Genomic DNA, 115,343 nt, shown 5'->3' with positions numbered 1-115,343 from the left:
TGACTGATGCGGTCGATACCCTCGCCGCTTTCCAGTTCCTCCGCCTTGCCCAACAGCCCGCGCGTCGGCTCGACGAATGTGCACTGGTCATTGATCGAGGCCAGATAGGGCACCGGGCGATAGGCCATGTGAGGCGCCGCCTCGCCCTGAAGCACGCCGATCAACCGGCGCATGGCGCGCGCGCCCGTCTCGCGCAGATCGACATGCGGATAGGTGCGGTAGCACTCCAGAACGGTGCAATCGCGCACCATGGATTGCGAAATATTGCCATGCAGGTCGAACGATACCGAGATCGGAAACGGTGCGGGCGCGATGCGCCGCAACCGCGCCAGAAGCTCGCCTTCCGCATCGGGGAAGGATGGCGTCACCATGGCCCCGTGCAGATCGAGGTAGAGCCCGTCGAGCCCGTCGGAGAGTGCTGCCCGAAAGCGGCTGCAGATATCGCCGGCGATGTCCTCGAAGGCGTCGTCTTCCACCGGGCCGGAGGGCAGGCCGATGCACCAGAGAAGCGGCACGATATCGACGCCGGCCTGTTCGGCTTCTCCCATGGCTCCCGCCGCCGGGGTGCCGGAAGGCGCGATAATGCGGGCCATATCCCCCGCTGCGCAGAACGGCGGCCAGCCGCCCGGCCGGTCAAAATCGGATCGTGTCGCAACCGTACCGGCAAAACTGTTGGTTTCGTGCTGAAAGCCCGCGACCGCCAGTCTCATGTTCCCCTCCCGCCTCTCCATGGTCAGAAGGCTCCGCCGCCAGGCGACAGGGTGGGCCGATCGAAAGAACCTTCAGGTTTTTTATGAGCCATCCGCCGCCTCCCGACCAAGTGACATGCCGCAGTCCGGCCGCGCCGTCGGACTTTGGCGACGCTTCCCCGGCAGAGCAAATAGAATAAGTGCAGGAGACCATTACGAAATGTTATGACACGATCTCCCCATCCGAGACACCACGATCCGCAGGTGCATCGGCGACCTCGATTGTGGAAACATTCTGCCCGGCCAATAGGATAATCGGTTCGCACAGCCGATCCACCTGTGTCGGCTCACCCGCGCTGTCACGCGTGACAGCACCCGGAAAGACGGCTGCGGCACGTTGAAGTGTCGCGCAGCCGTCGTGGCATAGCTGGACGTCATGGCACCGGGAGCGCTATGCGCCGGTGCCGGTTCACTCGCCCAGTTCTTCCAGCGCGATCGTCATCCAGTAGCGCACGCCATCGCCGATCAGCTTGTCGTTGAAATCGTAGCGATCCGAATGCAGCGCGGGACCGTCGCCGGAACCGAGGAAGAAGAAGCACCCGGTCGACTGTTCCAGCATATAGGCGAAATCCTCCGCCCCCATGCCGGGTGTCACTCGGTCATTGACGCGCTCGCCGCCGAAACGGCTGCGCAGCGCCTGCGAAATCCGCGCCGTCGTATCGGCCGGGTTGTGCAACGACGGGAACATCCTGTCATAGACGACCTCCAGCGTGGTGCCGAAAGCATCGGCTGCCGCGCGCGCCACTTCGTTGAGGCGGCGCTCGATCAGGTCGCGGGTCTGCGGCTGGAAGCTGCGCGTCGTCCCGCGCACCACGACGCGCGAGGGAATGACGTTGGGCGCATTGTAGTTGCCGCCGCCGATATGGCCGACGCTGATCACGCCCTGATCGAACGGCGAGATATTGCGTCCGACGATCGCCTGCAGGTTCATCACGAACTGCGAGGCCGCCAGCGTCGGGTCGATCGACAGGTGAGGACCGGAGCCACCATGGCCACCCTGCCCGCCGAACGCCACCGTGTAGATGTCCGCTGCGGCCAGCATCGCGCCGGGCGTAACGTTGAAGGAGCCTTCGGGAAGGTTCGGCTTGTTGTGAAGGCCATAGACGGCATCGACCGGGAAGCGCTCGAACAGCCCGTCGCGCATCATCGCCGGCGCGCCGCCCAGCCCTTCCTCGGCAGGCTGGAAAATGAAGTGGATCGTGCCGGAAAATTCAGGGCTCCGGGCCAGCACCTCGGCCGCGCCGAGCAGCATCGTGGTGTGCCCGTCATGACCGCAGCCATGCATCATGTCCGGCACCGTGGAAGCGTGCGGCAGGCCGGTCGCCTCCGTCATCGCCAGCGCATCCATGTCGGCGCGAAATCCGATGGCGCGGTTGCCGTTGCCCGCACGCAGCGTCCCCACCACCCCTGTTCCGCCGATCCCTTCCGCAACCTCCAGCCCCAGTTCGCGCAGCCTGCCGGCAACGATGGCGGCAGTGCGCACTTCCTTGAAGCCGATTTCCGGATGGCGGTGGAGATCCTGCCGCGTCTCACGCAGCGCTGGCAATATTTCGGAGAGCGTCGCCTCCATGGCGGCGGGGAACGGGCGTGATGTCATGGATAGGTCCTTTTATGCTGCCGCGATGGCGCGGCGCGCGCACTCTCGGAAGAATCGCCCGGCAATTCAAGTGGCTATATCAAGCAGTTGCGCATCCCGGCAGGATCGAAGACCGGGCCTGCCAGCCCCTCCTCGCGCTTCGGGACGTCATGGGAAGAGGTGACCGGGATCGCGTGGCGGCACAGCGTCTTGCGAAAGTAAAACCCGAAATACCGGCCCCGTCACTCGCTCCCTGCCCGCACGATCAGAAGCCAATCCGTGTCCCCCGACGCATTGGACGAGGCGGGAACCGCCAGTCGCGGCACGTTACCCCCTTGTGCCGACCCGACCAGCGCACCCGTCGAGGGATCGTACCACTCCATCGTCAAGGCGGGGGCAGCCATTGCGGCAGGATCCAGATCGATCGTGGCGGCATCGTAGATGTAGATGACGGCGAAGGTCCCGTCGCCGGCGACAGAGGAGACGGCGGCGGCGGATGGTGCGCCTTCCACATTGCGCAGGAATCGCCCTTCATCCGGTTTCAGTTTCCACCAGGCTAAGCGCGCGAACAGTTCTGCCAGATGCCCGATGCTTTCGGCCCCCTTGCTGCCAAGCGCATCCCGCCAGCCCATCGGCGTGTCGTAAAGCGCCGGGCCGCCGAAATGCCATACCGGATTGTTGCCGAAGACCTGCCCGCTGGCGCCCGATAGAAGAGCGCCATAGGCGATCTTGCGGACCTCGGCCGCCACCACCCCATGTTCCTGCTCATAGCGCGATTCGATCAGGAAGAAAGGGCGCTGGTGCGGGCCTGTACGATAGCGCGCCAGCGCCGCGGCAGCGGTATCCTCGTAGGTATAGACCGTATCAAGCACCAGCCACTTTGCATCGGGCCAATAGGCGGCGGACGCCGTTTCGCGGCTGCCGTGAACCGTCTGCATTGCGCCGGGCGCACCCTCCTCGATGCCTTCCGCCAGCGCCTCGATCAGCCCGCGATCCGGCGGATCGTAGTCGCCGCCCTGAACCCAGACGATGTTGGGATAGCGGGCATACCGTTTCCCGACATAGCGGCCGTAGGTGCGAAGCGCCTCGGGGCCGGCAGCCGCCATCTTGCCATACCAGCCCTGCGGCCCGCCATTCGCGCCGGCATAGGCGGGCGCAAGCAGGACCAGCATGCCGGCCTCGAGCGCAGCGTCCAGAACATGCTCGGCAGCGGCAAAGTAGGGATCGTTCGGCCGCGCGAAATCGCCAGGCGTCAGGAATGGCGCAATGCCTGCGGCATTGTTGGGCGCGTTGCGGGCAAACTGATGCTCGATCAGCGAGACCAGTATCGTGTTGAAGCCCCGCTCCTTGCGATCGGCGATATAGCGATCGGCATCCTCGGGTGGAAGATCGGCGATCAGCGACCAGGCTGAATCGCCGGTGATGAGGAACGGCTTACCGGTCGCGTCCTCCAGATAGGTGCCTTCGGCGGCGATGCGCAGGGGGAAGCGCTCCTTTCCCCCGGCAAGCGCCACATGGCCGGGCAGAAGGACAACGGCCAGGAGAAAGAGCCATATGGCAAGAATGATGGTTCGCATCGTATTCGCTCCCTCGGTCGGCATCGCGGTTCAGAGCCGCTCCCGCACGACCCGCAACCAGTTTTTCAACGGCCGCGGCAGGAAAGTGCGCAGCCCGGCGCGCAGACCTGACGGCAGCGACCAGCGGTCCATCGAAAGGGGCGCTGCGATCGGTGGCGGGGCCGCTTCGATATCGTAAAGCAACGCCGCATATCGCTCCGCCATGCGCTCTACCGTGAAGGCTCCCGCAACCTTCCGCCGCGCGCCGATGGAGAGACGGTGAAGCCGTGCCCGGTCCTTGTCCAACACGCGAAGGAGGCTTGCGGCCTTTGCCGGATCGCCAACCGGAAAGAGCATGCCGTCCCGCCCGTCATCCACGATCATGTCGGTGACTCCGCGAAGCGCCGAGGCGACGGGCACGCAGCCGGCCGCCATCGCCTCCACCAGTGCGAGCGGAAGGCCCTCGTAGCGGGACGGCATGAGGAAGATGTCATGGGCTGCCATAACCCCCGCCACCGCATCTGCCGCAACGGCTCCGGCATAGACGACACGCGGTGTCCCTCCGGGCATGGCGGCCTTGAGGCGCCGCAGATCCGGGCCGTCCCCGGCGACCGTCAAGGTCGCGGACGCCGGCAATCGCTCCAGAATATCGGGCAGCCACATCACGCCCTTGGAGGCATCCTCAATCCGCCCTAGGAACAGGATGCGCAGCCCCTCCCCGATCGGTCGTGGCAACCGGTCGACCTCGGGGAAGGCGGCCGTCGAGACGGCGTTGGCAACGACAAAGGTCCGATCGGCCGAAAAATGATGCCGCTTGACGAGATCGTCGCGGCAGCGTTGCGAGACGCAAACGGTCGCGTGCACATAGGGCCGGATAGCCTGCGCCGCGGCATAGGTGCCCGGCGTGATGTTGTGCACGACCATGAGGCGCAAGAGTTCGGGCGGAAGATAACGCACGATATTGGTCTGCACCCTGTCGCTGAGCACGTTGACGACGACACCGTCGAAGCCCCCCGCCAGAATTGCCCGTTCCATCCGGCGCGCGATGCTCTTTCCGTCCTCCGCGCCCGACGTTTCGACGAACGAGCCGAACGCGGCCTCGCGCTCCAGACCGGCAGGAAGGCCCTGCCCGCCCGAGGACAGACCGAGCCAGCAAAGCTCGATCCCGTGCGGCGCCAGGCCGCCGCGCAGATGCCGAAACACGGTATAGGTGCCGCCAAGATGCGGCTGGACGAAATAGGCAATCTTCATGGGCGATCCTCAGCCGCCTTTTGTCGCGGCGAATGGGCAATCGCGGAAGCTAGGCCTTGGAAAGCGGCCGCCGCCCTTTGCGGGAGAGGGTCGAACACCTACCCCTTTCGCCTGAGGCCGGAAGCAGAATGTCCGCGTTTTCCACGCTGTGCCGCGGCGCGATAGTTCGACGGCTTCGGCAGCCTCGCCAGCCCCATACGATAGCGGTGGACATCCATGAAAATCGGCCTGCTCGGGCAGTTCGGGTCCGGAAACTCGGGCAATGACGGCTCGCTGGAGGCGATGCTCGTCTTTCTACGTCGCGCCTGCCCCGACGCGGCCCTGCTATGTATCTGCTCCAATCCGGCAGCGATCCGCGACCGCTTCTCGCTGGAGGTGTCAGGCCTTCGCGGCGGCGGCGCCTTCACCCGTCCGTTCCTGCGGTGGCTCGACGCCGTCCTCCTGCATTTTCCCGGCCGGCTTGCCGCCCTCGTCGCGATCCTTCGGGCGGCCAGCGGCATCAATGTGATGGTGATTCCCGGAACCGGCATTCTCGACGATTTCCAGGAAACGCCATTCGGATGGCCTTTCATCGTCTTCTGGTGGTGCCTTGCCGCCCGACTGCATGGCGCCCGCATTGCCTTTGTCAGCATCGGCGCCGGTCCGATCCGTGGCACACTCAGCCGCTGGTTCCTTAAATCGGCGGTGCGGATGGCCGCCTATCGCTCCTACCGCGACGACTTTTCGCTCCACTATGTCCAGGGTCTCGGGATCGACACGTCCTCCGATCACCGGTTTCCCGATCTTGCCTTCGGATTGCGCGAGCCCACCCGCCCCGAGAACGACAACGGACCAAAGCGAGTGACGATCGGCATCGGCGGCATGCGATACCGGGGATGGGAGAGAAATCATGCAAACGCGGAGACCATCTATCGAACCTATGTGAACAAGATCGCGGTCCTGGCGAACCGGCTGCTCGACACAGGACACGATGTGCGCCTCTTCATGGGCGACACGTCCGATACAAAGGCACTCAACGACATCCGCGAGATTCTTGCCGTCGCCACTGGCGACCGGAAAGGCCGCCTTTCGGGCACCTATACCGTCACACTGCAAGAGGTCATGGAGGAAGTCCTGAAGGTCGATATCGCCATCGTCTCCCGTTATCACAACCTGCTCTGCACCCTCAAAATCGGCCGGCCGGCCGTATCGCTCGGCTACGCGGAGAAAAATGACGAACTGATGGCCGAATTCGGCCGGGCCATGTTCTGCCAGCATATCGAGACCTTCGACGTGGAGCAGGTGCTGCGACAGGTGCATATGACGCTGGGGGACCTCGCCGCCGCGCGGAACACGATCGCCCAGCGCAATGCGACGATCCGCGCGGAGCTTGTCCGTCAACAGGACCTGCTGCTCTCCGGGATATTGCTTGATCGTAGCGGTAAGACCCTACCACTTGCACAGGATACCCTACGCTAAATGGACAAGTGGCCATTGTTTCACGCGCGCCTATCCTCGTTACAACCGGCGGAGTGAAGCACATGAACTTGAGGCCAGAAGCGCGCGGCAGGCCTGTGGCACTGTCATTGTCCCCCAGCGACACTCGGAAAGCGTGAGCCACATGGTCCGACGCGCTTACGTGATGGCATCGCTGGAACAATATCTCGCTCTTGTCATCAATTTGGCGGTGCTGATGACGATGGCCCGCGTTCTGACGCCCGGCGAAATCGGCGAAGCGGTAACGGGTCTGGCAATCGCCGTCGTCGCCTTCTCCACCCGTGAATTCGTCACCTCGGAATTCCTTATCCAGCGCCAGAGCGTCGATGCAGCGGCGATGCGCACGGCTTTGACGCTTCAGGTCGTGGTCAGCGCTGTGATCGCCGCGGCGCTTGTTGCCCTGTCCGGCCTGATTGCCCACTTCTATGCGACGCCGGCCCTGTCCTTCTTCCTTTTTCTGGCTGCGATTGCAGGGTTCATCGAAGCGCTCGCCCAGCCGGTTGTCGCGCTTCTGCGCCGCGAGATGAGTTTCGGTGCGCTGGCCATCATCCGCACGGTGGTTTCCCTTGTAACCGCGCTCGTCACGATCGTGCTCGCCGCTTTGAATTTCGGCCCCGTAAGCTTCGCGTGGGGCATGCTGGCGGGGGCGTTCACACTCGCTGCCCTGGCCCTGTACTGCTCACCGCTGCCGGTTGTGACGATTTTCCGCCCGGATCTTAGATATTGGCGCGAGGCGCTGGCATTCGGCCTTTTCAAGGGAGCCGCGCTCGTGGTGGAGCGTCTCCACGAGACCGTGCCTCAGTTGATCCTCGGCAAGATCGCATCCATGACGTCGGTCGCGCTCTACAACCGTTCGAACGCCCTGTGCGGCATCCCCGACCGCATCGTCATGTCGGCCTTCTACAGCATGGCCTTTCCGGCATTGGCAAACCGTGTTCGCGAGGGGCATGACATCGAGAAGACTTATTTCGGCGTACTCGCCTACCTGTCTGTACTCTACTGGCCGGGCGTGGTGCTGGTGTCCCTGCTCGCGCCGTCAATCGTTGCGATCGTGCTTGGCCCGCAGTGGGAGGAAGCCGTACCGATCGTGCGCATTCTGGGCCTTTCCGCCGTCTTCTGGCTGCCCGTCATCGTGACCGGGCCGCTTCTCCTCGCGCTTGGCCGGAACCGGGATGCCTTTCTGGCCAGTCTGATCTCGCGCTGCCTTGCATCCGCCATTCTTTGCGCCGCCAGCCTCTACGGCGTCACCGCCATGGCCCTCAGCCAGTTCGTCTCGCTTCCCCTCCAGATGCTGGTCGCGCTCGTCTTCGTACACCGCCACCTTCCCTACTCCCCCCGCGCCCTCATCGCTGCGCTTGTGCCGAGCGCCATCGTCACCGGATTCTCGCTGGCGGGTCCGCTGGCGCTTCTGGCGCTGCATGGGCAGGAGACGGGGTTGCCCGGATTTACCGTCGCGATCCTTCTTGCCGGCGGCGGATGGCTGATAGGGCTGCATGTCACGCGCCACCTGTTCCTGGCCGAACTCCACATCCTGCTTAGCGCTGGCCGCGCCCGTGCCCGTCGCCTCAGGCGGTTTCTGGCCACATCGGGAGCCTGAACCATGACGAGCATCGACGTCGTTATCCCGAACTACAATTACGCCCGCTATCTCGAAGCCTGCGTGAAAAGCGTGCTTTCCCAGGATATGGGCCAGATGCGCGTCCTGATCGTTGACAATGCCTCCACGGATGACAGCGTGGCGATCGCCACCCGCCTGGCGAAAGAGGACCCGCGAGTGGAGTTGCTGCTCCGGCCGGAAAACCTGGGGCCGCATGCTTCCTTCAATGCCGGGATCGACTGGGCGCGCGCCGATTATTTCCTTCTGCTCTTCGCGGACGATTTTTCCGTACCGGGCGCGCTGCGCCGGGCAACCGCCATCATGGAGCAGGATCGCGGTATCGCGTTCTGCTACGGCCGCGACGTGGCGATCCGCGGCGACGCGCTTATCCCCGAAATCGAGGCGCAGCCTGCCACGCCGCCGATCAGGCTGATGACGGGACGGGCCTTCATCGAACGGTTCTGCCGCCTCGGCGTCTTCCAGATTCCAGGCCCCTCCATTGTCGTGCGCACGAGCGTGCAGAAGCGTGCCGGGCACTATCGGCCCGCCCTTCCGCACAGCGACGACTACGAGCTCTGGCTGCGGCTCGCCATGCACGGAAGCGTCGCCGAAATGGATTGTATCCAGGCAGGCATCCGGACGCACGACGCAAACAGATCGACAGATCTTTGGGCCCGGCAGATTCTGCACATCCTCCATACGGCAGATGCGGCCGAAAGCTTCTTTCATCATGAAGGCCGGTGGCTCGAAGGAGCGGAGGCGCTACGCCGACGTGCGCGGCGCGGTATTGCCGAGCGCGCCTACTGGTCGGCGGTCTCGCATGCCCTGCGCGGAAACAGGCAGGCCTGGAAGCTGCTGATGCTCGCCTTCCGCCTGGCGCCGGCGACGGCCGTGCTGCCGCCGCTCGGCTACCTCTTGCAGCGCCCCGACACGATGCCGCGCATGCGATCCCTCATAGCCAGGGCTTTTCAATAGGATCTCAGCGCTCTGCCACGTCGCCTTCATCCAGGATGAGGCTCACGCGCAGGATGTCGCCCGCCCGCACCGGATCTGTCTGGCCGACGTCAACTTCCCGATATTTGCCATCGATCAGCCGGACTGCAGAGAAACGGAAGGCTGCCTGCCGGCTGCCATCCTTCTTTTCAAGCGCGATGCCCGCCTCGGCCATCGCCTGCAGGCTGTAGCTCATCTTGCGGCGAAGACGCAGGATATCGAGGTTCACCTCGCGCAGGTCTGCCGCAGCCTCTCCGCGCCGCTGATCACGGAGCGAGGCGAGCCGCCCTTCGATCACCGTAAGGTTTTGACGCGCGCGCGCCAGGAAGGAGCCAAACTCCAGCACGTCGCGGTTGGTCGCGGATATTTCGCGCTGCTTGTCACGAAGCTGGGTCTTCGGCGTCAGGCCGCGCTCCACCATGGTTCTGGCGACCTTGACGTCCTCGTCGAGCAAAGCGAGTTCGCCATCGCGCAGCTTGCCGCTCTTTTCCAGCGTGTCGATCTCCTCCAGATAGCTGATCTTTTGCTGTTGCAGGCTCTTCAGCTCGCCGGCAAGGCTCGTGCGACGAAGCTCGAACAGCGTACGCTCGGCCTCCACGACCTGGCGGACGATCCGCGGATCCGGCGTGCCGATCTCTTCGCCCGGCAAATAATTGAAGGGCTGCCCGTTCAGCTCCGCCTCCAGGCGCACCCGCTTCACATCCTGCCCGAGAAGCTGCACGACGAGATCGGCATAGTCCTGGCGCAGGCCGGAAAGCCGCATGCCGGCATTTTCGCCCTGCGACAGCACCTCCTTCTGCCCGCCCCCGAGCGCGAACAGTTCGAGCGCGATCATGCCGGGGCGGAAAGCGTACCCGCCAGGCCTCTGCACCTCGCCCACAATGAAGACCGGCGCATAGGTTTCAACGACGACCGCCACCGAAAGGTTGGCGATGTGCACCTTCAGCCCGTTATCGATGGCCTGCCGGACTTCATCGATTTTCTTTCCGCTTACGGGGACGTTGCCGAGCAGCGGATAGCCGATCGTGCCATCCGTACCGATGGGAAAGGATCCGCTCAGTCCGGCATCGCCATAGACGGTGACGCGAAGGATGTCGCCGCTCGACACCACATACCCTGGTTCCTGGGCGCTGGCCGGCGTGGTCGCCCCCCCTGCCAGCAGAAGGCAGGCGAACACAGCCAGCCATGCGGCGCGGCGCACGGACCGATGGCATGCCCGCAAGACGGCTTGTACCTGTGCCATGGCGCTTCAGACCTCACATCCCGACGGCGGACGGCGTGTCGATGGACATATCCACGCGTTTTCTTCCCTCTGTCGCTGGGCCGGAATGATCCGCGACGAAGGGAACGACGTTCCGGCGCTCCAGCGTGGTGCGAGACGCACAGTTGACGACAAGACCGTCGACCGCGATGCCGGCTGTCTCGAACTTGCGGATGGCCCGCGAGGTGCTGGCGGGGTCCGCGCCCTCGGGAACGACCAGAATCGTTCTGTCGGAAAGGGCGGAAACCAGCAAGGCGCTCGACCCGTTCGATACGGCCGTCGAGTCGATGATGATGAGATCATAGGTCTGCCGGAGCGTGGACAGGAGCCGCGCGAAGCCGTCACGACCGAGAATATGCTCGGACGGCACATTCGCCGCAGCGGTGCAGATCAGGTCGACACCCGACGGACCATCATGGCGGACGAGGTCGTCCAGCCGGACATTCTCGTAAGAGCCGAATGTTTCCGCGGCATCCAGCGGCTCGACACCAAATTCCTCTGCAACCGCCGGATTGGTCAGATTTGCGTCCACCAGCACGGTCCGCAGCCCCGTCGCCGCAAGCGAACGGGCAAGACAGGACGAAACAAGCGTCTTGCCCTCACCGGCGCCGGCGGACGTGACGGAGATAACCTGCACGTTTCTGTTCCGCGCCGAGAGCCGCAAACGGCCCTGCACGTCGGCCACCGCATGGGCGAACGGCGAAAGAGAGTGTCGCATCAGGTCCGCAACACCCGAACGCTGCTGCACCGCAAGTTCAGGGATGCGCCCGATGATCGGAATGCCGACGCTGCTTTCATGCGGATCGGGACGACGCAGGAAGCTGGCGCGCAATTCGAGAAGGAAAGTCGCAAGCAACCCGCCAGCAAGGCCGAACATGAGCCCGCCGAGTAGCCAGGCAGAGGCGCTCGGACTTGACCGCGACCAGGACGGCACGGCGCGCGAAATGATGCGTGCCTCCGCCATCGCGATACCATCCTGCTCGATCGTCTGCTTGTAACGCGTCAGGTAGCTCTCGTAGATCGCTCGGTTCGCGCTCGCTTCACGGTCGAGCTGGTCGGCCTGCACGATCGCTTCATTCGCGTTCGACATCTCCGCCTGCAACTGTTTCAGGTTGGCTTCAAGTCCCGTCTGCTGGCGGCGGGAAACCTCGATCTCGGTGCGCAGACTGTCGACAATCTGCGCCACCTCGGAACCAATCTGCGCCTGGATCGTCTCGAGCTGCGAGGTCAGATCGGGAATCTGCGGGTTCTTGACCGCGCCGCTTTCGCTGATCGATGCAAGCTGGCGTTTGAGCCGGGCTTCCTCGCTTCGCAATTGCTGAATTGCCGGCGAGTTCAGGACCTCGACAAGGGCCAGACCGCTTTGTCCGTCGGGCACGTCGAGCGCCGTCGCCAGACGGGCAACCGACCCCGCGAGTTGTGCTCGCAGCCTCGCCAGTTCCGCGTTCAGCCCGGCGATCTGCTGGGACAGCAAGGTCGTGCCGTTCGATTTGGCGATGCCCGATTTCTCGCGGAACGAGGTTGCCGCATGCTCGGAGCGTTCCAGCTCGCTTCGCAAAGTGACCAGCCGGGTCCCCAGCCAGTCGCTGACCCGCCGGGTCGCCGTCGTCTGGAGATCGACCTGATAGTTGATATAGGCCTCGGCATAGGCATTGGCGACTGCCGCCGTGAATTCGGGTTCCATGCCGGTGAAGGCGACATAGATGGTGTAGGAACGGCCGTCATTCGTGACACGGACGCCGGAGGTCAGGTTGTCGAGAAGAGTGCGCCGATCGACGTGCAGGTTGTTCGATGCGGCTTGCCCGGTCGCCTTTTCCGGCGCCAGGCCGAAGCCCTTGGCAACATCGACACCCGTGCTCTTCAGATAGGCCAGCACCCGCTCGGCCATCGATCGAGAGCTGATGATATCGACCTCGGTGCGCAGCACCGGGCTTTCCTGCGGCAGCGGCGAAACGACGGATTCCGTCGGCAGCACCTGGAATTTGCGCACGTCCAGCGCCAGCACCGCCTCGGCGCGGTAGCGCGCCGGCTGATCGAGATAGCCGACGGTCGCGACCGCCACACCAGCTGCCACGCAGCCGAGGATCAGCCATCGGCGTTCCACAATGCCCGTAAGGACCCGAGGAATGGCGAATTCCTCGGGGTTGGCCGGTTTCTCAGACCAAATCATGACTGGATTCCCGTTGCGAAAAGGGCCTACGCCCGGCTGTTTTGATAGGTCTCGTCCGACATGATCTCACCCACCTTGCAGGCGACCTCGGTCCGATTGGTCGCACCGAGTTTCTTCATGATGTTACGAATATGCACCTTCACCGTGCTCTCGCAGAGATTGAGTTCACGGGCGATCAACTTGTTCGCCTTGCCGCGGCGCAACGCCTCGGCGACGGCGGCCTGGCGCTCGGTGAAGGCTGAATGGCCGCAGACCTTGTGCGAATAGATGCCGAGAAGGTTGCGGGTCGCAAGCACGCAGGCCGCCGGAACGAACTGCCCACCGGCGATCGCCAATCCGATCGCCTCTATACAGACATCGATATCGACAGAGCTTGGAATGAACCCCTGCACGCCGAGATCGATGACCTGCAGCACATGTTCGAGCGTCTGGTTGTCCGACAGCACGACCACCGGCACGGGTTCCAGCGATGTCACGAGCTGGGTGATTTCGTCCCTGAGTTCCGGGTCCGCTATGTCCCTGCTGCCCATGTTGACAAGGCCTGCGCGAAGGGTGCCAAGGCTCGCCCTGTTCTGCTGCCAGTTTGCCACACCTGAAAAGGTATGGACGCTGATGCCGATCCGATGCGAAACAAGACTGTTCGCGAGGCATTCCCGATCGAGATTGCGCTTGTCGAAGATCGCGACATAGTCGCTCTGGGCGTATCCCTGCGGTTGCCTGTCCACATATCCCCTGGATTCTGCGCGCATATCGATGCCGGCAGAATTCCGGTTCCGGAAAATATTGATCGACTCCTTCTCGAAGTCTACATCGTCATCTCTCGCCATAGTCCCTCACCAATTTCCTGGTCAGAATTACGAGTCTCGAGCTGCGTTCGCTCCATGGCCACCCGCCGCTAGGCCAGGGCCATCTTGCGCACCGTGAAGGCCTCCGCAAACAGCGAAGGCGAACGGCATTCCATTCCGCGCATGCGGGCTATTCCCCGAAAAACATCCGCGTGGAACCAGTCCTTTGACCTCTGTGTCGCGAAGTGCTCCATGAGCAGATCGATCTTGCGATCGATGACACCGGAAGGCAGCGGCACATAGGCATTGCGTTGCGTGATGTCCCCGTCCCATTTAGGGATTTCGTACTCTAGCACAAAATGATCGCGGAATACGTTAGTGGTTAGCTTATTTAGTTCTCGATGATCTTGGTGCGCATCAAGACGGCTATGGGTGAAGATGACATCCGGTTCCACCCGGTCGCGCAGCGTCAGCATGAAAGCCTTGATCTCGCGACTCTGGCTCGGAAAATAGCTGTCCTCGAACGCACAGACCTCGACCGTGGAAGCGACCGCACCCTCGAGAAAAGCCGCCGCCGACCGGCGCGTTTCGGCCGCCCGCTCAGCGGTGGCACTCATGACACACCAGTGAACCTCCAGCTTAACCCCGCCAGCAATCAGGCTGAGGATCGTGCCGCCGGCGCCGATCTCGATGTCGTCGGCATGCGCGCCAAGACAGAGAATCCGCAACCGGTGTCCAGCAAGGGCCATGGGCAGCGTTTTCATGGGCGACCTACCCTGCGAAGGCTGGATATGCGCTCGCCCTCCGTCTGCCGGACCCACGGCATTTCTCCGCGCTCGACCATCTCCTCCAGCACCTGCCAGTCGCGCAGAGTATCCATCGACCGCCAGAACCCGTCATGCTTGTAGGCCATCAGCATGTCGTCCTTGATCAGCCGCTCGAAGGGTTCGAGCACAAGCTCCTCGCCCTCCCGCATGTAGTCGAATATCTCGCCGCGCATCAGGAAATAGCCGCCGTTGATCCAGATCTCCGACGTGTCGGACGAGCGGAATTCGCGGACCCGTCCCGTCTCGTCGATATCGGCGAGGTGGTAGGTGAGCGGCGGCCGGACCGCGAGGAAGCAGGCCATCTTTCCGCTTGCCTCGAAACGCGCAACCATGTCGTCGAGGTCGACGTCAGTCAGGCCGTCGCTGTAATTGGCCAGGAAGATGCGCTCGCCCCTGACCTGCTCGCGCACCGCCCAGAGACGCTCGCCGATATTGCGCCAGATGCCTGTGTCGATCAGGGCGATGCGCCAATGCTCCTGCGCGTCGCCGAGAAGCTCGACCCTGCCCTCGCCGGACACGATACAATCCGAAAACGTCTGCGGCCGGCAGTTCAGGAAGAAGTCCTTGATGACGTTCGCCTTGTAGCCAAGGCAGAGAATGAAATCGTCGTGACCGTAGGAGGCGTAGTACTGCATGACGTGACGCAGGATCGGCTGCGCGCCGAGAGGGATCATGGGCTTGGGAATGGCCTCCGAATATTCGCGGATGCGCGTTCCTCGCCCGCCGCAGAAGAGCACCACCTTCATGACATATCCTCCTGCGGATCGACGACGCTGACTTCAGGGATAGGAATGATGAACTTTGCCCCCCATTCGCCGACATGGCGCATCTGGGCGATGATCTCGGCCTTCAGGTTCCAGGGCAGGATCAGGATATAGTCCGGCCGGTGGCGATCGATCTCCTCGACGGGCAGGATGGGAATATGCATGCCCGGCGTGAACCGGCCGTGCTTGTAGGGGTTTCGGTCCACGGTGAAATCAAGGAAATCCGTGCCGATCCCGCAATAGTTCAAAAGCGTATTGCCCTTGCCGGGTGCGCCGTAGCCGCAAATGCTGCCGCCGCGCTCCTTCACGCCGATAAGGAAGTAGAGAAGGTTGCGCTTGGCCTGCCGGGCCCGGGCGGCGAAAGACGTATAGGCCTCCACGCCATGCAGACCGGACCGGCGCTCCTGTTCCAGAAGCCTTGCGACATTCGGACCGATGACACCCGACCTGCCGGCATGGCCGAGAAAGACGCGAAGCGAACCGCCATGGGTCGGCAGCTCCTCGACATCGAATATCTCCAACCCGTGCCGCCGGGCGGCGATCTGCACCGTGAACAGGGAGAAATACGAGAAATGCTCGTGGTAGATCGTGTCGAACTGGTTCTGTGCGATCAGCGTAGCGACGTGGGGAAACTCAAGCGTCACGACACCCTGCGGCTTGAGAATGCGCGTCATGCCCTCAAGGAAGTCGTTGATATCAGGCACCTGCGCAAGCACGTTGTTGGCGACGATCAGGTCGGCCTTCTGGCCGGCCGCCGCCATGTCCCCTGCCAGCCGCTTGCCGAAAAATGCGGTCTTCGTCGGAATGTTCCTGGCAATCGCCACCTGCGCGACATTGACCGCCGGCTCGATGCCAAGGACTGGAATGCCGCGTGCCACGAAATGCTGGAGCAGGTAACCGTCATTGCTTGCGACCTCGACAACGAAACTGCGCGCATCAAGCGCGAAGCGATCGATCATCCGCTCGCAGTACAATTCCGCATGCGCCACCCAGCTGGTGGAGTAGGATGAGAAATAGGCGTATTCTTCGAAGATGCTTTCGCGGCTGACATATTCCTCCAGCTGCACGAGCATGCATTCCTCGCACACACGCACATGCAATGGATAATACGCTTCCATAAGGCCGAGCTCGCTTTCCTGGCGGAAGCTTTCGCACGGCGGCGACATACCGAGATCGACAACGGTGTGCTGCAAGGGTCTGCTGCACAGCCGGCAGGCTGGTCGTAGCGACAGGCTTGGGGAATCCGAGAGCGAATGGCCGGCCCGAAAATTCATGGCAATGCCTCCAAGGATTATCGGTCCACACCGAAGGAGGAGGCGATTGAAGATAGCCTTTCCGTAACAGGACCGTTTCTCGACTTGGTTCCAGATTAAGCGTGCAATACGAAACCCGCGATACAACCATGCGAACATAACACCCTATCCGAAAGGCGTAGCGTTCTGACACGCGCGTAAACATTTCCTAACCACATCATATCGTTGCCCTTCACGGTACGCCGGAAACAGCACTTGGCAGACAGGCCAGGTCAGGCAGGATCGAGACAAGACAAGAAAGGCGGGAGCCGATGCTGTTCACCAAGACCGATCTCGACGGCGTATGGCTGATCGAAGCCCGCCCCGCCGCCGACGAGCGGGGCTCCTTTGCCCGAACCTTCTGCACCGACGAGATGGAGCGCCACGCGCTCCAAACCCGCTTCGTCCAGCACAGCCTTTCCCGCTCCACCCGCAAGCACACGCTTCGCGGCCTGCATTTCCAGCACGCGCCGCACCGGGAGGTGAAACTGGTCTCCTGCCTGAAGGGAGCGATCTGGGATGTTGCCGTCGACATCAGGCCGCAATCGCCAGCTTTTGGTCGCTGGACGGCGGCGGAACTCACCGCCGAGAATATGCGCCAGCTCTATATTCCCGAAGGTTTCGCGCACGGTTTCCTGTCACTGACAGACGATGTCGCGGTAGGCTATCTCATATCGGCGCGCTATGATCCGGCAACGGCTGCCGGCATACGCTATGACGATCCCGCGATCGCGATCGAATGGCCGGCAACACCGGCCGTGATGTCGGAAAAGGACAGGAACTGGCCGTTGCTTTCGCAAGCACAACATCAAATCTGAGCTTCGCCGAGCAACCCGCATTCCCTGAGCCGCATGGCGGCATGCGCGATATCCGAGAATGGCAATCCGGAACGGCGCGCCATATCGAGCAGGCTATTGCCGCCGTCGGCAAGGTTCAGCACCCAGAGATAGGCCATCGTGATGTCGGAGGTCGTCTTGTGGCCGCCTGTCGCGGAATAGAGCCCGCGCCGACCAAGCTGCGGCTCGCCTTTCGGTGAAAGGTTGAGGGGCCGCCAGTCAGTCTCTAGGACATCGACGACATCCATGATCATGCGAAAGGATGAGGCAAGATGTTCCGGCCGGACGAAAGCGAGATCGTCCGCGGAGGTGTGGTATTCCGGAAAGGTCCCGAAGGCGCTACGCTGGAGAAGGCCGACAGGAAGATCGAAGCCCGGCGAACAGAACTGCCGCTCGTCATATCCGTAAGGACTGAAATCGAGCATCGTCGCCTTTCGCCCGGCACATCGCACGGCTTCCATCACCCGGTCGATCGTCGCATCGCCCCGACGGCTGCGCTTGTAGACAGGCCCACCGCCGTCGCCGACACAGGAAACGACAAGACCGTGGTCGATACGGTCAAGCCTGCCCTCGTTTCCAGAAAGCCAGCAAAGCGCCCCGATCGTGCCGGGAGCGAAGAGGAACCGATATCCGAACCGGTTGCGCCGCCCCGCAAGCACCCTGGCAAGGAGTGTGAGAACGGCAAGGCCCGAGCAATTGTCGTTGGCAAGCGACGGGTGGCAGATATGGGCGGTGAGCAGCACCTCGCGCTCCGTCGCGCCGGGCAGGAAGACCTCGCCATAGGTGAGCGTCCCGTCGGCAAGGGTGGAATCGATGAGAACGTCGTATTCCCCCTCCTCCAACGCGAGATAATCGCGATGCGCCATGCAGAACCCCCAGTCCCGGCTGTAATAGCTCGTCCGGTAAGGGATCAGGTCGGGCTGGTCCGGCAGCGTATGGATATGGGGTCTCAGCTCGGAAAGCGGCATGCGGCGCGCGACCGGCGCGCTGTAGCTTACGAGATGCAGGTTGGACCTGGCGAAATCGACCACTCGCTTGCCGCTTGCCGAGCAGATGTATGCGTCGCGGACGGTCCACTCCTGCGGCACCGTCCAGTCGAAGACCTGAGTCCCCGACGGCACCTCCCTCACCGCGATGTCGACATGCTCCGACAGGATGGCGAGCGTATCACGCACGCCCGCGCCGGTGATGCTGCGGCAGATCGGATAGAGCCGGGAGACCAGCGCATGAAGTTCACCGCCGATATCGGCCGCCGCTTCCGTCAACCGCGCCTCATCGAACCAGGCAGCCTCGTTCATCGCAGCCCCTCAGGCGTGTGCCGCCAGCATGTCCGCGGGAACCTCCGCCGGCAGGGACCATCGGAGGTCCCGATCGATCGTGTTGCTGGCGAGAAGCTCCCGGATATGGCTGATGCGCTGGTAGCGCGGTCCCTCGAACTCCTGAAGCGTCAGGCCCGCGCCGCGATAGGCGTCATAGAGCTGCTGCGCACCGGCGACGACGTCCCATTTCGGCCGGAAGGCCGGAAGGACGCGCGCGATCTTGCCGAAATCGACGCGGTACGACCGTGCGTCCGGCCCGGCTTCGCTGGCATACTCGAGCCGGCAACCCGGCACGGTCCGCGCCACCACATCGGCAATGTCGCGAACCTGGTAATTGTGCTCGGTCCGGCCGACATTGAACGCTTCGTTGAAGACCGCTTTCCTCGGCGCTTCGAGCGCCGCAAGGAAAGCGCCGGATATGTCCTCCACATGCACGATCGGCCGCCATGGCGTCCCATCCGACTTCAGCAGGATGAGCTGCTGGGTGACGGCCCAGGCGACGAGGTTGTTCAGAACGATATCGAAGCGCAGCATGGGCGACAGACCGTAGGCCGTCGCCGGCCGAAGGAAGACCGGGCAAAAGGTGGCATCCGCAAGTCCGGCGATGTCCGCCTCAGCCATCACCTTGGACCGGCCATAGGCCGAAACCGGATTGAGCGGTGCGTTCTCGTCAACGAGATCCTCACCGGCAAGACCGTAATTGCTGCAGGAGGACGCAAGCAGAAAACGGCCAACGCCTGCCTCCCTGGCCGCACGCGCCATGCGAACGCTGCCCTTGTGGTTGATATCGTAGGTCACATCCGGATCGAGATTGCTCAGCGGATCGTTCGACAGCGCTGCCAGATGGATGACGGCGTCGAAGCCTTCGAGGTCCCGGGGCGTCACGTCCCGGACATCCTTCAGCGTGGAGGCAACCTCGGCCATAGCACCGCCGGGCGCATAGGTGCAGCGCCGGTAGAGCCGGCTGTCATAACCGTGCACGTCGTGCCCGGCGCGCTGGAGAATGGGCACCATCACCGCGCCGATATAGCCCCGGTGTCCGGTTACAAGCACCTTCATGTCGGTATCTCCCCGTTTCTTGGTAGAGGGATGCTATGATGGCGAAGGGCGGATCACGATTGACAACAAAGACCGTGACGCACACCCGAACGACTTAGCGGACGGAAGATCCTACCGCTTCCGGGCACGTTCAGGCGATCTGCGTCTTCGCCTCCCAGGCGTCCGGCGCGGTGTTGTAGCGCCGGAAGACGACGTTGGACGGGCGTCCGACCAGATAGTTTTCGACGCCGTGCTCGAGGGCGAGACGATAGACGGCAAGCGCACCGTCGAAGGCCTCGATCGTCTGGTCGATCTCGTCATTGCCGTGCGTGTAGCTCACCACCAGGGACGGCGCGAGCACGCCGCGGCGAATGGTTTCCTGCAATAGGAGCGTGCGGAAGGCCTGTGAAGGTGCGCCCGCCCTGTCTTTCGTGAAGTAGGAGAGGCAGGCGAGATGGCCGGTTATCCCGACGAAGCGCTGGAGGCCGTGATGGGCAATCACCTCCTCGATACCGGCTTTGAGCCGCAATCCCTGGGCGCACAGGTGCTGGATGACCGGCTCCTGCGCATAGACGTGCATCGTCGCAATCGCCGCCGCCATGGCGTGGGTTTCGGCGCCGTGGGTCGTGGAAAGCAGAAAGACGCGGGGGCTGTCCACCTGCTCGATGCCGCCGAGCGCCATGAATTCGCGTTTGCCGGCGAGCGCCGAAATGGCGAAGCCGTTGCCCAGCGCCTTGCCGAAACAGGAAAGGTCCGGACGCAATCCGTAATAATCCTGCGCACCGCCGCGCGCCCAGCGGAACCCGGTGATCATCTCGTCGAGAATGAACAGGGCGCCGTTCTGATGGCACAGCGCCTGAAGCTCGCCAAGATAGCCCTCCGCCGGCTCGTCGCCGCGCGAGGCCTCGAGAATGAGGGCGGCAATCTTTCCGGGATGACGGGCGAACAGATCACGCGCGTCGTTGAGGTCGTTGTAACGGAAACCTAGCGTCAGATCGCGAACGGCCTGCGGAATGCCTGCATTCATCTCGGTCGTGCCGATGAACCAGTCATCGGTCGAGAAGAACGGATGGTCACGGCAACGCGCGATAAGATCCCGGCCCGTCGCCGCCCGCGCCAGGCGGACCGCCGCCGAAGTTGCATCCGACCCGTCCTTGCAGAACTTGACCATGTCCGCGCCGGGAACCATCTCGAGAAAAGTCGAGGCGCATTCGACCTCGATGCGCGCGGGCCGCGTGAAATTGCAGCCGAATTCCAGCTGGCGCGCGACGGCTTCCACCACATGGCGATAGGCGTGCCCGAGACCGACAGCCCGGTTGCCCATGCCGTATTCGATATAGGCATTTCCGTCGACGTCCCAGACATGGCAGCCGTAGCCGTTCACGATGAAGCCGGGAGAAAGGAGCGGATACTGGTCGTCGCCCTTGGCGTAAGTGTGCGCCCCGCCGGGGATGATCCAGTGCGCGCGCTGGCGAAGCTTGTCCGAGTTTTCGAAGTTCTGAATGAGGCCGTCCATCGCCGTCTCCTCTCCCATCCCGCCTGTCCGGCCACTATCACCGCATCCGCGACAGGCGCATCCGCACTATTGGTGGATGGAGAGATGACCGATAGGCGTAGGGTTCAGTCGAACAACTCGTTGAGCTTGAAGATCACTTCCGTGCGGTTGCGGACCTTGAGCTTCTTCATGATGTTGCGGATGTGAACCTTGACGGTGCTTTCGCGCAGATCGAGTTCGTATGCGATGATCTTGTTGGCCTTGCCCAGCTTGAGCATCGCGATGACGTCCTCTTCCCGGCAGGTGAATATTTCCGCGCGCTTGCGCTCCTGCTGATCGGCGACAGACATCAACTGGCGCAGTTCGGGCAGGCTCTCCGTCGAGATGAAGATACCACCGGATAGCGCCAGCGAGATCGCCTTCACGCAGACGGAAATGCCAACCGCCGAGGGTATGAACCCCCTCACGCCGAATTCCAGCGCCGTCAGGACCTGCCGCAGGTCATGGTTGTCGGAAAGAATGATCACCGGAAGGTTGGGAAACCGCGTGACGAGCGCGCGAATGTCCTTTTCGATGCGGGGTTCGGTACAATCTCGGCTACCTACATTGATCAGAACGCCGCTTGATGCTTCGGCATATTTCGCAAGCCAGGTCTCGATGGAATTGAAAAGCACGATCGTCATGTCGAGACCGTGCGACACCAGGCTTTGGGAAAGGCACTCGCGATCAAGTGCGCGTTCATCGATGATATCGAGAACCCGTATACTACCGAGTCCATTCCTCATCGGATTGATCGATCTGAAAGCCGCCGGTCGCGAAGCGACGTTGGGCGCCCTCCGGTAGTTCAAGCCGTTTATTCCTCCAACCTCTACCATAGCAGCCCCCTCGGAATTGACTATTCATCTCCAGTTCAATTGCGACGACCCAGATAGACCTCAACCAGCGGGAAATATTCCATAAAAAATTGCAACCACCAGACACAATTCTAAACAATAATACTCTGGATTACCGCCAATTTTTGCAATCTTAAATCTATAACAAAAAAAACACCTGAGAACAGATTCGGAAAATACGTACAGCCGAGGGTATGAAATCAGGGTGATGCGATCTATATTGCACCATAACTCCATATTCGCGGGTTGATCGCTCAAAATGTGTGCAGAATCCTTGAGATTGCATCCATGAGTTCAGGCCACCCTTCCTCAAGCCCTCCAGCCGGGCTCGACGGGATTTCTGGCGGCCCTGTCACGGGCACTATCGCAATAGGAGCATCGGCCGGCGGGCTCGATGCTTGTCGCGCCCTTCTCGACGCCATGCCATCGGGCAGGGGCAAAGCCTTCATCCTCGTCCAGGATTTCGATACCGCTCACGGAAGGATGCTGGCCGAGCTTCTATCCAGCCACACCGGAATGACGGTAATCTGGGCCGAGGACGGCCACAGGCTGAAGCCAGACCACTTCTACATCATTCCGTCCGGCCGCTCCGTCTCGGTGTATGCCGATACGATACGGCTCACCACGCCGCCCATGCTCCACGGCGCGCACATGCCATTCGACGTCCTGCTGCATTCGCTGGCCACCGAATACGGCGCGCGCGCGACGGCGGTGGTCCTGTCCGGCACCGGCACGGATGGCAGCATCGGCATCCGGTTCATTCGCGAAGTGGGTGGCAGGGTCTATGTCCAGGATCCGGACGAAGCGGACTTCAACGGCATGCCGAACAGCGCGATCGACTCGGGAATGGCCGAGCACGTCATGTCCCTGGCAGCCATTGCGCAGGCGCTGTACGGACCACGCTCACCGCCGGGCCGAAACAACGACGCCACATCCTCGAAACAGGCGATCCTTGACCGGATCCTTGCCATGCTGCGCACGTCGACAGGCAAGGATTTCACCCTCTACAAGCAGGGAACGCTGCACCGGCGGCTGGAACGGCGCATGACCATGGCAGGGCTCCCCTCCTCGGATACGGCGCGCTATCTCAGTGTTCTCGAGGAAAACGAGCTGGAGCTTTCCCAACTCGCAACCGACATATTGATCAACGTTACGAGCTTTTTCCGCGACCCCGAGATTTTCGAGCGGCTGCGCTCGAGCATCGTGCCGGAACTCGTCAAGTCCCATCCGTCCGGACGAACCCTGCGCCTGTGGGTGGTGGGATGCAGCACCGGCGAGGAAGCCTATTCGCTGGCCATGATCGTGCAGGAATGCATCTCGGAGGCCAAGCGCGGCATCCGTATGCAGATCTTCGCCTCCGATGCAGACGAAGAGGCGATCGCCTTTGCGCGCACCGGCCTCTATCCGAAGACGATCGAGTCAGAGATATGCTCGGGGCGGCTGCAGCGTTTCTTCACGCTGGAGGAACATGGCTACCGGGTCGCGCCGGAGCTGCGGTCGACCATCATCTTCACGGTCCAGAACGTCCTCAGCGATCCGCCATTTTCCAACATCGACTTCATCTCCTGTCGCAATCTGCTGATCTACTTCGAGCAGGAAGCACAGGCGAAGGTCATAGGTCTTTGCCATTTTGCCTTGAATGAAGCCGGCATCCTCCTGCTTGGCAATACGGAAACGGTTGGAACGGGCAACGACCGTTTCGAGGTACTCGATAAGTCCGCAAGGATCTTCCGCCGCAGGGGCCGCCGCGGCGGCTATGGCTTCGCCGCCGATGCGCCCGATAAGGGCGCAGTGCAGCCCCGGGCATCCGGCGGACAGGCTGGGCTGGCCAATCTCTGCCGCCGCATCATCCTCGACCACTATGCCCCGGCCACAGTGCTGATCAACCGGAAGTTCGAATGCCTCTATTCGCTCGGTCCCGTGCAGCGCTACTTGCGCATCGCACCCGGCTATCCGACCCATGATCTTTTCACGGTCACTCCGCGTAGCGTTCACACGAAGCTCCGCGCCGCTCTCAATCACGCGCTGCAGGAGAAAGTACGCACGGTCGCGACCGGTCTGTACCACAACACGGACGACGCCCTGTCACCCTACGAAATCGTAGTCCAGCCGATCACCAGCGATGGCGAGGACTTGCTCCTCGTCAGCTTCCTCGACATTGCCAAGCCATCCGGTGCCGATGACGGCCCGGCGCTTGCCCAAGACGGCCGATCCGGCATCCTGGAGCGGGAGCTTGCCGCCACGCGAACCGAACTTCACGCTGCAATCCGCGACCTGGAAATTGCCGCAGAAGAGCAGAGGGCGATCAATGCGGAAGCCCTCTCGCTCAATGAGGAATATCAATCGGCCAATGAGGAACTCCTCACTTCGAAGGAGGAACTCCAGTCTCTGAACGAGGAACTCACAACCCTCAATGTCCAGCTCCAGGAGGCGCTGGAGCGCCAGCGCGCAACGGCAAACGACCTCGAAAATGTGCTCTACAGCACGGATGTCGCCACAATCTTCCTCGACCCCGGGTTGAACATCCGCTACTTCACGCCGGCAACGCGCTCGGTCTTCAACATCATCATGAGTGATATCGGCCGGCCGCTGGCGGATCTCAACTCGCGTGTTCCCGATCCCACCCTGCTCGGCGATGCCGCTGCCATATTGAAGGGCAGCGCCACCAAGGAACGCGAGGTCAGAACCGCAGGCGGCCTCTGGTACCTGCGCCGCGTCATGCCCTACAGCAACCAGGACGGGGGTACGGAAGGCGTGGTCATCACCTTCGCGGATGTAACCACACAGCACCGCGCTCACGACGCACTGGACCGGGCAAAACGAGCGGCCGAGCGCGCCAATGCCGCAAAGTCCCGCTTCCTTGCCACAGCAAGCCACGACCTTCGCCAGCCCCTGCAATCGCTGGTTCTGCTCCAGGGACTGCTGGAGAAATCGATGCTGGACGAGCAGCAGCGGAAGCTGATCAAGAGCCTTCGTGACACGCTGGATTCGATGGCGGGCATGCTCAACGCCCTTCTCGACATCAATCAGATAGAGGCAGGGACCGTCTATCCGCACATCGTGACGTGCAAGGTCAATGACGTCCTGCTCCGGCTGAGCGACGAGTTCAGCTACAGCGCAATGGAGAAAGGGCTTTCCCTTCGTTTCGTGCCGTCAAGCCTGCTCGTGCGCACCGACCCGCGCCTTCTGGAGCAGATGATCCGCAACCTGCTGGCGAATGCACTCAAATACACCAAACAGGGAAAGATCCTGCTTGGGTGTCGGCGGCACGGAAACGCGCTCACCATCGAGGTCTGGGATAGTGGTGTGGGCATCGCGTCCCACGAGCTCAACGTCATATTCGACGAATACCATCAGGTCGCCACCGAAGAAGCAGAGACAGAACTTGGCCTGGGCCTGGGCCTGTCCATCGTCAAGCGCCTCAGCCTGCTGCTCGGCCACAGGATTCAGGTGCGCTCGATTCCCGGCAAGGGCTCGACCTTCTCGATCCATGTAGCGCTCGGGCTGGAAGACCCGCACCAGAACCAGCCGGCAATCGACAAGAATACGGACGCAGAACGGGAATCGCCAGTGCATGGCACCGTGCTCATCGTGGAAGACGACCAGAAGATTCGCGACCTGATCAAGATCGCGCTGCGTGACGAACGCCATATGGTCTATTCCGCAGACGACGGTGCGGCCGCAATCGAACTCGTCACCAGCGGCACGGTCGTTCCCTCGCTTATCCTCGCCGACTACAACCTCCCGCACGAGGTGAACGGCATCGATGTCACCAGGCAGCTTCGCTCGGTCCTCGGCCGCAGCATTCCTGCGATCATCCTGACAGGAGACATCACCGCAGAGACATTGCGCAACCTCTCGGCGGAGGATTGTCTGCATATACCGAAGCCGGTCAGCCTGAGCGATCTCCTGAAGTCGATCCGGCTCCTGCTGCGCCCAGGCACGGTCGAACCAGAAGACAAGCAACGGGACGAGGCGCAACCACCCTCGCCCGACACGCCGGCGATCTTCGTCATTGACGACGACCGCACGACGCGCGAGGCGCTGCGGGCGACCTTCGAAGCCGACGGGCGCTGGGTGCAGGCATTTTCCGATGGTGAGGCCTTTCTCGCCGCTTTCCGCGAGGTATCGGCCGGATGTCTCGTCATGGATGTCAAACTACCCGGCTTGAGCGGCCTTGAGGTGCTGCGAACGTTGCGCGGCCGCGGGGTCAGGCTGCCCATCATCATGATCACAGGCGCCGGCGATGTCGGAACCGCCGTACTGGCGATGAAAGCAGGCGCCTCCGATTTCATCGAGAAGCCGATCGGGCCGTCCGAATTGCTGGCCAGCGTTTCCCGGGCGATCGAAAACAGCCGCGACGCGGGCAAACAGGACAGTCGGCAGCAGGAGGCAAAAGTCCGGCTGACGCGCTTGACGGAACGCCAGCGGGAAATTCTAGACCGGGTGCTTGCCGGTCAGCCCAACAAGGTGATCGCGCTGGATCTTGACCTCAGCCAACGCACCGTCGAAGCGCATAGGGCAGCGATCATGAGGCGGATGCAGGTTGGATCCCTTCCCGCACTGGCGCGCCTGGTGATGCTTGCGCAAAGCGGGGCAACCGAAGATCAGGAATAGCCCTGCTGCATCTGGGCCTTGCGGTCGCCGCTTTTCCAGCGATCGTACAATTCCTGGATACCCGCATGCAACGCGATCTTGTTCGACCATCCGAGAGCGCGGAGACGGGAACTGTCGAGAAATTTTCGCGGCGCGCCATCCGGCTTGAAGGCGTCGAAAACGATATGGCCGCGAAAATCGACGATGTCGGCGATCAGGAACGCAAGTTCACCTATCGAAATCTCCTCTCCCGATCCGACATTGATCGGTTTCGGGCTCTCATAGTCCTTCATCAGAAAAACGCACGCATCGGCCAGGTCATCGACATGCAGGAATTCCCGTTTGGGCGTGCCCGTTCCCCAGACGACGACACTGTCACGGTGGCTGACCTTGGCATCATGCATCTTGCGGATCAGCGCCGGAATGACATGCGAATGGTCGAGGTCGAAATTGTCGTTCTGCCCGTAGAGGTTCGTCGGCATCACGGAAATGAAGCGGCGCCCATATTGCTCCGCATAGGCGGCGGCAAGCTTTATCCCGGCGATCTTGGCAAGCGCATAGGCTTCATTGGTCGGCTCCAGACTACCCGTCAGCAACGCCTCTTCGACGATGGGCTGATCGGCGTATTTGGGGTAGATGCAGCTGGACCCCATGCAAAGCAGCTTCTCGACGCCCAGTTCCGAAGCGGTCCTGATGACATTGACCATTATCAGCGCGTTTTCGGCAAGAAATTCCGCCGGATAGCGGGCATTCGCCCCGATGCCGCCGACGCGCGCGGCGGCCAGAAAGATCGCCTCCGGCCGCGCCTTCTTCATCCAGTTTTCGGTATCCGCCTGCCGCGTCAGGTCGACATCCGCGTGCGAGACCGTCTGTATGTCGCAACGCTCGCGTTTCAGCCGGCGTAGCAGGGCCGAGCCCACCATGCCGGAATGTCCGGCAATCCAGACACGCTTCCCGCGCAGGTCATACGGCACCGTGGCCTTGTCACCCGTGGAGATCATTGCGGCCTTCCTCCTTGGTGACAACGCGCAGGTCCGATTCCACCATTTCCGAGACCAGATCCTCGAAGGAGGTGGTGTGGCGCCAACCGAGCCGGTCCCGCGCCTTGCTCGCGTCACCGAGCAGAATGTCCACCTCCGCCGGGCGGAAGTAGCGCGGATCGATCGCGATGAGCGGCTTGCCGCTCTTGCGTTCGTAGCCGACCTCATCGACGCCGCTTCCGTCCCAATCGATGCCCTTGCCGACAACCGCAAAAGCACGCTCGACGAATTCCCGCACGGTATGGGTTTCGCCCGTGGCCAGCACATAGTCGTCCGACACGTCCTGCTGGACGATCCGCCACATGCCCTCGACATAGTCGCGCGCATGTCCCCAGTCACGCTTCGCATCGAGGTTGCCGAGGTAGAGCTTGTCCTGCAGTCCCCACTCGATCGCCGCGACCGCGCGCGTGATCTTCCGCGTGACGAAGGTTTCCCCCCGCCGCGGGCTTTCGTGGTTGAAGAGGATGCCGTTCGAGGCGTGGAAACCGTAGGCTTCGCGATAGTTGACCGTCATCCAGTAGGCATAGAGCTTGGCGGCGGCGTAGGGGCTGCGCGGATGGAACGGCGTTCCTTCCCACTGCGGCTTGTCGCCGATGCCGCCGAACAGTTCCGAGGTCGATGCCTGGTAGAAGCGGCAATGCTCGCCGAGCTTGAGCAGACGCATGGCCTCCAGCAGCCGCAGCGTCCCCAGCGCGTCGGTATTGGCGGTGTATTCCGGCGCCTCGAAACTCACCTGCACATGGCTCTGGGCACCGAGATTGTAGATCTCGTCCGGACGCACCTCCTGGATCACCCGGACGAGGTTCGTCGCATCCGTCAAATCGCCGAAATGCATCTGGAACCGCACGCCTGGCGTTCGCGGATCGACATAGAGGTGATCGACGCGGGCGGTGTTGAAGGACGACGAGCGTCGCTTGAGACCGTGCACCCGGTATCCCTTGGAGAGCAGCAGCTCCGTCAGATAGGAGCCGTCCTGGCCGGTGACACCGATGATCAGGGCTGTTTTTTCAGACATGGGCGCGCCTTCGTACCTGGAATATCGGGCACGACCGATCGTGGCCCCGTGATATCGAGAGGTAGCGGCGGGACGGGGTAGTCCACAAGGTAACCGTTCGGTGAACGAGAACGCCCGGCTTCCTCCCGCGTCAGGCAAGGCCATGCACACCCGCAACGAATGTCTATGTCCTTCGTGCGGAAGGCGTAGGCCGGGTGGGGGTTGCGGGATGCCCCCTAGCGCCTTTGGAGAGCTTGTCGCCCGCCCGCGTACTGGCAGGATCGCCCCACAGGATTTGCGATGCGGGGCCGCTCATGAGGACGATCTTCATCAACCGGTATTTCCATCCCGACCAGTCGGCAACGAGCCGCATGGTGTCCGCGCTGGCCTTCGGACTAGCCCGACAGGGCGGCGCGGTCACGGTCGTCGCCAGCCGCACTCGCCATGACCGCGCCGACACCACGCTTTCCGGTCGGCAAACCTGTTCCGGTGTGGATGTCGTCCGCCTTTCCACTTCGCGTTTCGGACGCCGCACCCTGCCCGGGCGAACGGCCGACTACCTGTCCTTCCATCTTGCAGCCTTTGCCTGGCTCGCTCGCAATGTCCGGCGTGACGACGTGGTCGTCGTATGCACCGATCCGCCGCTGATCTCGCTCGCCTGCGCGCTGCCGATCCGGCTGCGCGGTGCGCAGATGGTCAACTGGGTCATGGACCTCTTTCCCGAGACCGCAGTCGAGCTTGGCCTCTTCTCTTCCGCACCGTACCTCGGGCGGCTTGCCGCCGCATTGCGTGACCGGTCCATCGCACGTTCACGGCTCACCATCTGTCCGACCGAGCGGATGGCGGACTACCTGCTGGCGCGCGGCTTGCCGGCCGATCGTATCCGCGTGCTGCATCACTGGTCCGACGCCAGCGAGATCACGCCCGTGCCCAGGGACCGGAACGATCTGCGGGCTGCATGGGGCTACCAGGGCAAATTCGTTGTCGGCTATTCTGGCAATTTCGGCCGCGCCCATGAATTCTCGACCCTCATCGAGGCGGCAACCCTTCTGAAGAATCACCCGCATATCCGCTTCCTCATGGTCGGGGGCGGGCACAAGCTGGACGCTGTCAAGGACGCCGTGCGGGAACGGGGCCTTGCCAATGTCGCCTTCAAGCCCTTGCAGCCGGCAGAGCAGCTTGCCGAAAGCCTCGGCGTACCGGACCTGCACGTCGTCTCGCTGCTGCCCCGTCTTGAACATTGCATCATCCCCAGCAAGTTCTACGGCATCCTTGCGGCCGGCAGGCCGACGCTCTTCATCGGCGACCCCAAGGGCAGCGTCGCGGCGGTCATCGCCGTCGAGCGTTGCGGCGTGAGCATCGGGATCGGCGAGGTCGAGAAACTCACCCGGACGATCGCCCATCTCGCCGCCTCTCCTGATGAGGTCGCCGCGATGGGGGCGACGGCGCGGGCCGTACTCGAAGCCGACTATGCGTATGACCGTGCCCTTGTCACCTGGAACGCCCTTTTGCGCGACCTTGCCGAAGTGGAGCGCGTTCCCGCCGGCGCCGTCGTGCTGGAGCAGGAACCGTCATGAACGAGACCGTCGTCGTCAGCCAGCTCGGCGCCCGCATGCACTACGCCGTCGCCCGCATCCTGGCGCAGGAAGGCCGGCTCGGACATTTCTTTACCGACATCTGCGGCACGAAGAGCTGGCCAGCTCTTCTCCGTACGCTGCCACCGGCCCTTCTGCCCCCGCCGGTGCAGCGGCTGGTCGGGCGGGTTCCCAACGGGATCCCGCCCGACCTGATCACCGACTTTCCGCTTTTCGGCGTTCGCTCCGCCATCAGGCGCCTGCGCATCGCGGACGCTACGGAAGAGACCTCGCATGCCGTCTGGGCCGGCAGCCGCTTCTCGACGCTTGTCGCAGCCAACGGCTTTCACAATGCCGCCGGCCTCTACGCCTATAGCGGCGACGCATTGGAACAGATGCGCGCGGCCAGGCAGCAGGGCATGTGGATTGCCGTCGAGCAGATGATCGCCCCGCGCACCGTGGTGGAGGCCGTCCTGGCCGAGGAGATGCGGCGCTTTCCCGAATGGACGGGCCCGCCGCAGCCAAATCCCTACGCCGAGACATTCGCGGCCCGCGAGCGTGCCGAATGGGCGCTCGCGGACTGTATCATCTGCCCGTCCGATTTCGTTCGCGACCATGTGGTTGCGGAAGGCGGGCCGGCGGAGCGATGTGTCGTCGTCCCCTACGGTGTCGATGCCAAGGACCGCTCGGACGCCGCTTTCCGCGCACCGGGCCCGCTGCACGTATTGACGATCGGCGAAGTGGGCCTTCGGAAGGGATCGCCCTATGTGCTTCAGGCCGCCGAGCGCCTCGGCACCGCCGTCAGGATGCGAATGGCCGGGCCCGACCGTCTTCCCCCGCAGGTCCGCCGACGGATGGAGCGCTCGATAGAACTGAGGGGCATCGTGCCCCGCGCCGACATTGCGGAGGAGTACCGCTGGGCGGACGTCTTCCTGCTACCCTCGCTCTGCGAGGGATCGGCAACCGTCGTCTATGAGGCGCTGGCATCGGGCCTTCCGGTCATCACCACCTACAGCACGGGAAGTGTCGTGCGGGACGGCATCGAAGGCCTGATCGTGCCGGAACGCGACCCGCAGGCCATCGTCGATGCGGTGCGCTACCTTGCGGACAACCCGCAGGTGCGTGCGAGCATGGCGGCAAACGCCCGGCTCCGGGCCAGCGAATACACGGTGGACAGATACGGCGCCCGCCTTCTCGACGTTCTCTCGCAGCTACACGCACGGCATGGGGGTACCCAATGAAGATTGTCCATGTCATCACCTCGATCGATCCGGACAAGGGCGGGCCGCAGGCGGTCGTGATGCGGCTCGCCGCGGCACAGGCCAATCTCGGTCATTCGGTGCATGTGGTAAGCCAGGCGGATGACCAGACGCTCGCCCATGTCGCAAGGCTCGGCGCGGCGATCCCCGGCTTCGCGCAGGTCGTCTGGCACATCCTGCCACCTCCCGGCTTGATGGAGGCCATGCTGTGCATCCGGGCCCGCCCCTTTCTGGCGCGGGTCCTCGCAGACGCCCGGCATGTGCACCTGCATGGGGTCTGGGAGCCGATCCTTGCCTGTGCCGCAGCCATCGCGGCGAGCAACGGTGTGCCCTACTGCATTTGCCCGGCCGGCATGCTCGACACCTGGAGCCTCGCGCAGAAACCATGGAAAAAGCGCCTGGCGCTGGCGCTCGGCTGCCGCCGGATGCTTGAAGGCGCGGCCTTCATACACGCGCTCAACCGCGACGAGGTGAAGCTGATGCGGCCGCTCCACCTGAAGACGCCGGCCGAAATCATTCCCAACGGTGTCTTCGTCGAAGAGTTTGAAAGTCTTCCCTCGCCGGAGGACTTTTCCGAACTGATCGGCCTGCCGGCCGAACGGCGCTTCGTCCTTTTCCTTTCGCGGCTGCACTACAAGAAGGGCCTGGACCTGCTGGCGAACGCCTTCCAGCTGGTGGCGCGGCAATGCCCGGACGTCGATCTCGTCGTCGCGGGGCCGGATGGGGGAGCGGAAGACGATTTCCGCGATCTCGTGCGCCGTTTCGGGCTTGAAAGGCGGGTCTTCATGGTCGGTCCGCTCTATGGCGAAACCAAGCTGCAGGCCTTCGTGGCGGCTGCCTGTTTCTGCCTGCCCAGCCGGCAGGAAGGTTTCAGCATCGCGATCACCGAAGCGCTCGCCTGCGGCACGCCGGTCGTCATCACCGACGGCTGCCATTTTCCCGAAGTCGCCGATGCCGGCGCGGGCGCGGTCGTCAGCCTCGACCCGATGGACATAGCGACGGCGATGACCGGCATCCTGTCTCATCCACTCGCGGCCACGGCCATGGGACGGAACGGCCGGCGGCTGGTGTTCGATAACTACACCTGGCCGCGCATCGCCCAGCTGACGATCGGCCTCTACGAGGCCTACACGCCGGCAAGAGCGCCCGTCAGCCTCTCCGCCGCCGCCGTCAACGGATATTCCTGACCGGCTCAGGCGTTGCCGGCACCGTGCCGGCGGCTGGCGACGGCGCGCGCCGGATTGCCAACATAGACCATCCAGGGATCCAGCGCCTTTACCGCGACGCCGCGCGCACCAAGCACCGCACCCTCCCCCACTTCGGTTCCGGGGCCGACAAAGGCTTCCGCGGCGACCCACGAATTGCGGCGCAACACGATGGGCCGCGCCACGAGCGGGAAGGACGGCTGCTGGATATCGTGCGTGCCGGTGCAAAGATGGGCACGCTGCGACACGATGGCCATCGCCTCGAGTGTCACCGGCGCGACATTGTAGCAGATCACGCCCGGCCCCATCGAGGCGTTCGCCCCCATGACGAGATTGCCCGGCCACCAGATGACCGTGCTGCCATGCACGATCGCGGTCGGATCGAGCCGTGCACCGAACAGGCGCAGCAACCGGTTGCGCCAGGGATGGAAGGGCGACGGCGTCCAGGCGGCAAGACACCGCCAGGCGACAAGCCAAGCAAGGCGCATAAGACGAAACCGCAGGGCGAATGTCGGCCCGCCCAGCAGCGGCGACGCGAGGCTCAGATCGTCGAAACGCGGATCGTCATAACGGGATTTCATGTATGGACAGGCCTTCCTTGCATGGAGGGGACGGCTGGATGCGGTCGGCCTGTCTGCGGGAAGACCACCGCAAGGCGATGATCGGTCAAACCGGCAAGCCTTCCTCCCGCCGCCGCAGCTCCTCCGTCTTGATGACGATCATGTATTCGTAGGCGGCAAGCAGCTGGCAGTAGTGGTAGCCCTCACGTCCGTCGAGGAAGCCGCCGCGCAGGACATACATGTAGAGGAAGCGCGCGGCCGGCCGGAACGGCAGGCGCATGGAAAGCTCCTTCAAGGCACGCCGGCGCACCTCCGGCACGCGGCTCAGGATATCGCGCCAAGGCACGTGTTTCTCGCGCAGGCTGATCATCGTCTCGCGCGCCTCGGACGAGGAATAGCGGTTGTGCTTGTCGTACCAGGCGTTCAGCCCCTTGTTGAAGCTGTAGTGGATGAAATGGGCGTTGAGCCGGCCTTCCGGTCCTTCGGGCAGGCAGCGCGAATGCGCTTCGCGCTCGTAGCGCACGCGATCGGGCCTCACGAGCCGCGTGATCCACGTCGGATAGAGGCTGCTGTGCTTGATCCAGCGTCCCATGAACATGTTCTTGTAGCGGATGCGGAAGGAGCTTTCGGGCCGCTCCGGATCGCGGGCGACCGCCAGCATCTCGTCACGCAGGTCAGGAGGCGTCACCTCGTCGGCGTCGGGCGTATAGACCCAGGGATACTTGTACTTGATCTCCTTCAGCCCGTAGGTGCGCTGGCCGGACTCCGTGTCGTGCACCCGCTGGTAGATCCGGGCGCCAGCGGCCTGCGCGATCTCCACCGTCCTGTCGGTGCTGTAGGAATCGAGCACCACGATGTCGTCACACCAGTCCAGCGAGGCAAGGCAGGCGGGAAGGTTCTTCTCCTCGTTGAGGGTCATGATCAATACGGAAATGGACATGGCGATCTTCCTTCCGCTTCACATCTGCAACTTGACGGAGGAATGGGAAGCCCGGAGGCCCCTCCGTTGCGTTGCAGCCTCGATGGAAAGCACGAAGGCTGTATGAGCGATTGCGGCGAGCAGCAGGCCGGCCGCCACCACCGGGGCCGGCACCTCGAGCAGCACGCCGAGGCAGCCGATGCCGCCGCACAGGAAAGACACCAGGACAATGATATAGCTTGTTGCCGCGGGCGAAAAACCGGAATCGATCAACAGGTGATGCAGGTGCCGCCGGTCCGCCGACATGGGGCTGCGGTGGTCGAGCAGGCGGCGCACCATGAGGCTCAGGGTGTCGATCACCGGAACGATCACCAGCCACAACAGGCAGAGGAACGGCAGTCCGTCCGCCCCGTTCGACAGGCGCAGGATCAGATAGGCGATGATCGCGCCCAGCGCCGTGCTGCCGGCATCGCCGAGATAGACCGACGCGCGAGCGCGCCATGGACCGCGCATGTTGAAGAGAAGGAACCCGCCGACCGCCGCAAGCAGGGTCGCCACCGGAAAGACGAGCCCGTCCGCACCGGCATGGAACGAAAGAACCAGTATCCAGACGAGCGCGGCGGCCGCGCTGCCGCCGGCAAGGCCATCGACACCGTCCACCATGTTCCAGGCATTGACCAGCCCGACGACGAAAGCAACGGAAATGATCAGGAGAACGGCGGCGCTACCGAAAGCATCCGCAGGAAGAAAATTGCCAAGCGAAATCTGCCCAAGCCCTTCCGCGGCGATCAACCCCGTCACGATCACGACCTGGGCCAGGAAGCGGAAACGCGCCGTCAACGCGAAGCGGTCATCGGCCACCCCGAGCGCGACGACAAGCAGCAGCGCCACCCAGAAACCGGGTCCGAGATCCATCGGCCTGACAATGAACAGACTGGTGACGGAGAACGCCAGGAAGATGGCAATGCCGCCGCACAGCGGAACCGCGCCCTCATGGATCTTCCGATGATCGGGCAGGTCGAGCAGATGGAGCGGCGCCGACAGCCAGCGCAACAACACCACCAAAAACGCGCTCAGCATGAGAGACGCCGAGCTTTCGAGCAGCAAGAAAATCATCTGACGCCCCAGCAGTCGCGCCGATGCCCTCACCTGGAGTGGTCAGGTTGCATGGACGACGATGCAAGCATAGCGTTTGACGCCGCCGCCCAACATTTGAGCAAAAGGTCGAGGCGTGTGACGTGAAGGTGAAATTTGCCTGAAACACCTACTCCGTCTACTCCCTTTCCATCCCCGCCCCCTCCCTTTGGTTGAGGGTTGCGGGCCCGCGCGGCAGGGCGCGCGGGCTCGGGAAACACTGTACGCCCCCTGCCTCAAGCATTGATTCGTCAGGACGCCAGATGCTCGAAGAGGCGGGCGACTGCTTCCGCACCGGGATCGACGTGACCCTCGAGCTGCTTCGCATTGATATAGGCCGCGCGACCGGCTTTCGCGCGGGTGAGGGTCGCGGTGAAGTTCGCCCCCTCCCGCGCCGCGCCCGCGGCGGCCGACAGGCTTTCACCGAGCGCATCGAGCGCCGGAGAAAGGGCGTCGACCATCGTCCGGTCGCCGATCTCAGCGCCGCCGATTTCCTGCATGCGGGCAAGGCCGGCGCGCAGGGCTTCGCGCATAGGCAGGCCGCTGGACGCCCCATCGCCGGCGGCGGCGAAGAAGATGGCAAGCAGCACGCCGGAGGAGCCACCCATCGTCTGGCTCAGCTCCTGCCCGATGGCGCGCAGCAGCTGGGTATGATCCGACAGCGGCAGGCGATCGATCGCATTGATCAGCGCACGGGCGGCCCCCGCCAGTGTCGATCCCGTGTCCCCGTCGCCGGATTTCGCATCAAGGGTGTTGAGATCGCGCTCGGCGGCGACGAGCACGTTGCAGCAATCGATCAGGAACTGGCGTGTCGCCGCGTGGTCCGACGGCATCGGCGCAATCGGCGTTAGGCCATCCGGCAGGGAGGCGATCGCGATCGGACGAACCTCGCAAATCCCCGGCCAGGCCGCGATCGGCACGGGAGCCTTCAGCAATTCCAGCTCGGCCGCATCGGCAGCAAAGACGGAGATCGAAAATCCCTGCATGTCGAGCGAGGTCATCAGCGGCGCCGGGCCGATTGCATGCGTGATCCTTGCGCCCACGGACGAGCCGAGGAGATCGTGGGCGAGCACCGACATTTCCAGGACGGAAGTGCCGCCGAGATTGTTGATCAGCGCGACGTGCGGGCCCTCGCCCATCACGGCGGCAAGCCGCTCCACCATGGTTGCGACGGAGGAACGGGCGCCGGCGAAATCGATCTGCTCCACGCCGGCTTCACCGTGAATGCCGAGACCGAGTTCGGCCTTGCCCTCCGGTATGCGATCCTCCTTCGGCGAGCCGGGAACGCGGCAGGTATCGAGCGACATGCCGATAGAGCGCGTGCCGGCGATGACGCGCCTTGCCGCCGCCGTCACCGTTTCGAGGTCGGCACCCTGTTCGGCGAGCGCACCGGCGATCTTGTGCACGAGGAGCGTGCCCGCAACACCACGGGCCTGCGGCAGGTCGGGAAGCGCGATGTCGTCGCCGACGATCACCATCGAGACATTGAGCCCGAAGGCACGGGCCCGCTCCGCGGCAAGGCCGAAATTCAGCCGGTCGCCCGTATAGTTCTTGACGACGAGGAGACACCCGGCCGGCCCGGTCACCGCCAGGATTCCGGCCAGCACGGCATCGACGCTCGGCGAGGCGAAGACATCACCGCAGACGGCCGCCGTCAGCATGCCCTTGCCGACGAAACCGACATGGGCGGGCTCGTGCCCGGAGCCACCACCGGAAACGATCGCCACCTTCGACTTGTCCCAGTCGCTGCGCAGTACGACGCGGATATGCGGATAGCCGTCGAGGCGGGTAAGCGCGCCGCCCGAAAGAGCCAGCACGCCGTCGATCGCCTCGGTGACGACGTCTTCGCGCTTGTTGATGAATTGCGCCATGGAAATCTCCTTAAGCTAGAAGCATGCCCGCCGCATCGAAGTAGAGCGGCCGAGAGGGTTGGATGCGGATGGTCTCGCCGCCCTTGAGCGGCGTGTGGGCGTCGGTGACGGTGATGAGGTCGTGCCTCTTGAAGGAAAGGTGCAGGCGCGTCTGGTCGCCGAGATGCTCGACGCGCTTGACCAGCGCCTCCTCCCCCTCGCCTTGAGTAATATGCTCCGGGCGAAGGCCGATACTTTTTGCCTGCGCCGGAGCGCCGGCGAAAAGCTCGGCCGGCAGCATGTTGATCCGCGGCTGGCCGAGGCGGGTCGCGGCATAGACGCTGACGGGCTGCTCATAGACCTCGCGTGGCGAGCCGAACTGCACCAGCCGCCCCTCGTTCAGCACGCCGACATGGGTGGCCATGGTCATCGCCTCGATCTGGTCGTGGGTGACATAGATGAGGGTCGCGCCCAATTTCGCCTGGATGCGTTTCAATTCGATGCGCAGGTCCGCGCGCAGCTTCGCATCGAGCGAACTCAACGGCTCGTCCATAAGAAATATCTGCGGGTTTCGCACCAGGGCGCGGCCGATGGAGACACGCTGCATCTCCCCGCCCGAAAGCGCCGTCGCCTTGTTGTCCAGCTTGTGGGTAATCTGCAGGACTTCTGCGACTTCCTTCACCTTCCGGTCGATCTCCGCCCTCGGCGTTTTCAGAAGCGGGGATTTCAGCGGAAACTCCAGATTCTGGCGAACGGTGAGGTGCGGATAAAGCGAGTATTGCTGGAACACCATGGCGACATTGCGCTCGGCCGGCGACAGCCCCTTCATCGATCTCCCGGCGATATAGACTTCGCCGCTGTCGGGCGCATCGAGACCCGAGACCATGCGCAACGTCGTCGTCTTGCCCGCCCCCGTCGGACCGAGCAGCACGACGAAGGAGCCGTCCGGGACCGTCAGCGATACATTGTCGAGGGCGACGGTTCCATTGAAAGTCTTCGTCACATTTTCAAGGACGACTTCAGCCATGTCGCAGCACTCCTTCATTGGCCTCGGAGACGAGCGCCTTGCCGCTTTCGGCATCGAAGAGCGAAAGGGTTCGCGCATCGAAATCGAGACCGACCAGTTCATCCTCACGCACGACATGACTGGATGGAATGCGCGCCTTCACCTCGCCGTGTTCGGTTACAAGCGTCACGATCTGCGTCGTGCCGAGATATTCGACGGCGATGACGCGGCCGCGATAGGAAGCATCGTCCCGGAACTTCACATGCTCCGGCCGAACGCCGAGCGTCAGCTGGCCGGCACGGCCTTCGCGCGCGGCTGGAACCTTCACCTTGACCGCACCGAGATCGACGCTGTCGCCGTTGATGCCGATCATGCCCTCGAAATTCAGAAAGTTCATGGACGGGGAGCCGATGAACTGGGCGACGAATTTCGTGGCCGGCCAATCATAGATCTGCTGCGGCCGGCCGAACTGCTCCACCACGCCATGGTTCATGACCACGATCTTGTCGCCCATCTGCATCGCTTCAAGCTGGTCATGCGTCACATAGACCGTGGTGGCGCCCATGCGATCGTGCAGCGCACGCAGTTCTTCGGCCATGTGCTCGCGAAATTCGGCGTCGAGCGCGCCGAGCGGTTCGTCCATGAAGAAGGCCTTCGGACGGCGCACGATGGCGCGGCCGAGCGCCACGCGCTGCCGGTCGCCGCCGGAAAGCCCGCCGACCGGCCTGTCGAGGATATGCTCGATCTTGAGGATGCGGGCGACCTCGGCGACGCGGGTCTTCACGTCCTCGCGCTTCATGCCCTGGCTCACCAGCGGATAGGAGATGTTCTTGCGCACATTCATATGCGGGTAGAGCGCGAACATCTGGAAGACGAAGGCGATGTCACGCTGGCTTGCCGGCTTCATGCCGACCTCTTCGCCGTCGATGAAAATCTCCCCAGACGTCGGCAGTTCGAGGCCGGCCATCATGCGCAGTGTCGTCGTCTTTCCGCAGCCGGAGGGGCCGAGCAGCATGAAGAACTCGCCGTCCTCGATGGTGAAGGTGGAGGATCGGACAGCGGTGAAGGCGCCGAATTCCTTGCGCACGTTCTGGATTCTGATCTGAGCCATCGGCCTACTCCGGGAAATGGCTGACGACGATGAACATCACCGTGCCCAGCAAGGTTACGAGGAAGGACCAGGAATAGAGCACGAGAGCGAAAGGCTGCATGAGCATGACGACGCCGGCTGCGATGAGCACGGAGGCCAGCATTTCCCAGGCACTCCGCCTGAAATGCAGCAAGCCTGTGAGAAATCTTGTCATTTGCGGACTGCTCCGAAGGTGATGCCGCGCAGGAGATGCTTGCGCAGAAGAATGGTGAACACCATGACCGGCACGAGGAAGAGGGTCGCCCCGGCTGCAACGGCCGGCCAGTCCTGACCGCTGACACCGATGATGGTGGGAATGAAGGGCGGCGCCGTCTGGGCATTGCCGGACGTGAGCAGCACGGCGAAGGCATATTCGTTCCAGGCAAAGATCAGGCAGAAGATCGCGGTGGAGGCGATGCCCGTCGCCGCCTGCGGCAGCACGACCTTGTAGAAGGCCTGGAAGCGGGTATAGCCGTCGATCAGCGCCGCCTCCTCGTATTCGATCGGAATCTCGTCGATGAACCCCTTGAGCAACCAGACCGAGAGCGAGAGGTTCACGGCGGTATAGAGCAGGATCATGCCGGCATGGGTATCGCTGAGGCCGAGCGAACGAAACATCAGGAAGATCGGGATGGCAACGGCGATCGGCGGCATCATGCGCGTCGAGAGGATGAAGAACAGAAGATCATCCTTCAGCGGCACTTTGAAACGGGAGAAGGCGTAGGCCGCCGCCGTGCCGAGCACGATGCACAGCACCGTCGAGCCGAAGCCGATGATCACCGAATTGGTAAAACGCTCGGCGAAACGCGAGGGGCCGGAAATGACGAGCCCATCCTTGCGCACCAGCTTGTCGTACCAGGTCTGCGGCTCGCCCAGCGCCTGCAACTGCTCTTCCGAAAGGCGGGTGCGCGTGGTGAAGACGTTGACATAGCCTTCCACCGTGGGCGTGAAGAAGGTTTTCGGGGGATAGGCGATGGCGTCGGACGGGCTCTTGAAGCTCGTCGCAATGATCCAGGCGAGCGGCAGAATGGTGATCAGCGCGTAGAGGACGACCAGGCTCCCGGCAAACCACTTCTGCCGGAGCGACGGCTCGGTGATGGAATAGGTGCTCATCGTTGCTTCACCTTGTTCAGGGCTTTGACATAGATCGAGGCGAGGCCGAAGACCGTGACGAAGAGGATGACGGCATAGGCGGAGGCGTAGCCCGTGCGCCACTTCTCGAAGGCCTCACGCTTCAGGTTGATCGAGGTAAGCTCGGTGATCGAGCCCGGCCCGCCGCCGGTCAGTTGCACGACGAGATCGAACATCTTGAAGTTCTCGATGCCGCGGAAGAGCACGGCGAGCATCAGGAAGGGCAGGACAAGCGGAATGGTGATCGTCCAGAATTGCCGCCACTTACTGGCCCGGTCGCATTCGGCCGCCTCGTAGATGCTGCCCGGAATGGAGCGAAGGCCGGCAAGGCAGATCAGCATCACGAAGGGCGTCCACATCCAGGTATCGACGATGACAATCGCCCAGGGGGCCAGCGACACGTCGCCGATCATCGAAAAGCTGGATGGATCCGCGCCGGTGAGAAAGCCGACCGCATAGTTGAAGAGGCCGATCTGCGGCTGGTAGAGAAACGTCCAGAAATTGCCGACCACCGCGGGGCTCAGCATCATCGGCAGCACGATAATCGTCGTCCACAGGTCGTTGCCGCGGAATTTCTTGTTGATCAGATAGGCAAGCGTGAAGCCGATCAGGACCTGCAGGACGATCGTCCAGATCAGGAAATGGGCCGTCGCCTGCATCGTCAACCAGATATCCTTGTCGGACAGGATATTCAGGTAGTTCTTGAGCCCGACGAATTCGACCTCGGCATTGGGCCGATTGACCCGAAAATTGGTGAAACTCAGTCGGATCGTCCAGATAAGCGGGAAGATGTTGATTGCAAGAAGCAGCACGATCGACGGAGCAACGAAAAGCCAGGCGAGCGCGCGGTCGGACAGGCCGTGCATGCGTTTGGCGATGGCATGCGGCGTCGCTTCGGCGACCCGGTCCACGGATGATTTCAGCATGGTATTCCCCTGATTTCAGCTTGGGCGGCGACAGAGCCGGGGCAGAACCCCGGCTCCAGCCGCGCCGGTCCCGCTGGGAGGCGCGGGCACACGGCTGATGGCGTCAGTACTTGCCTTCGTCGTCGAAGACCTGCGTCCAGTCCTTGACCAGGCCGTCGAGCGCATCCTGAGCGGAGCCCTGGCCGGCGATCACATAGTCATGGAAGCGCTTCTGCGCCGCCTGCAGCAGCGAGGCGTAGCTAGGCTCCGCCCAGAAATCCTGCACGATGGCCATGGAATCCAGGAAGGTCTGCGCATAGGGCTGGCTGGTGGCGAAACCGGGGTCCTCGACCACCTTGAGCAGCGCCGAATAGCCGCCCATCTGCCACCACTTCTGCTGGACCTCCGGCTGCGCGAACCATTTGATGTAGGCCAGCGCATCCTCCTGCTTCTCCGACGTGGAGACGACTGAAATGCCCTGGCCGCCGAGCTGGGCATAGGCCGCGCCATCGGGTCCCGCCGGATTGGGGAAGTAGCCCGATTTATCGCCGCCGACATTGGCATCGGCATGGATGCCCGGCCAGGTGAAGGCGAAGTTCATGTGCAGGGCGACCTGACCCGACTTGTAGGCGTCGATATCCTCCGACATGTAGGCGTCGGAATGGCCGGGCGGCGTGCAGCAGTCGTAGAGTTCCTTATAGTACTCCAGGCCCTTCACCGCCTCGGCGGAGTTCACATAGCCCTGCAGATCATAGGGCTTGTCCGGATTTTCGTATTTGAAACCAAAGCTGTAGAGCACATCCATGACGCCCATGGTGATGCCCTCGGAGCCGCGCTCGGTATAGATCGCAGCGCCATAGACCGTCTTGCCGTCGATCTCGCGCTTCTGGAAGAACTGGGCGATGTCCTTCAGCTCGCCAAAGGTCTTCGGCACGGCCAGTTCGCGGCCGTATTTTTCCTTGAACTCCGCCTGAAGTTCGGGCCGGGCGAACCAGTCCTTGCGGTAGCTCCAGCCGACGACATCGCCAAAGGCCGGCATCGCCCAGTAGTTCGGTGAATTCTTCGGCCATTCGGCATAGCCGACGACGGTCGCCGGAATGAAATCGCTCATCTTGATCCCTTCCTTGTCGAAGAAATCGTTGAGCTTGACGTACTGACCGTTCTCCGCCGCGCCGCCGATCCACTGGCTGTCGCCGATCATCAGATCGCAGAGCTTGCCGCCGGAATTCAGCTCGTTGAGCATGCGGTCGGCGAAGTTCGGCCAGGGCACGAACTCGAATTTCATCTTGACGCCGCTCTTGGCCTCGAAATCCTTGCTGAGTTCGACGAGCGCATTTGCCGGATCCCAGGCGGCCCAGCAAAGAGTCAAATCCTTTGCACTGGCCTGGCTTGTACCGGCGGCCAGAAGCGCAGCGAAAGCGGCCATTGACGTGGCATGGCGAAATTTCATGGCGGGGACCTCCTCCCTCGCCTTCCGACCCCATCGGAAGGCTGACAACGCCCTTTGCGGGCAACAGACGCGAAATGACCTCCGATGGCCCTGATGCGAGCCAGCCTCCTCCGCGCCGCCTGTGTGGCTTGCCGTTCCTCCCGGTGGCCACGACAGGAGTCATATTGAGGTGCGCACCTCAATGCAAGTGATTTTTGAGGTGCGCACATCAATCGTTGCTTTTCGCCTGCTTTTGCTAGAGAAATCGCGAAAGGATCACGTCGTCGTGAAAGAGAGCGGAGAATGCGGCCAACCGCAAAAGATCTGGCAGAAGCCGCGGGCGTCAGCCTTGCGACCGTGGACCGCGTCCTCAACGAGCGGCCGAATGTCAGCCCGAAGGCTGCAAGGAAGGTGTCCGAGGCCATCGAGCGAATCGGATTCATACGCAACCCCGCCGCGGTCGCGCTCGCGCGCAACAAGACCTATCGCTTCCGTTTCGTCCTGCCGACCTCGGGCGATCAGTACCTGATGGAACTGCTTGCGCGGGTGAACGAGGCGAAGGAGGCACTGCGCGCCGATTCGACCGAGGTCGAGGCCGTGCGGATCCCGATGAACGACCCGCACCGCATCGCCAAATATCTCACCACCATCGACCACGACGCCGTCGACGGCGTTGCCGTGATGGCGCCGGAATCGCCGCAGGTACGCGACGCGCTGGTTCGCCTTGTCGAGCGGGACGTAAAGGTCGTGCAGTTCCTCTCGGGCCAGGAACGGCTGGAGAGTGCGGATTATGTGGGGATCGACAACTTTGCCGCCGGGGCGACCGCCGGCAAGATCGCCGGCCGCTTCGTCGGCGAGCGCCCCGGCAAGATCATGGTCGTGGCGGAAACCATGATGGCCCTCGACAGCATCCAGCGCCGCCGCGGCTTCGACAGCATCGTCAACACCCGGTTTCCCCATCTCCAGAGCCTGCCGTCGCTGGAGACCTATGCCGACGAAGCGCGCGCCGACCTCATCATCCGGCGCACCCTTCAGCACAACCCGGATACCGTTGCCGTCTATGTCCTGAGTTCGGAGCCGAGGGCGCCGCTGGCCGCCGTCTGGAATGCGCAGGGCTCCCGCCCGCTGACCGTCATCGCGCATGAGCGCACGCCCTTCAGCGAACAGGCGCTGATGGACGAGCGCATCGACGCCGTCATCGCCCAGGATCCCGGCCACGCCGTCAGAAGCGCGCTACGCATCATGCGCGCGCGCTCCGATCACCGGGAGCTTGTCGCCTCGCAGGAACGCATCCGCATAGAAGTCCTGCTCAAGGAGAACCTCCAGTTCGAATGACCGGGGCCGGCACTGCTGCCTCAACGGCCGCCCTCGGAAAGGCTGATGACGCTATTCCAATTCAAGCGGCGTTGTTCAGTTGCCTCTGCCTCAGCCCGGTTTCCCGAACGATATCGGCAATGCGGGCGAACTGCGCCAACAAGGGATTGGTCTTGCGCCACACCATCCCGATCTTGCGCGTCGGCCTGGATCCGGCAAGCCGGGACACGCATACCGAGGAGGACCGTGTTTCGGTATCGACCGCCATCTCCGGAATGAGCGTTATGCCGATACCGGCACCGACCATCTGAACGAGCGTCGAAAGCGAGCTCCCTTCCATCAGGTCACGCGTCGAAGAGGCGGCAATGTTGCAGACCGAAAGCGCCTGGTCACGGAAGCAATGCCCCTCCTCCAGAAGAAGCAGACGCATCTCGTGAAGCCTGTCGGAAGCCGGAACGGGCTTGCCCGCATCCTCCAGGGGGCGCACCAGCACGAATTCTTCGTCGAAGAGCGGCACCTCCTCCAGAGCCGGCTCCGAAATCGGCAGGGCCACGATTGCCGCATCGAGCCGCGCTTCGGTCAGGTCTTCGATCAGCCTTTGCGTCACCGCTTCTCTCGGCCGCAGATCGAGGCCGGGATAAAGCTGCGTGAGCGCCTTTATGACGCCCGGAAGCAGATAGGGCGCGATCGTCGGGATGATGCCGAGACGAAGGCGGCCCACGAGCGGCCCGTGCGCGGCCCGCCCGAGGTCTTCCAGTTCATCGACAGCGCGCAGGATCGCACGGGTGCGCCCGGCAAACTCCTCGCCAAGACCAGTCAGCCGGATGCGCCGCCCCCCTCTTTCCACAAGCGGTGCGCCGAGGAGACCCTCCAGTTCCCGTATCTGCACGGACAGCGCGGGCTGCGAAATGGCACAGCTTTCCGCCGCACGGCCGAAATGCCCGATCCGGGCAAGCGCTTCGAAATAGCGGAGATGCTTCATGGTCAATCCAATCATAATCTTAGCCTATCACTGCCTTTAGTTTTTACAATTGGAATTTATGGATTGGCTCTGCTACACCGTCTTCACCCGGACGGCTCGGGGCGAGGCCGATCGAAAAGACTCGCCCTTGAAAGCCTCCCCGCTGTCTCCTGTAGAACCAAGAAAATCCGTTGGAGGATCAAATGGATACGAAGATGAACACCGCCGGCAAGTGTCCGGTCATGCATGGCGGCGCGACCGCCCAAGGCAAATCCGTCATGGAATGGTGGCCGAATGCCCTGAACCTCGACATCCTGCACCAGCACGACGTCAAGACCAATCCGCTCGGCAAGGGCTTCAACTATCGCGACGAACTCAAGAAGCTTGACGTCGAAGCGCTGAAGGCAGACCTGCGCGCGCTGATGACGGACAGCCAGGAATGGTGGCCGGCCGACTGGGGCAGCTATGTCGGCATGATGGCGCGCGTCTCCTGGCATGCTGCGGGCTCCTACCGCACCTCCGACGGCCGTGGTGGCGCCGGCGCCGGCAACCAGCGCTTCGCCCCGCTCAACTCGTGGCCGGACAACGTCAACACCGACAAGGGCCGCCGCATTCTCTGGCCGATCAAGAAGAAGTACGGCAACAAGCTCTCCTGGGCCGACCTTATCGCGCTTGCCGGCACCATTGCCTACGACGTCGCAGGCCTGAAAACCTTCGGCTTCGCCTTCGGCCGCGAGGACATCTGGCACCCGGAAAAGGACGTCTATTGGGGTGATGAGAAGCAGTGGCTGGCGCCGAGCGACGGCCGCTACGGCGACGTCACCAAGCCCGAAACGCTGGAAAACCCGCTTGCCGCCGTGCAGATGGGCCTCATCTACGTCAACCCGGAAGGCGTGAACGGCAAGTCCGATCCGCTGGCGACGGCAGCGCAGATGCGCGAGACCTTCGCCCGCATGGGCATGGACGATGAGGAAACCGTCGCCCTCACCGCCGGCGGCCACACCATCGGCAAGTCCCATGGCAACGGCAATGCAGGCGATCTCAGCCCCGTTCCGGAAGCCGCAGGCCCGGAATTCCAGGGCCTCGGCTGGATGAACACCAAGGGCCGCGGTATCGGCCGCGACACGGTCGCTTCCGGCATCGAGGGCGCCTGGACGGCCGAGCCCACCAAGTGGGACAACGGCTTCTTCGAAATGTTGTTCAAGCATGAGTGGACCCTGACGCACAGCCCGGCAGGCGCAGCCCAGTGGGCGCCGATCATCATCGCCGAGCAGGACAAGCCGGTCGACGTCGAGGATGCCTCCATCCGCGTCATGCCGATGATGACCGATGCGGACATGGCGCTGAAGGTAGACCCGATCTACCGCGATATTTCGCTGCGTTTCATGAACGACTTCGCCGCGTTCTCGGACGCCTTCGCGCGTGCCTGGTTCAAGCTGACGCATCGCGACGTCGGCCCGAAGTCCCGCTATTTCGGCCCGGATGTTCCCGCTGAAGATCTTATCTGGCAGGATCCGATTCCGGCTGGCCGCACGGACTACGACGTTCAGGCCGTCAAGGCGAAGATCGCAGCGTCCGGCCTTGCCGCCGCTGACCTCGTCGCCACGGCATGGGACAGCGCCCGCACCTTCCGCGGTTCGGACTTCCGCGGCGGCGCGAACGGCGCCCGGATCCGCCTTGCCCCGCAGAAGGACTGGGAGGGCAACGAGCCGGCACGTCTGGCCCGCATCCTCGCAGTGCTGGAGCCGATTGCCGCTGCATCGGGCGCAAGCCTTGCCGACGTCATCGTGCTCGCCGGCAATTACGGCGTCGAGCAGGCAGCTAAGGCCGCAGGCTTCGACATCCAGGTGCCCTTCGCCCCGGGCCGTGGCGATGCCACCGCCGAGCAGACCGACGCGGACAGCTTCGCTCCGCTCGAGCCGCTGGCCGACGGTTTCCGCAACTGGCAGAAGGCGGACTATGTGGTGAGCCCGGAAGAGCTGCTGCTCGACCGCGCCCAGCTCATGGGCCTGACGGCGCCCGAAATGACGGCCCTCGTCGGCGGTCTGCGTGTCATCGGCACGAACCATGCCGGCACCGCGCACGGCGTCTTCACGCAGCAGGCCGGGGCGCTGACGACGGACTTCTTCGTCACGCTGACGGACATGGCCTATTCCTGGGTTCCGACCGGCAACAACCGGTATGAAATCCGCGACCGCAAGACCGGCGCGGCCAAGTACACGGCGACCCGCGTCGACCTGGTCTTCGGCTCCAACTCGGTCCTTCGCGCCTATGCGGAAGTCTACGCCCAGGACGACAACAAGGAGAAGTTCGTGATGGACTTCGTTGCCGCCTGGACGAAGGTCATGAACGCCGATCGTTTCGATCTGGCTGCCTGATCCTTCAATCGACCAAACAACGCCTTCCCCTCATTCAAGCGGGGAAGGCGTCATGCACGGGATGCCGGACGTCCCGATGCCGGCCAAAGGCCGCCAGTTCGGTTTCATTCGCCTCGTTTCAGCGCTTCGTCGCCCACGGTGAAACCTAGAAAAAGGCCATCAGCGCCAAATAGCCGACCGATACGAGGATAAGCCCTACGATGAGCATCGGCATCAGGCTGCTGCCATCGAGGTCCCTTCCGCTCACCTGCTCGCTTGAGAAAACACCTGGCTTGCGCGTCTCATCATCCGTCATGAACACCCTCCCTGTTAATGTGGTAAATCATATACCACATTAACTTGCGTTGCGACGCGACAAAAATGCCGCGTGCGGAAGGCTCATCCAAGCTGTTGAAAAATTGTCGAATTATTTGCGCGCTCCCGGCCCGTTTTCAGGCCAGCCGCGCCGCGCCTGACTGATGCGCGCGTCCTTCGGGACATTGCCTGAGTCCGGCCGGATCGCCCCAGCCTGCTCCCCGCACAACCGCCCCGGTCAGAGCGCTCCCCTTGAAAGCAGAAAACAAACAGAATTAACTGCTGCATCCATGCAATAAATTTGCAGCAAGGGGGAAGCGGATGGATATCGATCGGGCGCGGACGTTTCTTGAGATTGTACATGTCGGCAGCTTCCTTCGGGCTGCGGAACGACTGCACGTTACCCAGACCACGGTGAGCGCACGAATTCGCACGCTTGAGGAGGAACTCGGCCGCCAATTGTTCGTGCGCAATCGCAATGGCGCGCATCTGACGGCCGCAGGAAAGGAATTCGAGCGGTTTGCCGTGTCTTTCGTGCAGGTGTGGGAACGGGCCCGCCACCAACTGGCAATACCTGCGGGCCAGACAAGCATGATTGCCCTCGGCGGTGAGCTCAGCCTGTGGAATCCGCTTTTGCTCGACTGGCTGATCTGGATGAAGCGGAGCAAGCCTGAAATCGCGCTGCGGGCGCAGGTCGGCGTGCCGGATCAGCTTTTCGAGCAGCTTCGCACCGGCGTTCTCGACCTCGCGGTGGTCTACGCGCCGAAACTGCTTTCCGGCTTTCGCGTGGAACTCATCGAGGAGGAGCAGTTGATGCTCGTGCGCAGCACCAGCGACAAGGGCGGACCGGACGCGGCAAGGCAGTACGTTCACGTCGATTGGGGACCGTTGTTCGCGACGCAGCTCGATGCCGGATCGACATCCACCGACGAGCCAGGATTGATGGTCGGCCTTGGGCCGCTCGGCTTGAGCTACATTCTGCGAGCCGGCGGCATGGGCTATTTCCGCAAGGGCGCCGTACAGCCGTTCATCGAATCGGGTGAACTGGAGGCGGTCAAGGGCTCGCCTGAATTCACCTACCCGGCCTATGCCGTCTATCCGGAAGCGAGCGAGGGCCGCGCCGACCTGAAGGAAGCCCTGCACGGACTGAAGGCGGTGGTAGATGCATCGCGAGCCGCAAATGCGAAACGGCAGTTCCTCTGACTGGCAAGCCGTTTCATAATTCGGGAGCGGCCGGCCTCGTCAGTCCTTGCCCGCGCCGATCAGGTGGTTGATGACCAGCTCGCGCCCCGCCCGGTTGATGCCGATTCCGGCCGGCCTTTCCTCCGCCAATCCGAGAACGATCAAGCGCGCCGCAAGGTCCTTCGAGAGCGCAGGATAGGGGCCGCGGTTCATGCGCTTGAGAGCCGTCTGCTCATCGGCGCTCAGGTCTTCCCATGTGGTCATGGCACTCCTCCGGATCAGGCAGGCAATCCCCGCTGGCTGCCGGTTCGCCCAATTGGCGCCAGTCGATTGTAGCGGGCGAAAATCCCCTCGGACGCACGGATATCGACATTTGCAGTTCGTATTTCAGTGCAAGAATACTGCCCTCAACCGGAAATAAAATTCATTTGCCTTGCCCTCAAAGAGGGTGGACTATGTTTTCAGGCTGCATTGAAAAACTCCCTCGGCAGCCTCGAATTCCGGGCTGATCGCCCGAGGTTGCCGAACAACGGGCATCTGCGGAGTAACGATGATGATTGCCTCCCTTGCAGACAAGGCCGCAAAAGCGCCCGGCACCGCCGCCGCGATCTGGTGGCCTGTTCCTTCCATGCGAGGGAAATTCACCACGCAATCTGTATTCACGCCCACTCGCCTGCCAGACAGAACGACAGGCAACACACTGTCTTGGAGAAAGGGAACAAGATGTTGATCGCGAAAGATATCATGACATCGTCGGCCGTTTCGGTGGGGCTGGAAAGCACTGTGGCGGAGGTCGCCGACATCCTCATATCGCACGGGATAAGCGGTGTACCGGTGATCGACAACGGCGTGCTGCGCGGGATCGTCAGCGAAGGCGACTTGCTCCATCGAATGGAAATCGGCACGGACCTCCAGTCTCGCCCCTGGTGGCTCCGGTTTTTCAAGGGCAATGCCGTCCTGGCGGCGGACTATATCAAGTCTCACTCCGTGCATGTCGCCGATGTGATGACGGCGGACGTCGTGACGGTTACCGAAACGACGCCGGTCGCCGACATTATCGCCCTGCTGGAGCGCAACCGGATCAGACGCGTTCCGGTCATGCGCGACGAGCAGGTTGTCGGCATGGTCAGCAAGACGGACCTCGTGAAGGCGATCCTCGCCGCGGGGCGTTCTTCATGCCCCGTGGACAAGACCGACGACAGCCGCATCCACACGGACATCATGGATGCCCTGCGTTCGGAAGCCTGGCTCTCCGAAGCGGATGCGAACGTAACCGTCAGCGACGGGATCGTCGCATTCTGGGGCGTATGCATCTCGGAAGAAGAGCGGAAAGCCACACATATTCTGGCTGAAAACATCCCCGGCGTTCGCGCCGTCAGCGATCACCGCACGACCGTTCCGATCACGTACGGCATGATGTAGATCACAGTGGACGATCGGACCCCGGCGAGGCGAAACAGCCCCGCCGGATGATGGCCTGCCGCCCGGCCGCCAACGTCCTGCCCTTTGGCTCTCCTCCGGCGTCAAACAGCAACTGCTTTCATTCAAATCGCGTGCTAAGTGGTGCTTGCACTGAACTCCCCTTCTGACGCAAACAGGCGTGCTGCAGGCGGGAGAGCCGGATTTGAAGGGCAAGACAGATGGAACTGCGGCAACTCTCCTATTTCATCCTGGCCTGCCAGCACAAGAACCACGCCGAAGCAGCCGCTCAGGCCGGCATATCGGCCTCCGCTCTCAGCGAAAACCTCAACCTGCTGGAGCAGGAACTGGGGATCAAACTGTTTCAGCGCGGACCGATCGGACACTTTCCCAGCGAAGCCGCGCGCTGGCTTTACCAGAATGTCGAGCCAGTGCTGCAGCTTGTCGAGACCGCAGAATCGGCATTGCCCTTCGACGACCCCGCCCAGTTCAGCCGTCTGGAGATAACGACGCCGCTACAGTTCATGCTGGGGCGGCTGTCGCGCGCCGCCAGCCTTGCGGTGCGGGCCTTGCGCGAGGAGCATCCGCAGGTCGTGGCGCGCGTACGCTTTCGCGCCGACGCAATCGTTGGCGAAAAGGCACGCGCCGTGCCGGGGCAAGCCGAAGGGCAACCGGTCGAAAACATCACCATCGATTATGCGGGAGAGCACGATCTCGGACAGGACACTTTGCTGTTTGAGGATGACTGGATCGCGATCACGAATTTCAACCGCAGCGCTGAACAGGGCCGTGTCATCGGCTTTGCAGACCTGCGCGGCCTGCCATTGCTGCTTCCCCCGCTGCTTCCGGCGCAGATACAGCACGCCCGCAACTACTGCCTGCGCCACGGCCTGCCGGCGCCTGTCGTCATCGAGGAGGATGTCGGGACGTTTCCGAGGCTCTCACGCGATGCACGCCCCTTCGCCCTGCTGGCCCCGCGCAGCCTTGTCGCCGGTGGGCTTTCGCGGCTTCAGCTCGATCACGTCAGCCTGCCCGCCGAACTCACCAGCCCGGTTGTCGCCCGCGCCTGCGCAGGCAGTTCCTCCGCCAAGGCCTATCTCCAGCTGCTCCAGAAAATCCTCAAGGAGCCCGACAGATCGGTTCTCTACAATCCGAGTATAACGCTGCGGCAGATGCGCTATTTTCTGACACTGCTCGACCAGTTGAACATGACTGCGGCCGCGCGCAAGCTGCATGTCGTCCAGCCGGCTCTGTCCAATCAGTTGCGCAAACTCGAATCCGTCGTCGGCAAGCCGCTGTTCGAACGGCATCGCACCGGCCTGAAGCCGACATCGGGCACGCATGCACTCGCCTATCTCTTCAATACGGCGGTGGAGAAGTGCGAGCACGTGGCGTCGCGGGCAAGCCGCTTCGCCTCGGCCCAGGGCGAACGGTTGTCGATCGGCGTCATTCCGCTCGTCAATCACAACGGCGCGCTCGTCGAGGCGCTTGCTGGTGCACTGGACGAATGGACAAACGCATTCCCGAGCGTGAAGCTGCAAGTCGTCGAAGCACCGGCGAACGCCCTGCGGCGCTGGGTGGAAGCGGGCCAGATCAGCTTCGGGATAGTCGAGGCGCATGTGTCGCGCTCATTGCAGCTCGATCTGCACAGCCAGGACAAGCTGGTGGTCGTCGCCGGGGCCGGCAGCAAGCTGCTGCCGCCGGGCGATGTTACCTTCGCGCAGGTCACGACCATGCCGCTGGTGCTGCCCAGCGAGATCTTCGGCCTCAGGCAATTGCTCGACCGTGCCGCCGAAAGCACCGGGCTTGCAATCACGCCTCAGATGGAAGTGAACTCCCTTCCCATGGTCCTGGCGCTCGTGCGGCGAATGCAGCTCGTCACCGTCATGCCCGAAGCATCCGTCCGCCCCTTCGTTTCAGAAGGCATCTTCCAGTTCAACCCCATCGTCGATCCGGTCATCTACCGCCGGCTGTCGATCCTTTTCTCGACCGACCGCAGCCTGACCGAGATCGAACGCGCGCTCGTTGGAACGCTCCGGCGCCACCTGGTTTCCGTGGACTTCAATTCACTCGAAGCGAGCGATAACGGGCAAGATGACGTTCCGGCGCGCCGAACAGAAGTTCATTGACCAGCACGCGCTTGAAATATTGACCGACGGCGGCTTCCTCCGTCATGCCGATCGCACCGTGGATCTGGATCGCCTCCTCGCCGATGAGCCGTCCCGACCACACCGTCTGGATCCAGGCGGCGGCAGCAAGCGATGCGATCTCCTTGTCGTCCCGCGTTGCCGCAGCGGCCGCGACCAGGCATCGCGCCTCGTCCAGCTTGATCCACATGTCCACCAGCCGGAATTGCAAGGACTGGAAAGACCCGATCGGACGTCCGAACTGCTGGCGCAACTTGGCGTAGTCCAGCGTCTGCTCGTAGAGTTGCTCCATCGCCCCGAGGTTTTCCGAAGCGGCGGCAATCAGCGCCTCCGCCCAAACCGCATCGAGAACGGCAGGGACGTCGATGCCCCCATCGACACGCGCCGTCGAAGGCACATGAACGTCGGCGAAGGAGACATAGCCGGCGCTCCGCCCGTCGACCAGCGTATGGATACTCTTCGTCAGGCAGGATGTGTCCAACGACACGAGGAACAGGCCGATCTTGCCGCTTGCCTCGATCAGGGCCGGCACGAGCACGGCATCGGTCTCTTCGAGCGAGAGAACGTGTACCTCCTCGCCGTTGATGCGAAAACCGTCCGCATCCGGGGTCGCGATCAGCTTCGGCGCACCGCCTTCGCGCTCCGTTCCGGCTATCCGGAAGGCAGGCGCCACCCTCAATTCGCCGGCCATCACCTCCGCAAGGCGCTCGGCGCCATTCGGGCAGCGCGCCAGAACGCCGCCGGAAAGAACCACGAACGGCAAATAAGGCGTTTTCAGCAGCCCGCTGCCATGCCCCTTCATGACCTCCGCAACGCCCGGCATACCGAAGCCAAGGCCGCCTACCTCCTCGGCATAGGGAAGGGAGAGCCAGCCGAGGTCGGCAAGCTCCTGCCAATCACCATCGGAGGCCGCCGGCGTTGTGCCCTTGCGGTCGGAGACATAGCGCGCGACCGTCTCACCGAGCATCCGCATTTCGTCGTCAAGAATGTTGCTCATCGGAGATTATCCTAGTTCCAGAACCTGCTTGGCGAGGATCATGCGTTGAATCTCGTTCGAGCCTCCCCAGATCGTGAGTTTGCGCTGATTGAGATATGTCGCGATCGCACCGGATGCTTCGGGCCGCGATGAGGTTTCCTGCGCGTCGAGAAAGGCCTCGGAATAGGCAAGGCACGCATCCGCATGAAGATCGACGCGAAGGCGGGACAATGCCTGCGCGATTTCCGTGCCGCGGATCTTCAGCTTGGACGCCTCGGGGCCGGGATTTTCACCGCCGACACTTCGCGCCAGAAGCTGCAGTTCCATGTGCTCCAGCGCCAGGAGCTCGATTTCGAGCCGGGTCAGGCGATCTGCCAGAACGGCATCGTTGATCTTGCCGAGGGCCTTTGCCTCATCGTGCAATTCGGCAAGAACCCGTTTCGAGCGCCCCGAGCCGGACATCGAGAACCGTTCGAATTCGAGCAGGAATTTCGCATAGGTCCAGCCTTGGCCTTCCTCTCCGATGCGGTTTTCGACGGGCACGCGCACGTCGTTGAAAAACACCTCGTTAAACTCCGCCTCGCCGTCGAGGGTCTTGATCGGCCGCACCGTTATGCCCGGCGAGCGCATGTCGATCAGAAGGAAGGAAATACCGCGCTGCGGCTTGACCGAAAGATCGGTCTTCACCAGACAGAACATCCAGTCTGCCCAGTTGGCCCACGTCGTCCAGATCTTCTGTCCATTGACGATGTAGTCGTCGCCATCGCGGACTGCCGTGGTTTTCAGTGCCGCCAGATCGGAGCCGGCGCCCGGCTCCGAATATCCCTGACACCAGAAGTCCCTGTTCTCGCGTATCCCCGGAAGGAAGCGGGCTTTCTGCTCTTCGTTGCCGAAGGTGAAGATAACCGGACCGGCCATCGCGATGCCGAACTGGCAGGGATGCGGACAGGACAAAGCGCCATATTCACGCTCGAAAAGGTAGCGCTGCGTCTGGGTAAGACCGGGGCCGCCAGCTTCCTTCGGCCAGCCGATGGCATACCAGTTGCGCGCGGCCAGAACATCCTGCCAGGCAACGTAGTCCTCGCGCGTCAAGCGCTGATTGAGGCGCACCTTGTCTGCCAGCGCAGTGGGAAGATTATCGCGCAGATAGTCGCCGACCTCCCTGCTGAAGGCCTTGTCTTCTTCGGAAAACGTCAGAGTCATTTCTTTCTCGCTCCTTGGCGTCAGATCACGCCGGCGTCTTGCAAGCGGGCAATTTCGCCCTCGTCCTTGCCCAGCAGGTCACGCAAAATCTCGGCACCGTGCTCACCCAGTTTGGGGGCCGGGCATACCTCGCCACGGGCAAGCCCCGTTATATGGACCGGTTGCTCCGGCAGTCGCAGGGATCCGACCACATCATGCTCGACAGTGGTCAAAAGCGCGCGGTGCTGCGCCTGCGGACTGTTCGCCGCCTCGGCGACATCCCAGATCACGGATGCGGGAATGCCGGCATCGCCGAGGATTCTGGCGGCATCGGCGGCGGCCAGCGAACCGGTCCACGCCTCGATTTCGGCCCGCAGCTCGTCCCGGTTGCTCCGCCGCAGCCTGTCTGTCGCAAAACGCTCGTCGCTGGAAAGACCAGGCTTTCCGATCGTGGCAGCAAAGCGCGCGAACAGGGCATTGTTCGCAATGGCGATGATCAGGCTTCCATCCGCGGCGGTGTAAGCGCCGAACGGGGCCGACAGCGGATGCTGATTGCCATGCCGGACGGGCGCTTCGTTGGACACCTGCAATTGGGCGAGCGCCGTCGGCAGCAAGGCAAACAGTGAATCGAACATCGCCACATCGAGATTGGCGCCTTCGCCGGTGGTCGCCCGGCGATAAAGGGCCGAGGCGATCGCCCACGCAGCAAAGATGCCGGAAACCGTATCGCCGACCGAATCGCCGACAATCATCGGCTCCCCCGCAGGCGTCCCGGTAATGCTCATCAGGCCAGACAGCGCCTGAGCGATGACATCATAGCTCGGGAAGCTGGCAAGCGGCCCTGACTGCCCGAACCCAGAGATCGAGCAATAGATCAGGTCTTCGCGCCGGCGCTTGAGATCGGCGTAACCGATGCCAAGCTTGTCTGCCACGCCCGGACGGAAGTTCTCGACGACCACATCGCAACGGGCAGCGAGCTGCCGGGCGATCTCCAGCCCTTCCTCGCTCTTCAGGTCGAGCCTGATGCTTCGCTTGTTGCGATTGGTCAGCTCAAAGCTGACGCTGATGCCATTCTTGAAGGCACCCATCGCGCGCTGGTCATCGCCTGACGGCGGTTCCACCTTGATGATGCTGGCCCCCATATCGGCCAGCATGGCCGTGCAGAAGGGGCCGGCGAGAACACGGCTGAAGTCAAGCACGGTCACGCCCGCAAAAGGCTTTGTAGAGGACATTTATATCTCCAGTAAGCGGTCTGAGCTGCCTTAGCGCATCAGGTCGGGAAGCCAGGTCGCCAGCTGCGGGAACAGAACCACGAGGAGCAGGGCAACGACATTGGCGACAAGGAAGGGCGTGATGCCCCGGAAGATCGTGCCCAGCGGAATATCCGGACGCAGCCCCTTGATGACGAAGACGTTGATGCCGACCGGCGGCGTGATCATGCCGATCTCGATGACCATGACATTGACGATGCCCCACCAGACAAGGTCATAGCCGAGGCCGCTGACGATCGGCACGACGAAGGGAAGCGTCAACACCATACCGGCCAGCGCGTCGAACACGCAGCCAAGCAGGACATACATGCCGATGATGATGAAGATGACCGCCAGCGGCGGGATATCGAGCCCCTGAACCCAGGTGGCCACTTCGCTCGGCATATGCGACAGCGTCAGGAAGTAGCCGAATATGTTTGCGCCGATCACGATCATGTAGAGCATCGCAATCGAACCGGCGGATTCGAACAACGTGTCGAAGAAGGACTTGCGCGTCATCGTCCGCCGGGCAAGCGCGAAGATGAGCGTCATGACCAGGCCGACCGAAGCGCCTTCGTTGACCGTGAAGAGCCCCGTATAGATGCCGCCCATCACGACACCGATAATGCTGATCGCACCCCATGCACGACCGGTCTCCCGCACCCGCGCCGGCCATGCGACACGCTCGCCCCTGCCGGCCATCCACGGCGTCAGGACCAGCTGAACCCGGATGGCGATGATGAACAGGATAACCGACAGGATGCCGGGAATGATCGCGGCCAGGAACAGATCGACCACGAACTGCTCGACCTGAACCGCGTAGATCACCATGATGATCGATGGCGGGATCAGGGAGCCCAGCGTGCCCCCTGCCGCAAGCGTACCCGTGCATAGCGCAAGATTGTAGTTGCGCTTTTCCATTTCGGGCAGCGCGATCTTGGACATGGTCGCGGCGGTGGCGATCGACGACCCGGCAATCGCGCCAAAGCCTGCGCATCCCAGAATGGTGGCCATGGACAGGCCGCCCTTGAAATGTCCGATCCACACATTGGCGACACGGTAGATATCTGCCGAGATTCCCGCAGTACCGGCAAAACCTCCCATGAGAAGAAACGCCATGACGACGGAAAAATCCTTGTTCGTCAGCATGTTCACCGTTTCTGTGCCGAACAGCGAGAGCATGCCGGCCAGGTTGCCGGTCAGAAAGAGATAGCAGGCGCCGCCAACCGCAGCCATTGCGATTCCCACCGGCACATGGAGCAGGATCGCAGCGATAAGGCAGAAGAGGCCGAGAATGCCAGTTTCAATCGGTCCCATGGACATCATTCTCCCTCGGAGGCACGGACCGGCGCCGGCTCAGTGATTTCAGACTCGTCCGCCAGCGCCGTGGTCGAGATGAACCGCCCGAACGCACTGATGACGAGAGACAATTGGACGGGGACGCACAGCACGAATATCGCGGTCGTCAGCACCCAGACCGGCCAGACCGGGATGTAAAGCAGCCAGGTCGTCTGACCCGTCGCATGAATATCGATGGTGTAGATCCACAACTGCTGCGCGATGATCACGAACACGACCAGCATGGTCACGTGGCCGAGAAGATCGAGGCCCTCCCGCAACCGCCAGTGCGCCATTCCGGCGAAGCGGACCGCGACATGCTGCTTGTTGGCGAGCGAGGCCGGGAAGCAGGCTGCCGCCGCGATCACGATGATCAGATCTGAGACATCACTGAAACCGGTCAGCGGCGTATGGAACAATTCACGGCCGACAATATCGACCATCATGATGATCGACAGCAGCACAAGGGCTGCAAGGCCGAGCGTAGCGACGAATTTCGCGAATCTGCGGATACCTGCCAGCAGGGTCATTCGACAATCTTCCGGATTGAGGCCTCGTCAGCGAGGCAAGGAAGGCGGTCGCGGCTTGCCACGACCGCCAGCTGGTTACTCGCCAGCGCGCACGGCGTCGCGGGCAGTCAGCATTTCCTGGTAGAGATTGACGCCGCCCTTGTCGGCATCCCAGTTGTCCTTCAGCGAACCGAACTTCTCCTTGAGGCCAGCAACGTCCGCCTCGGAGAACTCGACCAGCTTGTGCTTGGGCTCGGCCTTAAGGCGCTCCAACGTTTCGTCGTTCTGCTTGTCGAGATTTTCCGCCAGGAGCGTCGAGAACCAGGCACCGCGGTATTTGTCGAACGCCGCCTTGGCCTTCTCCGGCAGGCTTTCATATTTCTTCTTGCTGATCGGGAACATCACCGTGACGTTGCCAAGCGGAACGTTGATGACGTGATGGGTCGCCGCGTCCGCGATGCGGAAATTGTAGAGGTTGCCGAGATCCATCAAGGTGCCGCTGACCACGCTGCGCGAGATGTTTTCCGCAATCTGGGTCGCCGGCATGCCACCGACGGCAACGCCGCCCATGGCCTGGATAACCGCACCTTGCAGGGGACCGCCGGCACGCAGTTTCTGCCCGCCAATATCGGAAGCCTGCTCCACCGTCTCCTTGCTGTGCAGGTAGTACGGTCCAACTTCCGCGATGCCGACGAGTTCAAGATTGTCGAAGCCGGTGAGCAGCCCCTTCTCATAGAGCTTCCAGGCCGTCAGGCTGGCTTCGCGGGTCGTCTCGAACACGAAGGGCAGCTCGAACATTTCAAGTTCGGCGAAACGGCCGGGCGTATAGGATGCAACGACCTCGGCAATATCGACGACGCCGTCCTCGACCAGCTTGAGCTGGGTCGCGGGACTCGCTCCAAGCGTGCCGCCCGGATAGTGCTCGATCTTCAGCGTTCCCTCGGAGGCCTCTTCGACCGCCTTGATAAAGGCCGGCACCGATACCGAGTTGGTCTTGCTACCAGGCGGGAAGGCGCTGGCAAACTTCAGCACGACAGGCTCCTGCGCCAGCGCCGGCGACATGAATACCGCGCCGAACAGGATTGCGGTTGCCGTTAGAAACTTCATGGTCTTCATTTTGGTTCACCCTCTTTGGCTTTGGTCCTGATTAGAAATTCAGGTTCTGTTGCAGATTGAAACTATCGAGGCAGGAGGCACTTTCACTGAAATAAGTTTTGAGGAACTGACCGATCACAAAAGACGAAGAGGCTTTGCGCGCAAAACTATTCCTTCCAGCGCTTGACCAGTCCGGCATCGAAATCGAACAGGTCGAGCGCCCTGCCAACCGTATGATCGACGATTTCCTCCACGGTTTCCGGCCTCGGATAGAAGGCCGGCACCGGCGGCATGACGATTGCTCCCATCTCGGTAACGGAGACCATGTTGCGGCAATGCCCCAGATGCAAAGGCGTTTCGCGGAACAGGAGCACAAGCCGTCTGCGCTCCTTGAGCGTGACGTCGGCCGCACGCGAAACAAGCGTTCCGCAAGCTCCCGACGCAATCTCGCCGAGCGTCTTTGCAGAGCAGGGAGCGATAAACATCCCGTGCGCGCGGAAGGAGCCGCTCGATATCGCGGCAGCGACGTCGTCGTTCGAATAGACGTGATCGGCGCGCGAATGTATCTGCGCGAGCTTCATGTCCGTTTCATAGGCGAGCGCGACGACCGCCGAGCGTGACATCACCAGATGCGTCTCGCATTCCAGGGCCCGCAACGCTTCCAGCAGACGAATGCCATAGACGTGGCCCGATGCTCCGGTGATCGCGACGACAAAACGCTTTTTCATGCCTTGATGAACTCCTCTTGGGCCACAGCCAGGGTTTGCAAAGATTCGACAGTGGGCATTAATAGAGGTCCAGCTCGCTTCTGACACGCTCATAGATATCGATCGGCGGGCGCACGAACTCGGAACGCCCTCCGGCCTCGCCGTCACCCGGCCGCGTGGTGGCCACCATGCCGACTTTCGTTACGACCAGATCCTCATGAACCGGGTCGCAGCGATCGGCCTTCACGCCCGGCAGGACAATCAGGTCCTCGTGCGCCCTGAAGCGCGCGGCGAGCGACCATTCCACCTGACGCCAGTCCTCCGGATCCACATCATCCTCGACCACGACGACAAGCTTGAGCAGGTTCACGCACCCCATCGCCATGAGAACGGCACGCTTGCCCTCGCCGAGCCGTGGACGATGCATGGTCACGACCGCGTGCAGCCGGCCCATTCCGCCATCGGTGATGAACACCCGCCGAACTGCCGGAATGGCGCGCTGCAAATCCCGTGTCAGCGTGGTGCCGATGGCCACCGCGCCGAGCAGGCAGTGCTCGGCGGCGTATCCGGGCAGGATAGCCTGGTAGATTGCGTCGGCCCGGTGGGTGACGCAGGTCACCTCCACACCGATTCCCGGCCCGTAGTTGACGTAGAAACCGGGAAACTCCGATACAGGACCTTCCTCGATCAAGTCGTCGGGACGAAGCACGCCCTCGATCACGATCTCGGCATGGGCCGGCACTTCGACATCGACCGTCCGGCATTTCACCAGTTCGACCGGCGCGCCAAGCAGCGCGCCCGCATTGTCGAACTCGTCGTCGCCGAGGTCTAGGTAAAGCTGGGAGCCCAGCAGTACGGCCGCATTGTTGCCGACGGCAATCGCAATCTCCAGATCGCGCCCGAGCCTGCGCGCCTTCTCGGCCATGATGGCGAGATGGTGGTTCTTGGCGATGCCCGCCATCAGACGCGTGCCACCCTCAAGCCGCAGCCGCGCGATGGAAACATTGCGCCGCCCCGTTTCCGGGTCCTTGGCAACGATGACACCCGCCGTGATGTAGGGGCTGGCTTCCTTCTCGAACCAGTGCGGCACCGGCATCAGCGCGCCGACATCGAGCGGCGCCATGTGAACCATCTCTTGCACAGGGGCTGCATCGACGATCACCGGCTTGATCGGCCGGCGCAGCGCCGCAAGGCAATGGGCATCCAGTTCGCATACCGGGATACCGAGCGCGCGGGCGAAGCGCTCGCGGCTGTTATAGAGATTGCCGACGACCGGCATCGCATGGCCGACGACATTTGCGAAAAGCTGGGCCGGGCCGCGCTCGCGCAGCGCCATCACCGAGGCGATTTCGAAACGCGGATCGACCTGCCGGTCGACACGGTGCAGATCACCGGCCGCCTCGAGCGCGGCCAGGAAACCGCGCATGCTCTGATCGGGTGCCATGCTCATGACCGGGCGCTCCGCGGATTGGTGGGGAGGCGGAAATGATCGATGTTCTTCTTTGCCACCTCGTCATACGATTCCTCGTAGCCCGCGTCGGCATAGCGCATGACGCCCGTCGTAGTGTCGTTGGTCAGGGTCATTTCCAGCCGTTCATCGGCCTCTGCGGAACCATCCGCGATCAGCGTCACGCCTGAACTCGTCATGTAGCCCGAATAGCCGCCGCCGCCCGAATGAATGGCGACCAGATCCGCCTGCGAGGCACAATTGACCAGTGCATTGAGAAGCGGCCAGTCGGCTATCGCGTCGGAACCGTCGCGCATGTTTTCCGTCATGATGTTCGGATGCGCCATGGCGCCGGCGTCGAGATGGTCGCGCGTGAACGCGACCGGCCCCGAGAGCGTACCCTCCCGCACCATGCGGTTGACGGCGAGGCCGAGCTGGGTGCGTTCGCCGTGGCCGAGCCACGCGATCCGCGCCGGCATGCCTTCAACCGGAACATGCTCGCGCGCCAGCTTGATCCAGCGCGTCACGCCCGCATTGTCCTTGAAATGTTCAAGCAGGAAATCGTCGATCTTGCGAATGTCGTCGGCATCGTTGGACAGCGCGATCCACCGGAACGGGCCGATGGCGCGCGCAAATAGCGGGCGCAGGAAGGCCTCGGTGAAGATCGGGATGTCGAATGCGTTGTCGACGCCGCCATTCTTCGCCTGGGTGCGAATGAGATTTCCATTGTCGAACACGACCGAGCCCGCCTTCTGGAAGCCCAGCATGGCCGTGACGTGCCGAACGATGGAGCGCGTCGATGCTTCCATCAGCTGCTCTGGCGCTTCGCTACGCATGGTGCGCACCTCGCCGAGGCTGAGGCCCGAAGGCACGTAGCCATAGACCAGATCGTGGGCCGATGTCTGATCGGTCACCACGTCGGGAATGATGCCGCGCGACAGGATTTCCTCGTAGATGTCGGCCGCATTGCCGCATAGCCCGACGGACAGCCCGCTCTTTTGAGCCTGCGCCTCGCGGATCAGGGCAAGGGCCTCGTCAAGCGTCGCGGCCTTCTTGTGGAGATAGCCGACCTCGATGCGCTTTTCGATACGCGCCTCGTCAATCTCGATGCACAGGATCGCCGCCTTGGCCATGACGCCGGCGAGAGGCTGTGCGCCGCCCATGCCGCCAAGGCCGGCCGTCAGCACGAAACGCCCGGCAAGGTCCTCGCCGAAATTCTGCTCGGCGATGCGCATGAAGATCTCGTAGGTGCCCTGGATGACCCCTTGCGAACCGATATACTGCCAGTCACCGGCCGTCAGGCCGCCCCAGCAAATGAGGTTTTCGTTCTGCCACTTGTAGAAGTTCTCGGCCTTGGCCCATTGGCCGACCATGTTGCAGTTGGCCATGAGCACGACCGGCGCCTTGGCGTGGGTCCGCACGATACCGATCGGCTTGCCCGACTGGACGATGAGCGTCTGGCCGTCCTCGATGGTCTTCAGCGCCTCGACGATCTTGTCGTGCGAAGGCCAGTCGCGAGCCGCGCGGCCCAGCGCTGCATAGACGATCAGATTTTCCGGGTCCTCGCCGACGGCCAGAACATTTTCCAGTAGCCGGAGCAGGCCTTCCTGCCGCCATCCCTTGCAGCGCAGGGTGGAGCCGGAGGTCGTGTTGAATTGGCGCATGGTCAAAACCTTTCAGTCGAATGCGTGGTCTGTCAAATTGATGCCGGGCGACTTTGGCGTCAGGGATTCGGACGCGTCGAAGCACAGGATGGCGTCGTGGATCACGGCCGCGCCGGCGGCGATGACCTCCGGTTCGGCCCACTCTTCCGGCGCATGGCTGCGCCCGTCCCGGCAAGGCACGAAGATCATCGCGCTCGGTGCGATATGCGTCATGAAGGCGGCGTCGTGGCCGGCACCCGATGCCATCGGCATGGTCGAGTAGCCCAGCGCGCCCGCGCCATGCGAAAGCATCACCTGCAAGCGTCCGTCGCAAGCCGCCGGATTGGTATCCGAGAGGACCGCCCACCCGCTCCGGTTCACCCGGCAAGCGTGCGCGACCTCTTGCGTGCGCTGCTCGAGCGCTGCAAGAAACCGTTCCGTGACCCGGTGATCCTCTGCGCGGATATCCACGACAAGCCGCGCCCGCCCGGGTACGACATTCGCCGCATTGGGCGCAATTTCGACGACCCCTGTTGTCGCCACGAAATGGCCGTTTCCGCCCCGTGCGTCCTGTCCGGCGCGTTCCGCCACGAAGGCGGCGGTCAAGGCCGCCGCAAGGCCGGCGTCGCTGCGCAGATCCATCGGCGTGGTTCCGGCGTGGTCGGCCCGGCCCTCGAAGATCACCTCGACACGAGCGATACCGGCGATGGCCGTGACGATGCCAAGGTCGATGCCACCCTGCTCGAGAACGATGCCCTGCTCGATATGCAGCTCGAAGAAGGCCGCAACGTCATCGCGCCTCGCCGTTTCGAGCCGGCTCGTATCGCCACCGACGCGTCCGATCGCATGGCCAAGCACTTCGCCGGTCTGGTCGCGATAGCCGAGCTGCTCTGCCGTCAGCATGCCGCTCATGGCGCGGCTGCCGACGCAGGAAAGCCCGAACTCGCTGGGCTCTTCCGCAAGGAAATCCACGACCTCGATCGCATGCCTGATCGTGCGGCCGGCGGCGCACAGGGACCGGGCGATTTCCAGCGCGCTCACCACGCCGGCGACGCCGTCAAAGCGCCCGCCTGCAGGAACCGTGTCGGAATGCGAGCCGATCATGATCGTGCCCGCATGCGCATCGGCGCCTTCCATGCGTCCGATCAGGTTGCCGCCGGCATCGATGCGCACGGCAAGGCCTGCCTCGGAAAAGCGGTTGGCCAGCCACGCCCGCGCTTCCAGGAAACGCGGAGAAAACGAGCGCCGCGTATAGGGCATGCCGGGATCGGTTATCGCGGCCAGTTCCATCAGGTCGGACCAGAGCCTGTCACCGTCGATAGGGAGGTTCGTCTGCGGTCCAACCGCTGCTTTTTTCACGATGCCACCGCCAGGGACGGCGTCACGAAGCGACCGAAGCCGGGCTCGGCAAGGACATGCTGGCCATCGAAGACCATGCGGCCGCGCAGGAAAGTGGCGACCGGCCGGTATGCCAGCTCCATACCCTCGTAGGGGCTCCATCCCACGACATTGTTGCCGCTCGCGGCAGCGTCGTAGCGGCGCGGATCGTGAGCCATCACGACGATATCGGCATCACGCCCCGCCTCCAGAGCGCCCTTGCGGTGGCCAAGCCGGAAGAGCCGCGCGGGATTGGCTGCGAGCAGTCGCGCCGCCCAGACCGGGCTGAGGCCGCGCTTGAGCAGGCCGTTCAGCAGAAGCGAATAGAGAACCTCCAGGCCCGGCACACCCGAAGCATTGTTGAGCATCACGGGGTCGAGCTTGCGGTCTTCGGACCAGCTGACATGGTCCGTCGACACGACCGTGACATTGCCCGCCGCGAGATGACGCCAAAGCGCTTCCACCTCGGCGCGCGGCCGGATCGGCGGATTGATCTTGGCCTTCCCGACAAGACGTGCGACGTCATTCTCCTCGTCCAGCACCAGATAATGGATGCAGGCTTCGATCGTCGCGTCGAAGCCGTTCGAACGATGGTCGCGACAAATCTGGTAGCCGCGCCCGATGGAGCAATGAACGATGTGGGCGGAGCAGCCGGACGCCGCGCCGAGTTCATAGACCTCGGCGGTAGCAAGCGCCTCGGTGACCGGCGGCCTCGACAGACCGTGGGCGCGGTAGTCGGTGATGCCGGATGCGGCGACGGCAGCCTCGGCCGCGCGCACCATCTCGTCGTTTTCGTTGTGGACGCCGGCAGCCAGCCCATGCCGGGCGATCTCGCTGAAGCAAGCGTAGAGCGTCTGGGGCGGAATGCGGGGGAAACGCTCGGGATGGGTTCCGAAGGTGGAAAACTTGAAGGCGGCGGCACCGGCGGCGACCATGTCGGCAATGTGCTTTGGACCGTCGGCCGGGTGCACCGTTCCATAAAGTGCGAAATCGACCCGCGCCTGCTCGCCCGCCTCGCGTGCCTTCCGGGCAAGCCGCTCGCCAGTGCAGATGAGATTGCCGTCATCGTAGGGCATGTCGACGATGGTGGTGACGCCGCCAGCGGCTGCCGAGCGCGTCGACCAGATAAAATCTTCCTGGCCGTGCTGCGATCGGGAATGTACCTGCGCGTCGATGGCGCCGGGCATGACGAAAGCATCGCGAAAATCATGCCGCTCCCGGCCGGCCGGCGGTTCGCCCTCGCCAATCCGTTCGACCACCCCGCCGCGTATTGCGACATAGCCGTTTTCACGAACGCGGTCGGCACCGACAACGCGGCCGGTGATGATCAGGTCAAAATCGCTCATGCTCTCTCCTCGCTCCCCGGAGAGGATCAGCGAAGACGACCGTCAGCGAAAATCACTTTGCCCGAAGTCCCTGATAGTGGATTGCGAAGTGAGCCAACCGGCCCCGACCCCTCATCCAAGATCGATGGCGATACGGGTGGAGATCACCAGGCTTTCGCCCGGCTCCAGAACCTTCAGGCCGTGCGCTTGCGCCTCGCCAGGAAGATTGAAGGCATCCACGGGATGGGTCACCGGCTCGAAGCAGATGAAATCGGCATCGCCGGCAGGTGAGAAGACGACATACTGGCGCAGCGCCTCGCTCGCCTCGATATCCGCCGCCAGCCCCCGGCCCGGCCAGACGATCCGAGCCTTGCCGTCCCAGCCATTGAACCAGTTGTTGATCCAACGGCCCGGAGGCGCCTTCGGCCGGTTGAAATCCATGTCCGGATGCGAGGTGACGGGTTCAAGGGCCTTCGGCAGATGGTCGTCCCGCTCCAGCCAGACACCTGTAGCAGGTGCGGTGAGCGTCGTGTCCGCATCGCGCACGAACCAGGGATGGAAACCCGCGCCATAGGGCAGGCGGATCGCCGCGCGATTGACGATTTCGAGTTCCATGGTGAGCGCGGCACCGTCGAGCCTGTAGGACATGGCCGCATCATAGCGGAACGGCCCCGGCCCTTCCGCCGAAAGAGCAAGGCTCATGGAGACCGGGTCTTGCGACGCGATCTGCCAGGCAGCCAAAAAGCCGTTGCCATGAATCGGATAGCGCTCCGTCTCCATGTTGCGCGGCAGCGCATGGAAGGTGCCGTCAAACGAGAAACCGCCACCGGAAACCCGCCCGGAAAACGGGACCAGCAGGATGTTGGACAGGGAGAAAGGATGGGCCGTCGCCGGATCGACCGTGCGGAAGATCGGCTGCCATATGCCCTCGCTCAAGACCTCGAACGCGGTGAGCCCCGCACCGAGGTCGGGGCGCACGACGATACGCGCCCTGTCATTGGCAAGCTCGACCGCCGTCATCACCATCCGCCGTCAACTGCGATGTTCTGGCCGGAGATCATGTCGGATGCCGGCGAAACGAGGAAATGCACGAGGTCGGCGACAGCGGCCGGCTGGATTCGGGTCTTCAGCGACTGGTTCTCCAGCACCCACCTGTTGTACTCCTCCAGACGCTCACCGAAGACACGCTCTTCCGCCTGCGAGACGATAGCGCCCGGCGAAACGGCGTTGACGCTGATACCATAGGGGCCGAGCTCGCGCGCAAGCGATTTGGTCAGGCCGAGCATGGCCCCCTTCGAGGCGACATAGGGAACATAGCCGTCCCATCGGCCATTGAGCGTGACCGAGCAGAAGTTGACGATCTTTCCATATTGCTTCACCTTCATCGCCGGTGCGACCGAGCGGGCGAGCGCGAAGGCGGCGGATGAATTCACACGCACCTGATCTTCGTATTCTGCAATCGAGAAATCCTCGAAGGGCTTGTTGATGATCAGAGCCGCATTGTTGATGAGGATGTCGATGCCGCCATGCGCATCCGCCAGTTCCAGCGCGCGCTTTTCGGCGGCGGCCAGATCGTTCAGGTCCTCGCCGATATAGAGTGCCTTGACGCCGTGCGCAGCGGCGATCTCCTCGGCAAAGGGCCCGCCTGCCGTGGCCCCTGGCCGGTCGAGCAGAAGAAGGGTAGCGCCGGCGCGCGCCAGCCGCTCGGCCTGTGCGCGCCCGAGCGTGCCGAGCGCACCGGTAAGCAGGACGGTTTTCCCGGTCAGGTCAGTCATGGTTCCCTCACAGAAGCGCGTGGACTTCGTCGATCGACGTGTCGGCGGTCGGCTTGTCGAACACGATCTCGCCGCGCGCCATGGCGACGATACGGTCGCAGGACTGGAAGACGTGCTGCATGTTGTGCGAGATGAAGACGCCCGTCAGCCCCTGCGCTTTCAGGCCGCGCACGAAGCCGATCACCTTGTCGGTTTCCTTGACCGAGAGGTGGTTGGTCGGCTCGTCGAGGATCAGCACCTTCGACTTGAAGTGCATGGCGCGGGCGATCGCCACGCCCTGCCGCTGCCCGCCCGACAATTCGCCGACCAGCGCGTCCGGCGAGCGCAGATGCAGGTCGACATCGGCGATGGCCCTTATGCTTTCGGCGCGCATGCGCTTCTGGTCCATGATGCCGAAGCCGCAGAGCGACCATTTCATCGGCTCGCGACCGATGAAGAGGTTGCGCGCGATCGACATCGACGGAACCATGGAATTGTACTGGTAGATGGTCTCCAGCCCGTGGCGCATCGCATCCTTGGGAGTGCGCAGCTCGACCTGCCGCCCCTCGATGAGCACCTCACCGGAATCCTGGTGGTGGACGCCCGACAGGATCTTGATCAGCGTCGATTTTCCCGCGCCGTTGTCGCCGACGAGACCGACGGTCTCGCCCGGATAGATCGTGAGATTGACGTTCTTCAGGGCGTGGACGCCGCTATACCATTTCTGCAGGTTGCGGCACTCGATGATCGGGGTGGTCATTTGTGCGATTCCACTTTGATCTTGCGGGAAATCTTGCCCATCCAGGCATTGGCGACGACGGCGAACATGGTCAGCACGCCGATTGCGAACTTGAACCAGTTGGCATCGACCCGCGACAGGACCAGGCCGTTGTCGATGGTGCGGATCAGCAGCGTGCCGATGATCGCGCCGAACACCGTGCCGATGCCGCCGGCGAGCGCGGTGCCACCGATAACGGCTGCTGCGACGGCCTGCAGTTCCAGTCCCTCGCCGATCGAGGGCAGCGGCGAGCCGAGGCGCAGCACCTGCAGCAGCCCGGCAAAGCCAGCCAGAACCGAGCACAGCATGAAGCAGATGATCTTGACGCGCCGGACCGGGATGCCCATCGAGGCGGCCGCCTCGTTGAAGCCGCCGGTCGCGCGGATCCAGTTGCCGAAATTGGTCAGCGACAACAGGGCGGCAGCCAGCGCCGCAATCACCACGAACCAGACGAAGGACATGCGGAACAGCGAGCCTTGCCACAGGTAGTCGGTGAAAAGCCAGGTCGGCAGATCGTTCGGCAGAAGCGGCGGGAAACCGCCGGAAATGACGATGGTGAGCGAGCGCGCGATGAACAGCATGCCCAGCGTGGTGATGAAGCTCGGTATCGAGAATTGCAGCGTGAGATAGCCGTTGACGAAGCCGATCATCGCGCAGATCGACAGCCCCATAAGGACGGCGACGGGGAAAGGCACGCCATGGGTCAGCGCCACCGCCATCGACATCGGCATCAGCGCAAAGACCGAACCCACCGAAAGGTCGAATTCGCCGCAGATCATCAGGATGGTCACACCGATGGCGACGAGCGCCATTTCAGGCAGGAGTCCCATGACGCCGCGAACGTTTTCGAAGGACAGGAGAATACCGTTCGACTTCACCTGGAAGACGACAAGGAGGATGATCAGCAGGGCGAGACCGGCAAGTTCCGGCTTGTCCAGATAGATTTTCAGAAACCGCTTCATGGGCTGCTACTCGTGGTTCGGCGTCTTGCCCGCCAAGGCAAGACGCCGGTTTCATGTCGGACGCAGGATCAGCGAAGACCCTGCTTCGCCATTTCGAGGATGGTCGGCACATCCTTGGGGGTGACGATGCCCTGTCCGGTGTCGATGTCGGAGGGCGTCAGGCCGGCGGTCTTCCAAAGATAGGCCTGCATGACCGGCATGAAGCCCTGCATGTAGGGCTGCTGGTCGACCTGCACCTGAACGTAGCCGGCTTCCATCTGCTGCAGGACTTCCGGCACGAGGTCGAAACCGCCGAGCAGAACCTTGCCCGGCTCGATGCCGCGATCCTTCAGCACCCGCGCGACGCCGGCATGCCAGTAGCCGGTGTCGAAATAGGCCGAGGTTTCCGGGTTGGCATTGAGATAGGCGCCGATACGATCCGCCGTGAGCGCAAGGTCGGTCGCTGAATCGATGCGGGTGATGGTGATCTCGCGATCGTCGTGCTCGGCCTTGTATTCCTCGAGGAACTTCATGACACCGCCGGCGCGCTGCTCGGACCAGGTCTGACCGGGCGCGTTCACGCCGACCAGCAGGTTGAGGGGGCCTTCCTTCGGGAAGTTTTCTGACTGGGCCTTGGCGAGCGAATAGCCGGCCGCCGTGAAGCCCTGGCCGACAAAGGCCTTGCGGGCATTGCCCTTGGCGCCTTCGCTGTCATCGACATTGACCGCGAGCACGAGGATGCCGGCATCGACGGCTTCCTTGATCACGTTGTCATAGGCATTGTTGTCGACGATGGCGACGAAAATCGCATCCGGCTTGGAGGCGATAGCCGCCTGCAGGTTTGCGACGGCCTGCTCGACGGCGCCTTCCGTCTGCGTCAGGATCAGCTGGCACGTGGCGCCGACCCTTTCGCAGGCGTCGTCATAGCCCTTCTTCACCGACTGCCAGAAGGTGTTGGAGGCCGACGAGTGGCTGATGAATGCAATATTGAGGCCCTCGGCGCTGGCGCCCGAGGCCATCATCGTCAGCCCGAGGGCTGTTCCTGCTACCAGTTTCCGGATCATGTTCTATTCCTCCCGTTGAACAATCCAAGATGTGGTGGCGGCGCGCTCACCCCGCGCCGTCAAAGAACTCCGCCCGCGACCGTGCGATCTCGGGCAGCGATTTCACGATTTCGCGCAGATGCGTGCGCAGCGCCTGCTCGGCCTCACTCACATCGCCGGCAGCAATGCCGTCGACGATGCGTTCGTGCTGCTCGATCAGGCGATTGATCTGGATGTCGTCGACGCTGAGAAAGCGGACGCGATCCATCTGTGCCTTGACGCTCTCGATGACGCTCCACGCATAGGCGCGCCCGGCCGCGGCGGCGAGCGTGTGATGAAACAGTTCATCGAGCCGCAGGAAGGCAGCGCGATCGTCATGCGGCACCTGCTTCTGCCGGGCGATCTGGTCGCGCAGGACCTCGATGGTGGCGGTCGCGTGCTCCGCTGCGACCTGGCGCACGATATCGGCCTCGATCGCCTCCCGCACGAAGCGCACGTCCATGACAGAAGCGGTCGAGATTCGGGTGACATAGGTGCCGCGCTGCGGCAGGACCTGGACCAGCCCCTCCTCCGACAGCTTGATGAAGGCCTCGCGGACTGGCTGCCGGCTGATCGACAGGCTTTTGGCGATTTCCGACTCGGATATGCGCTCGCCCGGGGTCAGCTCGGCCTGAATGATCTGCTCGCGCAGGATGCGATAGACCTGCGGGCCAACGGCCTCTGCAGACGAGAGAACCCGAAGCGTTTTCATGCCCTGCATAGCGGCCCTCCCTTCATCCCCATCCTCCACAACGCTACTTGGATACTACCATACAAGTCAAGCGCCCCATTCAATCCTGCGCCGTCGACATGCGACGGACGACATCGAACTTCCGGTCGAGGTCGGGCGCGAGGTCCACGCCATGGCCCGGCCCCGGCGGCACGGTGATCATGCCGTTGGTGACGGTCGGCAGCTGCGTCGTCAGGTCGGCGTACCAGGTCCGGTAGTAGGCGCGCACGCTTTCCTGCACGAGCGCGTTCGGCGCATTCAGCGACAGGTGCGTCGAGGCGGCCAGCACCACCGGCCCGGTGCAGTCGTGCGGCGCGACCGGCAGATGCCAGGCCTCCGCCATGGTCGCGATCTTCTTGGCTTCCGAAATGCCACCGCACCAGGAAAGGTCGAGCATGATGATGCCGGCCGAGTCCGTCTCCAGCAGGTCGCGGAACGCCCAGCGCGTGGCAAGCGTTTCGGAGGCGCAGAGCGGCGCACGGCTTGCGGCGGCATAGCGCTTCAGGCTCGAAAGCGAATCCATCTTGATCGGATCCTCATGCCAGAAGGTGGCATAGGGCTCGAGCGCCCGCGCGATCTGGATGGCTGGCGTCAGCTGCCACATCGAGTGGAATTCCACCATGATATCCATGCGGTCACCGACCCGCTTGCGGATCTTCTCGAAGGGCTCCAGCGCCTTGCGAAGGTCGGGGCCGGAAATGTACTGGCCGTCGGTCTTTTCGGCTGCGATGTCGAACGGCCAGATCTTCATGGCCGTGATGCCTTCGCTGAGCAGGTCCTCGGCCAGATCGTCCGCCCGCTCCAGGAAGGCGTTGAGGTCGTCATAGTCGCGCCGTGGGCCGCCGATACCGTAATTTGCGGTCTGCTGGCCCTTGGCGTCACGCATGTAGGTGTTGCCGGCGCAGGTGTTGTAGGTGCGGATCTTGCGGCGCGAAAAGCCGCCGAGCAGCTGGGCGATGGGCTGGTTCGTCACCTTGCCGAACAGGTCCCAGAGACCGATGTCGATGGCGGAATTTCCGCGCATTTCCGCCCCCGTTGAACGGAAGCCCAGATAGCCGGTCAGGTCCTTGGAGATGCGGTCGATCTCCAACGGGTCGCGGCCGATCAATTTCGGTGCGACGACCTCGTGGATATAGGCTTCCACTGTCTGCGCCATGAAGAAGGTTTCGCCGAGACCGACGATGCCCTCGTCCGTATGGATGCGGACCCAGAGGATGTTCGGAAAATCGTTGACACGGACCGTTTCGAGCGCCGTAATTTTCATTCTCAATAAACTCCCGCCGCCAGCAGCGCCTTTACCGTCAGGTCGAAATGTTCAGCCATTGCCTGTTCGCCCGTCACCGGGTCGCCATCGGCAATGGCCTTCGCGATTGTCTTGTGGCCGTCGACGCTTTCCTGCCGCGTCTCGTTGCTGGCGCGGCTCGCCCAGCCGATCGGCCAGGTGTAGCGGGTCACCACATGGAACGAGCCGACGAGCAGGGCGAACATCGGGTTGCGCGACGCCGTCCCGATGGCCTCGTGGAACGCGATATCGTGCTCCATCACCTTCTGCGGATCGTCGAAATCCCGCTGCATTGCCTCGGCGAGCGCGAGGATCTCCGCCGCCTCCCGGTCCGTGCGCCGCATCGCGGCCAGAACGACGGTCCGGCGCTCGATCGTGCGCCGCACGTCGAAGATCTGCTGGATCGTCGCGTGGTCGGTATGCACCGCGTGGTCGGTGACCAGCGCCAGCACATCCGCCCTCGGCGCGGTAACGCGCGGACGACGGCCATTGCCGATGTCGATCAACGTCAGCGCCGACAGCGAGCGATAGGCCTCGCGCATGACGCCCCGCGACACGCCAAGCTCGGCCGCAAAGGCGCCCTCGCTGGGCAGCGAGTCGCCGACCTGCAAGCCGTTCTGCCGGATATGGGCATTGACTGCGGCCATCACGCCGCCAAGCAGGCCCTCGCCGCTCGGCCGGTCGGCAAGAATGCCTGCCGCCTCTGCCTTGGTTTCCGTCAAGCTATCCTCCTACCTATCATATAGGTACTACTTGACCTTGATTAGATTCGCGTCCAACTATTGTCAACGGGAAATTGCGAGCGTCTGGAGGGGTATGTGAAGGCACGGGTTCAAATGGCTGCCGGCGATATCGTCGGTGAAAGCATCATCTGGTCTGCCGACGAGCAGGCGCTCTATTGGGTGGATATCGGCGGCAGGCGCATTCAGCGGCTTGATCCCGAGACGGGTGCGCATGCCGCCTGGCAAACGCCGGATTTCCCGACGTCGATCGGGTTGCGGAAAGACGGAGGCTTCATCGTCGGCTTGCGGCGCGAGGTCTGCCTCTGGCGGCCGGGCGGTTCTTTCGAAACCTTCGCCGTGCCGGAACCGGACCTGCCGGACAACCGCCTGAACGAGGGTCGCGTCGCACCCGACGGCGCTTTCTGGATCTCGACGATGCAGAGCAACCTCAACCCGGACGGCTCGCCGCGCGCAATGGATCGCAAATCCGGCGCGATCTACCGAATCGCGCCGGACGGCACGGTCACGCAACTGACACCGCGCGAATACGGCATCACCAACACGATGGCCTGGACGAGCGACAACCGATTCTTCTTTGCCGATACGCCCGCCAATGAAATCTACCTGTTCGACTACGATCCTGCCTCCGGCGCACTCACCAATCGCAAGACCATCGTCTCCGGATTTGAGCGCGGCCTGCCGGACGGCTCCTGCCTGGACGCCGAGGACCGGCTGTGGAACTGCCGGGTGGTAAACGGAGCGTCTGTGGCGCGCTTCAGCACCGACGGCGCGCTGCTCGACCTGATCGAACTGCCCGCCTCCTGGCCGACGAGCTGCACCTTCGGCGGCCCGGACCTCACCACGCTCTACGTCACTTCAGCCCGCTTCACCATGACGCCGGAGCATCTGGCAACGCATCCGGCCGAGGGCAGCCTGATGGCTGTAGAGCACGCGGGGCGAGGGATCGCGGAGCCGAAATTCCTCGGCTGACAGAGGGCGGCAGAATTCGGTTGACGAACTGGTATGGTAGAATGTTAGCTAGGTAAAACGGGCACGAGGACGGCTATGAGCACTGCGCAAGAATTTTCCGGCAAGAGCATCATCGTCACCGGCGGCAGCCTCGGCATGGGCCTCGCCTGCTCCGAGCGTTTCGCCCGTGCCGGCGGGCGCGTGCTGATCGTTGCCAATGACGCGACTTCCGTAGACGCCGCCGTCGCGACGATCGGCCCCAATGCCTCCGGCTTCGTCGGCGATGTGCGCAAGGCCGGCGACATGGAGGAGGCCGTGACCCAGGCGGTGACGCGTCATGGCGGCGTCGACGTGCTGGCCTGTTGCGCCGGCATCCAACGCTATGGCACCGTGGTCGATACGCCGGAGGACGTCTGGGACGACGTTCTCGACATCAACGTGAAAGGCATCTACCTCGCCTCCCGCTTCGCCATTCCCGCGATGCGCCGGCGTGGCGGTGGCGCGATCGCCGCCATTTCCTCCGTGCAGGCCTACGCCTCGCAGGCGGGCGTCGCCGCCTATACGGCAAGCAAGGGCGCGATCAATGCGCTGGTGCGAGCGATGGCGCTCGACCATGCGGCGGAAAACATCACGGTCAACACCGTATGCCCCGCCTCCGTCGATACGCCGATGCTGCGCTGGGCGGCCGATCTCTGGAAGGGTGAGAAAACCCAGGACGAGATGATCGCGCTCTGGGGCAAAGGCCATCCGCTCGGCCGCGTCGGAAAACCGGCGGAAATCGCCGAACTCGTCGCCTTCCTCGCAAGCGACAAGGCGCGCTTCATCACGGGCGCGGACATCAAGATCGATGGCGGCACGATGGCCAAGCTTGGCATCGTGTTGCCCGAGTAGTTTCAAACCGGAGAATTAGAATGAAGCGGCCCGTCATTACCGATATCCGCGCCACCACAGTGACGGTGCCGCTCGAAGCCCCGCTCCGCCATTCCAATGGGGCGCATTGGGGCCGTTTCGTGCGCACCATCGTCGAGGTCGAGACGGATGTGGGCATCGTCGGCCTTGGCGAAATGGGCGGCGGCGGCGAAAGCGCCGAGGCCGCCTTCAAGGCGCTCAAATCCTATCTCGTCGGCCACGACCCGTTTGAGTTGGAGCAGCTTCGCTTCAAGATCTGCAATCCCACGGCCAGCCTCTACAACAACCGCACCCAGATGCATGCGGCCATCGAGTTCGCCTGCCTCGACATCATGGGCAAATTCCTCGGCGTTCCGGTCTACGACCTTCTCGGCGGCAAGATGCGCGACGAGGTGGGCTTTGCCAGCTACCTGTTCTTCCGCCTGCCGAACAAGGACACCGGCGCCGGCGAGATCCGCACCGCCGACCAGTTGATCGAGCAGGCGCTATCCCTGAAGAAGACGCACGGCTTTACCGCGCACAAGCTGAAGAGCGGCGTCTTCCCGCCGGATTACGAGCTGGAGGTCTACCGCGCACTCGCCAAGGCGGTCGGCACCGATAGCGTGCGCTACGATCCCAACGCCGCCTTCACCGTCGAGGAAGCGATCCGCTTCGCCAAGGGAATCGAGGACCTCAACAACGACTATTACGAGGACCCGACCTGGGGACTCAACGGCATGCGGCGTGTGCGCGAGAACACCCATATGCCGCTTGCGACCAACACGGTGGTGATCAATTTCGAGCAGCTGGCGACGAATGTCCTTTCGCCGTCATGCGATGTGATCCTGCTCGACACGACCTTCTGGGGCGGCATCCGGGCATGCGTCAAGGCGGCGGCTGTCTGCGAGACATTCCAGCTCGGCATTGCCGTGCATTCGTCCGGCGAACTCGGCATCCAGCTTGCGACCATGCTGCATCTTGGCGCTGTCCTGCCGAACCTCGTCTTCACCGCCGACGCGCACTACCATCAGCTTGTCGACGACGTGATCGCCGGGGGGCCTCTTCGCTATATCGACGGGAAGATCGCAGTCCCCACCGGTCCCGGCCTTGGGGTCTCGCTCGACCGGGACAAGCTCGGCCAGTATGCGGAACTCTTCAAATCGCTTGGCGGCTACGCTTATGACCGCGACCCATCGCGGCCCGGCTGGTTTTCGACCGTGCCGAACACGCGTTGGGCGGACCCGCAGGACAGCCGGGTGATCGATTACTGAACTGGCGATAAAGCCCCGGCCGGTGACGGTCGGGGCTTGTTCTGCAGAATTCATCCCGCCCGGCCCGCTTCATGGACAAGGGGCAAGCGCCACTTCGCGCTTGCGTCACTGCAGCATCACCTCGTCGATCCTCAGCCGCCGCCCCCAGCGGTCGAAGAAATGGTTCTCGTTGAGGACCAGCCGGTTCTCCTTCAGCCGCCCGGCCAGCGCCTGCAATTCCTGCCGCGCGATGGCATCGGCAACCGGCCCTCCGTCCTTGGCGGCCATCGTCGCGAACATCGCCCCGTCCCAGACAGCGCCCGCGCTGGAAAACAAGCCGGCCATTTGCGTCCAGTCCAGGTCGTCGCCGATGACGTGGAAATGCGTCGAGCGAAGCGGCGTGATGCTGAGTTCGCCAATAGAGACCAGGACAACCAGCGCCGTGAAGCCGCCCGTCTTGCGGAATTCCTGGCCGATCCAGTCGTCGAACCGCGTGGGCCTAGGAGATTTCGACAAGCGGCAACTCCACGACTTCCCGTTCCATCAGGTTGAGGAAGGCCGTCTTGCGGCTTTCCTCGAACCATTTTTCAAAGGACGCCATGGCGTCGGCAGTGGAAATGCCATCGCCCTCTCTGCCCTCACCCGTCGCGGCCCATATCGAAAGGGTGACGGGCGCGAACCGGTCCGCAGCTTCCTGCTGCGCCGGCGTTGCCCCGCTCCACCCAGCCTCGCGGGACAAGACGTGCCGGCCGTTCGCTTGCGCCTCTTCGGCCTTGTCAGCCGACCGGACGGCGTTGCCGACCGCGCGCAGCAGGTTGAGCCGGCGGAAGGCGAACACCCGTTCCTTGCGCAGTTCCTCGGCCCTGCGCGCCGCTTGCTTGCGGAACTGCTCCTCGGCCGCGCTTGCCGCGCGCGCGATGCGGTCGAGATCGCCGATATAGGTTGCATAGCCGCCGCTGGTCATCGCGCGCTCCCTAGGTTGCTGGCGGAAGAGAGTGGGAGTCGAACCCACCAAAGACCGTCTCACGGCCCCTCCCGGATTTGAAGTCCGGACGCCCCACCGGGGACGCATCTCTTCCAGTTGCATCATTCGGCTCGACCGTATTGGCGGGCTCCCGCGCGCCAAAAAGGTCCAGCCGCCTCCTGTTGATCCGGCGCGCATCCCCGCGCCGGAACGTTACGCCGTGTCGGTCGAGAAACTCAAGGATGTGGATCGTCACTTTGCGTCCATTGTCGAGCCGGTCACGCATCTGGGCAACGCTGAACTGCCCGTCGCTGGCCGCCGCGCTCAGCTCCGCGGCGATCTCGACGATTTCGGCGATGGTGCCGCGCAGAAGGAAATTGTCGTGATCGATCTCATCGACGCGCCCCATGCGGCCGAGGCGCTTGAGCAGGCTTCGCACCTCGACCTCGCGCACGCCCTGCATCTCGGCAATGTCGCGCACCCGCGGCGGGCGGAAACGCGCCGCACCGCCCAGAAGCGGCTCGATCCCCTCCCACAGGGCTTCGTCCTGCGGCATCAACTGCACCACATGGCCCGGCAGCTTGACCCACGCGCCGTCCATGGCCACGTCGCCCGAAGAAGCGAGCGCACGCAACGCCGAAAGAAAGGCCGGCGCCGGCAGCCTCGGTTCGATCTGCAGGCGCAGGCGCTCCGTACCGATGCCAGGCAGGTCAGGGTTTTCCGTATGGAAGCGCTGCAATCGCTCCAGAACCGCCTGCCGCAAGCGTGGCCACGTCGTTGCCGCCATCACCAGCGCCGTGTCACCTGCGCGCAAACGCAGCAGCCCCAGCCGTCCGGCCATCACCTCGGCCTGCCCAGGCAGCAGCGCAAAGTCACGCTGAAAACTGTTGATGTCGAGATAGTGCGGCGCGCCTTGCAGCAGGGCAGACAGGACATGCTCGGGGTCGCCGCCCGAATAGGCCGCGAGTTGTGCCATTCGCTGCGGCGTGCGCCGCTTGCGCGCGGGTGCGCGCAAATCGAGAAGGACGCCGCCGCCAATCGTCCTTTGCGCGCTCGTATCGCGCACCACGAACCGGTCGCCCGACGCCATCGCCGCAGGCTGCTCCAGCACCAGTTGCACATAGCCTTCTTCGCCGGGCTGGATCGGCCGGTCACCCAACAGAACGATCCTGGCTCCGACTTCCAGCGCCCCGTGATGCAGGCGCACCGGCATCCACTGCGAGACAGGCTTCGTCTCCGACCCCAGCACGCGCAATCTTGCATCGATGCGGTCGCAGGGCGCGTGGATACGGGCATCCAGCACCATATCGCCCCTGGAAATCGCATCCTTCGAGATCGCCTCGCCCGCCAGATTGAGCGCGCAGCGATCACCGGCAAGGCCCCGTTCGCTCTCGACATTGTGGGCGCGGATTTTCCGGACACGGGCGGAAAGACCGGTCGGGCTGACGACAAGCTGATCGCCGACCGTCACCGAGCCGGAAAGCACCGTGCCGGTCACCACGGTGCCGACACCAGACAACGAAAAAGAACGATCGACTGCGAGGCGAAACGCACCGTCCTGCCGCCTGCGCGCGGGGCGGGCAGCAGCGGCATCGAGCAACCGGCCATGCAGTTCCTTGATGCCCATGCCGTTGACGGTGGAGACCGGCACGACCGCGGAACCCTCCAGTCCCGTGCCGATCAGGGCGTTGGCAACCTCGTTGCAGGCCGCGGCCAGCCTGTCCGGCTCCGCCAGGTCCGCCTTGGTGAGGGCGACGATGCCGCGCTCGATGCCCAGCAGGTCGAGAATGGCTAGATGCTCGCGCGTCTGCGGCATGATGCCGTCGTCAACGGCCACGACCAGCAGCGCGAAGTCGATCCCCGTCGACCCCGCCAGCATGTTGTGCACGAAGCGCTCATGGCCCGGCACATCGACAAAGCCGATGGTGCTGCCTTCCATCCCCGGCATGTAGGCAAAACCGATATCGATGGTGATGCCGCGCGCCTTTTCCTCCTTCAGCCGGTCCGCATCCACACCGGTCAGCGCCCGCACCAGCGAGGTCTTGCCGTGGTCGACATGGCCTGCCGTGCCAACGATCATGCCATAGGCTCCGGTAAAGGGTCGGCTGCAAGACGCCGTGCTTCAGCCAGTTGCACTGCCGACAGAGACGCCTGCGCCGCATTCATGAACGGGGCCGCCAGCTCGCTGCCGCCGGCTTGCGCGCGGCACAGCCAGATCATGGCGACGGGCGGGTTGCGCGGCACTCCGGCGCCAAGGTGGAACGCCGCGCCGAGCATCGCCTGCGCGTCCGCCTCGCCGCGAGCCGCCGCCCTGTCCCACCAGCGGACGGCCTCTGCCGGATTGCGCGCCACGCCGAGCGCATTGTGATACATCATGCCGAGACGTGCCATCGACGAGGCGATACCCTGATCTGCAGCGGCCCTCGCCCAGCGCAGCGCTTCGTCGTGATCGGCAATGATGAGTTCGCCTTCGAGGAGCATCCAGCTCAGCATGTCCTGCGCCTGCGCGTCGCCGCTTTCCGCCGCCCGCCGATAGAGATCGGCCGCCCTCTGCGGATCGGCTGCAATCCCCTCCCCCTTGAAACAGGCGGTGGCGAGATTGCGCTGCCCAAGTGGATCACCCGCCTCGGCCGCAAGGCTCAGCCATTTCACTGCGAGTTCCGCATCGCGCTCGACACCGAGACCTGCCGAAAAGCAGGCGCCGATATTGTTCTGTGCCCGCGCAATCCCTTGATGTGCAAGAGGCCCCCAGATCGACAGGGCCGCTGCATAGTCGCCCCTCTGGGCCGCGCCGAGGGCGGCCTCCATCTGTTCCTGCCATGTCGGTACGGCCTTCGCTGCACGGCCAAGCAAGCGGTCGACAAATCCCATCAGCGCCCTCCATTCGGCCGCAAATGGCCAAGATTGGACGAAAACGCAGGGGCATCCTCAAGACAGCGGAAGTCGAGAAGGAACGCCTGATCGGCGATGCGGCCGATGACGGGCATTGGCAATGCGCGAAACGCAGAGGCCAGATCGGCTATCGCCTGTCCGCTGGCTCTCGGATCGGCGGACCGGACGGCGACACCGAAGCTGGGGATCGTCTCCAGCGGCAGGGCGCCCGAGCCGATCTGGCTGGCGCAGGCGGCTGCCTCGACCGCGAACTGCGGGCCGACTGCCGTTGCGATTGCCGGCACGAACCGTCTTGCCAGCGTCTCGATCTCCGCTTGCGGGCGTGCCAGATGCCGCAAGGTCGGAAGCCGCTTTGCCAGACGCTCCGGGTCGAGATAGAGCCGAAGCGTCGCTTCGAGTGCCGCCAGCCGGATCTTGTCCACCCGCATCGCCCGCTTCATCGGATTCCGGTTGATGCGCGCGATCAGTTCCTTTCGGCCTGCGATGAACCCGGTCTGCGGCCCGCCCAGCAGCTTGTCGCCGGAGAAGGTGACGATGTCGGCGCCTTCGCTCATCGCGTCGGCAACGGTCGGCTCCCTCGACAGGCCGTATCGCGACAGGTCGACAAGCGTCCCGGATCCCAGGTCGTTGACGAGGAGGACACCTCGTTCTCTCGCCAACGGCGCCAGCTCTCCCGCGCCGACTTCACTGGTGAAACCCTGTATCCGGTAGTTCGACGTATGTACCTTCAGCACCAGCCCGGTTTGCGGCCCAAGCGCCTCGGCATAGTCGCGAAAATGCGTACGATTGGTGGTGCCGACCTCGACGATCCGCGCACCGGCGCGCGCGATGATATCCGGCATGCGGAAAGCGCCGCCGATCTCGATCAGTTCACCGCGCGAAATGATGGCGTCGCGCCCGTCGGCGAAGGTGTTGAGGGTCAGCAGCACCGCGGCCGCATTGTTGTTGACGACGGTGACGTCTTCTGCGCCCGTCAGCTCGACCAGCAGGTCGCGCACGAGCGTATCACGTTCGCCGCGCTTGCCGCCGGACAGATCGAATTCCAGCGCCAGCGCCTGGCGCATCGCCTGCGTGGCGGCCGCGATGGCTTCTTCGGCCAGCACGGCGCGGCCGAGATTGGTGTGCAGCACGGTGCCGGTCAGGTTGAAGACAGGCCGCACTTTCGGCACGGCCGCTGCTTCAAGGCGCTCCACGGCTTCGGCCATGATATTGTCTACGCCGGACAGGGGTACGCCGCCGTCGCGCATTGCAGCACGGGCTGCCTGCACGCTCTCGCGGACGGACGCCACGACCAGCGAACGACCGAAGCGCTCGACGGCAGCCTCTGCCGCTTCCGTGCGCATCAGTTGGTCGACGGAAGGAAGGCGGCGCAAGGGTACACTGTTTCCAAATGCGTCCATGGCGGATCAATAACCGATGAGGAACGGGTTGACCCCGCCGCGGCGGAAATCGAGTTCGCGCACCAGCAGGTCAAGCCCCAGCGTTGCCACATCATCGGCGACAGGATCGACTGCCCGGATCTTGTCCTGATAGACGATCTTCACATAGCCCTGGCAAGCGGCGCATGTCTCGGCCTTCACCCCCTCCGGCTCCGCCTCGATGGCTTGATAGGAAATCTCCTTGGTCGATCCGCAGAGCGTGCATTTGGCACGGACATAGTTCCACAACGTGCCGCACAGCGAGCACGAACAGAAGCGCGCGCCTTGCGCCCCGAGCCAGTCGACAATGATGCTGCTGGACGGCGGCGCGCCGCAGACCGGACACACGCCGTCGCCGACCGGTTTCAGCACCGTGGGATCGAGCCGCGCGGCCAGCCGGGCGAAATGGACCTGCATCACCGCCGCAACGAAGACATGTTCGGCCACCGCATCCGCCGGAACGAAGTCCGACAGGATATTGCCGATGATCCCTTCACGTTTCTCTCGGTCCGCAGCCCGTACCTGCGAAAGCGCGACATGGCCTTCCGGCGGCATATGAAGCGTGGACGCAGCCGACGTCAGGCGATCGAACAGGACCGAGAAGGCCTCGTCGGCGACGAAATCGGCCCGGGAGACCGGCGGCATTTCATGGATGGCGGCGCGCTCGAGGATTTCCGGCGCCGGCATGACCGGCTCCGGCAGATCATCCTGCACGGCAGCCTGCACCTCGCAAACACCGGCAAGGAACTCCAGATAGGGGCCGAGATCGTGCCCTACCGCCAGTTGACGGAACCGGGTCGCGCGGGCGGCGAAGAGTTCATCGGGATCGGGAAGCTGCACGAATGGCGGCTTGGCAATATTGCCGATCTTTGTGGGATCGGCCTTCAGGTCATGGAACTTTCTCAATACACTCTCCCACGAACCACACGGGTCACGTTTGCATTCCTGTTCCTGTCAGGCAGTCATTCATTCGGCGGGTGTCGATGACGTCGGATCGGCCTCCGGCTTTCGCTTGGCGAGTTCCTTCAGCCAGCGGCGATGGTGTCGCCAGGCCCAGCCGCCTGTCACCTTGCCACGGGTCATCGCCCCGACGGTACCACGGACCCAAATGGCCGCATAGACGTGGACGATCCACACGCAGATGGCCACGATAGCCAGCACGGAATGGCTCAGAACGGCAATGCGACGCTGGTCAATCGTGAAGTAGGCGCTGAAATACTGCTGCCAGATGACGATGCCGCTGACGAACAGCAGAACGATCAGGATCGACATCGACCAGAACACCAGTTTCTGGCCGGCATTGTACTTGCCGACTTCCGGCAGGCTGCCTTCCTGTGCGGCCAGCACGTCCTTGACACGGCCAAGCCAGATATTGTCCGTGCGCGTCCACAGGTTGAGCTTCCAGAACCGGGCAAACAGCCCCAGGAAGCTGAGCATCAGCACCACGCCGATGAAGGGATGGATGATCCTGGCCAGCGGTCCGCCACCGAAAAGGCCGGTCAGGAAATACAGGCTGGGATGGAACAATGCGAGCCCGGACAGGGCGAGCAGCACGAGGCTGATCGCGGTAATCCAGTGATTGATGCGCGCCGCTGCCGTATAGCGATGAACGGTGACCGGCGTGCCTTGTTCTATCCTGTCGCCTTTTTGGGTTTCGGTCCGGGTCGTCATTGCTTTTCACCCTCCGCGAGGCGCTCTGCGGCTTCTTCGTCCTCCGGCGAAACCCGGTTGGGGCCTGCAACCAGATAGTGAAGGAAGCCGATAGCAGCGAATGCGCTGATGGCCGTCAGGCCGGCATATTTGGTCAGGCCCTTCCAGGCGCTGACTGCGGTGCTGATACGCGGATTGTGGGCGAGGCCGGCATAGAGTTCCGGCCGATCGTTGTGATGCAGCACATACATGACATGCGTGCCCTTCACGCCCGGAGGATCGTAGAGCCCGGCATTGGCAAAGCCGCGCGACTTCAGGTCCTCGATGCGGGTCGCCGCATATTGCTTCATTTCCTCCTTGGTGCCGAAAACGATCGCCTGGGTCGGGCATGCCTTCGCGCAGGCCGGCCCCTGACCGACAGCCACCCGGTCGACGCAGAGCGAGCACTTGTAGGCCTTGTTGTCGACCTTGGAGATACGCGGAATGTTGAAGGGACAGCCCGCCACGCAGTAGCCGCAGCCGATACAGTTGTCATGGACGAAATCGACGATGCCGTTCGTATATTGCACGATGGCGCCCGGCGCCGGGCAGGCCTTGAGACAGCCCGGATCCTCGCAATGCATGCAGCCGTCCTTGCGGATCAGCCATTCGAGATTGCCCGTGTCGGCATTCTCGAATTCGGTGAACCGCATCAGGGTCCATGTATTCGGCGTCAGGTCGTGCGGGTTGTCGTAGACGCCGGTGTTGACGCCGACGTCTTCGACCAGTTCGTTCCATTCGAGGCAGGCCGACTGGCATGCCTTGCAGCCGATACATTTGGACACATCGATCAGCTTCGCCACTTCCGTCTGCCGTGCGGCCGGCGGTGTGATGGTCGAGGCCGAGCGGCGCAGCAGGTCCGCCTCGCCGAACTTGGCGGAGACGGGTTCCGTGGTCGGATTTTCAATGGGTGGAAACATCGCCCCCTCCTCCTATGCCACCGGCCCGGCTATGGGCTCGATATTGACAAGAAACGCCTTGAACTCCGGCGTATGCGAGTTTGGATCGCCAACAGGCGGCGTGAGCGAGTTGATCGGCGAGGCCTTCTTCGTTTCGCCGATGAAGCCGAAATGCAGAGGCAGGCCGATCGTATGGACCGTCTTTCCGTCGACCTGTAGCGGGGTCAGCCGCTTGGTGACGACCGCCTTGGCCTTGACCTCTCCGCGCTTCGACCAGATCCGAACCATCTGTCCGGCCGCGATGCCTTTCTCCTTCGCAAGCTGCTCCGACATTTCGACAATGGATTCCGGCTGCAGGACCGCATTCGTGTGAACGTTCTTGGTCCAGTAGTGGAAGTGTTCCGTCATGCGGTAGGTGGTTGCAACGATGGAGAATGTCGCCGAATCGCCGAAAATCCCCATGTCGTTGTTGAACACGCGCGCCACCGGATTGCCCTTGATCTTCGGGAACATCGGATTGGCGACCGGCGATTCGAACGGCTCGTAGTGGGCCGGGAACGGCCCATCCGCGATCAACCCGCGAACCCACAGGCGCGACACGCCTTCCGCGTTCATGATGAACGGACCGGTGGCCTGATCCGGCGGGATCGTCGGCACACAGTCCGGCACGTCCGGTCCGGTCCAGCGTTCGCCGTTCCAGTAGATGTATTTCTTCTCCTCGCTCCATGGCTTGCCGTCCGGATCGGCGGAAGCACGGTTGTACTGCAGACGGCGGTTGGCCGGCCATGAGAAGCCCCAGTCACCGAACACACCCAGCCCGGACGGATCGCTGTTGTCGCGCCGCTGGGAGAAATTGCCTTTCGGCCCGTAGACACCGGTATAGATCCACATCGAACCGTCCGTGGAACCGTCGTCACGCATTTCACCGAAGCTGGCGAGTTGCTCGCCCGCGCGGCGAATGACATTGCCTTCCGCGTCCCTGACATCGGCAAGCGCCTTGCCGTTCAGCTCCCGCAGCAGCTCATCCGGGCTCGGCTTGAGTGGATCCTCGTAGCTCCAGTCGATGGCCATCAGCGGCTCGGCGGCCGTGCCTCCCTCCGTCTCGTAGAGCTTGCGAATCCGCGTGAAGAGATCGGCCAGGATGTCGATATCCTTGCGCGCCTCGAAATACGGATCGGCGGCCGGCCACTTCCACATGATGCAGCGGCTGGAATTGGTGAAGCTGCCCTCCTCCTCGGCAAACGATGTCACCGGAAGCATGAACACTTCCGTCTGGATATTGGCGGTATCGACGTCGTTGAACTCGCCATGGTTTTCCCAGAACCGGACCGTATCCGTCTCGATCGGGTCCATGCTGACGAGGAACTTTAGCTTCGACAGCCCGGCCAGCGACTTGCGTGAATCGGCGATCGACATCAGTGGATTGAAGCCCTGGCAGAGCAGTCCCGTGGTCTTGCCCTGATACATGACATCGAACATGCGCAAGGCGTCGTAAGGTACGTCCACCTTGGGCAGCCAGTCGAAGCCGTAGTCGTTTTCCTTCGTCGCCTTTGCACCGAAGTAGCTCTTCAGGAAGCTCACATAGAACTTCCGGTAGTTCTGCCAGTAACTCGTCTGGTTCGGTTGCAGGGGCTTGAACGTCCGCTTGCCGAGATGGGCCTCGAGCGTCGTCTCTTTGTCAGTCGGCAGGGCGAGATAGCCCGGAATTGCCGCCGTCAGCGTTCCCACATCCGTAATGCCCTGGACATTGGAATGACCGCGCAACGCGTTCACGCCGCCGCCGGGGATACCGATATTGCCGCACAGCAACTGGATCATCGCCGCTGTGCGGATGTTCTGGGCGCCACTGGAATGTTGCGTCCAGCCAAGCGCGTACATGATGGTCATGGCGCGCTTGCCATTGGCGGTGGACGCCACCCATTCGGCCACCGTGAGGAATTTTTCCTTCGGCGTGCCGCTGATGCGCTCCACCATTTCGGGCGTATAGGCCTCGAAATGCTTCTTCATCAGCTGGAAGACGCAGCGCGGATTGGCGAGCGTCATGTCCCGAAGCGCAAAGCCATCCGGACCGAACTCGTATTCCCATGTGCTGCGGTCGTAGCTGCGCTTCTCTTCGTCGTAGCCCGTGAACAGACCTTCCTCGAAGTCGAAATCCTCCCGCACGATGTAGGAAGCGTTCGTGTAGTGGCGCACATATTCGTGGTGGATCTTGTCGTTGGACAGCAGGTAATGCACAACCCCCGACAGGAACGCGACATCGCTGCCGGGACGGATGGGCGCATAGTGGTCCGCGACAGCCGCCGAGCGGTTGAACCGCGGATCGACGACCATGAGTTTGGCGCCACGCTCGGCTTTCGCCTCGGTGACCCATTTGAACCCGCAGGGATGCGCCTCGGCGGCATTACCGCCCATGATCCAGACTACATCGGCATTCTTGATGTCCGTCCAGCTGTTTGTCATTGCACCGCGACCGAATGTTGGGCCCAGACTGGACACCGTCGGTCCGTGTCAAACTCGTGCTTGGTTCTCGAGTTGCAGGATACCGAGGCCGCGGGCGACCTTGTAGGTCATCCACCCCGTTTCATTGGTCACCGAACTGCCCGACAGGAAGCCCATCGTCGTCCAGCGATTGACCGGAACCCCATCATTGTTGGTCTCTACGAAATTGGCGTCGCGGTCCTCTTTCATCAATTTCGCGATGCGCTCCATGGCGAAATCCCACGTCACCTGCTCGAACTTGTGGCCGCCAGGCTTGCGGTACATCGGATGCTTCACGCGCGTCTTGGAGCGGATGTAGTCGATCGCCGCCGCACCCTTGGGACAGAGCGTTCCGCGATTCACCGGGCTGTCGACGTCACCCTCGATATGGGTGACCTCCATTTTCCCGGGCTCGGCCTTGCTCTCCTCCGAGAAGATCATCATGCCGCAGCAGACGGCGCAGTAGGGACAGGAGCTGCGCGCTTCCCTGGTCTTGTTCAGCCTGAACGGCTTCACGGTCGCAGCATAGGCATCGGCAAGTCCGCCGAACCCGAACGCGCCCAGCGTCGTACTCGCGATGCCTGCGCTTGCGCCCTTCAGAAAGGCGCGACGTGAGAGATCCAGATTCATTCTTCCCTCCACCTTGGACCCGCCCGGGGGCCGTCAAGTTTTCCAGCCACGTAAGAACATCTACAAAATAAAGAACATAAAAACCGCTCAATATGCTGCGACAGCTCAATAAAAAATATTGCGGTCGCGAACACACATACATATACTTGCACTCGATTGTCAGGAAAAAATACTTGCACTGAACATCATGGAGCGCGCCTTCATCAGACTACGTTCAAAAGGAGACGCCAGACAAATGGAATAATTCGCACTATACTATCAAAAAAATTGCAGTATTGACGAGGCGACAGAATTGCGGCCGTGAGCCGCCCCGGCAAGACCGGAGCCTCACCGGTTCCCCCCTAGGACAATATCCTCACCAGGGGGTCGCCGGCCTCGACACGTCCGATGATGGCTGCCGAAGGATAGCCGGCCGCAAGGATCGTTTCGAGCACCGCGTCAGCCTGCTCCACGGCGCAGGCAATCAGCAGGCCGCCGGAGGTCTGCGGATCGGTGAAGAGATGGCGGCGCCATTCCGGCATCTCGTCCGGCAGCGACACGCCCTCGCCGTGACTTTTCCAGTTGCGGATGGACGCACCGGTCACGCAGCCCTGCTGGGCAAGCGTTTCGGCCTGACGGAACAGGGGCACGGCGCCGTCGCGGATTGCGATGGTCACGCCCGCGCCGCGCGCCATTTCGAGCGCATGCCCCAAAAGACCAAAGCCGGTCACATCGGTAATCGCATGCACATGCGCAAGGTCGGCAAGCTCGCTGCCGACACGGTTGAGCAGCGTCGTGGAGCCGATCATTTCGTCATAGCCATCCTCGGCAAGGCGGCGTTTCTTGATGGCGGCCGAATAGATCCCGACGCCAAGCGCCTTGGTCAAGATGATCGCATCGCCCGGCCGGGCGTTGCGGTTTCGCCGCACCTGGCCGGGCCGGCAAAGCCCGATCACCGCCAGCCCGTAGATCGGCTCGGGCGTATCGATGGAATGGCCGCCCGCCACCGGGATCCCGGCTTCGGCACAGACAGCCCGGCCGCCGGCGAGGATTGCGCGAACGGTTTCGACCGGCATCTTTTCCAGCGGCATGCCCAGGATCGCGAGCGCCATGATCGGCTTCGCCCCCATCGCATAAATGTCCGAAATGGCGTTGGTCGCGGCGATGCGCCCGAAATCGTGCGGATCGTCGACCATCGGCATGAAGAAGTCGGTGGTGGCAACCACGCATGTGTTGTCGTCCACCTGCCAGACTGCGGCATCGTCCCCCGTTTCCGTGCCGACCAGAAGCTGGGTGAAACTGGTTTCCGCCTGCCCGCCCAGCAATTGCTGGAGCACCGAAGGCGCCAGCTTGCAGCCGCAGCCGCCACCATGGGCGAGGTCGGTCAGGCGTAGCGGTTCAGTGACCGGCTGCGCACCGCTTGTTGGGGAACCCTGGACATTCATGGACGGCCTCCAATGGCAGAAAGTGTTCACGGCTAAATCTGGTTTACCTGCTCGCTGTACGGGAACGGATCTCGCAAACCCGTTCCCGTGTGGCGCTTGCGGCTCAGGCCGTTATCTCGGCCGACGTGATGACGTAGCTGAAAGCGTCCGGATCGAGGCTGTCGAGCAGAACGCCGCCGGTCTCGGCCTGCGGATACATCAGGAACGCGACCTTATGGGAGGAGCCGGGCAGCACCAGGTCATGGCCGGCATTGTAGGCGAGCCAGTTGCCCTCCCATGCCCCGAACAGCTTTTCGCGCGCCGCGACCACCGCCGGGGAGTCGATCGCATTGTCGCGCGGCGGCTCTTCCAGCATCACCTTGCGCACATCCGCCGGATCCACCGCGATCCACCCGAAGTCCGACAGGAACACCTCCGCGCGACAGTGCTGCGCCTTGGTGATGTTTGCCGAACCAGCCCCGAGGCTCTTGTAGCCGAACTGCGACGGCGCAACGCGAACCCCGTAGACATCCCGTGCCGGGACCCCTGACGCTCTGGCAAGCGCGACATAAAGCGCGTTCAGATCCGCGCACTTGCCGCCGCGATCGGCAGAGTTCAACAGAGCAACGACATCGCCCGTGCCACAACCACGAACCGCGCCGTCCCGGGAACAGTTCTCGACAACCCAGTCATAGATCGCCCGGGCCTTGTCGTGATCCGAAGACAATCCCTGCGTGATGCCGTCCGCCGTTTGCTTGACGATGCCATCGGTCGGCATCCAGTCCGTCGCTTCGAGATAGAGCTGCCGCTCGGCATCGCTCAAACCTTGGATTTGCGTGGCGGCTCCGAAGGACGCCGCGCGGCTCTGCACCCTGATCCGGCTCTTGACCTCAAGCACCGCCGCGCCCCGATCCGGCTCGAACCTTGCGCGGAGGATCCGGGTGCCATGTTTCGGATCGGTCACAACTTCGGCGGAGACCGCGTTGCCGCTCCATTCGTCGCCGACGGGGAGCATCCACTCGTCTTCGTGCAGCGACGGCAACGGCACCCAAGCCTGCGCGACGCCGCTCTTTTCAGGCAGGTCGATGCGCGTGGTGACGCTGAAGGTGCGCCAATCGCCCGGTTGCGGATCAAACCGCCTTGCGGCTTTCGCCGCTGCGGGCAGCATCAATGCAGTCACAGAACAGGCCGCTGCACCAGCCAGGAATTCACGCCGAATGATCATCGTCTCTTTCCTCCTCTTGCCAACAATGCCAGACCGCCCTTCGGCTTCCCCATCAGGGATTGCCTGAAGCGACAACGAACACAGCAAGGACGCCCTGTCCTTGGTAGATGTCAGGAAGAAATCCGGTCGACGAACGACCGGATTCAGATGAAGCCCGCGCTTCATCCCGCCGGGGTGCAAACGCCGCTTGCGGTGAAACCAACGCAATTTCCGATAGGCTATGGGGAAAACAACACGAGCTTCCCGCTGCAACGAGCGTGCGTGCCGAGCAGGTCGGAAAATTGGCGCCCCGAGCCTCGGGAGCCGAAATTGAAGCCACACCTGAAGCGTAGCTCTACCTGGACGATTGTCAAGCGGCGAACCGGGAGACAGGATCGGCGGGACCGGCGTCGCAAAACGACCCCGATCCGCCACCAGAAATCGGACTATCGATCCGTGCTAGCGGATCTCGCGGGCCAGCGCCTGAAGCCGTGTGAAGGCGTCGTATCGTCTGGCGTGGAGAGCGGCAATCTCGCCGCCGGCCGGCTGGTAGCTGCGGTCGGTCGCCGAAAGCGCCGCCATCGCTGAACGCATGTCCGGGAAAGCGCCGCCGGCCACACTACCGAGAATGGCGGCGCCGAGCAGCACCGGCTCCTCGGATCTGGTTGCCAGCAACGGCTTCCCGGTTGCATCGGCAAGCAACTGGCGGACGAGATCGAGTTGGCCGGCACCGCCGCTGATCACGATCCTGTCGATCGGCGCGCCTGCCGCCGCCTGTGTTTCGATGATCTGGCGAAGGCCGTAGCCGATGCCGCAGAGACCGGCGATGTAGAGCGCGACGAGATTGTCGAGGTCGCGCTCCATGCCGAGGCCGACGATGGCCGCACGGGCATGCGGATCGGCGAAGGGCGCGCGGTTGCCGAGGAATTCGGGGACGACATGCAGGCTGTCCGCCAGTGCAGCGACTTCGGAGAGGCTTTTTGCTTTCTGCGATGCCAGCTCGGCGAGCAGGACCGGCAGGGAAACACCGCGCGTCCCGGCAAGGACCGCGGCTTCGTCCGCAGCAGGATGGAAGGACAGGAGCTGTTCGATGGCAGCGCCTGCCGCCGACTGGCCACCCTCGTTCAGCCACATGCCCGGCACCATGGCGGAGAAATACGGCCCCCAGACGCCCGGCACGAAGACAGGCTCCCGGGTCGAGGTCATGGTGCAGGAAGACGTGCCGAAGACATAGCCGAGATTGTTTTCCGGCGGCCCGTCGACGCCCACCGTGCCGATACCACCCGCATGAGCGTCGATCATGCCGGCGGCGACCGGCGTCCCGACGGCAAGGCCGAGGTCTGCCGCCGCCTGCACCGTCAGGCCGGAGCCGAGCGGAGTGCCCGGTTCAACGACGCGCTGGCCGATCCGGGCAAAGTTCTCGTCCGCCAGAGTGCCGAGGCCGATGCCGTGGAAATAGCTCGGGTCCCAGCGCTTTTCATGCGCGAGATAGGTCCATTTGCAGGTAACGGTGCAGGTGGAGCGGGCAAGATCGCCCGTCGCCCGCCAGGTCAGGAAGTCCGCAAGGTCGAAGAACTGCCAAGCCGCATCGAAGACCTGCGGCCGGTTTTCCTTGAGCCACAGGAGTTTCGGCGTCTCCATCTCCGGCGATATGCGCCCGCCGACATAGCGCAGCACCTCGTGCCCCAGGGCGTTGATGCGCTCGACCTGGTCCACCGCGCGGTGATCCATCCAGACGATGATGTCGCGCTGCGGGTCTTCGGACGGGCCGACGGGCAGCGGCGTGCCCTCTGCGCCCAGCACGACCAGCGAGCAGGTAGCATCAAAGCCGATGCCGGCGACCGTTTCGGGCGCAACACCGGCCTTGGCGACAGCCTCGCGCACGGAGGCGCAGACGGCAGCCCAGATTTCCGTGCTCGACTGCTCGACCATCGCGCCCGCCTCGCGAAACAGCGAAATGTCGCGCTTCCCGGAGGCCAGCATATGGCCGGCAAGATCGAAGAGACCGGCTCTGGCGCTTCCCGTGCCGACGTCGACGCCGACAAGGTAGCGCTCGCCGTCCGCGGGACGTGCGGAGGAGATGTTGCTCATGGTTCTACCGCCTGAAATCAGGAATGTTTCTGGCGAACGGCGTCATGCCGCCCGCCGCTTTCGCCTCAAAGATCGACGCTGTTGGGCAGGATCACGAGGTCGCGGATCGTCACGTTGCGCGGCCGCGTCAGCATGAAGAGCACGGCGTCGGCCACTTCCTTCGGCTGCATCAGGCTGCCATTGGCAAGCGCCTCGTCCATCTTCTCCTTCGGCCAGTCGTCGAGCAACGCCGTCACCACCGGACCCGGCAGGACCGCACCGACGCGAACGCCGTGCTGCGCCACCTGGCGGCGCGTGGAATGCACGAAGGCCTGCACCGCGAATTTCGAGGCGGTGTAGATCGGCTCCCAGACGACCGGCACGACGCCGGCGATCGAGCTGGTGAAGAGGATGTCGCCCGTCTTCTTCTCGATCATGTAGGGCAGGACCGCATGAACCGAGCGGAAGGCCGCATTGATGTTGAGGTTCAGCATGCGATCCCAGGCATCGGGATCGCCTTCCGCCACCGGCCCGCCGATATAGGCGCCGGCATTGGCGTGGAAGACATCCAGCCCGCCGGCGATTTCAAGGATACGCGGCAGCATTCCCGAGACATCGGACGGCTTCAGCAGATCGACGACGAGTCGAAGCGCATTGGGTCCCAGCTCCTTGCAGAGCTGTTCCAGCCTGTCCTGCGCCCGGTCGACGAGTACCACCTTCGCGCCTTCGGCAAGGAGGGTGCGGGCACATTCGAGGCCGATGCCGGATGCGGCACCCGTGATGGCGGCAATCTTGCCCTTCATGAGGTCAGCCATGGTCAAAAACTCCATTCCAGTATTCGTTAGGCGCGGCCGTGGCTGACACGGGAGCGACGGGCAAGCGAATCGACGATAACAGCGATGGCGAGAACACCGCCGGTGATCATGTAGCGCAGCGACGACGAGAGGTTGAGCAGCGTCAGGCCATTCGAGATCGCCTGGATGACGATGACGCCGAGAAGAGCCGAATAGGCGCTGCCGCGACCGCCGAACAGGCTGGTGCCGCCGATGACCGCCGCAGCGATGGCGTTGAGGTTGACGTCGCCCGTGCCGGCCTGCTGGCTCGACGAGGCAAGACGCGATGCGGAGAGAATGCCGCCGAGGGCCGCCAGCGTCGAGCAGAGCATGAAGGCGCTCATGTAGATGCGGCGCACATTGATGCCGGAGCGGCGCGCGGCCTCCTTGTTGCCGCCGACGGCGAACATGGAGCGGCCCCACTTGGTGCGCGTCAGCGCATAGTTGAGGATGACGGCGAGCGCGATGAACAGCGCGAACATCCACGGCAGGCCACGGCCGAGGTTGAGGTAGTAGACGGCGACTTCCAGCAGGACCGTCAGAACGGCGGCCTTGAGGATCAGCGCCCGCATCGGCTGGGCGGAAAGGTTTGCCGCAAGACGCTGGCTGCGGGTGCGCAATCCCCGGGCGATCATGACAAGGCCCGGCACGAGCGCCAGCGTATAGGACAGCCAGTCGGGCATGATCAGGATCTGGCCGAAGCGGACCAGCGGCGATGCGTAGGGCAGATTGATCGAGCCTGTCGGTCCCAGAATGTAGAGCTGCAGGCCGAGCAGCGCGAGCAGGCCCGCAAGCGTTGCAATGAAGCTCGGCATGCCGAGGCGATTGTATAGTGTGGCATAGAGCATCCCGACACCCGCGCCGATCACCAGCGCCGCGATGATCGCGCCTGCGATCGGCCAGCCCATATTGACCCAGACCACGCCGACAATGGCCGAGGCAAGCCCGCTCATCGAGCCGATGGACAAGTCGATTTCACCGAGCACCAGCACACAGACGACACCGAGCGAGATGACGCCGACCGTCGCGCAGTCGAACAGCAGATTCACCAGATTGTTGGGTGCAAGGAAGATCGGGTTGAGCGCCGAGAAGACGACGGAGATGACGACGAGGCCAACGGCGACCGGCAGCATGCCGAGATCGCCGGAACGCACGCGATCGACAAAACCCTTCGCCATGGCGGCGAGGCTGTCATCGTGGCGCACGCGCTCGTCGCTGCGGTCCAGCGTCGGCTGGGCGTTGTTGGAAGGGTTCTGGCTCATACGGCTCCCCCGTGATGTTCCTGTGCTTCACCGAACTTGCGCTCGGCGCGACGCGAGACGGAATTGTCCGTCGCGCCCGTAATGGCGGAAACGAGTTCCTGATTGGACGAGTCAGGCGTGAAGACGCCGTTGTTTCGCCCCAGCCGCAGCACGACGATGCGGTCGGCGACGGCGCGCACGTCTTCCATGTTGTGACTGATAATGATGACACCGAGGCCGCGGTCACGCACGCGCTCGATGAGGTTCAGCACTTCCGCGGTCTGGGCGACGCCGAGCGCGGCGGTCGGCTCGTCGAGCATGATGAGCCTCGGATTGAGCAGCAGCGAGCGCGCGATGGCGACGGTCTGGCGCTGGCCGCCGGAGAGCGATGCGATGGGCTCGCGCACCGAAGGAATGCGCGCGGCAAGCTCGCGCAGCAACGTCCAGGCGCGCACCTCCATGGCAACTTCGTCGAGCGCCCAGGGCGACATTTCATGCCCGAGGAACAGGTTTGCCACCACGTCGAGATTTTCGCAGAGCGCCAGGTCCTGGAACACCGTCGCAATGCCGAGGTCGAGCGCCTTGGCGGGGCTGTCGAGCGTCACCTGCTGGCCGCAGAATTCGATCGTGCCGGAAGACGCCTGATGCACGCCGGCAAGCACCTTGACCAGCGTCGATTTGCCGGCGCCGTTGTCGCCGACGAGCGCGACGACTTCGCCGGCCTTCACGTCGAGCTCGATATCCGTCAGCGCGGATACGGCCCCGAAATTCTTGGATATGCCGCTGAGGCGCAGCACCGACTCCCCCTTGGCGGGAGCACTTTGAAGCGTGGCTGTCATGGCCCTCGGACCTTTCGACTGATCGGGATGTCCGGCCGCGTCAAGCGGCCGGACACGATGGGCGGAATTAGTTGATGATGCCGAGTTTGCGGCAACCTTCAACATATTCGCCAGTGCAGACTTCTTCCGGCTTGTTGATGCCCTTGTCGAAGATCTCCGCCTTGATGTTTTCCGCCGTGACCACTGCCGGTACGAAAAGCTGCGAAGGCGTTTCGTAGAGCTTGTGGGTCGCTTCCGGCGTTTCGCCCTTCAGGAGCTGCACCGCGACGTTGGCGGCAGCAGCCGCGACGATTTCCGAAGGCTTGGAGATCGTGTTGTACTGGTCGCCGGAGATGATGAGCTGGAGCGCCGCGATCGTCGCGTCGTTGCCCGTCACCGGCGGCATTTCCTTGACGCCGGCCGCCTTCAGCGCCGCAATCGCGCCGCCGCCCGTGCCGTCATTGGCCGCCACGATGCCCTTGATCTCGTCGCCGAAGCGGGTGATCTGGCCGGCCGCCCATTCCTGTGCCTTCGGCGGCGCCCAGTCCGGCGTGTCGAATTCGGCAAGCGTCTTGTAGGGCGAAGCGTCGAGCGCGGAATCGATGCCGTCGCGGATAAGGCCGGCAGCCGCATCGGTCGGCGAACCGTTGATCTGCAGCACGCCGGCGCCGTCCGGAACGCCCTTGGCCTTCAGGTGGTCGACGAGCGACTGCGCGATGGCCTTGCCGATACCCTGGTTGTCGAAGGAGACGTAATAGTCGGCCGGCTTGTCCGGGATCGGACGGTCATAGGCGATCACCTTGACGTCCTGCGACTGGGCGATCTCGACGAGTGCGGCGGCGGCAGCCGAATCGACCGGATCGAGCACGATGACCTTGGCACCCTGCGCGATCACCGAGTTGAACTGCTGCTGCTGGAGCGCCACGTTGGCATTGGCGTTCTGGTAGATCACCGTGCAGCTCGCGCACAGCTTCTCCATCTCGGCCTTGAAGCCGGGATAATCGTGCTGCTCGTAGCGGGTCGAAGCCTGGTCAGGCATCAGGAAGGCGACGGTCGCGTTTTCCTGGGCAAGGGCGGCACTGCCAAGCGACAGGACGAGACCGGTCGATGCGAGCAGATAAGATAGCGTCTTCATTGGGTTCCTCCACGGTTGATTTTCAAGTTCGTGATCGCCGGCGACCTCAGGCCGCCAAGGGCGACAAGCCCGACCTCCAACCACGCGCCTGGGACGCGCAGATCATCGTTCGCTACGGCGATGCCGCAACGTCCGGTTCGTCGGTGCTCCGTCTGACTCCTCCCTTGGGCCAGCCTTGCTGTTCAGGCAACTTCATCGATGGAGCACTCTTGCTCAATCGATGAAGCAAGAATTGCCACCAATCCCCATTGGTGTCAAGGTGGCTCACGAAACGGAGATGAAATGTGAATCGGACGCCGCAGACGAAAAGGACGACGATCTACGATCTGGCGGAACTGGCGGGGACCTCGGCCAGTGCCGTCAGCGCCGTGCTGAACGGCAACTGGAAGAAACGGCGCATCAGCGTCAAGCTCGCCGAGAAGATCACCAAGCTCGCCGAGGAACAGGGCTATGCGCTCAACATGCAGGCCAGCGTCCTGCGGCGCGATCGCTCCAAGATCATCGGCATGATCGTCCCCAAATACGACAACCGCTATTTCGGCTCCATCGTCGAGCAGTTCGAGGCGCTTGCCCGCGAGCGCGGCCTCTTCCCGATCATCACCTGCACGCGGCGCGATCCGGCGCTCGAGCTGGAGGCGGCGCGCGCCATGCTGTCCTATCAGGTCGACTGCCTGGTCGCGACCGGCGCCACCGATCCCGACCGCGTCATGGACCTGTGCGCCGCCGCCGGCGTCAGGACGATCAATCTCGACCTGCCCGGCGCGCGCGCACCGTCCGTCATATCCGACAACTACGGCGGCGCGCTCGAACTGACACGCCGCGTGCTCGCCAATTGCGAGAAGGAATACGGCGAAAAGACCCCTCTCCTGTTCGTCGGCGGCCGCGGCACGGACCACAACACGATGGAGCGCGTGCGGGGATTCCGCGATGCCCATGCGCAAGCGGGCGTCGTGCTGGACGAAACGCTGGTGCTGACCTGCGGCTACGCCCCCGAAAAGGCGGAAAACGCCATGAAGCAACTGGCCGGGCGCACCAGCAACCTGCCGCGCGGCATGTTCGTCAATTCGACGATTTCGCTGGAAGGCGTGATGCGCTGGATCCGCAGCTCAGGCCACTACGCGGATCGCGTGCCGCAGCTCGGCTGCTTCGACTGGGATCCCTTCGTCGCCATGCTCGGCGACCATATCGAGATGATGCGGCAGGACGTGCCGAAAATGCTTGAAGCGGTCTTCGCCATCATCGATTCCGGCGCGACCGACCTGACCGTCGTGCAGATACCGCCGATCGCCGAAAAGATCGGCTGACCGGCCGCCGCCGGCGACGGCAGGCAGCCAGATGCAGCGTCTTGTCATGCCCGCGCGAAGAGCGATATCGTTCCTTTTCGGCCGTGCGACCGGGCCTGCAAATCCGTCTTGCTCGACGCGTAAAATGGCCGTTGCATTCTTGCAGAAAAAATGTAGGAATTCCCTTCGAGACTTGCAGAAAAAATACAAGTTATTGAACGAAGCCTCCAGATTCAGGACAGCGCCATGACCGCCACGCCGCTTACAGACCGCAAGAACGCCGCCATCTCGCGCGGTGTGGGCATGACAACGCAGATCTACGCCGACCGTGCGGAAAATGCGGAGATCTGGGACAAGGAAGGCAATCGATACATCGATTTTGCCGCCGGCATCGCAGTCGTCAACACCGGCCATCGCCATCCGCGCGTCATCGAGGCAGTCAAGAAGCAGCTCGACCGCTTCACCCACACCTGCCATCAGGTCGTGCCCTATGAAAACTATGTCGAGCTGGCCGAGCGCCTGAACGCCATCACGCCCGGCAACTTCGCCAAGAAGACGATCTTCGTCACGACGGGCGCGGAAGCCGTCGAGAACGCCGTCAAGATCGCCCGCGCCGCGACCGGGCGCCAGGCCGTCATCGCCTTTTCCGGCGGCTTCCACGGCCGCACCTTCATGGGCATGGCGCTGACCGGCAAGGTCGTGCCCTACAAGGTCGGGTTCGGCGCGATGCCGGGCGACGTCTTCCACGCGCCCTTCCCCATCGAGATGCACGGCACGACGGTCGAGCAATCACTTAGCGTGCTCAAGAAGCTCTTTGCCGCCGATGTCGACCCGAACCGCGTCGCCGCGATCATCGTCGAGCCGGTGCAGGGCGAAGGCGGCTTCTATCCGGTCCCGGTCAGCTTCATGAAGGCGCTGCGCGAGATCTGCGACCAGCACGGCATCCTGCTGATCGCCGACGAGGTGCAGACCGGTTTTGCCCGCACCGGCAAGCTCTTCGCCATGGAGCACTACGGCATTGCGGCGGACCTCGTGACCATGGCCAAGGGCCTTGGCGGCGGCTTCCCGATCGCAGCCGTCACCGGCCGCGCAGAGGTCATGGATGCGCCCGGCCCGGGCGGCCTTGGCGGCACCTATGCCGGTAATCCGCTCGGCGTGGCGGCGGCCCATGCCGTGCTTGACGTCATCAAGGACGAGGATCTGTGCAACCGCGCCGAAAACCTCGGCGCGCGCCTCAAGCAGCGCCTCGCCTCGCTGCAGGACAAGGTTCCGGAAATCGTCGATATCCGCGGTCCGGGCTTCATGAATGCCGTCGAATTCAACGACGTCGCAACGAAGCAACCAAGCGCCGACTTCGCCAACAAGGTGCGCCTGAAAGCTCTTGAAAAGGGCCTGATCCTGCTCACCTGCGGCGTCCATGGCAACGTCATCCGCTTCCTCGCGCCGATCACCATCCAGGACGAGGTTTTTGCCGAGGCCCTCGACATCCTCGAGGCTGCAATGATCGAAGCCCGCGCCGCCTGACCGGCGTCGCAAACGACTGAACCTGATCTCCCACAAGGCGACACCCGGGGCATGCTCCGGGTGAACGCCCTTTCATTTCCGGAAGGAACAAAATCATGGCCTTCTACGATGCTCTCACCCGGCACTTGAAGTCGACCGAATTCCTGCGTGATGCAGGCTGTGTCAACGGCAACTGGATCGGCGGCAACGGCGCGGCGACCTTCGACGTTTTCAACCCCGCGACCGGCGAAAAGCTCGCGACGCTGCCCGAAATGGGCGCGAGCGAGACCGCTGCCGCCATCGACGCGGCCCACAAGGCACAGTCCGCCTGGGCAGCCCGCCCGGCCAAGGACCGCAGCACATTGCTGCGCAAGTGGAACGACCTGATCGTCGCCAATGCCGACGAGCTGGCCGCGATCCTCACCGCCGAAATGGGCAAGCCGCTGCCGGAAGCACGCGGCGAAATCCTCTACGCCGCCTCCTATGTCGAATGGTACGCGGAAGAGGCCAAGCGCATCAATGGCGAGACGATCCCCGCCCCGTCGGTCGACAAGCGCATGCTGGTCATCAAGCAGCCGGTCGGCGTCGTCGGCACCATCACGCCGTGGAACTTCCCGGCAGCGATGATCGCCCGCAAGGTTGCCCCGGCGCTTGCCGTCGGCTGCACGGTCGTCTCCAAGCCGGCCGAGCAGACGCCGCTTTCGGCGATCGCGCTTGCCGTGCTCGCCGAAAAGGCCGGCATTCCCGCCGGCGTCTTCAACGTCATCCTCGGCACCGACGGCCCGGCTATCGGCAAGGAGCTCTGCTTCAATCCGAAGGTGCGGAAGATCTCCTTCACCGGCTCGACGGAAGTCGGTCGCATCCTGATGCGCCAGTGCTCCGACCAGATCAAGAAGGTGAGCCTGGAACTCGGCGGCAATGCGCCCTTCATCGTCTTCGACGACGCAAATCTCGACGCGGCCGTCGAAGGCGCGATGGCCTCCAAGTACCGCAATGCCGGGCAGACCTGCGTTTGCGCCAACCGGCTCTACGTGCAGTCGAACGTCTATGACGCCTTCGCCGAGAAGCTTGCAAGGAAGGTCGCCGAACTTTCGGTCGGCAACGGTTTCGACAAGGGCACGACCATCGGCCCGCTGATCGAGGAAGCCGCGATCGACAAGGTCGAGGCGCACATTGCCGACGCCGTTTCCAAGGGCGCATCCGTGGTTGCCGGCGGCAAGCGCGTCGAGGGCAAGGGCACCTTCTTCCAGCCGACGGTGCTGAAGAACGTTGCCCGCGGCATGGCGGTCGCGAAGGAAGAAACCTTCGGCCCGCTCGCCCCGCTCTTCCGCTTCGATACGGTCGAGGACGTGATCGAGCAGGCGAACGATACCGAATTCGGCCTTGCCGCCTACTTCTTCGCCGGAGACCTGAAGAAGGTCTGGAAGGTTGCCGAAGCACTGGAATACGGCATGGTCGGCGTCAATACCGGGATCATCTCCTCCGAGGCCGCCCCCTTCGGCGGCATCAAGCAGTCCGGCCTCGGCCGCGAAGGCTCCGCCCACGGCGCCGACGACTATCTGGAGATGAAATATATCTGCATGGGCGACGTCGCCTGACGATCCAAGATCGCCCCGCCTCGTGCGGGGCGATACCTATGCCGCGTCGATATCCGTCCTGAAGAAGTCATCGCCTTTATAAAGCAGCGGCACGCCAAGCTGCCGGGCGCAGGCATAGGCGAAACAGTCGCCGATGTTCAAGCCAGCAGGATGCCGGCCCTTGCCGAAGCGCTAATACGCGATGACGGCCAATTCACCCGCGTCGCGATCCACTGGCATGACCTCGACGGGAAACAGCTTCAGAAAATCCATGACAAGTGCGAGCGCATCGGTGGGAGCAATCTTGCGATGGCGTCCCAGCCCAAGCGACGTCTCCCAAATGGCCATGGGAGACGTATGCCTGATATCGGCTTGCTGAAGTTTCATCAGCAGCGCGTCCGCTCCGTCCTCTGAAGCCAGGATCGCGACAAGCGCCGAGGCATCGACGAACATCCGTCAATCCTCGTAGAGGCTGTCGATAAAGGCTTTGTCCGCGGGCGGCCCCACTTTCGGGTATTTTGCGTCAAGGTCGCGGATGAAGGCCTTGGCTCTGTCCACCAGCGTCGGCTCGCTCTCGACCCGCGCCAGTTCATGCGCTAGCGCCTGCCGCACCGCCTCGGTCTTGCTGACCTTGCGCAGCCTGGACAGCCGTTCGGCAAGCCGGTCGACCTCTTGGTCCTTAACATAAAGCGGCACGGTATATCCTTCCCTTTCAGGAGGCATATATAGCATGGGGTGCCCCTGCCTGAAAGATCAGGCCGGTTTCACCGCCTTCGGATGCGCCGCCTGGAAGGCCGGGAGCGACTGGCAGGTCTCGGCAATCCGGCACACCCGTTCAAGATGGGTGATATCCACACCCCAGCGCTCGGCATTGTAGACCTGCGGCGCGAGGCAGAAATCCGCCATGGTGGGCGTATCCCCGTGGCAGAAGGCGCCGGTGGCAGGATTGTCGAGCAGCGCTTCGACGGCGGCAAGGCCCTCGCCGATGAACTTCTTCATCCAGCCGACGCGCACCTCCTCCCCTCCGCCGGTAATTTCCATGACATGGCCCACGACGCCGCTGTTGCAGACGGCGTGGATTTCCATGGCAATGGCGCAGGAGATCGTGCGCACCCGTTGCCGTCCGAGCGGGTCGGCGGGCAGGAAACGCGCCTCGGGGCGCGTTTCCGAGAGATATTCGATGATCGCGAGGGATTGCGTCAGCGTCTGCCCGTCGATCACCAGCGCCGGAACCAGGCCCTGCGGATTGCGGGCGCGATGCTCGGGCGAGCGCTGTGCGCCCGCCACAAGATCGACGGAGACCCGCCGATAGGCGAGGCCGAGACTTTCGAGCGCGATGCGCACGCGGTAACTGGCGGAAGAGCGCCAGTAGTCGAAAAGGACAATGTCTTCGCTCATCGCTCAGTTCTTTTCGTAACGCTGCACGGTCTGTTCGATCGCGCCGAAGATCGAATGGCCGGCCTTGTCCTTCATCTCGATGCGCACGATGTCGCCGAATTTCATGAAGGGCGTCTTCGGTGCGCCGGTCGCGATCGTCTCGATAGTGCGAACCTCGGCGATGCAGGAATAGCCCGCGCCGCCCTCGGAAACGGGCTTGCCGGGGCCGCCGCCGAGCTTGTTGGAAACCGTGCCGGAACCGATGATCGAACCGGCGACGAGGGGCCGGGTCTTGGCCGCATGGGCGACGAGCTGGCCAAAGTCGAAGGTCATGTCCACGCCGGCATTGGCCTTGCCGAAAAGCTTGCCGTTGAGGGAGACGAGCAGCGGCAGATGCAGCTTGCCGTCCTTCCAGGCCTCGCCCAGTTCGTCCGGCGTTACGGCGACCGGCGAGAAGGCGGAGGACGGCTTCGACTGGAAGAAGCCGAAGCCCTTGGCAAGCTCGGCCGGGATGAGGCCGCGCAGCGACACGTCGTTGACGAGCATGACGAGGCGGATCGCGTCGCGCGCCTCCTCCACGCTCGCGCCCATCGGCACGTCGTCGACGATGACGCCGATCTCGCCCTCCATGTCGATGCCCCAGGTCTCGTCACCCGCCAGGATGGGGTCGCGCGGGCCGAGGAAGCTGTCTGAGCCGCCCTGGTACATCAGCGGGTCGGACCAGAAGCTCTCCGGCATTTCCGCATTGCGCGCCTTGCGCACGAGTTCGACATGATTGACGTAGGCCGAACCGTCCGCCCACTGATAGGCGCGCGGCAGAGGCGAGGCGGCATCATGTTCGTGGAAGCGCATCATCGGCTGTGAGCCAGTCTCCAGCCCCTCGGCGACCCGCTCCAGCCGCTGCGCGACATGCGCCCAGTCGTCCAGCGCCGCCTGCATCGAGCGGGCGATATGCCCCACTTCGGAGCAGCGCGTCAGGTCACGCGAAACGACGACCAGGCGGCCGTCGCGGGTGGAATCCTTCAATGTCGCAAGCTTCATACGCTTCTCTCCCGATCTTGTTTCCGGCCATCGGATCGTGTCATCTTCCGGCCCGTATCTCCACCCTCGTGCGCCGCTCCCACGGCGCATCGCATTTTCGAGGAAATCCCGCTTGAACCGAACGGTCCGAAATTCCCTGCTGCTCGTTGCCGCCTTTACCGCCGCAACGGCCGCCATCCTTTATACGATGGGTCAGCCACTGATCTGCAAGTGCGGATATGTGAAACTCTGGCATGGCGTTGTGGTTTCTTCGGAAAATTCGCAGCACCTGTCCGATTGGTATACGCCAAGCCACATCATTCACGGCATTCTGTTCTTCGGCTTTTTCACCCTGATCTTCAGGAAGGCGAGCATCAATGTGCGGCTCGCCCTCTCGCTCGTCGTGGAATGCGCGTGGGAAATCCTCGAAAACACCGACATGATCATCAACCGCTATCGCGAAGCGACGATCTCGCTCGATTATTTCGGCGATAGCGTGATCAATTCGAGCGCGGATATCCTCGCCATGGTCGTCGGCTTCTTCCTCGCCGCACGCCTGCCGGTGTGGGCAAGCATCGCGATCATCATCATCTTCGAGGCGACGACGACCTGGCTGATCCGTGACGGGCTGACGCTGAATATCCTCATGCTCGTCTGGCCGCTGGAATCGGTGAAGGCCTGGCAGGGCGGCTAGGGTCGTCGTTCCTGCACGATGCCGGGGCCTCACTTGATGCCCGGCGTGCCGTCGAACCTGCGTTCCAGCCCATCCCAGCATTCGATATAGTTGTCCTGCAGCGTCTCCAGTTCGGCCGCAAATCGGGTGAGTTGCTGCGGAAAACGCGTCTCGAACATGAAGGCCATGGTGTGGTCGAGCTTCACCGGCTTCAGCTCGCTGCCGGACGCCTTTTCGTAGCCCGTCGCATCCGGTCCGTGCGGCAGCATCATGTTGTGCAGGCTCATGCCGCCGGGCACGAAGCCCTCTTCCTTGGCGTCGTACTGGCCGTGGATCAGGCCCATGAACTCGCTCATGATGTTGCGGTGATACCACGGCGGGCGGAAGGTGTGCTCGGCCACCAGCCAGCGCGGCGGGAAGATGACGAAGTCGATATTGGCGGTGCCCGCCTCTTCCGTCGGCGCCGTCAGCACCGTGAAGATCGACGGATCGGGGTGGTCGAAGAGAATGGCGCCGACCGGTGAATATGTTCTGAGATCGTATTTGAACGGCGCATAGTTGCCGTGCCAGGCGACGACGTCGAGCGGCGAATGGCCGATGTCCGTCACATAGAACTTGCCGCACCATTTGACGTGGACGCGGCAGGGCGTCTCCTTGTCCTCGTAGGCGGCGACGGGGGTCTTGAAATCGCGCGGATTGGCAAGGCAGTTCGCGCCGATCGGCCCACGGTCCGGCAGGGTGAATTTCGCGCCGTAATTCTCGCAGACATAGCCGCGCCAGACATCGCCCTCCCCGATGCGGGAGACCTTGAACATCATGCCGCGCGGGATGAGGCAGATCTCCAGCGGCTCGACATCCATGATGCCCATCTCGGTGAAGACGCGGATCGCGCCGAGCTGCGGCACGACGAGCAATTCGCCGTCGGCATTGAAGAAATAGTCGTCCACCATGTCGGCGGTGAACGTATAGGCGTGCGCAGCCATGCCGACCTGGGTCAGCACGTCGCCGGCCGTCGTCATGGTGCGGATGCCTTCGAGGAAGTTCAGCGTCTCCTTCGGGGCTGGCAGCGGGCTCCAGCGCAACTGGCCGAGCGGCAGCGAATGATCGTCGAGGCAGGGCGCGGTCTTCCAGTGCGGATAGGCGGCATGGGAAAGCGGCGCGTGTGCCGCACGCTCGGGCGGATGCGGTAGAGCCAGGAGCGCTCGTTGGTGCCGCGCGGGGCGGTGAAGGGCGAGCCCGAAAGCTGCTCGGCATAGAGGCCATACTCACATTTCTGCGGGCTGTTCTGGCCCTGCGGCAGCGCGCCGGGCAGGGATTCCGTCTCGAAATCGTTGCCGAAGCCTGGCATGTATTTCAGGCTGTTGGCGCTCTCCAGGGTGCGATCCGGCATGGCTTGCCTCCTCTGCGAAGCTCCCTATCTGATGGTTGGAAATGTAACCGTCCATTTTGCAACCATCAAGGCGACCACCCTGGCGCACGCTCGCCGCACTCCCCCCCTGTGAGCGCCCACGCGGCCCGAAGGACTGACAACGCATCACGCGGATGAATCGATCCGGCCGGATCGATTCAAAGCTTTCATTGGACGGTGATTCCGCGCTCCAGCAGACTGAGGCGCATGAAGAACACCCTTCCCCGTCTGCCGGACATCCATTGTTTTCGCCGTATCGATGCGGCAAGCGACATGGCCCGCTTCTATCTGCTTTCGCTGGAGCCGACACTGTTCGGCGAGGTCGCCGTGCTTCGCCACTGGGGCCGCATCGGCACGCGCGGCCGGCAGGCCCTCAGCCTGCATTCCACATTGGCCGAGGCTGAAAAGACGCTGGCGCGCCAGATCGCAAGGCGGCGCAAGCGTGGATACACCGAAGCCTGAGCAACCAGGGTCAGCCGGATTTCTATCGCCCGCTGTCGCGGAGGACCCTCAACCGCGCTCCTTGACCGTCTCCATCGCAACGTTCGTCGAGGTATTGGCGACATAGGGCAGGTTCGAGATGCGCTCGCCCAGCACCAGCCGGTATTTCTTGATGTCGCGGGTGCGGATCTTCAGGAGATAGTCGAAGCGGCCGGCAATCATGTGGCACTCCTCGACCTCCTTGATCTTCTTGACCGCCGCATTGAAGCTCATCAGCGCATCCTCCTGCGTGTTGGTGAGTTTCACCTCGGCAAAGGCGATATGGTCGAGGTTCATCTTCGAGGGGTTGAGGATCGCCTTGAAGCCCTGGATGAAGCCTTCCGCGATGAGCCGCTTGAAGCGGTTCTGGCACGGGGTCTTGGAAAGGCCCACCTTCTCCGCAAGCTCGGCCACCGGGATACGGCCGTTTTCCGTGAGTTCCTCGAGAATTTTTCGGTCGAACGCATCCAACGACCCATCAGACTGGGAAATATCGGGCAAATCACCCTCCAATGTTCAAAAAATAGATGCAACTAGCCTAATTGAACGCGATTTGAAGTCCATTTGTTTTTTTACGTCGTGATATTGTCCGCGCCAGTTTCCCGGATATCATGCAAACCGCTTCTCATAGGTCCCGCCATGCAGAAACCTTTCGCCGACTTCGCCTCACCAATCCGCCCGCAGAGCGAGCTGCGCCAGACGATCACGGCGGCCTATCGCCGCCCGGAGACCGAGTGCCTGCCGCCGCTCGTTGCAGCAGCGCGCGTTACCGAAACGCAGCGCTACGACATCCGCAGCACCGCCCGCACGCTGATCGAGGCGCTGCGCGCCAAGCACAAGGGCACCGGCGTCGAAGGGCTGGTGCAGGAATATTCGCTGTCGAGCCAGGAAGGCGTGGCGCTGATGTGCCTTGCCGAGGCGCTGCTGCGCATTCCGGACACCGACACGCGCGACGCGCTGATCCGCGACAAGATCGCCGAAGGTGACTGGACCTCCCATATCGGCGGCGGCAAGTCGCTCTTCGTCAACGCCGCCACCTGGGGTCTCGTCGTCACCGGCAAGCTTACCTCCACCGTCAACGATCGCGGCCTTTCCGCCGCCCTGACGCGCCTTATCGCGCGGGCCGGCGAACCAGTCATCCGCCGCGGCGTCGACATGGCGATGCGCATGATGGGCGAGCAGTTCGTCACCGGCGAAACCATCGAGGAGGCGCTGAAGCGCTCCAAGCCGCTCGAAGCGCGCGGTTTCCGCTATTCCTACGACATGCTGGGCGAGGCCGCGACGACCGCGGCCGATGCCGACCGCTACTACCGCGACTATGAGAAGGCGATCCACGCCATCGGCACGGCATCGGCCGGCCGCGGCATCTATGAAGGCCCCGGCATCTCGATCAAGCTCTCCGCGCTCCACCCGCGCTACAACCGCGCGCAGGCCGCCCGCGTCATGAGCGAACTGCTGCCCAAGGTGACGGCGCTCGCGGCGCTCGCCAAGAAATACGACATCGGCCTCAACATCGACGCCGAGGAAGCCGACCGGCTGGAACTGTCGCTCGACCTGCTCGAGGGCCTGTGCTTCGACGCGGCTCTCAAGGGCTGGGACGGCCTCGGCTTCGTCGTGCAGGCTTATGGCAAGCGCTGCCCCTTCGTGCTCGACTACATCATCGATCTCGCCCGCCGCTCCAGCCGGCGCGTCATGGTGCGCCTCGTCAAGGGCGCCTATTGGGACGCCGAGATCAAGCGCGCGCAGCTCGACGGCCTCGAAGGCTTCCCGGTCTATACGCGCAAGATTTACACCGACGTCGCCTATGTCGCCTGCGCCCGCAAGCTGCTGGCCGCGCCGGATGCCGTTTTCCCGCAATTCGCCACCCACAACGCGCAGAGCCTCGCCACGATCTACCAACTCGCCGGCCCGGATTTCGCCGTTGGCAAGTATGAGTTCCAGTGCCTGCACGGCATGGGCGAACCGCTTTATGACGAGGTCGTCGGCAAGGAAAAGCTCGACCGGCCCTGCCGCATCTATGCGCCGGTCGGCACGCATGAGACGTTGCTCGCCTATCTCGTCCGGCGCCTGCTCGAAAACGGTGCCAACTCCTCCTTCGTCAACCGGATTTCGGACCCGAAGGTTTCGGTGGAATCGCTGATCGCCGATCCGGTCGACATCGTCGCCGCCATGCCGGTCGTCGGTGCACCGCACGACCAGATCGCGCTACCGAATGCCCTGTTCGGCAAGAGCCGCGAAAACTCCAGGGGTCTCGACCTTTCCAACGAAGTGACGCTCGCCGAACTGTCGGCCGAGCTTGCCGGCACTGCGGCAATGCAATGGCATGCCGCGCCGCTGCTTGCGGACGGCTCTGCCGCCGGCGAGACGAGCGACGTGCTCAACCCGGCCGATCACCGCGATATCGTCGGCCGTGTCACCGAGGTGAAGGCCGAGGATGCCGAGCGGATCGTTGGCCTCGCCGCCGACAGCGTCGCGGCCTGGGCCGCCGTTTCACCGGCAGACCGTGCCGCCTGCCTCGACCGGGCGGCCGACCTCATGGAAGCCCGTATCGAGCCGCTGATGGGCATCATCATGCGCGAGGCCGGAAAATCGGCGGCAAACGCCATCGGCGAAGTGCGCGAGGCAGTCGACTTCCTGCGCTACTATGCCGACCAGGCCCGCCGCACGCTCGGCCCTGCCCACCTGCCGCTTGGTCCGATCGTCTGCATCAGCCCGTGGAACTTCCCGCTCGCCATCTTCACCGGACAGGTCGCGGCCGCTCTCGTGGCCGGCAATGCCGTTCTGGCAAAGCCCGCCGAGGAAACGCCGGTCATTGCCCATGAAAGCGTGAAGATCCTGCATGAAGCCGGCGTTCCGGCCGGTGCGCTGCAATTCGTGCCCGGCGGCGGGCGCGTCGGCGCGGCCCTCGTCGGCGCGGACAAGACGGCCGGCGTCATGTTCACCGGCTCGACAGAAGTTGCCCGCCTGATCCAGGCACAGCTTGCCGAACGCCTCTCGGCGACCGGCAAGCCGGTCCCGCTGATCGCCGAAACCGGCGGCCAGAACGGTATGATCGTCGATTCCTCCGCCCTTGCCGAACAGGTCGTCGGCGACGTCATCGCCTCGGCCTTCGACAGCGCCGGCCAGCGCTGCTCGGCGCTGCGGGTGCTCTGCCTGCAGGACGATGTCGCAGACCGCACGCTCACCATGCTGAAGGGCGCGCTCAAGGAACTGACGCTCGGCCGCACCGACAGCCTCAACGTCGATATCGGTCCGGTCATCACCGCCGAGGCGCGCGACGGCATCAACCAGCATATCGAACGCATGCGCGGCCTCGGCAACAAGGTCGAGCAGGTGTCGCTGCCGGCCATCGCCGAACATGGCACCTACGTTCCGCCGACCATCATCGAGATCAAGTCGCTCGCGGACCTCAAGCGTGAAGTCTTCGGCCCGGTGCTGCATGTCATCCGCTTCCGTCGCGCCGATCTCGACAAGCTGATCGACGACATCAACGCGTCCGGCTACGGCCTCACCTTCGGCCTGCACACGCGCCTCGACGAAACGATCGCGCATGTCACCAGCCGCATCAAGGCGGGCAACCTCTACGTCAACCGCAACATCATCGGCGCGGTCGTCGGCGTCCAGCCCTTCGGCGGGCGCGGCCTTTCCGGCACCGGCCCCAAGGCCGGCGGCCCGCTCTATATCGGCCGCCTCGTGCAGAAGGCCCCCGTGCCGCCGCAGCAGGATTCGGTGCACACCGATCCGGTGCTGCGCGACTACATCACCTGGCTCGACCGCAAGGGCAGGACGGGCGAAGGCGAGACGGCGCGCGGCTTTGCCAACCGCTCGGCGCTCGGGCTGCTGCGCGAACTTGCCGGCCCCGTCGGCGAGCGCAATCTCTATGCGCTGCATCCGCGCGGCACCGTTCTCCTCGTGCCGAAGACCGAAGCCGGCCTGCTGCGTCAGGTCGCGGCGGCGCTCGCGACGGGCAACCAGCTCGTCATCGACAGCGTCGAACCGCTGAAGTCCGTCCTGGCGGACCTGCCCTCTTCCGTCGCCGCCCGCATTTCGTGGACGACCGACTGGCAGAAGGACGGTCCGTTCGCTGGCGCGCTGGTCGAGGGCGAGGCCGAGGACGTGCGCCACGTCAACCGGAAGATCGCCGCCCTTCCCGGCCCGCTCGTTCTGGTGCAGGCAGCAACGAGCGAAGAGCTGGCCAACGATCCGGAAGCCTATTGCCTCAACTGGTTGCTGGAGGAGGTCTCCACCTCCATCAACACGGCCGCCGCCGGCGGCAATGCCAGCCTGATGGCCATCGGCTGATCAAGCAATCCGCCCGGGCGTCCAGAAGGACGCCCGGGCCTGCCTTCGGCACACAACTCGCGAAGGCCACGTGCATTCAGCACCCTGCCACCGGTTGGCTCGAATCGTTTTCCTCCCGCTTCCTACATCGAATCAGTGCGCTGAACGGCATTCCCTTGCCCGCCGGCCGCCTCATTCTGCACCCGCTTCAGGCGTGCCCTGCTTCGACCGACTACCTGTGCGTTTCTTCTGTCCCCGGCATCGGCAATATCAGCCCTCGGCAGCAGGCTTCGCGCCGCCCGGACCCCGAAATTAACCATTTGTTAACCATTCGGCCGCTACACCAAAGCAACTGAAAATTAATCAAGATGACTGACGTGTTAACTCAACCCCGGCCGATCCGCCTCAAGGGGCGGTCCTTCCTTGCGCTTGCCCTGACCCCGGAGCTTCCCTTCGAGGACTGGCTGATGCGCCTTGACGATCTGGCTGCCCGTTCGGCCGGTTTCTTCCTTCGTCGGCCAGTGGTGCTGGACGTCGAGGGTCTGGACATTGACCGCTCGGAGCTTCGCAGCCTCGTCGACCAGCTCAACGCCCGCAATGTGCGGGTCATGGGCGTCGAGGGCGCGCGCTCCGCGCTGCTCGGTCCCGACATGCCGCCAGCCATGATGGACGGACGCCCGGCGGCCGACATCGAGGCGCCGGCAACGGAGCGAGCCGAGACCACGCCTTCGGCCGAGCCCGTCGAAGCCACCATGCCGGAAATTCCGGTGGTAGCGGCAACCGGCCAGGTCACACCGTCACTGGTCGTATCCAGGCCTGTGCGTTCGGGCCAGTCGATCTTCTTCCCTGAAGGAGACGTCACCATCATTGGCTCGGTCGCATCGGGCGCGGAAATCGTCGCCGGCGGATCGATCCATGTCTACGGACCGCTGCGCGGCCGGGCCATGGCAGGCACAACAGGCAATGCTTCGGCGCGCATCTTCTGCCGCAAGCTCGAAGCGGAGCTGATTGCCATCGACGGTTTCTACAAGACGGCGGACGACATGGAGCCTGAACTGCGCGGTAAACCCGTACAGATCTGGCTCGACGGCGAAACGATCAAGGCCGCGACACTCGGCTGAACAGCAGACGAATTCCAACTTACTGGAGACGTATATGGGCAAGGTAATCGTTGTCACATCGGGCAAGGGCGGCGTCGGCAAGACGACGTCGTCGGCTGCACTTGGCGCCGCACTGGCGCAGAACGGCGAGAAGGTCGTGGTTGTGGACTTCGACGTCGGCCTGCGTAACCTGGACCTCGTCATGGGTGCGGAACGACGCGTGGTCTACGACCTCGTCAACGTCATCCAGGGCGACGCAAAGCTCACCCAGGCGCTGATCCGCGACAAGCGCGTCGAGACGCTCTACCTGCTGCCCGCGTCGCAGACCCGCGACAAGGACAACCTGACGCCGGAAGGGGTCGAAAAGGTCATCGCGGCCCTGAAGAGCGCTTTCGACTGGGTGATCTGCGACAGCCCCGCCGGCATCGAGCGCGGCGCGACGCTTGCCATGCGCCATGCCGACGTCGCGATCGTCGTGACCAACCCGGAAGTCTCCTCGGTGCGCGACAGCGACCGCATCATCGGACTGCTCGATTCCAAGACGCTGAAGGCCGAAAACGGCGAACGGATCGAGAAGCACCTGCTTTTGACCCGGTACGACGCCGCCCGCGCCGAACGCGGCGACATGCTGAAGGTCGACGACGTGCTCGACATCCTCTCGATCCCGCTGCTCGGCATCATCCCGGAAAGCATGGACGTGCTGCGCGCATCCAACGTCGGCGCTCCCGTCACGCTGGCGGACGGCCGCTGCCCCCCGTCGCTCGCCTATTTTGAAGCAACGCGGCGCCTCAAGGGTGAAAACCTGCCGGTGACCATTCCCGGCGAAAAGCGCAGCTTCCTCGGCAAGATTTTCGGAAGGAAAGCGGCATGAACCTGTTCCGTTTCTTCTCCCGTGGCCAATCGGCTCCGGCAGCCCGGGAACGGCTGCAGGTGCTGCTTGCCCATGAGCGCGCCTCCACCGGCGACTCGGACCTCGTCAACAAGCTGCGCGACGAAATCCTGAAGGCGATTTCCAAGCACATGCAGGTCGACGACGAGAAGGTCAGCATCACGATGGAGCGCGGCGCCAAGGTCTCGACACTTGCCGTCGATATCGAAATCCCGTTCGACGCCGAGAAGAAGGCCGCCTGACGATCCGCTTCGCACGCCGCGCAGCCCCAAAAGCCGGCGACGACCCGATACCTCGAAGGACCACAGGACCCCACCGACCGGCTCCCCCCGGAGCCCAATGACGCATCAATAATGATTGAAGGAGAATGTCATGACCCGTTTTGCACTTCTGGAGAGGCTGAAAGCAGTCCAGCAGATGCCCAAATACCAGGGCCGTGACATCACCACGATCAGCGCGGTGCTATCGAACCAGGCACTGGCGCGGCATGTGGAATATTGCGAGCAGGCCGCCGGCCTGGAAGCATCCGCCGACGTGCCCCAGGGCGCCTGAACGAGAAAACCCCGATCATCGGCATATCCTTGCCGACCGCACCGTTACCGCCGGGAACGTCTGAACGACCTCCCGGCGGTCGTCGGCGTGTTCTGATCAACGCGCGAACCTGCGCGCGCCAGCCACACAAAGAACGATGGCGAGCGTCGTGACGATCATCAGCGGGCTGACCTTCTCGTGCAGCAGCCCGGCGGCGAGCAGAAGGCCGAAGAAGGGCTGGAGCAGTTGCAACTGCCCCACCGCCGCAATGCCGCCGAGCGCAAGCCCGCGATACCAGAAGATGAACCCGATCAGCATGCTGAAGATCGATACATAGGCGAGCCCTGCCCAGGCGCCGCCACCGATGCCCTCCCATGTTCCCGGCAGCGAGAAAAGCATGATGACGGCCATTGCCGGCAGCGACAGCAGCAGCGCCCAGGAAATGACCTGCCAGCCGCCCAGCGTGCGCGAAAGTTTTGCACCCTCCGCATAGCCGAGGCCGCAGACGACAACGGCGGCAACCATCAGCAGATCGCCGACCAGCGAGACTTCTGCGCCGGCATTCAGCGCAAATCCCACCACCGTCGCGCTGCCGATGCAGGAGAACAGCCAGAAGAGCGGCTTCGGCCGCTCCCCGCCGCGCAGCACGCCGAAGATGGCGGTCGCCAGCGGCAGAAGGCCGATGAAGACGATGGAATGCGCCGACGTGATGTATTGCAGGGCCACCGCCGTCAGCAGCGGAAAGCCGACGACGACACCGAGCGCGATGATGCACAGCGAGAAGAGATCGTCACGCGACGGCTTGTTCTGGCGCAGCGCGAGCAGCAGCGCCGCGCCCAGAAGCCCCGCGATGACCGCCCGCGCCGAGGTCAGGAACATCGGTGAAAAATCCGCCACCGCAATGCGGGTCGCCGGCAGCGACCCGCTGAAAATGATGACCCCGAGCAGCCCGCTGCCCCAACCGTCCATGGATGTTTTCATCGTCCCTCACAATCTATCCCGCCTCGATACAGGCAAGGGCTTGGCAAAGGCAGGAACAAAGCAATACACTTCTGGCGAACTGTATGGCCAACAAACTCATACAATAGGAGCAACCATGCTGGGAGATCGTGCAGGAAGCCGGACGTCGGATATCATGGCGGCGATCCGCGGCCGGATCGACAGTCGCGCCCTTGCACCGGGCGACCGGCTCCCCTCGATCCGTCGTTTCGCCAGCACGATGCACGTCTCCCCTTCGACGGTGGTGGAGGCCTATGACCGACTTGCGGCAGAAGGATTGATCCGGGCTCAGCGGGGGTCCGGCTTCTATGTTTCCAACGCAGCCCTGCCGCCGCTGAAGCTTGCTGCGGAAACGCCGAAGGCGCGGGCGGTCGATCCGTTCTGGGTGTCGCGGCAGGCGCTCGACGCGGACGATGCGGTGCTGAAACCAGGCTGCGGCTGGCTGCCGGCGGACTGGATGCCGAACGACGCGCTGCGTCGCGCCATCCGCAGCCTCGCGCGCAGCGACAGCGATTTCCTTGCCTATTATGGCAGCACGCGCGGTTCCCCGGCGCTCCGCCGCCTGCTGCTCGGGCGGCTCGCCGAGGAGGGGATCGAGATCGGGCCGGACCATCTGATGCTGACCAATACCGGCACGCAGGCGCTCGACCTGATCTGCCGCTTCCTGCTGCGGCCGGGCGATACGGTCCTTGTCGACGATCCCTGCTATTTCAACTTCCAGGCGCTCCTGAAGGCCCATCAGGTCAAGGTCGTCGGCATACCCTATGGCCCGTCGGGGCCGGACGTCGCGGCTTTCCAGGCAGCGCTTGCCGCCGAGCAACCCCGGCTCTACATCACCAATTCGGCGATCCACAATCCGACGGGCGCAACGCTTTCCCCGCAGGTCGCGCACCGGCTGCTGAACGCCGCAGCGACCAGCGGCCTGACCGTCGTCGAGGACGACATCTTCGCCGATTTCGAGCCCGAACCGTCCACCCGGCTTGCGGCGCTCGACGGCCTTTCCCGCGTCATCCGCATCGGCAGCTTTTCCAAGACCCTCTCGGCATCGGCGCGCTGCGGCTATATCGCTGCACGGCCGGACTGGATCGAGGGGCTGGTGGACTTGCAGATCGCCACCAATTTCGGCGGCCCCAACCCTATTTCCAGCGAAATCATCGCGCATATGCTGGGCGGCGGCGGCTACCGAAAGCACATGGAGGAGCTGCGGCGTCGGCTCGTGCGCATCCGCCGCGAGACGGCGGACCGGCTGCATCGGCTGGGCATCGAGCCCTGGCTCCTGCCTCGCGGCGGCTTCAACCTGTGGTGCCGCCTGCCGGACGGGCTCGATTCTGCGCAGGTGGCGCAGGCAGCCGTTGCCGATGGCGTCCTGTTCGCTCCCGGCAACGTCTTCAGCGTGTCGCAAGGCGCTGCCGGCTTCATGCGCTTCAACGTCGCCCACATGATCGAGCCCCGCGTCTACGACGTTCTCGCGACAGCGATGAAACGAGCCTCCTGACGGATCGACAGGCCGGGCCTCTTTATCTTTTCCTTACGTCGCCCTCACGCCTTCCCAATCGAAACCTGACTTCTACCGGGCGTAGTCTCATCCTGCACAACAGGAGAACGGATATGTCCGATTTCATCTTTCTCGCGCTCGGCTGCGGCACGTTCATCGTCGTTGCCGCCTATGCCCGCGCGCTCGACCGGCTCTGAGGAACAGCAATGCTTGAACCTCTCTTCGGTCTTTTCGTCGCCCTCGCCCTTGGCGTCTATCTCGTGGTCACGCTTCTGCGGCCCGAACGCTTCTGAGCCTCCAGGAGAAACTCCATGACCATGATCGGGTGGCTACAGATCGCCATCTTCTTCCTCGCGGTTCTGATCACGATCAAACCGCTCGGCCTCTATATGGCCCGAGTCTTTGCCGGCGAGCGCACCGTGCTGTCGCCGGTTCTCGGGCGTCTCGAGGCTGACCTTTACCGCGTGTCCGGCATCGCGCCGACCAAGGAGCAAGGCTGGCTTGCCTATACGGTCTCCATGCTGGTCTTTTCGCTTGCCGGTTTTGCCGCGCTCTACGCGATCCTCCGGCTTCAGGCCTTTCTGCCGCTCAACCCGCAGGGTTTTGCCGGCATGGCGCCGGACCTGGCCTTCAACACGGCGGTCTCCTTCGTCACCAATACCAACTGGCAGAACTACGGCGGCGAAACGACGCTCAGCCATTTCAGCCAGATGGCGGGCCTCACCGTGCAGAACTTCCTTTCCGCCGCAACGGGCATGGCGCTCGCCGTGGCGCTGACGCGCGCGCTGGTTCGTTCCAAGGTCGCCACGCTCGGCAATTTCTGGGTCGATATGACAAGAGCAACGCTCTACGTGCTCCTGCCGATGGCCCTGGTCGTCGCCCTCGCCTTCGTCGCCATGGGCCTGCCGCAGACGCTTGACGCTGCCGTAAGCGCAACGACACTCGAAGGCGTCAATCAGACGATCTCGCTCGGCCCGGTCGCTTCGCAGGAAGCAATCAAGCAGCTCGGCACCAATGGCGGCGGCTTCTTCAACGTCAACGCCGCCCATCCGTTCGAAAACCCGACGACATTTTCCAACTATCTCAATATCTTCGCCATGCTGTCGATCTCGGCGGCGCTGGTCTATACGTTCGGTGAGCTCGTCGGCAATCGCCGCCAGGGCTGGGCGATCATCAGCGCCATGGCGATCCTGCTGATATCGGGTGTCGCCGTCATCTACTGGGCGGAATCCCAGGGCAATCCCATCCTGACGGCGCTCGGCGTCGATGCCGCATCCGGCAATATGGAAGGCAAGGAAGTCCGCTTCGGACAGGCGATGACCGCGCTCTATGCCGCCGTCACCACCGGCCTTTCGGATGGCGGCGTCAACGGCATGCACGGCTCCTTCACCGGGCTCGGCGGCCTCGTGCCGATGTTCCTGATGCAGCTTGGCGAAGTGCTGCCGGGCGGCGTGGGCTCCGGCCTCTACGGCATGCTCGTCTTCGCGCTGCTTTCCGTCTTCGT

At 63.3% G+C, this 115,343-nt stretch carries 97 protein-coding genes, 1 tRNA gene and 3 pseudogenes (2 of these 101 cut by a window edge); 29 read left to right on the top strand and 72 right to left on the bottom strand.

What is annotated here, in order from left to right; translation table 11 throughout:
- The 4 genes from WA950_RS10790 to WA950_RS10775 form a co-directional block, all read right to left on the bottom strand.
- Positions 1–710, bottom strand: the 5' portion of a protein-coding gene (locus WA950_RS10790) for a M81 family metallopeptidase (RefSeq protein ID WP_424551708.1). The gene continues 808 nt to the left of window position 1, outside the view; 710 of the gene's 1,518 nt are visible here — the first part of the coding sequence; it begins with the start codon at positions 708–710; the stop codon falls past the left edge of the window.
- 448 nt (positions 711–1,158) lie between these two features.
- Positions 1,159–2,346, bottom strand: coding sequence for an amidohydrolase (locus tag WA950_RS10785; protein ID WP_424551707.1), 1,188 nt, complete (start codon positions 2,344–2,346; stop codon positions 1,159–1,161).
- A gap of 221 nt (positions 2,347–2,567) precedes the next feature.
- Positions 2,568–3,902 carry a DUF4038 domain-containing protein gene (locus tag WA950_RS10780; protein WP_424551706.1) on the bottom strand — a complete coding sequence of 445 codons (1,335 nt, stop codon included), beginning with the start codon at positions 3,900–3,902 and terminating at the stop codon, positions 2,568–2,570.
- Between the two features lie 30 nt (positions 3,903–3,932).
- Complete coding sequence (locus WA950_RS10775) at positions 3,933–5,132, bottom strand: glycosyltransferase family 4 protein (RefSeq protein ID WP_424551705.1); 1,200 nt, start codon at positions 5,130–5,132, stop codon at positions 3,933–3,935.
- Between the two features lie 216 nt (positions 5,133–5,348).
- On the opposite strand from WA950_RS10775, the gene WA950_RS10770 reads away from it, so the two are divergent.
- From WA950_RS10770 to WA950_RS10760, 3 genes are all read left to right on the top strand, one after another.
- Complete coding sequence (locus WA950_RS10770) at positions 5,349–6,590, top strand: polysaccharide pyruvyl transferase family protein (protein WP_424551704.1); 1,242 nt, start codon at positions 5,349–5,351, stop codon at positions 6,588–6,590.
- Between the two features lie 142 nt (positions 6,591–6,732).
- Entirely contained in the window at positions 6,733–8,205 is a 1,473-nt protein-coding gene (locus WA950_RS10765) for an oligosaccharide flippase family protein (protein WP_424551703.1), read from the top strand.
- A gap of 3 nt (positions 8,206–8,208) precedes the next feature.
- Positions 8,209–9,180, top strand: a complete 972-nt coding sequence (locus tag WA950_RS10760) for a glycosyltransferase family 2 protein (protein WP_424551702.1) — start codon at positions 8,209–8,211, stop codon at positions 9,178–9,180.
- A gap of 4 nt (positions 9,181–9,184) precedes the next feature.
- On the opposite strand, the gene WA950_RS10755 is transcribed toward WA950_RS10760, so the two are convergent.
- The 6 genes from WA950_RS10755 to WA950_RS10730 all read right to left on the bottom strand — a co-directional run bounded on the left by WA950_RS10755 (position 9,185) and on the right by WA950_RS10730 (position 16,279).
- Positions 9,185–10,441 (bottom strand): polysaccharide biosynthesis/export family protein, encoded by a 1,257-nt coding sequence (locus WA950_RS10755; protein WP_424551701.1) that lies wholly within the window; start codon positions 10,439–10,441, stop codon positions 9,185–9,187.
- Positions 10,442–10,454: 13 nt separating this feature from the next.
- Positions 10,455–12,629, bottom strand: a complete 2,175-nt coding sequence (locus tag WA950_RS10750) for a GumC family protein (protein WP_424551700.1) — start codon at positions 12,627–12,629, stop codon at positions 10,455–10,457.
- 26 nt (positions 12,630–12,655) lie between these two features.
- Positions 12,656–13,354, bottom strand: coding sequence for a helix-turn-helix transcriptional regulator (locus WA950_RS10745; RefSeq protein ID WP_424551699.1), 699 nt, complete (start codon positions 13,352–13,354; stop codon positions 12,656–12,658).
- A gap of 170 nt (positions 13,355–13,524) precedes the next feature.
- Positions 13,525–14,178 carry a PIG-L deacetylase family protein gene (locus WA950_RS10740; protein ID WP_424551698.1) on the bottom strand — a complete coding sequence of 218 codons (654 nt, stop codon included), beginning with the start codon at positions 14,176–14,178 and terminating at the stop codon, positions 13,525–13,527.
- Entirely contained in the window at positions 14,175–14,987 is an 813-nt protein-coding gene (locus WA950_RS10735) for a sugar phosphate nucleotidyltransferase (protein ID WP_424551697.1), read from the bottom strand. The genes WA950_RS10740 and WA950_RS10735 overlap by 4 nt, the downstream gene beginning before the upstream one ends.
- The gene (locus WA950_RS10730; RefSeq protein WP_424551696.1) at positions 14,984–16,279 is read right to left on the bottom strand and encodes a methyltransferase domain-containing protein; all 1,296 of its coding nucleotides are present in this window, start codon (positions 16,277–16,279) and stop codon (positions 14,984–14,986) included. Before WA950_RS10730 ends, WA950_RS10735 begins: the two co-directional genes overlap by 4 nt.
- Positions 16,280–16,569: 290 nt before the next feature.
- Here WA950_RS10730 and rfbC point away from each other — a divergent pair, with 290 nt between their 5' ends.
- Positions 16,570–17,115: a dTDP-4-dehydrorhamnose 3,5-epimerase gene (gene rfbC, locus WA950_RS10725; protein ID WP_424551695.1), complete on the top strand. Its 546-nt coding sequence runs from the start codon at positions 16,570–16,572 to the stop codon at positions 17,113–17,115.
- Here the strand turns inward: rfbC and WA950_RS10720 are convergent.
- From WA950_RS10720 to WA950_RS10705, 4 genes are all read right to left on the bottom strand, one after another.
- Entirely contained in the window at positions 17,106–18,431 is a 1,326-nt protein-coding gene (locus WA950_RS10720; protein ID WP_424551694.1) for a DUF4910 domain-containing protein, read from the bottom strand. The genes rfbC and WA950_RS10720 overlap by 10 nt on opposite strands.
- A 9-nt stretch (positions 18,432–18,440) precedes the next feature.
- Positions 18,441–19,511: an NAD-dependent epimerase/dehydratase family protein gene (locus WA950_RS10715; protein ID WP_424551693.1), complete on the bottom strand. Its 1,071-nt coding sequence runs from the start codon at positions 19,509–19,511 to the stop codon at positions 18,441–18,443.
- A 130-nt stretch (positions 19,512–19,641) separates the two neighbouring features.
- A complete protein-coding gene (locus tag WA950_RS10710; RefSeq protein WP_424551692.1) occupies positions 19,642–21,006 on the bottom strand; it encodes a glutamate-1-semialdehyde 2,1-aminomutase in 1,365 nt (454 codons plus the stop codon).
- 104 nt (positions 21,007–21,110) lie between these two features.
- On the bottom strand, positions 21,111–21,770 hold the full coding sequence (locus WA950_RS10705; protein WP_424551691.1) for a LuxR C-terminal-related transcriptional regulator: 660 nt from the start codon (positions 21,768–21,770) through the stop codon (positions 21,111–21,113).
- 396 nt (positions 21,771–22,166) lie between these two features.
- Between WA950_RS10705 and WA950_RS10700 the strand changes: the two genes are divergently transcribed.
- Positions 22,167–26,495, top strand: a complete 4,329-nt coding sequence (locus WA950_RS10700) for a CheR family methyltransferase (RefSeq protein WP_424551690.1) — start codon at positions 22,167–22,169, stop codon at positions 26,493–26,495.
- On the opposite strand, the gene WA950_RS10695 is transcribed toward WA950_RS10700, so the two are convergent.
- Positions 26,486–27,475, bottom strand: coding sequence for a GDP-L-fucose synthase family protein (locus tag WA950_RS10695; protein WP_424551689.1), 990 nt, complete (start codon positions 27,473–27,475; stop codon positions 26,486–26,488). The genes WA950_RS10700 and WA950_RS10695 overlap by 10 nt on opposite strands.
- Positions 27,459–28,529 carry a GDP-mannose 4,6-dehydratase gene (gmd, locus tag WA950_RS10690; protein ID WP_424551688.1) on the bottom strand — a complete coding sequence of 357 codons (1,071 nt, stop codon included), beginning with the start codon at positions 28,527–28,529 and terminating at the stop codon, positions 27,459–27,461. The genes WA950_RS10695 and gmd overlap by 17 nt, the downstream gene beginning before the upstream one ends.
- A gap of 293 nt (positions 28,530–28,822) precedes the next feature.
- Between gmd and WA950_RS10685 the strand changes: the two genes are divergently transcribed.
- Genes WA950_RS10685 through WA950_RS10675 form a run of 3 tightly spaced genes read left to right on the top strand, consistent with a single transcriptional unit; the run spans position 28,823 to position 32,528 of the window.
- Positions 28,823–30,085 (top strand): glycosyltransferase family 4 protein, encoded by a 1,263-nt coding sequence (locus WA950_RS10685; RefSeq protein WP_424551687.1) that lies wholly within the window; start codon positions 28,823–28,825, stop codon positions 30,083–30,085.
- On the top strand, positions 30,082–31,323 hold the full coding sequence (locus WA950_RS10680) for a glycosyltransferase family 4 protein (RefSeq protein ID WP_424551686.1): 1,242 nt from the start codon (positions 30,082–30,084) through the stop codon (positions 31,321–31,323). Before WA950_RS10685 ends, WA950_RS10680 begins: the two co-directional genes overlap by 4 nt.
- On the top strand, positions 31,320–32,528 hold the full coding sequence (locus WA950_RS10675; protein WP_424551685.1) for a glycosyltransferase: 1,209 nt from the start codon (positions 31,320–31,322) through the stop codon (positions 32,526–32,528). The genes WA950_RS10680 and WA950_RS10675 overlap by 4 nt, the downstream gene beginning before the upstream one ends.
- A gap of 5 nt (positions 32,529–32,533) precedes the next feature.
- On the opposite strand, the gene WA950_RS10670 is transcribed toward WA950_RS10675, so the two are convergent.
- The 10 genes from WA950_RS10670 to WA950_RS10625 form a co-directional block, all read right to left on the bottom strand.
- A complete protein-coding gene (locus tag WA950_RS10670; protein WP_424551684.1) occupies positions 32,534–33,127 on the bottom strand; it encodes a putative colanic acid biosynthesis acetyltransferase in 594 nt (197 codons plus the stop codon).
- Positions 33,128–33,212: 85 nt separating this feature from the next.
- Positions 33,213–34,046 carry a glycosyltransferase family 2 protein gene (locus tag WA950_RS10665; RefSeq protein ID WP_424551683.1) on the bottom strand — a complete coding sequence of 278 codons (834 nt, stop codon included), beginning with the start codon at positions 34,044–34,046 and terminating at the stop codon, positions 33,213–33,215.
- Positions 34,047–34,064: 18 nt separating this feature from the next.
- Positions 34,065–35,141 (bottom strand): MraY family glycosyltransferase, encoded by a 1,077-nt coding sequence (locus WA950_RS10660; RefSeq protein ID WP_424551682.1) that lies wholly within the window; start codon positions 35,139–35,141, stop codon positions 34,065–34,067.
- Between the two features lie 269 nt (positions 35,142–35,410).
- Positions 35,411–37,030, bottom strand: a complete 1,620-nt coding sequence (locus WA950_RS10655; RefSeq protein ID WP_424551681.1) for a dihydroxyacetone kinase subunit DhaK — start codon at positions 37,028–37,030, stop codon at positions 35,411–35,413.
- A gap of 10 nt (positions 37,031–37,040) precedes the next feature.
- On the bottom strand, positions 37,041–38,036 hold the full coding sequence (locus WA950_RS10650; RefSeq protein WP_424551680.1) for an ABC transporter ATP-binding protein: 996 nt from the start codon (positions 38,034–38,036) through the stop codon (positions 37,041–37,043).
- The gene (locus WA950_RS10645; RefSeq protein ID WP_424551679.1) at positions 38,029–39,126 is read right to left on the bottom strand and encodes an ABC transporter ATP-binding protein; all 1,098 of its coding nucleotides are present in this window, start codon (positions 39,124–39,126) and stop codon (positions 38,029–38,031) included. The genes WA950_RS10650 and WA950_RS10645 overlap by 8 nt, the downstream gene beginning before the upstream one ends.
- Before the next feature lie 4 nt (positions 39,127–39,130).
- Complete coding sequence (locus WA950_RS10640; RefSeq protein ID WP_424551678.1) at positions 39,131–39,319, bottom strand: hypothetical protein; 189 nt, start codon at positions 39,317–39,319, stop codon at positions 39,131–39,133.
- Positions 39,316–40,257 (bottom strand): carbohydrate ABC transporter permease, encoded by a 942-nt coding sequence (locus WA950_RS10635; protein WP_424551677.1) that lies wholly within the window; start codon positions 40,255–40,257, stop codon positions 39,316–39,318. The genes WA950_RS10640 and WA950_RS10635 overlap by 4 nt, the downstream gene beginning before the upstream one ends.
- On the bottom strand, positions 40,254–41,201 hold the full coding sequence (locus WA950_RS10630) for a carbohydrate ABC transporter permease (protein WP_424551676.1): 948 nt from the start codon (positions 41,199–41,201) through the stop codon (positions 40,254–40,256). The genes WA950_RS10635 and WA950_RS10630 overlap by 4 nt, the downstream gene beginning before the upstream one ends.
- Before the next feature lie 103 nt (positions 41,202–41,304).
- Complete coding sequence (locus WA950_RS10625) at positions 41,305–42,606, bottom strand: ABC transporter substrate-binding protein (RefSeq protein ID WP_424551734.1); 1,302 nt, start codon at positions 42,604–42,606, stop codon at positions 41,305–41,307.
- Positions 42,607–42,912: 306 nt separating this feature from the next.
- Here WA950_RS10625 and WA950_RS10620 point away from each other — a divergent pair, with 306 nt between their 5' ends.
- The gene (locus WA950_RS10620) at positions 42,913–43,944 is read left to right on the top strand and encodes a LacI family DNA-binding transcriptional regulator (RefSeq protein ID WP_424551675.1); all 1,032 of its coding nucleotides are present in this window, start codon (positions 42,913–42,915) and stop codon (positions 43,942–43,944) included.
- 61 nt (positions 43,945–44,005) lie between these two features.
- On the opposite strand, the gene WA950_RS10615 is transcribed toward WA950_RS10620, so the two are convergent.
- A complete protein-coding gene (locus WA950_RS10615; protein ID WP_424551674.1) occupies positions 44,006–44,920 on the bottom strand; it encodes a hydrogen peroxide-inducible genes activator in 915 nt (304 codons plus the stop codon).
- 167 nt (positions 44,921–45,087) lie between these two features.
- Between WA950_RS10615 and katG the strand changes: the two genes are divergently transcribed.
- Positions 45,088–47,262, top strand: coding sequence for a catalase/peroxidase HPI (gene katG, locus WA950_RS10610; RefSeq protein WP_424551673.1), 2,175 nt, complete (start codon positions 45,088–45,090; stop codon positions 47,260–47,262).
- Positions 47,263–47,407: 145 nt separating this feature from the next.
- Here the strand turns inward: katG and WA950_RS10605 are convergent, their stop codons facing one another.
- Positions 47,408–47,557 carry a hypothetical protein gene (locus WA950_RS10605; RefSeq protein ID WP_424551672.1) on the bottom strand — a complete coding sequence of 50 codons (150 nt, stop codon included), beginning with the start codon at positions 47,555–47,557 and terminating at the stop codon, positions 47,408–47,410.
- Positions 47,558–47,877: 320 nt separating this feature from the next.
- Between WA950_RS10605 and WA950_RS10600 the strand changes: the two genes are divergently transcribed.
- A complete protein-coding gene (locus WA950_RS10600; protein WP_424551671.1) occupies positions 47,878–48,759 on the top strand; it encodes a LysR family transcriptional regulator in 882 nt (293 codons plus the stop codon).
- A gap of 39 nt (positions 48,760–48,798) precedes the next feature.
- Here the strand turns inward: WA950_RS10600 and WA950_RS10595 are convergent, their stop codons facing one another.
- The gene (locus WA950_RS10595; protein ID WP_424551670.1) at positions 48,799–49,002 is read right to left on the bottom strand and encodes a hypothetical protein; all 204 of its coding nucleotides are present in this window, start codon (positions 49,000–49,002) and stop codon (positions 48,799–48,801) included.
- Between the two features lie 207 nt (positions 49,003–49,209).
- Between WA950_RS10595 and WA950_RS10590 the strand changes: the two genes are divergently transcribed.
- Entirely contained in the window at positions 49,210–50,160 is a 951-nt protein-coding gene (locus WA950_RS10590) for a CBS domain-containing protein (RefSeq protein WP_424551669.1), read from the top strand.
- 218 nt (positions 50,161–50,378) lie between these two features.
- Positions 50,379–52,286: a LysR family transcriptional regulator gene (locus WA950_RS10585; RefSeq protein ID WP_424551668.1), complete on the top strand. Its 1,908-nt coding sequence runs from the start codon at positions 50,379–50,381 to the stop codon at positions 52,284–52,286.
- Here the strand turns inward: WA950_RS10585 and WA950_RS10580 are convergent.
- From WA950_RS10580 to WA950_RS10490, 19 genes are all read right to left on the bottom strand, one after another.
- Positions 52,219–53,301: an acyl-CoA dehydrogenase family protein gene (locus tag WA950_RS10580; protein ID WP_424551667.1), complete on the bottom strand. Its 1,083-nt coding sequence runs from the start codon at positions 53,299–53,301 to the stop codon at positions 52,219–52,221. The genes WA950_RS10585 and WA950_RS10580 overlap by 68 nt on opposite strands.
- 6 nt (positions 53,302–53,307) lie before the next feature.
- Positions 53,308–54,483: an acyl-CoA dehydrogenase family protein gene (locus WA950_RS10575; RefSeq protein WP_424551666.1), complete on the bottom strand. Its 1,176-nt coding sequence runs from the start codon at positions 54,481–54,483 to the stop codon at positions 53,308–53,310.
- Positions 54,484–54,503: 20 nt separating this feature from the next.
- Positions 54,504–55,694 (bottom strand): CaiB/BaiF CoA transferase family protein, encoded by a 1,191-nt coding sequence (locus WA950_RS10570; RefSeq protein WP_424551665.1) that lies wholly within the window; start codon positions 55,692–55,694, stop codon positions 54,504–54,506.
- A 30-nt stretch (positions 55,695–55,724) separates the two neighbouring features.
- Positions 55,725–57,029, bottom strand: a complete 1,305-nt coding sequence (locus WA950_RS10565; RefSeq protein WP_424551664.1) for a TRAP transporter large permease — start codon at positions 57,027–57,029, stop codon at positions 55,725–55,727.
- Positions 57,030–57,034: 5 nt separating this feature from the next.
- A complete protein-coding gene (locus tag WA950_RS10560) occupies positions 57,035–57,580 on the bottom strand; it encodes a TRAP transporter small permease (RefSeq protein ID WP_424551663.1) in 546 nt (181 codons plus the stop codon).
- Between the two features lie 75 nt (positions 57,581–57,655).
- The gene (locus tag WA950_RS10555) at positions 57,656–58,675 is read right to left on the bottom strand and encodes a TRAP transporter substrate-binding protein (protein ID WP_424551662.1); all 1,020 of its coding nucleotides are present in this window, start codon (positions 58,673–58,675) and stop codon (positions 57,656–57,658) included.
- Between the two features lie 146 nt (positions 58,676–58,821).
- Positions 58,822–59,382, bottom strand: a complete 561-nt coding sequence (locus WA950_RS10550) for a UbiX family flavin prenyltransferase (RefSeq protein WP_424551661.1) — start codon at positions 59,380–59,382, stop codon at positions 58,822–58,824.
- Positions 59,383–59,440: 58 nt separating this feature from the next.
- Complete coding sequence (locus WA950_RS10545) at positions 59,441–60,811, bottom strand: UbiD family decarboxylase (RefSeq protein ID WP_424551660.1); 1,371 nt, start codon at positions 60,809–60,811, stop codon at positions 59,441–59,443.
- Positions 60,808–62,472, bottom strand: a complete 1,665-nt coding sequence (locus tag WA950_RS10540; protein WP_424551659.1) for a urocanate hydratase — start codon at positions 62,470–62,472, stop codon at positions 60,808–60,810. The genes WA950_RS10545 and WA950_RS10540 overlap by 4 nt, the downstream gene beginning before the upstream one ends.
- Positions 62,473–62,484: 12 nt before the next feature.
- The gene (locus tag WA950_RS10535; protein WP_424551658.1) at positions 62,485–63,810 is read right to left on the bottom strand and encodes a Zn-dependent hydrolase; all 1,326 of its coding nucleotides are present in this window, start codon (positions 63,808–63,810) and stop codon (positions 62,485–62,487) included.
- Positions 63,807–65,174, bottom strand: a complete 1,368-nt coding sequence (locus WA950_RS10530; RefSeq protein ID WP_424551657.1) for a dihydroorotase — start codon at positions 65,172–65,174, stop codon at positions 63,807–63,809. Before WA950_RS10530 ends, WA950_RS10535 begins: the two co-directional genes overlap by 4 nt.
- 111 nt (positions 65,175–65,285) lie before the next feature.
- Positions 65,286–66,173, bottom strand: a complete 888-nt coding sequence (locus tag WA950_RS10525) for an aldose 1-epimerase (protein WP_424551656.1) — start codon at positions 66,171–66,173, stop codon at positions 65,286–65,288.
- Entirely contained in the window at positions 66,173–66,928 is a 756-nt protein-coding gene (locus tag WA950_RS10520) for an SDR family oxidoreductase (protein WP_424551655.1), read from the bottom strand. Before WA950_RS10520 ends, WA950_RS10525 begins: the two co-directional genes overlap by 1 nt.
- 7 nt (positions 66,929–66,935) lie before the next feature.
- The gene (locus WA950_RS10515) at positions 66,936–67,667 is read right to left on the bottom strand and encodes an ATP-binding cassette domain-containing protein (RefSeq protein ID WP_424551654.1); all 732 of its coding nucleotides are present in this window, start codon (positions 67,665–67,667) and stop codon (positions 66,936–66,938) included.
- Positions 67,664–68,647, bottom strand: coding sequence for an ABC transporter permease (locus tag WA950_RS10510; protein WP_424551653.1), 984 nt, complete (start codon positions 68,645–68,647; stop codon positions 67,664–67,666). The genes WA950_RS10515 and WA950_RS10510 overlap by 4 nt, the downstream gene beginning before the upstream one ends.
- A gap of 68 nt (positions 68,648–68,715) precedes the next feature.
- Positions 68,716–69,690 (bottom strand): sugar ABC transporter substrate-binding protein, encoded by a 975-nt coding sequence (locus tag WA950_RS10505; protein WP_424551652.1) that lies wholly within the window; start codon positions 69,688–69,690, stop codon positions 68,716–68,718.
- Positions 69,691–69,736: 46 nt separating this feature from the next.
- Positions 69,737–70,429 (bottom strand): GntR family transcriptional regulator, encoded by a 693-nt coding sequence (locus WA950_RS10500; RefSeq protein WP_424551651.1) that lies wholly within the window; start codon positions 70,427–70,429, stop codon positions 69,737–69,739.
- Between the two features lie 70 nt (positions 70,430–70,499).
- A complete protein-coding gene (locus WA950_RS10495; RefSeq protein ID WP_424551650.1) occupies positions 70,500–71,702 on the bottom strand; it encodes a mandelate racemase/muconate lactonizing enzyme family protein in 1,203 nt (400 codons plus the stop codon).
- 2 nt (positions 71,703–71,704) lie between these two features.
- Positions 71,705–72,367 (bottom strand): FadR/GntR family transcriptional regulator, encoded by a 663-nt coding sequence (locus tag WA950_RS10490; RefSeq protein WP_424551733.1) that lies wholly within the window; start codon positions 72,365–72,367, stop codon positions 71,705–71,707.
- Between the two features lie 189 nt (positions 72,368–72,556).
- Between WA950_RS10490 and WA950_RS10485 the strand changes: the two genes are divergently transcribed.
- The 3 genes from WA950_RS10485 (at position 72,557) to WA950_RS10475 (ending at position 75,570) form a co-directional block, all read left to right on the top strand.
- Positions 72,557–73,432: an SMP-30/gluconolactonase/LRE family protein gene (locus WA950_RS10485; RefSeq protein ID WP_424551732.1), complete on the top strand. Its 876-nt coding sequence runs from the start codon at positions 72,557–72,559 to the stop codon at positions 73,430–73,432.
- 75 nt (positions 73,433–73,507) lie between these two features.
- A complete protein-coding gene (locus WA950_RS10480; RefSeq protein WP_424551649.1) occupies positions 73,508–74,302 on the top strand; it encodes an SDR family NAD(P)-dependent oxidoreductase in 795 nt (264 codons plus the stop codon).
- A gap of 20 nt (positions 74,303–74,322) precedes the next feature.
- Positions 74,323–75,570, top strand: a complete 1,248-nt coding sequence (locus WA950_RS10475; protein ID WP_424551648.1) for an enolase C-terminal domain-like protein — start codon at positions 74,323–74,325, stop codon at positions 75,568–75,570.
- A 105-nt stretch (positions 75,571–75,675) separates the two neighbouring features.
- Here WA950_RS10475 and WA950_RS10470 read toward each other — a convergent pair whose 3' ends face one another.
- From WA950_RS10470 to WA950_RS10390, 17 genes and pseudogenes are all read right to left on the bottom strand, one after another.
- Positions 75,676–76,065 (bottom strand): hypothetical protein, encoded by a 390-nt coding sequence (locus WA950_RS10470; protein WP_424551647.1) that lies wholly within the window; start codon positions 76,063–76,065, stop codon positions 75,676–75,678.
- Positions 76,049–76,513 carry a hypothetical protein gene (locus WA950_RS10465; protein WP_424551646.1) on the bottom strand — a complete coding sequence of 155 codons (465 nt, stop codon included), beginning with the start codon at positions 76,511–76,513 and terminating at the stop codon, positions 76,049–76,051. The genes WA950_RS10470 and WA950_RS10465 overlap by 17 nt, the downstream gene beginning before the upstream one ends.
- A gap of 19 nt (positions 76,514–76,532) precedes the next feature.
- Positions 76,533–76,628, bottom strand: a tRNA-Sec gene (locus WA950_RS10460).
- A gap of 129 nt (positions 76,629–76,757) precedes the next feature.
- Positions 76,758–78,593: pseudogene (selB, locus tag WA950_RS10455) on the bottom strand (selenocysteine-specific translation elongation factor); the annotation flags it as partial.
- Positions 78,590–79,384 carry a tetratricopeptide repeat protein gene (locus tag WA950_RS10450; RefSeq protein WP_424551645.1) on the bottom strand — a complete coding sequence of 265 codons (795 nt, stop codon included), beginning with the start codon at positions 79,382–79,384 and terminating at the stop codon, positions 78,590–78,592. The gene WA950_RS10450 and the pseudogene selB, both read right to left, overlap by 4 nt.
- The gene (selA, locus tag WA950_RS10445) at positions 79,384–80,805 is read right to left on the bottom strand and encodes an L-seryl-tRNA(Sec) selenium transferase (protein ID WP_424551644.1); all 1,422 of its coding nucleotides are present in this window, start codon (positions 80,803–80,805) and stop codon (positions 79,384–79,386) included. Before selA ends, WA950_RS10450 begins: the two co-directional genes overlap by 1 nt.
- 6 nt (positions 80,806–80,811) lie before the next feature.
- Positions 80,812–81,729: a formate dehydrogenase accessory protein FdhE gene (gene fdhE, locus WA950_RS10440; RefSeq protein ID WP_424551643.1), complete on the bottom strand. Its 918-nt coding sequence runs from the start codon at positions 81,727–81,729 to the stop codon at positions 80,812–80,814.
- A gap of 60 nt (positions 81,730–81,789) precedes the next feature.
- Positions 81,790–82,494, bottom strand: a complete 705-nt coding sequence (locus WA950_RS10435) for a formate dehydrogenase subunit gamma (RefSeq protein WP_424551642.1) — start codon at positions 82,492–82,494, stop codon at positions 81,790–81,792.
- Positions 82,491–83,432: a formate dehydrogenase subunit beta gene (fdxH, locus tag WA950_RS10430; RefSeq protein WP_424551641.1), complete on the bottom strand. Its 942-nt coding sequence runs from the start codon at positions 83,430–83,432 to the stop codon at positions 82,491–82,493. The genes WA950_RS10435 and fdxH overlap by 4 nt, the downstream gene beginning before the upstream one ends.
- A gap of 12 nt (positions 83,433–83,444) precedes the next feature.
- Positions 83,445–86,519, bottom strand: coding sequence for a formate dehydrogenase-N subunit alpha (gene fdnG / locus WA950_RS10425; protein WP_424551640.1), 3,075 nt, complete (start codon positions 86,517–86,519; stop codon positions 83,445–83,447).
- Positions 86,520–86,860: 341 nt separating this feature from the next.
- Complete coding sequence (gene selD, locus WA950_RS10420; protein WP_424551639.1) at positions 86,861–87,943, bottom strand: selenide, water dikinase SelD; 1,083 nt, start codon at positions 87,941–87,943, stop codon at positions 86,861–86,863.
- Positions 87,944–88,046: 103 nt separating this feature from the next.
- Entirely contained in the window at positions 88,047–89,144 is a 1,098-nt protein-coding gene (locus WA950_RS10415) for a transglutaminase-like domain-containing protein (protein WP_424551731.1), read from the bottom strand.
- Positions 89,145–89,585: 441 nt separating this feature from the next.
- Positions 89,586–91,217: an FGGY-family carbohydrate kinase gene (locus WA950_RS10410; RefSeq protein ID WP_424551638.1), complete on the bottom strand. Its 1,632-nt coding sequence runs from the start codon at positions 91,215–91,217 to the stop codon at positions 89,586–89,588.
- A gap of 65 nt (positions 91,218–91,282) precedes the next feature.
- Positions 91,283–92,011 (bottom strand): SDR family oxidoreductase, encoded by a 729-nt coding sequence (locus tag WA950_RS10405; RefSeq protein ID WP_424551637.1) that lies wholly within the window; start codon positions 92,009–92,011, stop codon positions 91,283–91,285.
- Positions 92,012–92,037: 26 nt separating this feature from the next.
- Positions 92,038–93,291, bottom strand: coding sequence for a sugar ABC transporter permease (locus tag WA950_RS10400; RefSeq protein ID WP_424551636.1), 1,254 nt, complete (start codon positions 93,289–93,291; stop codon positions 92,038–92,040).
- Complete coding sequence (locus WA950_RS10395) at positions 93,288–94,109, bottom strand: ATP-binding cassette domain-containing protein (RefSeq protein WP_424551635.1); 822 nt, start codon at positions 94,107–94,109, stop codon at positions 93,288–93,290. Before WA950_RS10395 ends, WA950_RS10400 begins: the two co-directional genes overlap by 4 nt.
- A gap of 67 nt (positions 94,110–94,176) precedes the next feature.
- Positions 94,177–95,223 carry a sugar ABC transporter substrate-binding protein gene (locus WA950_RS10390; RefSeq protein ID WP_424551634.1) on the bottom strand — a complete coding sequence of 349 codons (1,047 nt, stop codon included), beginning with the start codon at positions 95,221–95,223 and terminating at the stop codon, positions 94,177–94,179.
- 284 nt (positions 95,224–95,507) lie between these two features.
- On the opposite strand from WA950_RS10390, the gene WA950_RS10385 reads away from it, so the two are divergent.
- The 3 genes from WA950_RS10385 (at position 95,508) to WA950_RS10375 (ending at position 99,607) form a co-directional block, all read left to right on the top strand.
- Complete coding sequence (locus WA950_RS10385; RefSeq protein ID WP_424551633.1) at positions 95,508–96,527, top strand: LacI family DNA-binding transcriptional regulator; 1,020 nt, start codon at positions 95,508–95,510, stop codon at positions 96,525–96,527.
- Positions 96,528–96,752: 225 nt separating this feature from the next.
- On the top strand, positions 96,753–98,030 hold the full coding sequence (locus WA950_RS10380) for a 4-aminobutyrate--2-oxoglutarate transaminase (protein WP_424551632.1): 1,278 nt from the start codon (positions 96,753–96,755) through the stop codon (positions 98,028–98,030).
- 95 nt (positions 98,031–98,125) lie between these two features.
- Positions 98,126–99,607 carry an NAD-dependent succinate-semialdehyde dehydrogenase gene (locus tag WA950_RS10375; RefSeq protein ID WP_424551631.1) on the top strand — a complete coding sequence of 494 codons (1,482 nt, stop codon included), beginning with the start codon at positions 98,126–98,128 and terminating at the stop codon, positions 99,605–99,607.
- A 36-nt stretch (positions 99,608–99,643) separates the two neighbouring features.
- Here WA950_RS10375 and WA950_RS10370 read toward each other — a convergent pair.
- The 4 genes and pseudogenes from WA950_RS10370 to WA950_RS10355 form a co-directional block, all read right to left on the bottom strand.
- Positions 99,644–100,039: pseudogene (locus WA950_RS10370) on the bottom strand (type II toxin-antitoxin system VapC family toxin).
- 3 nt (positions 100,040–100,042) lie between these two features.
- Positions 100,043–100,282, bottom strand: a complete 240-nt coding sequence (locus WA950_RS10365; RefSeq protein WP_424551630.1) for a type II toxin-antitoxin system VapB family antitoxin — start codon at positions 100,280–100,282, stop codon at positions 100,043–100,045.
- 57 nt (positions 100,283–100,339) lie between these two features.
- Complete coding sequence (gene maiA, locus WA950_RS10360; protein WP_424551629.1) at positions 100,340–100,984, bottom strand: maleylacetoacetate isomerase; 645 nt, start codon at positions 100,982–100,984, stop codon at positions 100,340–100,342.
- A gap of 3 nt (positions 100,985–100,987) precedes the next feature.
- Positions 100,988–102,004: a fumarylacetoacetate hydrolase family protein gene (locus tag WA950_RS10355; protein ID WP_424551628.1), complete on the bottom strand. Its 1,017-nt coding sequence runs from the start codon at positions 102,002–102,004 to the stop codon at positions 100,988–100,990.
- A gap of 88 nt (positions 102,005–102,092) precedes the next feature.
- Between WA950_RS10355 and WA950_RS10350 the strand changes: the two genes are divergently transcribed.
- The gene (locus tag WA950_RS10350; RefSeq protein WP_424551730.1) at positions 102,093–102,677 is read left to right on the top strand and encodes a DUF2585 domain-containing protein; all 585 of its coding nucleotides are present in this window, start codon (positions 102,093–102,095) and stop codon (positions 102,675–102,677) included.
- A 29-nt stretch (positions 102,678–102,706) separates the two neighbouring features.
- Here WA950_RS10350 and hmgA read toward each other — a convergent pair.
- Positions 102,707–104,046, bottom strand: a pseudogene (hmgA, locus tag WA950_RS10345) (homogentisate 1,2-dioxygenase).
- Positions 104,047–104,271: 225 nt separating this feature from the next.
- Here hmgA and WA950_RS10340 point away from each other — a divergent pair.
- A complete protein-coding gene (locus WA950_RS10340; RefSeq protein ID WP_424551627.1) occupies positions 104,272–104,526 on the top strand; it encodes a WGR domain-containing protein in 255 nt (84 codons plus the stop codon).
- Between the two features lie 48 nt (positions 104,527–104,574).
- Here the strand turns inward: WA950_RS10340 and WA950_RS10335 are convergent, their stop codons facing one another.
- Positions 104,575–105,045 (bottom strand): Lrp/AsnC family transcriptional regulator, encoded by a 471-nt coding sequence (locus WA950_RS10335; RefSeq protein ID WP_424551626.1) that lies wholly within the window; start codon positions 105,043–105,045, stop codon positions 104,575–104,577.
- 138 nt (positions 105,046–105,183) lie between these two features.
- Between WA950_RS10335 and putA the strand changes: the two genes are divergently transcribed.
- The 5 genes from putA (at position 105,184) to WA950_RS10310 (ending at position 111,366) form a co-directional block, all read left to right on the top strand.
- The gene (gene putA, locus WA950_RS10330) at positions 105,184–108,846 is read left to right on the top strand and encodes a trifunctional transcriptional regulator/proline dehydrogenase/L-glutamate gamma-semialdehyde dehydrogenase (RefSeq protein ID WP_424551625.1); all 3,663 of its coding nucleotides are present in this window, start codon (positions 105,184–105,186) and stop codon (positions 108,844–108,846) included.
- Positions 108,847–109,193: 347 nt separating this feature from the next.
- A complete protein-coding gene (minC, locus tag WA950_RS10325) occupies positions 109,194–109,946 on the top strand; it encodes a septum site-determining protein MinC (RefSeq protein ID WP_424551624.1) in 753 nt (250 codons plus the stop codon).
- 34 nt (positions 109,947–109,980) lie between these two features.
- Positions 109,981–110,796 carry a septum site-determining protein MinD gene (gene minD / locus WA950_RS10320; protein WP_424551623.1) on the top strand — a complete coding sequence of 272 codons (816 nt, stop codon included), beginning with the start codon at positions 109,981–109,983 and terminating at the stop codon, positions 110,794–110,796.
- Positions 110,793–111,056, top strand: coding sequence for a cell division topological specificity factor MinE (gene minE, locus WA950_RS10315; RefSeq protein WP_424551622.1), 264 nt, complete (start codon positions 110,793–110,795; stop codon positions 111,054–111,056). Before minD ends, minE begins: the two co-directional genes overlap by 4 nt.
- 130 nt (positions 111,057–111,186) lie before the next feature.
- Positions 111,187–111,366 carry a hypothetical protein gene (locus tag WA950_RS10310; protein WP_424551621.1) on the top strand — a complete coding sequence of 60 codons (180 nt, stop codon included), beginning with the start codon at positions 111,187–111,189 and terminating at the stop codon, positions 111,364–111,366.
- Positions 111,367–111,462: 96 nt separating this feature from the next.
- On the opposite strand, the gene WA950_RS10305 is transcribed toward WA950_RS10310, so the two are convergent.
- Positions 111,463–112,326 carry a DMT family transporter gene (locus tag WA950_RS10305; RefSeq protein WP_424551620.1) on the bottom strand — a complete coding sequence of 288 codons (864 nt, stop codon included), beginning with the start codon at positions 112,324–112,326 and terminating at the stop codon, positions 111,463–111,465.
- Between the two features lie 115 nt (positions 112,327–112,441).
- Between WA950_RS10305 and WA950_RS10300 the strand changes: the two genes are divergently transcribed.
- The 3 genes from WA950_RS10300 to kdpA all read left to right on the top strand — a co-directional run.
- On the top strand, positions 112,442–113,839 hold the full coding sequence (locus tag WA950_RS10300) for a PLP-dependent aminotransferase family protein (RefSeq protein WP_424551619.1): 1,398 nt from the start codon (positions 112,442–112,444) through the stop codon (positions 113,837–113,839).
- 206 nt (positions 113,840–114,045) lie between these two features.
- Positions 114,046–114,132: a K(+)-transporting ATPase subunit F gene (kdpF, locus tag WA950_RS10295; RefSeq protein ID WP_424551729.1), complete on the top strand. Its 87-nt coding sequence runs from the start codon at positions 114,046–114,048 to the stop codon at positions 114,130–114,132.
- An 18-nt stretch (positions 114,133–114,150) separates the two neighbouring features.
- Positions 114,151–115,343, top strand: the 5' portion of a protein-coding gene (kdpA, locus tag WA950_RS10290) for a potassium-transporting ATPase subunit KdpA (RefSeq protein ID WP_424551618.1). Its footprint extends 517 nt past the window's final position; 1,193 of the gene's 1,710 nt are visible here — the first part of the coding sequence; its start codon is at positions 114,151–114,153; the stop codon falls past the right edge of the window.

Source organism: Shinella sp. (genome assembly GCF_049651085.1).
GTDB lineage: Bacteria > Pseudomonadota > Alphaproteobacteria > Rhizobiales > Rhizobiaceae > Shinella.
The sequence above is the reverse complement of the archived record's forward strand: the minus strand, read 5'-3'. Positions and strand labels throughout refer to the sequence as shown.

Excerpts from the sequence above, each read along its gene's own strand:
- WA950_RS10785 (WP_424551707.1), bottom strand. The coding sequence starts at position 2,346 with ATGACATCACGCCCGTTCCCCGCCGCCATGGAGGCGACGCTCTCCGAA.
- WA950_RS10780 (WP_424551706.1), bottom strand. The coding sequence starts at position 3,902 with ATGCGAACCATCATTCTTGCCATATGGCTCTTTCTCCTGGCCGTTGTC.
- WA950_RS10775 (WP_424551705.1), bottom strand. The coding sequence starts at position 5,132 with ATGAAGATTGCCTATTTCGTCCAGCCGCATCTTGGCGGCACCTATACC.
- WA950_RS10770 (WP_424551704.1), top strand. The coding sequence starts at position 5,349 with ATGAAAATCGGCCTGCTCGGGCAGTTCGGGTCCGGAAACTCGGGCAAT.
- WA950_RS10765 (WP_424551703.1), top strand. The coding sequence starts at position 6,733 with ATGGTCCGACGCGCTTACGTGATGGCATCGCTGGAACAATATCTCGCT.
- WA950_RS10760 (WP_424551702.1), top strand. The coding sequence starts at position 8,209 with ATGACGAGCATCGACGTCGTTATCCCGAACTACAATTACGCCCGCTAT.
- WA950_RS10755 (WP_424551701.1), bottom strand. The coding sequence starts at position 10,441 with ATGGCACAGGTACAAGCCGTCTTGCGGGCATGCCATCGGTCCGTGCGC.
- WA950_RS10750 (WP_424551700.1), bottom strand. The coding sequence starts at position 12,629 with ATGATTTGGTCTGAGAAACCGGCCAACCCCGAGGAATTCGCCATTCCT.
- WA950_RS10740 (WP_424551698.1), bottom strand. The coding sequence starts at position 14,178 with ATGAAAACGCTGCCCATGGCCCTTGCTGGACACCGGTTGCGGATTCTC.
- WA950_RS10735 (WP_424551697.1), bottom strand. The coding sequence starts at position 14,987 with ATGAAGGTGGTGCTCTTCTGCGGCGGGCGAGGAACGCGCATCCGCGAA.
- WA950_RS10730 (WP_424551696.1), bottom strand. The coding sequence starts at position 16,279 with ATGAATTTTCGGGCCGGCCATTCGCTCTCGGATTCCCCAAGCCTGTCG.
- rfbC (WP_424551695.1), top strand. The coding sequence starts at position 16,570 with ATGCTGTTCACCAAGACCGATCTCGACGGCGTATGGCTGATCGAAGCC.
- WA950_RS10720 (WP_424551694.1), bottom strand. The coding sequence starts at position 18,431 with ATGAACGAGGCTGCCTGGTTCGATGAGGCGCGGTTGACGGAAGCGGCG.
- WA950_RS10715 (WP_424551693.1), bottom strand. The coding sequence starts at position 19,511 with ATGAAGGTGCTTGTAACCGGACACCGGGGCTATATCGGCGCGGTGATG.
- WA950_RS10710 (WP_424551692.1), bottom strand. The coding sequence starts at position 21,006 with ATGGACGGCCTCATTCAGAACTTCGAAAACTCGGACAAGCTTCGCCAG.
- WA950_RS10705 (WP_424551691.1), bottom strand. The coding sequence starts at position 21,770 with ATGAGGAATGGACTCGGTAGTATACGGGTTCTCGATATCATCGATGAA.
- WA950_RS10700 (WP_424551690.1), top strand. The coding sequence starts at position 22,167 with ATGAGTTCAGGCCACCCTTCCTCAAGCCCTCCAGCCGGGCTCGACGGG.
- WA950_RS10695 (WP_424551689.1), bottom strand. The coding sequence starts at position 27,475 with ATGATCTCCACGGGTGACAAGGCCACGGTGCCGTATGACCTGCGCGGG.
- gmd (WP_424551688.1), bottom strand. The coding sequence starts at position 28,529 with ATGTCTGAAAAAACAGCCCTGATCATCGGTGTCACCGGCCAGGACGGC.
- WA950_RS10685 (WP_424551687.1), top strand. The coding sequence starts at position 28,823 with ATGAGGACGATCTTCATCAACCGGTATTTCCATCCCGACCAGTCGGCA.
- WA950_RS10680 (WP_424551686.1), top strand. The coding sequence starts at position 30,082 with ATGAACGAGACCGTCGTCGTCAGCCAGCTCGGCGCCCGCATGCACTAC.
- WA950_RS10675 (WP_424551685.1), top strand. The coding sequence starts at position 31,320 with ATGAAGATTGTCCATGTCATCACCTCGATCGATCCGGACAAGGGCGGG.
- WA950_RS10670 (WP_424551684.1), bottom strand. The coding sequence starts at position 33,127 with ATGAAATCCCGTTATGACGATCCGCGTTTCGACGATCTGAGCCTCGCG.
- WA950_RS10665 (WP_424551683.1), bottom strand. The coding sequence starts at position 34,046 with ATGTCCATTTCCGTATTGATCATGACCCTCAACGAGGAGAAGAACCTT.
- WA950_RS10660 (WP_424551682.1), bottom strand. The coding sequence starts at position 35,141 with ATGATTTTCTTGCTGCTCGAAAGCTCGGCGTCTCTCATGCTGAGCGCG.
- WA950_RS10655 (WP_424551681.1), bottom strand. The coding sequence starts at position 37,030 with ATGGCGCAATTCATCAACAAGCGCGAAGACGTCGTCACCGAGGCGATC.
- WA950_RS10650 (WP_424551680.1), bottom strand. The coding sequence starts at position 38,036 with ATGGCTGAAGTCGTCCTTGAAAATGTGACGAAGACTTTCAATGGAACC.
- WA950_RS10645 (WP_424551679.1), bottom strand. The coding sequence starts at position 39,126 with ATGGCTCAGATCAGAATCCAGAACGTGCGCAAGGAATTCGGCGCCTTC.
- WA950_RS10640 (WP_424551678.1), bottom strand. The coding sequence starts at position 39,319 with ATGACAAGATTTCTCACAGGCTTGCTGCATTTCAGGCGGAGTGCCTGG.
- WA950_RS10635 (WP_424551677.1), bottom strand. The coding sequence starts at position 40,257 with ATGAGCACCTATTCCATCACCGAGCCGTCGCTCCGGCAGAAGTGGTTT.
- WA950_RS10630 (WP_424551676.1), bottom strand. The coding sequence starts at position 41,201 with ATGCTGAAATCATCCGTGGACCGGGTCGCCGAAGCGACGCCGCATGCC.
- WA950_RS10625 (WP_424551734.1), bottom strand. The coding sequence starts at position 42,606 with ATGGCCGCTTTCGCTGCGCTTCTGGCCGCCGGTACAAGCCAGGCCAGT.
- WA950_RS10620 (WP_424551675.1), top strand. The coding sequence starts at position 42,913 with ATGCGGCCAACCGCAAAAGATCTGGCAGAAGCCGCGGGCGTCAGCCTT.
- WA950_RS10615 (WP_424551674.1), bottom strand. The coding sequence starts at position 44,920 with ATGATTGGATTGACCATGAAGCATCTCCGCTATTTCGAAGCGCTTGCC.
- katG (WP_424551673.1), top strand. The coding sequence starts at position 45,088 with ATGGATACGAAGATGAACACCGCCGGCAAGTGTCCGGTCATGCATGGC.
- WA950_RS10605 (WP_424551672.1), bottom strand. The coding sequence starts at position 47,557 with ATGACGGATGATGAGACGCGCAAGCCAGGTGTTTTCTCAAGCGAGCAG.
- WA950_RS10600 (WP_424551671.1), top strand. The coding sequence starts at position 47,878 with ATGGATATCGATCGGGCGCGGACGTTTCTTGAGATTGTACATGTCGGC.
- WA950_RS10595 (WP_424551670.1), bottom strand. The coding sequence starts at position 49,002 with ATGACCACATGGGAAGACCTGAGCGCCGATGAGCAGACGGCTCTCAAG.
- WA950_RS10585 (WP_424551668.1), top strand. The coding sequence starts at position 50,379 with ATGGAACTGCGGCAACTCTCCTATTTCATCCTGGCCTGCCAGCACAAG.
- WA950_RS10580 (WP_424551667.1), bottom strand. The coding sequence starts at position 53,301 with ATGAGCAACATTCTTGACGACGAAATGCGGATGCTCGGTGAGACGGTC.
- WA950_RS10575 (WP_424551666.1), bottom strand. The coding sequence starts at position 54,483 with ATGACTCTGACGTTTTCCGAAGAAGACAAGGCCTTCAGCAGGGAGGTC.
- WA950_RS10570 (WP_424551665.1), bottom strand. The coding sequence starts at position 55,694 with ATGTCCTCTACAAAGCCTTTTGCGGGCGTGACCGTGCTTGACTTCAGC.
- WA950_RS10565 (WP_424551664.1), bottom strand. The coding sequence starts at position 57,029 with ATGGGACCGATTGAAACTGGCATTCTCGGCCTCTTCTGCCTTATCGCT.
- WA950_RS10560 (WP_424551663.1), bottom strand. The coding sequence starts at position 57,580 with ATGACCCTGCTGGCAGGTATCCGCAGATTCGCGAAATTCGTCGCTACG.
- WA950_RS10555 (WP_424551662.1), bottom strand. The coding sequence starts at position 58,675 with ATGAAGACCATGAAGTTTCTAACGGCAACCGCAATCCTGTTCGGCGCG.
- WA950_RS10550 (WP_424551661.1), bottom strand. The coding sequence starts at position 59,382 with ATGAAAAAGCGTTTTGTCGTCGCGATCACCGGAGCATCGGGCCACGTC.
- WA950_RS10545 (WP_424551660.1), bottom strand. The coding sequence starts at position 60,811 with ATGAGCATGGCACCCGATCAGAGCATGCGCGGTTTCCTGGCCGCGCTC.
- WA950_RS10540 (WP_424551659.1), bottom strand. The coding sequence starts at position 62,472 with ATGCGCCAATTCAACACGACCTCCGGCTCCACCCTGCGCTGCAAGGGA.
- WA950_RS10530 (WP_424551657.1), bottom strand. The coding sequence starts at position 65,174 with ATGAGCGATTTTGACCTGATCATCACCGGCCGCGTTGTCGGTGCCGAC.
- WA950_RS10525 (WP_424551656.1), bottom strand. The coding sequence starts at position 66,173 with ATGACGGCGGTCGAGCTTGCCAATGACAGGGCGCGTATCGTCGTGCGC.
- WA950_RS10520 (WP_424551655.1), bottom strand. The coding sequence starts at position 66,928 with ATGACTGACCTGACCGGGAAAACCGTCCTGCTTACCGGTGCGCTCGGC.
- WA950_RS10515 (WP_424551654.1), bottom strand. The coding sequence starts at position 67,667 with ATGACCACCCCGATCATCGAGTGCCGCAACCTGCAGAAATGGTATAGC.
- WA950_RS10510 (WP_424551653.1), bottom strand. The coding sequence starts at position 68,647 with ATGAAGCGGTTTCTGAAAATCTATCTGGACAAGCCGGAACTTGCCGGT.
- WA950_RS10505 (WP_424551652.1), bottom strand. The coding sequence starts at position 69,690 with ATGATCCGGAAACTGGTAGCAGGAACAGCCCTCGGGCTGACGATGATG.
- WA950_RS10500 (WP_424551651.1), bottom strand. The coding sequence starts at position 70,429 with ATGCAGGGCATGAAAACGCTTCGGGTTCTCTCGTCTGCAGAGGCCGTT.
- WA950_RS10495 (WP_424551650.1), bottom strand. The coding sequence starts at position 71,702 with ATGAAAATTACGGCGCTCGAAACGGTCCGTGTCAACGATTTTCCGAAC.
- WA950_RS10490 (WP_424551733.1), bottom strand. The coding sequence starts at position 72,367 with ATGGCCGCAGTCAATGCCCATATCCGGCAGAACGGCTTGCAGGTCGGC.
- WA950_RS10485 (WP_424551732.1), top strand. The coding sequence starts at position 72,557 with ATGGCTGCCGGCGATATCGTCGGTGAAAGCATCATCTGGTCTGCCGAC.
- WA950_RS10480 (WP_424551649.1), top strand. The coding sequence starts at position 73,508 with ATGAGCACTGCGCAAGAATTTTCCGGCAAGAGCATCATCGTCACCGGC.
- WA950_RS10475 (WP_424551648.1), top strand. The coding sequence starts at position 74,323 with ATGAAGCGGCCCGTCATTACCGATATCCGCGCCACCACAGTGACGGTG.
- WA950_RS10465 (WP_424551646.1), bottom strand. The coding sequence starts at position 76,513 with ATGACCAGCGGCGGCTATGCAACCTATATCGGCGATCTCGACCGCATC.
- WA950_RS10450 (WP_424551645.1), bottom strand. The coding sequence starts at position 79,384 with ATGGGATTTGTCGACCGCTTGCTTGGCCGTGCAGCGAAGGCCGTACCG.
- selA (WP_424551644.1), bottom strand. The coding sequence starts at position 80,805 with ATGGACGCATTTGGAAACAGTGTACCCTTGCGCCGCCTTCCTTCCGTC.
- WA950_RS10435 (WP_424551642.1), bottom strand. The coding sequence starts at position 82,494 with ATGACGACCCGGACCGAAACCCAAAAAGGCGACAGGATAGAACAAGGC.
- fdxH (WP_424551641.1), bottom strand. The coding sequence starts at position 83,432 with ATGTTTCCACCCATTGAAAATCCGACCACGGAACCCGTCTCCGCCAAG.
- selD (WP_424551639.1), bottom strand. The coding sequence starts at position 87,943 with ATGAATGTCCAGGGTTCCCCAACAAGCGGTGCGCAGCCGGTCACTGAA.
- WA950_RS10410 (WP_424551638.1), bottom strand. The coding sequence starts at position 91,217 with ATGAGCAACATCTCCTCCGCACGTCCCGCGGACGGCGAGCGCTACCTT.
- WA950_RS10405 (WP_424551637.1), bottom strand. The coding sequence starts at position 92,011 with ATGGCTGACCTCATGAAGGGCAAGATTGCCGCCATCACGGGTGCCGCA.
- WA950_RS10400 (WP_424551636.1), bottom strand. The coding sequence starts at position 93,291 with ATGAGCCAGAACCCTTCCAACAACGCCCAGCCGACGCTGGACCGCAGC.
- WA950_RS10395 (WP_424551635.1), bottom strand. The coding sequence starts at position 94,109 with ATGACAGCCACGCTTCAAAGTGCTCCCGCCAAGGGGGAGTCGGTGCTG.
- WA950_RS10390 (WP_424551634.1), bottom strand. The coding sequence starts at position 95,223 with ATGAAGACGCTATCTTATCTGCTCGCATCGACCGGTCTCGTCCTGTCG.
- WA950_RS10380 (WP_424551632.1), top strand. The coding sequence starts at position 96,753 with ATGACCGCCACGCCGCTTACAGACCGCAAGAACGCCGCCATCTCGCGC.
- WA950_RS10375 (WP_424551631.1), top strand. The coding sequence starts at position 98,126 with ATGGCCTTCTACGATGCTCTCACCCGGCACTTGAAGTCGACCGAATTC.
- maiA (WP_424551629.1), bottom strand. The coding sequence starts at position 100,984 with ATGAGCGAAGACATTGTCCTTTTCGACTACTGGCGCTCTTCCGCCAGT.
- WA950_RS10355 (WP_424551628.1), bottom strand. The coding sequence starts at position 102,004 with ATGAAGCTTGCGACATTGAAGGATTCCACCCGCGACGGCCGCCTGGTC.
- WA950_RS10340 (WP_424551627.1), top strand. The coding sequence starts at position 104,272 with ATGAAGAACACCCTTCCCCGTCTGCCGGACATCCATTGTTTTCGCCGT.
- putA (WP_424551625.1), top strand. The coding sequence starts at position 105,184 with ATGCAGAAACCTTTCGCCGACTTCGCCTCACCAATCCGCCCGCAGAGC.
- minC (WP_424551624.1), top strand. The coding sequence starts at position 109,194 with ATGACTGACGTGTTAACTCAACCCCGGCCGATCCGCCTCAAGGGGCGG.
- minD (WP_424551623.1), top strand. The coding sequence starts at position 109,981 with ATGGGCAAGGTAATCGTTGTCACATCGGGCAAGGGCGGCGTCGGCAAG.
- minE (WP_424551622.1), top strand. The coding sequence starts at position 110,793 with ATGAACCTGTTCCGTTTCTTCTCCCGTGGCCAATCGGCTCCGGCAGCC.
- WA950_RS10310 (WP_424551621.1), top strand. The coding sequence starts at position 111,187 with ATGACCCGTTTTGCACTTCTGGAGAGGCTGAAAGCAGTCCAGCAGATG.
- WA950_RS10305 (WP_424551620.1), bottom strand. The coding sequence starts at position 112,326 with ATGAAAACATCCATGGACGGTTGGGGCAGCGGGCTGCTCGGGGTCATC.
- WA950_RS10300 (WP_424551619.1), top strand. The coding sequence starts at position 112,442 with ATGCTGGGAGATCGTGCAGGAAGCCGGACGTCGGATATCATGGCGGCG.
- kdpF (WP_424551729.1), top strand. The coding sequence starts at position 114,046 with ATGCTTGAACCTCTCTTCGGTCTTTTCGTCGCCCTCGCCCTTGGCGTC.